The sequence below is a fragment of the Kribbella sp. NPDC048915 genome (assembly GCF_040649595.1).
GTDB lineage: Bacteria > Actinomycetota > Actinomycetes > Propionibacteriales > Kribbellaceae > Kribbella.
The window spans coordinates 1-107,250 of sequence record NZ_JBEZFT010000015.1; the positions used below are offsets into that span (position 1 = coordinate 1).

A 107,250-nucleotide genomic window follows, 5' to 3' on the forward strand; every position below is an offset into this window, starting at 1 on the left:
TCCGCGTCCAGCACGTCACGCCGGAGGCGGGCGAGTCGTACACCTGGCACACCGGTGCCTACCCGGCGCTGGTCGTCGACCTGGACCAGAGCAGCACGCCGGGGTGGTGGTTCGGGACTGTCGGTGGGGCGGCATAGGCTGTGGCGGTCCACCTGAATCTCGCCCTGGGAGGTCTGCGTCGATATGGCGTCCAGCGACAGTTTTGTGCATCTCCACGTGCACACGGAGTACTCCATGCTGGACGGCGCCGCGCGGATCGACGAGTTGTTCAAAACCGCCCAGGAGATGGGTATGCCCGCGGTCGCGACCACGGACCACGGGTACGTGTTCGGCGCGTACGAGTTCTGGAAGACCGCGAAGAGGTACGACGTCAAGCCGATCATCGGCGTCGAGGCGTACCTGACGCCGCACACGCACCGCAGCGAGCGCAAGCGGGTCAAGTGGGGCGATGCGAACTCGGGGCGCGACGACGTCTCCGGCTCGGGTGCGTACACCCATATGACGCTGCTGGCGAAGAACACCTCCGGCATGCACAACCTGTTCAAGATGAGCTCGCTGGCGTCGCTCGAGGGCTATTACTTCAAGCCCCGGATGGACCGCGAGCTGCTGAACACCTACGGCCAGGGCCTGATCGCGACCACCGGCTGCCCGTCCGGCGAGGTGCAGACCCGGCTCCGCCTCGGGCAGTACAAAGAGGCCGTCGAGGCCGCCGCGGAGTTCCGCGACATCTTCGGCCGGGAGAACTTCTACTGCGAGCTGATGGACCACGGGCTCGGCATCGAGCGCGACATCCAGAAGGACCTGCTCCGGCTGGCGAAGGACCTCGGCCTGCCACTGGTCGCGACCAATGACCTGCACTACACCAAGCCCGAGGACGCCGCCGCGCACGCCGCGCTGCTGTGCGTCCAGTCCGGCTCGACGCTGTCCGACCCGAACCGGTTCAAGTTCGACGCGAACGAGTTCTACCTGAAGACCGCCGCCGAGATGCGCGAGGTCTGGAAGGAGCTCCCGGAGGCGTGTGACAACACGCTGCTGATCGCCGAGCAGTGCGACGTCAGCTTCACCGAGGGCGAGGGCCGGTTCATGCCGCGCTTCCCCTGTCCGGAGGGTCACAACGAGGAGTCCTGGTTCATCTCCGAGGTGGAGACCGGGCTGCACTACCGCTACCCGAACGGCATCCCGGACGAGGTCCGCAAGCAGGCGGAGTACGAGATCGAGGTGATCGTCTCGAAGGGGTACGCCGGGTACTTCCTGGTCGTCGCGGACTTCATCAACTGGGCGAAGAAGAACGGCATCCGGGTCGGCCCGGGCCGTGGTTCCGGTGCGGGCTCGATGTGCGCGTACGCGATGAAGATCACCGACCTGGACCCGCTCCAGCACGGTCTGATCTTCGAGCGGTTCCTGAACCCGGAGCGGATGTCGATGCCGGACTTCGACGTCGACTTCGACGACCGCCGCCGCCCGGAGGTGATCCGCTACGTCACCGAGAAGTACGGCGACGACCGGGTCGCGATGATCGTCACGTACGGCACGATCAAGGCCAAGCAGGCGATCAAGGACGCCGGCCGGGTGCTGGACTACCCGTTCGCGATGGGCGACCGGATCACCAAGGCGATGCCGCCGTCGGTGATGGGCAAGGACATCCCGCTGTCTGGCATCTTCGACCCGAGCCACAAGCGGTACTCCGAGGCCACCGAGTTCCGCTCGCTGTACGAGGCCGACGCCGACGTCCGCAAGATCGTCGACACCGCCCGCGGCCTGGAGAACCTGAAGCGTCAGTGGGGTGTGCACGCGGCCGGCGTGATCATGTCGAGCGAGCCGCTGATCGAGCTGATCCCGATCATGCGCCGCGAGCAGGACGGCCAGATCATCACCCAGTTCGACTACCCGAGCTGCGAGACGCTCGGCCTGGTCAAGATGGACTTCCTGGGTCTGCGCAACCTGACGATCATGGACGATGCGGTCAAGAACGTCGAGGCCAGCCGCGGCATCAAGCTCGACCTGGACGAGCTCGCCAAGACCCTCGACGACAAGCCGACGTACGACCTGCTCGCCCGCGGTGACACGCTCGGCGTGTTCCAGTTCGACGGCGGCCCGATGCGGGCGCTGCTGCGGCTGATGCGGCCGGACAACTTCGAGGACATCTCCGCGGTCGGCGCGCTGTACCGGCCCGGCCCGATGGGTGCGAACAGCCACACCAACTACGCCCTCCGCAAGAACGGGCAGCAGGAGGTCACCTACCTGCATCCCGAGCTCGCCGAGGCCCTCGAGCCGATCCTGGGGACGACATACGGCCTGATCGTCTACCAGGAGCAGGTCATGGCGATCGCCCAGCAGCTCGCGGGCTACACGCTCGGCAAAGCGGATCTGCTCCGCCGCGCGATGGGCAAGAAGAAGCGCGAGGTGCTGGACGCCGAGTACGTCGGCTTCTCCGAGGGCATGAAGGCGAACGGCTTCTCCGAGGAGTCGATCAAGGCGCTCTGGGACGTCCTGGTCCCGTTCTCCGACTACGCGTTCAACAAGGCGCACTCAGCGGCGTACGGCCTGGTCTCGTACTGGACGGCGTACCTGAAGGCGAACTACCCGGCGGAGTACATGGCCGCCGTCCTGACGTCCGTGAAGGACGACAAGGACAAGATGGCCATCTACCTGAACGAGTGCCGCCGGATGGGCATCAAGGTGCTGCCGCCGGACGTCAACGAGTCCGACTCGAACTTCACCCCGGTCGGGACCGACATCCGGTTCGGGCTGTCCGCGATCCGCAACGTCGGCGTCAACGTGGTGGCCGAGATCGTCGCGGCCCGCGAGGAGAAGGGCCGGTTCACCGACTTCGTCGACTTCATCGACAAGGTACCGCTGCCGGTCTGCAACAAGCGCGTGATCGAGTCGCTGGCCAAGGCCGGTTCGTTCGACTCGATGGGGCACGCGCGGCGCGCGGTCGTCGCGGTGCACGAGCAGGCCGTCGACGAGGCCATCGACCTGAAGCGGAACGAAGCGCACGGCCAGTTCGACCTGTTCTCGATGGGCGACGACGACGCTGACGAGGGCGAGGGCAACAGCCGGCTCACGGTCACCGTTCCCGAGATCGAGGAGTGGGACAAGGCCACCAAGCTCGCGCACGAGCGCGACATGCTGGGGCTGTACGTGTCCGACCACCCGCTGTTCGGGGTCGAGCACGTGCTCACCAACAACACCGATTGCACGATCGGGCAGTTGCTCGCCGACGAGGACCGTCCGGACGGCAGCCGGGTGACGATCGGCGGCCTGGTCACCGCGGTCCAGCGCAAGGTGAACAAGCGCGGCGACATCTATGCGATCGTCACCATCGAGGACCTCGAAGGTTCGATCGAGGTGATGATGTTCTCCTCGGCGTACCAGTTGCACGCGCACCTGCTCACCAACGACGCGATCATCCTGATGAAGGGCCGGGTCCGCCGCCGCGAGGACCGGCTCGAACTGAGCGGCGACGAGGTCGTCGTACCGGACCTGAACGAGGGCCCGAGCGGACCGGTCGTGATCACGATGGCCGTCAACCGGTGTACGCCTCCCGTCGTCGAGCAGCTCCGCGACGTCCTGAAGTCACACCCTGGGATGACCGAGGTGCAGCTGCGGCTGCAGGCCCGTCAGAAGACCACGGTCATGCGCATCGGCGACCGGTTCCGGGTGACGCCGACGTCTGCGCTGATGGCCGACCTCAAGGCGCTGCTCGGCCCGTCCTGCCTGGCGAGCTGACTTTCCCGTGGCGACCGCGGCAGGTAGTACGTCGCGGGCGGGGTGGTGGGGGTGTTTCACCGGGGATGGGACACACTGTCCGAGTGAGTCAACCGGAGTCACCCCAGTCGTCGCCACAGCCGACGTCGCCGCAGCCAGTTCCCTCCCCGCAGCCGGCACCCTCGCCTCGTCCGGATTTCGGGTCGTCGCACGACCCGGGGCAGGTGTGGGGTTCGGTGGAGGCGGGTTCGGCTTATGGCGCTCCGGCGGCGGGGGTGCCGTTCGGGGCCGCGGTGGTGGATGAGCCGCCGATGCCTTGGGCCAAGGCGGTTGTGGTGACTGTGGTCGGGTTCTTGGTGGCGGGGGTTGTCGGCGGGTGGGCGTGGCAACAGTTCTCGCCATTGGCGCAATACACGGTTGACGACCGGGGTGGTGCGCTCGGCGAGGAGCAGATGACGCGGATCTTCGGGCCGGACGGGACATTCACCGCGATCGGGTTCGTGGTTGCGTTGGTGCTCGGCGGGGCCTTGTTCTGGTGGCTGCGCAACTACGGTCCGTGGTCGGTTGCGATTGTCACGCTCGGCGCGTGCCTCGGCTCGGGGGTGTGTTGGGGTGTCGGCATGCTGCTCGGGCACGACCCGCTCGAGCCGCGGTTGCGCGGTGCGTCGCCGGGCGACCTGGTCGCCGCGCCGCTGGAATTGCACACCTGGACGCCGTTGGTGGCGTGGTTGATCGGCGCGGCGCTGGCCTGCGCGGTGATCGCAGCCGCGACCTGGCGCGCCGAGCCGGTTGCAACCACTTCGAAACCTGCTGCGTCCGATTCTGGACCGCCGGTCCACTAGCCTTCTTGGTTCCGGTGGCGAGGCCATCGGAGCCAGTGAGGGAGCATATGTCCGACCAGAACCAACCGCCGAGGCACCCGGGTGCCGGCGGTCAGCAGCCGCAGTACGGTCCGCCGCAGGGCCAGCACCTCTGGCCCCAGCAGGGCCAGCCGCAAGGCCCGCAGGGTCCGCAGCCCGGTCAACCCGGTGGCGCACCGGGGTACCCGCAAGGCCAGCAGCAGGGCCCGCAGCACGGCCAGCAGTACGGCGGCCCGCACCAGGGCGGACCTCAGCACGGTGGGCCTCAGCAGGGCGGCCCGCAGTACGGCCAGCCCGGCGCCGCGCAGTACGGCGGCCCTCAGACACCTCAGTCACCCCAGGCGCCCCAGCAGGGCGCTCCGCAGGGCAGCCAGTACGGCCCGCCAGGCCAGCAGTACGGCCAGGGGCAGTACGGCGGTCCGCAGGGACAGGCGTCGTACGAGCAGCTGCACGTCGGCGGTCAGCCTCCGCAGGGCCCCGGGTACGGCGGTGCGCAGCAGTGGCAGCCGGAGCCGAAGAAGGGTCGCGGCAAGCTGATCCCGATCATCGCCGCGGTGGCGATGGTGCTGGTGGTCGCGGGCGGCGGAATCTTTGCCTACGGCAAGCTCGGCGGCGGCGGTGAGCAGCCGGCCGACGTGCTGCCGGGGACCGCGGTCGGTTACGCCCGGGTGGACCTCAACCCGTCGGCCGGTCAGAAGGTCGCGGCGGTCCGGTTCATGATGAAGTTCCCGGCGGTCAAGGAGAACCTCGGCCTGACCGGCGAGAACGACGACCTGCGGCAGAAGCTCTTCGAGCAGATCAAGAAGTCTTCCGGTGACGACCTGGCCGACGTCGACTTCGACAAGGACGTCAAGCCGTGGCTGGGCGACCGTGCCGGGTTCGCCGCGCTCCCGCCGGCCGAGGGCAAGGACGAGCCGGTCCCGGTGCTGGCGATCCAGGTCAAGGACGAGGACGCCGCCACCAAGGGCATGGACAAGCTGCTCGCGAACGAGAAGGACAAGCCCGGCCGCGCGTTCAGCAACGGATACATGATCCTCGGCGAGGACCAGCAGATCGTGGACAACGCCGTCGCGACGGCGAAGAACAACCCGCTGAGCAAGAACGCGAAGTTCGCCGCCGACATGGACAAGCTCGGTGAGCAGGGCTTCATCTCGGGCTGGGTGGACGGCAAGGCGCTGGCCTCGATCACCGACAAGGTCGACTCGGGCCAGATCGCCCGCCTCGGCGACGCGACCGGTGCGGTCGCGCTGCGGTTCGACGCGTCGTACGTCGAGCTGAAGGGTGTCGGCCACGGCGACCAGAGCGTGAAGGTGGGCGCCGCGGACGCCGCCGACGTGGTCACCAAGCTGCCGGAGACGACCGCGGCTGCGATCGCGATCTCGGGTGGCGAGACTCTCGTCGACACCATCTGGGCACAGGTCCAGAAGGCGGGCGGTGAGAACTTCCAGCAGATGGTCGGTGAGCTCGCCGACGCGACCGGCCTGAAGCTGCCGGAGGACCTGAAGACCCTGGTCGGCAAGAACCTGTCGGTCTCGATCGACAAGGACATGGCGTCCGGTCCGAAGATCGCCGCACGGATGGAGACCGACCCGGCCAAGGCCGAGCAGGTCGTGCAGAAGGTGAAGACGCTGCTGCGGGAGCGCGAGGATGCGAACATCCCGCTGGAGACGGCGAAGGACGGCGACACGCTCGTGGTCTCGACCACACAGGAGTACGCCGAGCAGGTGCTGAAGGACGGCACCCTCGGTGCGACCGAGAACTTCAAGCAGGCGCTGCCCGACACCAAGGGTGCGGTGATGATCGGGTACGTCGACTTCGAGGGGCTCAGCGCGCTGAGCAGCCGCTTCAAGGACGAGAACGTCGCGGCCCTGCGCTCCGCCGGAATCGTCACCCGCTCCACCGGCGACGGCGAGGCCGAGGTCACGGTCCGGGTCGTCGCGAAGTAACCCGCTCGAGGAAGCCCCGGACGACACGCACGTAGTCGTCCGGGGCTTCGCTGTGGATCCGGAACCTACGGCCTGCGGAATTCGCAGGCCGGTGATGTCGAGATCTCCGGAGCGGTTTCTACCTCCTGGTGAGAGCACATCATTGGGAGGTAGTCATGCCGTACTTCACCGACATCCGTACCGTCGCCGTCCCCGTGACGGATCAGGATCGCGCCGTCGCGTTCTACACCAAGACGTTGGGTTTCGAGCTGCTGCTGGACGCGCCGCTGCCGCAGATCGGTGGTCGGTGGATCGTCGTGGCCCCGCCCGGCGCCGGCACCGATCTCGCGCTCACGCAGGCGGTGACGTGCGGGGTCGACAGCGGCGTTCGGCTCGTCACTCCGGACGCCGCCGCGGCGCACGCCCACCTCACGCAGCAGGGGGTCGACACGGACGACCTGCTCGAATGGCCCGGGGTGCCGCCGATGTTCTCGTTCCGCGATCAGGACGCCAACATCGTCTACGCCGTCCAGGAGTGAGTCACACCAGGACGTAGCCGCCGTCCACGGTGACGATCGAGCCGGTGGCGTACGGCTGGTTCATCAGGTAGACGTACGCCGCCGCGATGTCTTCGGGCTCGCCGACCCGGCCGACCGGGAGGTGGGCCGCGGTGGCGTCGTAGTCGATGCCGCCGCGCCACAACGGCGTCCGGACGACGCCCGGCTTGACTGCGTTGACCCGTAGCGGTGCGAGCTCGACGGCGAGGGCGCGGACGAGGGAGTCCGTCGCGCCGCAGACGCTCGCAGCGACCGACCAGCCCGGCGCCGGGCGGTCTGAGGCGGCGCCGGTGGTGAGGACGACCGAGCCACCGGCGCGCAGCCTCGGTACGGCGGCACTCACCGCACCGAGCGCGCCGAAGTAGCGCAACTCGAACGCCTGACGTGCCTGCACCAGATCCATCGCGCCGATCTCGAGCAGCGTCAGCGCCTCGCCGGCGGTGTACACCAGGTGGTCCAAGGAATCGAGCCCGGCGAAGAACGTCCGCACCGCGGCGGCATCGGTCAGGTCGACCGCCGCGCCGGTGGCCGACGCGGGCAGCGCGGCCAGCGCCTTCTCGACCGACTCAGGGTTGCTCGAGGCAACGACCACGGTCGCGCCCTGGGTGGCGGCCTGTTGTGCGGTGGCCAGGCCGATCCCCGACGTACCGCCGAGAACGACCACGCGCTGGTTGTGCAGAGTCACGGAACTTGCCTTTCGTCAGAGGAATTCGTGCTTCCACGATGCGGCCGTCCGGCGGCCGGCGTCCAAGACCTGTTCCGGGCTCTGTAATACCCTGAAGGTATTATGGATCTCGATCTGCGCAAGCTCCGGTACTTCGTCGCCGTCGCCGAGGAGCTGCACTTCGGCCGCGCGGCGGAGCGCCTGCACATCGCGCAACCGGTCCTGTCGCGGCAGATCCGGGCCCTGGAGGACGAACTGCACGCGCAGCTGTTCGTCCGGACGAAACGTGTCACCGAGCTGACCCTGGCCGGTCGCCAGCTGCTCGAGGACGCGCGCCCGTTGCTGGCCGGCGCGGATGCCACGCGGCGCCGGGTGGCACGCGCGGCGCGGGGGTCGAAGACGTTCATGATCGGGTTCATGCCGGGGCTGACGGTGACCGAGGCGGTGCGCGCGTTCGGGGCGACGCATCCGGAGCTCGACATCGAGCTGATCCGGACGACCTGGGACGACCAGGTCCAGGTTCTGCACGACGGGCGGGTGGACGTGAGCGTCGTACGGCTGCCGATCGACCAGGCCGGTCTCACCGTGCACCCGCTGTTCGAGGAGCCGCGCGTCGCGGCGTTGCCGGCCGACCACCGCCTCGCCGGCAAGTCCCAGATCGACATCACCGACCTGGCCGACGACCACCTGCTGCAACCTCCCGACGCCGTACCCGAGTGGCGCGACATCGCGACCGAGCTACGGGCGCGGACGCCGCGACCGGTGCCGGTCGTGCACAGCGTCGAGGAGAAGCTCGAGCACGTTGCCGCCGGCCGGGGGGTGTCGATCGTTCCGCACTCGGTCGCCGCGTTCTACCAACGCCACGACGTCGTCACGGTCCCGGTCGGCAACATCGCGCCGAACGTCGTCGCGCTGGCATGGATCGCCACCCGCCGTTCGCGGCTGCTGCGCGACTTCGCTGCGATCGCCCCAACCGTCACCTGGACGGCGTAGCCGGTGGCATGATCGAAGGATGAGGTGGTGCGCAACCGCCCTCCTGGTGTTCGTGTCGGTGGTGGGTTGCTCGGACAGGGGAGAAGTGCCGGGGCCTACGCCGCCCACCGCTGTCCGCACCGCCTTCCCGGCACCCGGGAACCGCGACCTCGACCCGTCCGGCGCCGAACGGCTACAGGACCTGCTGACCAAGATCACCGCCTATCCGGACAGCCCATCGGGTTCGCGCGGTGTCACGGCAGCGGTCGTCACGGATCACTGGACGTGGTCGGGCGCGGCCGGCACCGACATCCGCGGTACGCCGTTACGCCCGGACACCACCATGCCGGTCGCCGACATCACGAAGACGTTCGTCGCGGCCGAGGTGATGCAGCTCGCGAACGCGGGCCGGCTCAACCTCGAACTGCCGTTGTCGCGCTACGTGGCGCACCCGCTGACCAGGAACAACGCGACCGTTCGCCAGCACCTGTCGATGACGGCCGGCGTGCCGGACTTCGACGGCTCCGACATCCGCGCGCTGGAGCGGACGATCGCCGCGGCGCCGAGCCGGCGCTGGTCACTCGCGGAGGCGCTGGACTACTACACAGGGAGGATCCAGCCGCCCGACGATTCGTTCTACTACAGCAACGTGAGCTACATCCTGCTCGGCCTGATGATCGAGAACATCACCGGGCAACCGCTCGCTGCCGCCCTGCGCCATGACCTCGCCGACCCGGCCGGGTTGCGGCACGCGGCGTTCCAGGACGCGGAGAAGCCGCAGCCTCCGGTGGTGCAGGACGACAACGAGTCCTGCGGTGCGCCGGACGGCTACCTGCCCTGCCGCGGCGTCGCGAGTGCGGCGGCGGCCTTCGCCGGGCTCGCTGCCGACGCGCCGACCGTCGCCCGCTGGGGCTACCAGCTGTACGGCGGCCGCGTCGTGCCTGGCGACCTCGTCCGACAGATGACCGCGGGCGACGGCGAGTACGGCCTCGGCACGATGCGGTTCACCCGGCAGTTCGGCTCCGCGGACGCCTACGGCCACGGCGGCGACCTCCCCGATCACACCAGCCTGCTGGTGGTGATCCCGCAGCAACGGGTCTCGATCGCGGTCATCCTCGCCGACGGCGGGCGCAACATCTACCGGTCGATGAGCGAGCTCGCCAGGGCGGTGCAGCCGCTGCTCGGCTGATCGCACATCACAGCGCCGATCTCACATCACTCTGCGGCGAGGGTCTCCAGGACGCCGTCGCCGTACTTGGTCAGCTTGTTCTCGCCGATGCCGCTGATCGTGCCGAGCTCCGCGAGCGACGTCGGCCGTTCGACGGCGATCTGCCGCAGCGTTGCGTCATGGAAGATCACGTACGCCGGTACGCCCTGCTCTTTGGCGACCGCGCCACGCCACGCGCGCAACCGTTCGAACACCGGCGCAGCCTCGGGCGGCAGATCGACCGCGGCCTTCTTACCGCCGCTGCTGCTGCTCCTGCTCCTGGTGCGCACCCGCTCGGGCTCGCGGCGCATCATCACCTCGCGCCGCCGGCCGAGCACCTCACCGCTCTCCTCGGTCAGCACGAGCGTGCCGTAGTCGCCTTCGACCGCGAGCAGCCGCTGCGCGAGCAGTTGCCGGATCACGCCGCGCCATTCGGAATCGGCCAGCTCGGTGCCGATCCCGAACACGGTCAGCTGGTCGTGGCGGAACTGCTTGACCTTCTCGGTCTCCTTGCCGAGCAGAATGTCGATGAGTTGCCCGGCACCGAACTTCTGCCCGCGTTCGTGCTGCAACCGGTACACCGTCGAGAGCAGCTTCTGCGCCGCGATCGTGCCGTCCCACGACTCCGGCGGTGTCAGGCACGTGTCGCAGTTGCCACACGGCTCTCCCTGCTGACCGAAGTACGCCAGCAGCTGCGACCGCCGGCACTGCACGGTCTCGCACAACGCGAGCATCGCGTCCAAATGCGCGCTCAGCCGCCGCCGATGTGCGAGATCGCCCTCGGAGGTGTCGATCATCTTCCGCTGCTGGACGACGTCCTGCAGCCCGTACGCGAGCCAGGCGGTCGAGGGCAGGCCGTCCCGTCCGGCGCGACCGGTCTCCTGGTAGTACCCCTCGACCGACTTCGGCAGGTCGAGATGCGCGACGAACCGGACATCGGGTTTGTCGATGCCCATCCCGAACGCGATCGTCGCCACCACGACCAGTCCGTCCTCACGCAGGAAGCGCGCCTGGTTCGCGGCGCGGGTCCGGCTGTCGAGGCCGGCGTGGTACGGCAGCGCCTCGATACCGTTCTGGGTGAGGAAGGCCGCCGTCTTCTCGACGCTGTTGCGGGACAGGCAGTACACGATGCCCGCGTCACCCTCGTGCTCGGTGCGGAGCAGATCGAGCAGTTGGCGCTGCGGGTTGTCCTTCGGGACGATCCGGTACTGGATGTTCGGCCGGTCGAAGCTCGCGACGAAGTGCTTCGCGTCGTCCAACTTCAGCCTGGTAGCGATCTCACGGTGCGTGGCCTCGGTCGCCGTCGCGGTCAACGCGATCCGCGGTACGTCGGGCCAGCGCTCGTGCAGCTCGGACAGCATCAGGTAGTCCGGCCGGAAGTCGTGGCCCCACTGCGACACACAGTGCGCCTCGTCGATCGCGAACAGCGCGATCTTGCCCTGGTCGAGCAGCCGGACGGTCGACTCGACCCGGAGCCGCTCCGGTGCGAGGTACAGCAGGTCGAGCTCGCCGTCGAGGAACGCCTGCTCGACCTCGCGGCGCTGGTCGAAGTCCTGCGTGGAGTTCAGGAAGCCGGCCCGGACACCGAGCGCGGTGAGAGCGTCGACCTGGTCCTGCATCAAGGCGATCAACGGCGAGATGACCACGCCGACGCCGGACCGCACCAGCGACGGAATCTGGTAGCACAGCGACTTGCCGCCACCGGTCGGCATCAGCACCAGCGCGTCGCCGCCGGCGACCAGGGTGTCGATGATGTCGGCCTGCTCGCCACGGAAGGCTTCGTAGCCGAACACCCGCCGGAGGACCTGAAGAGCTTCGGAATCGGGCAGTTCGGTCGTCTCACTCACCCCGGCGAGTCTAATGAGTCGGGCGCAGGATGCGGGGACGATCGCCGCAGCCTGTGGATTGTCGAGTCAGCCGGCCGACTCGCCGGCGTACGTACCGACGCTCCAGAGGTTGCCTTCGGGGTCGCGCACCGTGAATTCGCGCGAACCGTAGTCGGTGGTGGTCAGTTCGCGGACGACCCCCGCGCCGGCGTGCGTTGCGCGGGCGAACACCGCGTCCGGATCGTCGTGGACCAGGTAGATCGACTGCCGCTGACCGGCGAGCTCGGTGAACGCGTCGACCTCGGTCTTGGCGTCGGCGCTGCCGAGCATGATGCCGCCGCCGGCCGGCCACGCAAGCTCCGCGTGCCCGATCGAGCCCTCCGCGGCCCCGGGGTACGACGCGACCAGCCGGAAGCCGAGGACCTCGGTGAGAAACGTCAGCGCGCGCTGCCCGTCGCGGTAGATCAGGGTCGGCCAGACGCCGACGCGTTGTGCCTGGGCTTGTTGTTGGGTCGGAGTGTTCATGGTCCTGAGTCTCGGGCCCAGGTCGGCACGAATTCTTGAAGGTTTGGGAACTCCTCGGTCAGCCAGGTGCGCGGCGTGCACCCCGCGATCGCCTGGAACTCACGGGTCAGGTGGGCTTGGTCGGCGTACCCGCACTGCACCGCGAGGTCCGCGAGCCGTACGGACGGCTGCCGCCGCAGCCCGGCGATCGCCCGCTCGAAGCGCAGTACCCGGGCCGCCACCTTCGGCGCGAGGCCGTACTCCGCGGTGAACCGGTCGGTCAGATGCCGCCGGCTCCAGCCGACCTCGTCGGCCAGCTCCTGGACGCCGATAGCACCGCTGCTCGTCAGCAGCCGCTGCCACGCCCAGCCGAGCTCCGGGCGGGCGTCACGGGGCGAGGTGGCGGCCGCCCAGCGACGGAGCAGCAGGTCTTCGAGCAGGTCGAAGCGCCGCTCCCAGCTCGGGGCCTCGCGCAGCTGCTCGGTGAGCTCGCGCGCGGGGCGGCCGAGGACCGCGTCGAGGCCGACGACCGTGGACACCAGCTCACCCGGCGGCAGCCCCAGCAACGACCGCGCGGCGGCCGGCGTGAGTGCGAGCTGCACGCCCGCGCGGCTCGGCGTCTGACCGATGTGGACCGCGGTGGAGTGCAGTCCGCCGAGACCGGCGTCGTACTTCTCGACCGGCCGGCCGGGCCAGGCGATGCCCAACGGGTCGTCCAGCGTGACGACCAGGGTCAGGAACTGCGACGGCAGCCCGCGGTGCAGTGCCGGGGGATCGCCCGTGTAGGCGTAGCCGGTGATGTCACCGACGTACCGGCGCAGCGCCGGGTGCACGGTTCGGGTGTGGAACTCGAGCGCCGGCATGGAATCAGGCTAAAGCTGTCCACGGACAGAGTCAGCGCTCCATCATCCGGGACCCGCGTACCGCCATCCGGACGGGCGTGGCAGTATCGGAGGGGTATCGGTCGATACACACACTGCACGGAACGCTGCAAGGAGATGTCGTCGTGCCTGCTCTGAGGTCCCGCACTGTCACCCACGGCCGCAACATGGCGGGCGCCCGCGCGCTCATGCAGGCCTCCGGGGTAGCCCGGGAGGACTTCGGCAAGCCGATCATCGCGGTCGCGAACAGCTTCACCGAGTTCGTCCCCGGTCACACCCACCTCGCGCCGGTCGGCCGGATCGTCTCCGAGGCCATCCACGCGGCCGGCGGGATCGCGCGGGAGTTCAACACGATCGCGGTCGACGACGGGATCGCGATGGGCCACGGCGGCATGCTGTACAGCCTGCCGTCCCGCGACCTGATCGCCGACTCGGTCGAGTACATGGTCGAGGCGCACTGCGCGGACGCGCTGGTCTGCATCTCGAACTGCGACAAGATCACCCCGGGCATGCTGAACGCCGCGCTCCGGCTGAACATCCCGACCGTGTTCGTCTCCGGCGGCCCGATGGAGGCCGGCCGGGCGACGCTGGTCGACGGCACCGTGCGCAAGCTCGACCTGATCGACGCGATGTCCGAGGCCGTCAACGAGAACGTCAGCGACGCCGACATCCTGCGGATCGAGGAGAACGCCTGCCCGACGTGCGGCTCCTGCTCCGGCATGTTCACCGCGAACTCGATGAACTGCCTGACCGAGGCGATCGGCCTGTCGCTGCCCGGCAACGGGTCGGTGCTGGCCACCCACACCGCCCGCCGCGCGCTGTACGAGCGGGCCGGCGAGACCGTGGTGCGGCTGGCCCACCGGTACTACGACAACGACGACGAGACCGTGCTGCCGCGGTCGATCGCCACCAAGGAGGCGTTCGGCAACGCGATGGCGCTGGACATCGCGATGGGCGGCTCGACGAACACCATCCTGCACCTGCTGGCCGCCGCGCAGGAGGCCGAGGTCGGGTTCGACCTGGACGACATCAACGACGTGTCGCGGCGGGTTCCGTGCCTGGCGAAGGTCGCGCCGAACGTCGCGCCGCAGGGCACGTACTACATGGAGGACGTGCACCGCGCCGGCGGCATCCCGGCCATCCTCGGCGAACTGCACCGCGCCGGCCTGCTGAACCAGAACGTCCACTCCGTGCACAGCGACTCGATCGACGAGTGGCTGAAGACCTGGGACCTGCGCGGCGGTTCGCCGTCGCCGGAGGCCGTCGAGCTGTGGCACGCCGCGCCGGGCTGCAAGCGCTCCGCGACCGCGTTCTCGCAGTCGGAGCGGTGGGAGTCGCTCGACACCGACGCCGCGAACGGCTGCATCCGCGACCGTGAGCACGCCTACTCCAAGGACGGCGGCCTCGCCGTCCTGAAGGGCAACCTGGCCGTCGATGGCTGTGTCGTGAAGACGGCCGGTGTGGACGAGTCGATCTGGACGTTCGAAGGCCCCGCGGTGGTGTGCGAGTCGCAGGAGCAGGCCGTCGAGAAGATCCTGACCAAGCAGATCCAGCCCGGCGACGTCGTCGTGATCCGCTACGAGGGCCCGAAGGGCGGCCCGGGGATGCAGGAGATGCTGTACCCGACCTCGTACCTGAAGGGCCGCGGCCTCGGCAAGGTCTGCGCGCTGATCACCGACGGCCGCTTCTCCGGTGGTACGTCGGGACTGTCCATCGGGCACGTCTCGCCCGAGGCCGCCTCCGGCGGAACGATCGCGCTGGTCGAGGACGGCGACCGGATCCGGATCGACATCCCGAACCGCTCGATCGAGCTGCTGGTCTCCGACGACGAACTGGCCGCTCGGAACGCCGCGCTGAACGGCGTCTACGCCCCGAAGTCCCGCGACCGCAAGGTCTCTGCCGCCCTCCGCGCCTATGCCGCCATGGCCACCAGCGCCGACAAGGGCGCCGTCCGCGACATCACCAAACTCGGCTGACCACACCTCGGCCCCCGGCGACGCCGGGGCGCTGCTGGCGCCGGTGGCGCCGGTGGCGCCGGGGCGCCGCTGGCGGGTTGTGTCACGACTGGCGCCGAGTAGGAGGCCATCCGTCACACAACCCGCCACCACGACGCATCGCGGTGTTCGATCTCGGGGCTCGGGCTCGGGGCTGGCTCCGGTCAGAGCTCGAGGTCGAAGGCCAGGTTGATTGCCTCGGCGAGGGCCGGTTCCTGGTCGGGGTGGAGGTGGCCGATCAAGCGGCCGAGGTACGACTTGGGGATGGTCTGGACGTTGTCGCACGAGATCGCGCTGGCGTGATCGAGACCGTTGGCCGGGCCGACCAGGACCTCGGTGGACAGGCCCCGGATCGTGCTGGTGATCGGCGCGACGGTCACGTTGGTGAGTCGGGGGCGGATGAGCTCGCGGGTGAGCACCACCACCGGGCGCGGCTTGTCCAGTCGTGCGATATGGATCGGGCGCACGGTGCTGGGCTCAGTCGAGGTCGAGCACGGTGCCGGCGGCGGCCGGGGCGAGACCGTGGAGGTCGTCGTACCCGCCGTGCTCGGTCAGGATCGCGAGGTCGCGCGCGGCCAGCTCCCGGCGCCGCTCGCGCTCCATCGCCCGGGCGACCACGGACGCCCGGCTGGTCGCCTTGTCGGTGGCGACCAACTCGTCCATGAAGTCGACCAGCTCGTCCGGCAACCGCACGGTGATCTGCTTGCTCATACCAATACCATACCGTCCCGGGATTCACATCGGTAGGCCGTCCACACGCTAGTCACGCCGATCGACCGGCGATGCTCGCCCTCGACGGTCCCCGACCACGCCGGACGACCACGCCGGACGAGCACGCCGTACGAGCACGCCGTACGAGCGCCGCGTGTTGGGGGTTCTTCGTCGGTATGAGAGCAGAGAACCCCAACACGCGGTGCTCGTTCAAATGAGGTTGGCTGCGCCAGTCAGCGTGCGGGCTGAAGTCGGGGGTTTGAACAGGTTGTGGTGGGTGGGGAGTGGTTATTGCTTGTTCAAGGTCCCGGGATGGCGTGCACGGTTCCGGGATGGTGTGCGAGGTCCCGGGTGGGTGTGCAAGGTTCCAGGGTGGGGTGCACGGTCCCAGGGTGGGGTGCACGGTTCCGGATGGGGCTTCGCGGTCCCCGCGGTCGGGGCTCAAGGGGCCTCGGCTGCGGGGACGAGCGCGGTTGCACAGCGCGGGCGCTGACTCGGTCGCCCAGAACCACCCAGTGCCCGATTCGACGCCCACGTTGGACGACCGCACGCGTCCCCGCGCGGTGGGTTCACCCATCGTGTTGTGGGTTCCTCACCCGTGTGAAGGGTGCGGAACCCACAACACCGTGGGTAAACCCATCGCACGGCGGAAACCCGGAACCCGGAACCCCTACGACCACACGCGCCGCCACGGCATCACGCCGCCACGCGCCGCCACGGCATCACGCCGCCACGCGCCGCCACGGCATCACGCCGCCACGCGCCGCCACGGCATCACGCCGCCACGCGCCGCCACGGCATCACGCCGCCACGCGCCGCCACGGCGCACCGTCACCGCGTGCCGAACACCGCCGACCAGATCACCGCCGGCTGATCCACAGTCCCCGCGGCACGGCATACGAGCGGATAACCCCTCGTGTAGGAGGCCCCAAGGGCGGTGTGGTGGTGTGGCGTGGCGGACGTCCGGGTCCTCCTAGCGCGGGCTCCGACCCGGTCGCGCAGACGCCCACGGATCGGTCCGGAGCGTGTGCGCCGACTCGGTCGCACAGACGCCAACGGATCGGTCAGGGGCGCGGGCGCCGACTCGGTTGCTCACACGGACGGTCCGGAGCGTGTGCACCTGCCGTCGTTCGAGGTGCGGCGGCCTGCCCGGCCGGGCGCGTGAGTCAGTTGGGGGAGAGGCTGGACCAGCTGATCAGGTCGGTGGCGGGCAGCGACGGGAGGGCGGTGATCGCGGAGAGTTCGGTGTCGATCAGGCCGACGAGGTGGGCCAGGCGGGTGGTGACGTCCTCCGCCTCGAGGAGTTTCTGGCGGTCCGCGGTCATCAGTTTCATCGCGGCGGACATCAGGTACGACAGCGTGCCGGGATCGTCGGGCAGTTCGCCGAGGTGCAGACCCGGGCTGCTGATCTCGCTGACCGCGCCGGCGTACCGGCGGAAGCGTTCGAGCGCGACGGTCGCGGTGCCGAGCGGGTCCTCGCCGAGGTCGTCGGGCAGCCACTCGACGTCCGCGATCAGGTAGTCGCCGGTGCCGTCGAGTTCGGTGACCTTGAACCGCCGGTTGCCGGTCAGCGTCACCTCGAGCGGTCCTTCGTCGTCCGCGTCCAGCGTGATCTCCGAGATCGTCGCCGCACAGCCGGTCCCGTACAGCGACCGGAACACCCGCTCACCCAGCTCGTACCCGTCCCGGACCGCGAGCGCGCCGCAGACCAGCTCGCCGCCGTTCTCGACCAGGTCGCGGATCACCGCCCGACCCTGGACGTCGGTCACCGGAATCGCGATCACCAGCCCGGGAAAGATCACCGTGTCGACAGTGAGCAACGGCAGGCGGGAGTCCATGCCGACGAGCGTAGTGGACCCGGCCCGCGAACTGTGCCACCGCTCACCGACCGTGACCGGTCGTCCTGTGGATACACGGTCGGGACGGCGTGGCGTGACCACTAGACTGGCCGCATGATTCGCCGCGTCGACCTGCGGGGCCGAGTGGCGGCTGGAGAGGTCTCGGACCTCCGTGCCGAAGTCAATGCCCTCGTTCCCCGAGCCGTGTTCGACGTCGAGAAGGCTCTCGACGTCGTCCGACCCATCTGCCTGGACGTCCGCCATCGCGGCCTCGAGGCGATCCGGGAGTACGGCGAGAAGTTCGACCATGTGTGGGTCGAGGACATCCGGGTCCCGGCCGAAGCGTTGAAGACCGCCCTGGAGGAGCTCGACCCGGAGGTGCGCAGTGCCTTCGAGGAGTCGATCCGCCGCGTCCGCGAGGTGAGTCAGGACGAGCTGACCGCTGACATCGCCTCCGAGCCCGCGCCCGGCGGGCGGGTGACCCAGCGGTTCGTCCCGGTCCAGCGGGTCGGTCTGTACGTGCCGGGCGGTCGCGCGCCGCTCGCGTCGAGTGTCGTGATGAACGTCGTTCCGGCCCAGGTCGCCGGTGTCCCGTCGCTGGCGGTGGCATCGCCGCCGCAGAAGGAATTCGGCGGCCTGCCGCACCCAACCGTGCTCGCGGTCTGTGCGTTGCTCGGCATCGAGGAGGTGTACGCGATGGGCGGCGCGCAGGCGATCGCCGGTTTCGCGTACGGCTTCGACGGCTGCCCGAAGGTCAACCTGATCACCGGTCCCGGCAACATCTACGTGGTCGCGGCCAAGCGTGCGCTGCTGGGTGAGGTCGGCATCGACTCCGAGGCCGGTCCGACCGAGATCGCGGTCCTCGCCGACGACAGCGCCGACCCGCGGCACGTGGCCGCCGACCTGATCAGCCAGGCCGAGCACGACCCGATGGCCGCGAGCGTGCTGGTCACGCCGAGCGAAGAGCTGGCGGCCGCGGTCGAGGCCGAGCTGCCGGGCCAGGTCGAGCAGACCAAGCACCGGGAGCGCGTGATCGAGGCGCTCGGCGGGCAGCAGTCCGCCGTCGTCCTGGTCGACGACCTCGACCAGGGCACCACGGTCGTGGACGCGTACGCCGCGGAGCACCTCGAGATCCAGACCGTCGACGCCGAGGAGCGCGCCGGGCTGATCACCAACGCCGGCGCGATCTTCGTCGGCAGCTGGTCGCCGGTGTCGCTCGGCGACTACTGCGCCGGGTCGAACCACGTCCTGCCCACGGCCGGATGCGCCTGTCACTCGTCAGGCCTGTCCGTGCGCAGCTTCCTGAAGGCCGTGCACGTCGTGAACTACTCGCGCGACGCCCTGCGGGAGGTGTCCGGCCACGTGCTGGCGCTCGCGCACGCCGAGGACCTGCCGGCCCACGGCGCCGCGGTCACTGCACGCTTCGACGGCCCACAATCCGACAGGAAGAGCTGATGGGTGCCTTCGACGGGCTGCCGATCCGCGACGAGCTGAAGAGCTTCGAGCCGTACGGCGCCCCGCAGCTCGACGTGCCGGTGCTGCTGAACGTCAACGAGAACCCGTACCCGCCGAGCGAGGCGACCGTCGCCGACATCGCCGCCGCGGTGACCGAGGCCGCCCGCGGCATGAACCGCTACCCGGACCGCGAGTTCATCGGTCTGCGCGCGGACCTCGCGGCGTACCTGGCGCGCGAGTCCGGTGCTCAGCTCCAACCCGAGCAGGTCTGGGCCGCGAACGGGTCCAACGAGGTCATGCTGCACGTCCTGCAGGCCTTCGGCGGCCCCGGTCGTACGGCGCTGTCGTTCGCTCCGACGTACTCGATGTATCCGGAGTACGCGCGGGACACGAACACCGCGTGGGTGACCGGCCGCCGGGCCGAGGACTTCACGCTGGACCGCAGCAAGGCGATCGCCGCGATCTCGCGGCACCGGCCCTCAGTCGTGCTGCTCGCCTCGCCGAACAACCCGACCGGTACGGCGCTGCCGATCGACGTGACCGAGGCGATCGTGGCGCACGCCGCGGCGCTCGGTGCGGTCGTGGTGGTCGACGAGGCGTACGCCGAGTTCCGCCGTACCGGCACGCCGAGCGCGGTGAGCCTGCTGCCGTCGTACCCGAATCTCGCCGTCGCGCGGACGATGTCGAAGGCGTTCGCGATGGCCGGCGCCCGCGTCGGGTACCTGGCCGCGAGCAAACAGTTCGTGGACGCGCTGCGGATCGTCCGGCTGCCGTACCACCTGTCCGCGATCACGCAGGCGGTCGCGCGCGCCGCGCTGGCACACTCGGGCGAACTGCTCGGCCGGGTCGAGCAACTGCGGGTGGAGCGGGACGAAACCGTGGACTGGCTGCGGTCGCTCGGGCTGCGGGCGGTCGACTCGGACGCGAACTTCGTCCTGTTCGGCACGTTCGCGGACCGGCACGCGGTGTGGCAGGCGCTGCTGGACGACGGCGTGCTGATCCGGGAGACCGGGCCGGACGGCTGGTTGCGGGTCTCGATCGGCACCGGCGAGGAGATGGCCGCGTTCCGCGCATCGCTGGAGCGCGTCCTCAAGACAGACACGGGAAGGCAGTCATGAGTCGTACGGCGCGGATCGACCGCGAGACGAGCGAGTCGAAGGTCCTGGTCGAGTTGAACCTCGACGGCGAGGGCCGGGCGGACATCTCGACCGGGGTCGGTTTCTACGACCACATGCTGAACGCGCTCGCCAAGCACGCGCTGCTGGACCTGCACGTGAACACGGTCGGCGATCTGGAGATCGACGCGCACCACACGGTCGAGGACACCGCGATCGGCATCGGCCAGGCGCTCCGCGAAGCCCTCGGTGACAAGCGCGGTATCCGCCGCTTCGGCGACGCGACCGTCCCGCTGGACGAGGCGCTCGTGCACTGCACGGTCGACCTGTCCGGCCGTCCGTACTGCGTGCACACCGGCGAGCCGGACGGCCAGGTGTACGCGATCATCGGCGGCGACTACGCCGGTTCGCTGACCCAGCACGTGTTCGAGACGCTCGCCTTCAACGCCGCGATCTGCATCCACCTCCGGGTGCTGTCCGGCCGCGACCCGCACCACATCGTCGAGGCCCAGTTCAAGGCGTTCGCGCGCGCACTGCGGGCGGCCGCCGAGCCGGACCCGCGGCAGCCGGGCATCCCGTCCACCAAGGGCGCCCTGTGAGCAAGCAGGTCGTGCTGCTGGACTACGGCTCCGGCAACATCCGGTCGGCGGAGCGGGCGCTGCAGCGCGTCGGTGCGGATGTCACGGTGACCGCGGACTTCGAGGCGGCGTGCAACGCCGACGGCCTGCTGGTGCCGGGGGTCGGTGCCTTCGAGGCGTGCATGACCGGGCTCAAGGCGGTCCGCGGGGATGTCGTGGTCGACCGCCGGCTGACCGGCGGTCGCCCGGTGCTCGGCATCTGTGTCGGCATGCAGATCCTGTTCTCGCGCGGCATCGAGCACGGCGTCGAGAGCGAGGGCTGTGAGCAGTGGCCGGGGACGGTCGAGCGGCTGCAGCCGGAAGACGCCGAGCCGGTGCCGCACATGGGCTGGAACACGGTCGAGGCCCCGGACGGCAGTGCGCTGTTCAAGGGCATCGAGGATGAGCGGTTCTACTTCGTGCACTCGTACGGCGTTCGGACCTGGGAGCTCACCGACACGCGCGACTCGGTCACCCCGCTGGTGACGTGGACGACGTACGGCGGGGACCGATTCGTCGCCGCGGTCGAAAACGGGCCGCTCTCGGCGACCCAGTTCCACCCGGAGAAATCCGGTGATGCGGGCGCGGCGCTGCTGGAGAACTGGGTCCGCTCGCTCTGATTGTTCCGTACCGTCCGCGGGCTGTCACCGACTGCGACGCGCCCGGTGCCGGTGGTTGATGGCGACGGCGATCGAGGGGTACACGAGCACCGACAGGACGCCTGCGCCGACCAGCGCGGCGGCGTTCTCGGGCAGCATCTTGCCGGTCTCGAGCCCGATCGTGGTGAGGGCGACCAGCACCGGCAACGCCGTCGACACGATGAAGACGAGCTCGAGCCGGGCTGCCCAGGGGAGTGCGGTCCGGTACACCAGGAGGGTCGGCAGCCCGCGGACGATCAGCAGCAGAACGAAGAACAGCAACAGCCGCGCCGGGGCCTCCGCGACAGATTGCACCGCCAGCCCCATCCCCGACGAGACGAAGAAGATCGGGATGAAGAAGCCGTAGCCGATGGCATCGAGTTTGCGTTCGAGACCTTCGGTGTTGCCGGGGGCCCATCGTCGCAGGACGACACCCGCGATGAACGCGCCGAGGACCACGTCGAGCCCGAAATCGCTGGCGATCACCAGCAGGAGCAGCAACAGGGTGATGGTCCACCGCAGCGTCGCCTGGGTGGTCGCGTCCTCGCCCTCGGCCATGATCCGGGCAAGCCGGCGCCCGCGCATCAGCTTCGGCAGCAGCACGCTCAGGCCGAGGGCGAACAGTCCCATGCCGGCGAGCGAGACGAGCCCGACGAAACGCCCGTACGACCCGAGCAGGATCGCGATCGCCAGCACGGGCAGGAACTCGCCGACCGCTCCCGACGCGAGGATGTACGAGCGGAACGGCCCGCCCAGCATCTGGTTGTCGCGCAGGATCGGCAACAGGGTGCCGAGGGCGGTGGTGGTCAGGGCGAGTGCGACCGGCAGGAAATCCCTCACCACGGCCAGCGCCTCGAGTCCTCCGACAACGGCAGCGGCCAGGCCCGCGGAGACCAGCCACCCGGTGACGGCGAGGGTGCCGGCCCGTTGCCGGAACAGGCCCAGTTCCAGCTCGTAGCCGGCGAGCAGGAACAGAAACCCAAGACCGACGTTCGAGAGCAGCGCGATGCTGTCCGGATCCGCCAGGCCGAGCACGTGTGGACCGACGACCACACCGCCGATCAGAAGGAGCACGACCTGTGGGATCCGGAACCGGCCGAGCAACCCGACCAGGATCGGCGTCACGGCAGCCACCAGCGTGACCACGAACAGGCTGGTCAGTCCCGACCCGAGTTCAGCCCCCATGCCATCAGCCTGACCACGTCGGCGTCTCGCCGGCCTCCCTCAGATCAGACGATCGTCCTCCGAGATGGTCACTTCCTGACATTCGTTCTCTTGCTGCTGACAGTTGTTTACCGTACGTTCATGGGTCACCACTGCTTGTCGTCGAGTCAGGAGACCCCCATGTCCAACTCGTTGTCCAGGCGTCAGTTCGTCGGCCGCGCCGCCGCGGCCGGGGTCGCGGTCAGCGTGGCCGGCTCGGTCGAGGCGTTGTACACCGCGCAGCCCGCGCTGGGAACGTCCGGCCCGAAGATCGGGTACGGCCCGCTGATCGAGGACCCGAACGGCATGCTCGACCTGCCGCGCGGGTTCAGCTACAAGGTGCTGTCCCGGGAGGGCACGATCAAGCCCGACGGGTTGCCGACCCCGAGCCGGTTCGACGGGATGGGCGCGTTCCCGGACCGCAACGGCGGGTCGCGGCTGGTCCGCAACCACGAGTGCAGCCCGACCGCGAAGATCACCGTCGTCGCGCCGCCCGAGCGGACCTACGACCCGGCCGGTGGCGGCGGGACCAGCACGCTCGTCGTCGACCGGCACAACAACGCCACCCGGGAGTTCGTCAGCCTCGGCGGGACGGCGATCAACTGCTCCGGCGGGATCACGCCGTGGCGCACCTGGCTGACCTGCGAGGAGACCGAGAACAAGGCCGGCGACGCGGGCCACACCAAGGACCACGGCTTCATCTTCGAGGTCGACCCGTACGACGACCGCCGCAACGTCGACCCGTTCCCGCTCACCGCGATGGGCCGGTTCCAGCACGAGGCGGTCGCGGTCGACCCGGCCACCGGCATCGTGTACGAGACCGAGGATGCGTTCGTGGCGCCGCTCGGCGGCTTCTACCGCTTCCTGCCGAACCGGCCGCGCGGCGGCTGGGGATCGCTGCGGGCGGGCGGAGAGCTGCAGGCGATGCACATCCCGGACCTGCCTGACCTGTCGGTGGTCCAGGAGGCCGGCACCGAGTTCCGCAACGTGCAGTGGGTGACCGTGCCGGACCCGCTGGCGAAGACCGAATCGGTGCGGGCGCAGGACTACGGCAAGCCGATCACCGGCGGCTACAAGCTCGAGGGCTGCTGGTGGGGACAGCTCGACCGCTGCGTGTACTTCGTCTCGTCGTTCGCGCGCACCGAACTCGGCCCGAAGGTGGACCACGACGGCCAGGTCTGGCGGTACGACCCGCGGAAGCGGACGCTGCGCCTGGTGGTGATCTTCACCCGCCCGAAGCCCGGTTCGGACGACCCCGAGTTCGATGCCCCCGACAACATCACGATGTCGCCGTACGGCGGGCTGATGATGTGCGAGGACGGGCTCGGCGAGCAGCACATCCTCGGCACCACCGAGGACGGCGAGGTGTTCAAGTTCGCCCGCAACCGGGTGAACAACGGCACGCCCGAGGATCCGTCGTACGGCGAACTCGCCGGTGCCGGGTTCTCCGCCGACGGCCGGACGATGTTCTTCAACGTCTACAACCCGGGCATCACGTACGCGATCACCGGTCCCTGGCGGCGCCGCCGCTAGTCGTCTGAGTACGGCTAGGGCGCCGCGCCGGGGAACGCGACCGGCGCGCCGCCCCAGGCCAGTTGGCGGCTCGCGGCGTCCAGCAGCGACTCGACCGCGAAGATCCGGACCGCGGCATCTTCGGCCGCCTCGACGAGGTCGCCGTACACCGCGGCGATCCGCTGCTCGACCACCAGCACCAGCGCGGTCGCGGTGGCGGCGTTGGTGACCGGCCGGGGGAGCGTGTACGCCGGTTCGGCCGCGGCCGGGGTCTCACCGGCGGCGACCAGCAGCGCGCTCAGCCGGTCCCGCCGGGTGCGGTGCGTTTCGAACGCCGCCGTCGCCGCGGTGAAGCGGCTGCCGCGGAGCTTCCCGCCGGCCACGCCGACGCCGTACAGTGCCGCATGCTCGCCGGCGAGGGCGGCCTGCAAGGCTTCGACCTGGTTCACGACGTCGCCTTCTTCCGCGGGGCGAGGGTGCTGCTCAGCTGGGTTTCGGAGGCGGCAATCTGGGCGAGCAGGCGGGCGGGTGCGCCGGACAGCTTCGCCGCGGCGGCTGCGGCCGCGACCGCGGCGGCCTTCTCCCGCTGGGAGATCGCGGCCAGCGCGGCCTGTGAGGTCGCCGGGACCGCGACTGTGCCCGCCTTCGCGGCCACGCCTGCTGTCTCCTTGAGCTTCGCCAGGTGGCTGGTGTGGTACTTCACCGCGGCGGCCAGTTGCGGCCGCAGCGCCGGGTACTTCCGGCTCGCGGTTGCGCAGAGCTGGGACAATTGAGATACCAACGTCGCCGCACCGCTGAGTGCCGCGACGACCGCGGGATCGACGGTGGGTGTCTCCTCGCCCGGTTCGCCCGCCGTGGACGGCTTCCCGTTCACGGCACCCGGCGTACCGGATCCGGCGGCAGGGTCGTCCTTGCAGCCGGTCAGCGCGGCGGCGCCCGGGACGAGGGCTGCGGTCGCGACGACGGTACGTCGGCTCAGGCGGCGATCAGGCACGGCGGAACGATACCTGGTGACGCGTCCGCGACCGGCCCGGGACGAGGCGGTGACCAGGAACACCCGCTGGTCCGGATAGGGTGGGCTACTGCCCTCGGCGCGAGAGTCGCGGGTGGAACGGGTGCACAACTGGAGAGAGGCAGGTCAACTGTGAGCCGACGGACCGACCACACGGACACCACGAGCCTCGAGAACTTCCTGCGGCCGATCGTCGAGCAGTTCGGCTGCGACCTGGAAGGCGCGGACATCACGCCGGCCGGGCGCCGCCGCCTGCTGCGCGTCCTCGTCGACCGCGACGGCGGCGTCAGCCTCGACGACGTGGCCGAGGTCACCCGGGCCATCTCCAAGGCGCTCGACACCGACGACATCATGGGCGACGGTGCGTACACGCTGGAGGTCTCCAGTCCCGGCGTGGACCGGCCGCTCACCCTGCCCCGGCACTGGCGCCGTAACGCCGGCCGGCTGGTCGCGGTCACGCTGACCGCGGGCGGCAAGGTCACCGGCCGGATCAAGTCCGTCTCCGACGAGGCGGCCGAACTGGACGTGAACGGCACACGGCAGCGCGTCGCGTACGCCGACGTGGCCAAGGCCAAGGTCCAGATCGAGTTCAACCGGGCTGCCGGCAACGACGAAGACGAAACACCTGCCGACGGCACGGTGGAGGAGAACTGACATGGACATCGACATGGCCGTGCTGCGGTCCCTGGAGCGGGAGAAGGACATCTCCCTGGACGTGGTCGTCGAAGCGATCGAGCAGGCCCTGCTGGTCGCGTACCACCGCACCGAGGGCGCGCAGCCGCACGCCCGCGCCGAGCTGGACCGCAAGACCGGGCACGTGACTGTCTACGCCCGCGAGCTGGCCGAGGACGGCACCGTCGCCCGCGAGTACGACGACACCCCGGCCGACTTCGGCCGGATCGCCGCCACCACCGCCAAGCAGATCATCCTGCAGCGGCTGCGCGACGCCGAGGACGAGATCCGCTACGGCGAGTTCTCCGGCAAGGAGGGCGACATCGTCTCCGGTGTCATCCAGCAGGGCCGCGACCCGCGCTCGGTGATGGTCGACCTCGGCAAGATCGAGGCCGTACTGCCGCCGCCGGAGCAGGTGCCGGGGGAGAAGTACGAGCACGGGGCCCGCCTGCGGGTGTACGTCGTCGGCGTCCGCAAGGGGTTCAAGGGCCCGCAGATCACGGTCAGCCGGACGCACCCGAACCTGGTGAAGAAGCTGTTCGCGCTGGAGGTCCCGGAGATCGCCGACGGCACTGTCGAGATCACTGCGATCGCCCGCGAGGCCGGCCACCGGACCAAGATCGCGGTCCGCACGCTGAACCCGTCGGTGAACGGCAAGGGCGCCTGCATCGGGCCGATGGGGCAGCGGGTGCGCAACATCATGCACGAGCTCCACGGCGAGAAGATCGACATCATCGACCACAGCGACGACCCGGCGACCTTCGTCGGGAATGCGCTGTCCCCGGCGCAGGTTACGTCTGTAGAGGTTGTCGACGCCGCGGCCCGAGCGGCGCGCGTCGTCGTACCGGACTACCAGCTCTCGCTGGCGATCGGCAAGGAAGGGCAGAATGCCCGTCTCGCCGCCCGCCTCACAGGTTGGCGGATCGACATCCGGCCGGACACCGAGAAGGCGGCCGAGTCGGCGGACCGGTGATGCGACTCGTTCCGGCGAGAAGGTAGACTGATGTCTCGGTCGGTCGACTGAGTCGCAACCACACCCAAGGAACACGTGACAGTGAGCGCAGACGCGCGCCCGGGCAAGGTCCGGGAGCGCACCTGTATCGGGTGCCGGAAGCGATCCAGCCCGGCTGACCTGCTGCGGATGACGGTTTCCGGAGAGCCAGGCCCTCAGGCGGTGGTTCCGGATCCCGATCGTCGGGCACCTGGACGTGGAGCGCACCTGCACCCCACGCTCGAGTGTTTCGACCTCGCCGTCCGGCGCAAGGCGTTCCCACGGGCCTTCCGGGTCCCGGGTCCGCTCGACGTGACCGGGCTGCGGGACTACCTCGCGCAGCGTGATAAGTAAGAAGCAACACCAATGGCGGCCACCCGGCCGTCCGCGGCGGTCCGGCCGGACCGTTCGTGACCGACATGAAGGCGGGTCATCGACTCATGACCACTCGATGAGTGTCTACCGATGAGTGCAAAGCGATGAGCACGTACGTCAACTAACGGTCCGCGCCCCAGGCTCGGACCAGAGGGAGAGTAGTGGCAAAGGTCCGGGTCTACGAGCTCGCGAAAGAGCTCGGAGTTACCAGCAAGGTCGTTCTGACCAGACTGAACGACATGGGCGAGTTCGTCCGTTCGGCATCCTCGACGATCGAGGCACCTGTCGTGCGGAGGTTGGCGGAGGACTTCGAGAAGAACCCGCCGAAGAAGCGCGCGGCCAAGAAGGCCGCCGCCAGCACGTCCGCGGCGCCGCAGGCGACCGCACCAGTGACGTCGGCCCCCAAGCCGGCGCCGTCGGCGCCCACCGGGCAGCCGACAACCCCGAAGGCTCCGGCCGAGCGCACCGCGCCGGCTGCTGAAGCACGTCCCGAGGCGGCTGCGGCTGCCCCGGCCGCGCCCGCCTCGCCGGTCAAGTCCGTTCCGGCGCCGGGTGCCAAGCCCGGTCCGCGTCCGGGCCCGAAGCCGGGTCCGAAGCCGGAATCCGCTCCGGTCGAGTCCGCCCCGGCGGCGTCGGCCGCGGCACCGGCTCCGGCCGAGTCCGCTCCGGCGGCGAAGTCCGAGGCCCCGGCCCCGGCGGCACCGTCGTTCGAGGCGCCGGCCGCGCAGTCTGCCCCGGCTCCGGCCCCGCGCCGGACCGGTGGCGAGTCCCCGGCCCGTCCGGGCCCGCGTCCGGCAACCCCGGGCCCGCGTCCGGCCGGCGGCCAGGGCGGTCAGCGTCCGGGTGGTGCGGCCGGCTCCGGTCCGCGTCCGGGTGCGCCCCGTCCGGGTGCCCCGCGTCCCGGTGCGCCCCGTCCGGGCGGCCAGGGTGGCGGCGGTCCGCGTCCGGGTGCTCCGCGTCCGGGCAACAACCCGTTCAGCTCGACCCAGGGCATGCAGCGCGGCGGTCCGCGCCCGGGCCAGGGTGGCGGCGACCGGCAGGGTGGCGCTCCGAGCCCGGCCGGTATGGCTCCGCGTCCGCCGCAGGGCCGTGGCGGCGACAACCGCGGCGGCAATGACCGTCCGCGTCCGGCCGGTGGCGTTCCGGGTGCTCCGCGCCCCAACCCGGCGATGATGCCGAAGTCCTCGGCCGGTACGTTCACCGGTCGGCCCGGTGGCGGCTCCGGCGGTCCCGGTGGCGGCCGCGGTGGCGGCGGTCGTCCGGGTGGCGGTCCGGGTGGTGCCGGTCCGCGCGGCGGCGGCGGTTTCCGTCCCGGCGGCGGCGGCCCGAGCGGCCCGCCCGGTGGCGGCGGTCGTCCGGGTCCGGGCAACCGCGGACGCGGCGGGACGCAGGGTGCCTTCGGGCGTCCGGGCGGTCCGGCGCGGCGCGGCCGCAAGTCGAAGCGGGCCAAGCGCCAGGAATTCGACAACATGCAGGCTCCGTCCGTCGGCGGCGTGCGCGTCAAGCACGGCAACGGCGAGGTCGTGAAGCTGCCGCGTGGTGCGTCCCTGACGGACTTCGCCGAGAAGGTCGGCGTCGATCCGGCGTCGCTGGTTCAGGTGCTGTTCCACCTCGGTGAGATGGTGACCGCGACCCAGTCGGTGAACGAGGAGACCCTCGAGCTGCTCGGTACCGAGCTCAACTACGACGTACAGATCGTGTCCCCGGAGGACGAGGACCGCGAGCTGCTGCAGTCGTTCGACATCGAGTTCGGCAACGACGAGGGCGACGAGGAAGACCTCGCGCCGCGGCCGCCGGTGGTGACCGTGATGGGTCACGTCGACCACGGTAAGACCAAGCTGCTGGACGCGATCCGGATGGCGAACGTCGTGGCCGGCGAGGCCGGCGGTATCACGCAGCACATCGGTGCGTACCAGGTGACGACCGAGGTCGACGGCGAGCAGCGGGCCATCACCTTCGTCGACACCCCGGGTCACGAGGCGTTCACCGCCATGCGTGCCCGTGGTGCGCAGGCCACCGACATCGTGATCCTGGTGGTCGCGGCCGACGACGGCGTGATGCCGCAGACGATCGAGGCGCTGAACCACGCCCGCGCGGCGGGTGTCCCGATCGTGGTCGCGGTCAACAAGATCGACGTCCCGAGCGCGGACCCGGCCAAGGTGCGCGGTCAGCTGACCGAGTACGGCCTGGTCCCCGAGGAGTACGGCGGCGACACGATGTTCGTCGACGTCTCGGCGAAGTCGCGGATCAACATCGACGGGCTGCTGGAGTCCGTGATCCTGACCGCGGACGCGGCGCTGGATCTGCGGGCCAACCCGCACATGCACGCCGAGGGCATCGCGATCGAGGCCAACCTCGACAAGGGCCGTGGTCCGGTGGCGACCGTGCTGGTGCAGCGCGGCACGCTCCGGGTCGGCGACTCGATGGTGGTCGGTCCGGCGTACGGCCGGGTCCGGGCCATGCTCGACGAGCACGGCAACGCCGTCGAGGAGGCGACGCCGTCGCGTCCGGTGCTGGTCCTCGGTCTGACCGCGGTGCCGGGTGCCGGTGACAAGTTCCTGGTCGTCGACGACGACCGCCGGGCCCGGCAGATCGCCGAGAAGCGCGAAGCCCGCGCCCGGGCGGCCGCCAACGCCAAGCGGCGGGTCCGCCGGACCCTCGAGGACTTCATGGCCTCGATGGAGAAGGGCGAGAGCCAGGAGCTGCTGCTGATCCTCAAGGGCGACGTGTCCGGTTCGGTCGAGGCGCTGGAAGACGCCCTGGTCCGAATCGAGGTCGGCGACGAGGTCAGCTTGCGGATCATCGACCGCGGTGTCGGCGCGATCAACGAGAACGACGTCAACCTGGCCATCGCGTCGAACGCCGTCATCATCGGCTTCAACGTGCGGCCGGCGGGCAAGGCCGGGGACCTGGCCGAGCGCGAGGGCGTGGATGTCCGGTACTACTCGGTCATCTACTCGGCGATCGACGACATCGAGGCCGCCCTGAAGGGCATGCTGAAGCCGATCTACGAGGAGGTCACCCTCGGCCAGGCCGAGATCCGGGAGATCTTCCGCTCCTCGAAGGTGGGCAACATCGCGGGTTGCTGGGTGACCAGTGGCCTGATCCGCCGCAACGCCAAGGTCCGGTTGATCCGGGACGGCGCGGTGGTCGTCGACAACACCGAGCTGTCGTCGCTGAAGAGGTTCAAGGACGACGCGTCCGAGGTCCGCGAGGGCTTCGAGTGCGGTCTGACCATCAACAACTTCAACGACATCAAGATCGGCGACGTCGTCGAGGCCTTCGAGCTCCGCGAGAAGCCGCGCAGCTGACAGGGCTGACAAGCAGGCGGTGACCCGGCCCGGGTCGCCGAGGAGTAACGTCCGGAGAGGCGCTGGTCGCCTCTCCGGACGTTGCCATGAAATGCCATGAACGAGGGAGTGAGCCCGATGGGTGAAGCAAGGGCGAAGCAGCTGGCCGACCGGATCCAGGTGCTCGTCGCGGAGCTGCTGGAGCGCCGGGTGAAGGACCCGCGGCTCGGGTTCGTCACGGTCACCGATGCCCGGCTGACCGGTGACCTGCGCGAGGCCAGCATCTTCTACACGGTGTACGGCGACGAGCGCGCGCGGGCCGACACCGCGGCCGCTCTGGAGTCGGCGCGGGGCCTGATCCGCAGCGAGGTCGGCAAGGCCCTCGGACTGCGCCACACGCCGAGCGTGGCGTTCTTCCTGGACGCTGTCCCGGAGACCGCCGGGCACATCGAGGAGCTGCTGGAGAAGGCCCGGATGGCCGACGCCGAGGTGGCCAAGGCCGCCGCGGGCGCGAAGCCGGCCGGGGACGCGGATCCGTACAAGCACAAGGACGACGACGAGGACGAGCAGGACTGAGCGCGCGTTGAGCCTCGAATTCACACCGGCCTCGGACGGCATCGTCGTCGTCGACAAACCGGCCGGGATGACCTCGCACACCGTCGTCGCCAAGATCCGCCGGCTGGTGGGGACCCGTAAGGTCGGCCATGCCGGCACGCTGGACCCGATGGCGACCGGTGTGCTGGTCGTCGGCCTGAACCGTGCGACCCGGCTGCTCGGGCATTTGCAGCTGGCCGACAAGTCGTACGACGCGACGATCCGGCTCGGTGCCACGACGACCACCGACGACGCCGAGGGCGAGATCGTCAGCACTGCCTCGGTGGACGGCGTGACGGCCGAGGCGATCTCGGCCGCCGTCGAGGGGTTCCGCGGTGAGATCTCGCAGGTGCCGTCGAAGGTCTCGGCGATCAAGGTCGACGGCCGGCGGGCGTACGAGCGGGTCCGCGCGGGCGAGGAGGTCGCGCTCAAGGCGCGGGCCGTGACCGTGTCGCGCTACGAGATCCTCGACGTCCGCCCGGACGCGGACGGGATCTCGGTGGACGTCTCGGTCGACTGCTCGAGCGGCACGTACATCCGGGCGCTGGCCCGCGACCTCGGCGCCGAGCTCGGCGTCGGCGGGTACCTGACCGCGCTGCGCCGTACCCGGGTCGGTGCGTTCGACCTGGCGCAGGCGCATTCGCTGGAGGCGTTGGCGAAGTCCTTCGAGTGGGTGCCGATCGCGGAGGTTGCCGCGGGCACCTTCCCGCGGTACGACGCGGACGAGGAGCGAGCGGCCGCGATCCGCACCGGCCGCCCGCTCCAAGGCCTCGACCTCGCCCCGGGGCTGAACGCGATGTTCGCCCCGGACGGCACCTTTCTGGCGCTCTACGAGCCGCACGGCCCGGTCGCGAAGCCGACGGCGGTCTTCGTCGGCTGACCCTCGATCAGCCGACGAGAACCAATCAGTTGGCTGGCCGTTTGCGCAGCGGTCAGTTTGGCGCAGCTGATCAGTTTGCGCAGCCGGACCACAACACGGCGCGGGCGAAACCGTAGTCGCGGTCGCCGACGGCGTCGTACGTCGAGCCGCGCTCGAACAGGTACTTCACCGTGTTGTAGCCCTCCGCGTCGATCGCGTACTGCGTACCGTCGGGTCGCTCGACGAAGGTCTTGCCCTCGGCGGTCAGGTACGCGACGTCGCCGGAGCCGTTCACCGCGTCCAGAACGGTCGGGAACGTGACCACCTTGTCGTTGTCCAGGCTCCAGCGGCCGCCGAAGACCGCGCCGCCGTCGGTGTACTGGATGCCGATGAACCAGTCGCCGCGGATCTCGGTCAGCGACACACCCGCACCGTCCTCGCCGGTGACCGGCGTCCCGGCCTGGTTCCAGCGCGTCCAGACCATGCCGATTTCCTGGTCCCCGTCGAAGGTGCTGCCGACGACGGTGCCGTTCTCGTTGATGTCCACGCCGTACGCCTGCTCAGCGGTGGGCAGGCGTACCGGGTGACCCTTCGCGGGCCAGACCACCGGCACCGATCGGCCGGTGGCGGCGTTCACGCCGGACCCGACGACGTCACCGCGGTCGTTGATCGCCCGGACGGTGATCCCGCGGACCGACGGCGGCGCCGTGAGCTCGCGGATCGTGCCGTCCTCCGAGCGCAGCCACGACCGGACCGTCCCGTCGGCGCTCGTCGTGCTGCCGAGCACAGTGCCTTCCCGGTTCACGTCGAGCAGCGCGGTGTCGCCCGGGAACGGCTCGACGACCTTCGGTTCGCCGCCGTCGGTCCACAGCAGCGGGCGGTGGGTACCGTCCTCGAGCTGGACGGTGCCGACCTGGTAGCGACCGCTGGAGTCGGACGTGCCGACCGCGGCGAAGACGTTGACCGGCAGCCCAGCCGGGAGCGGAAGCTCCTTGGCCACGCAGCTGGCTGCCGGTGCCTGAAGGGCTGCCGGTGCCTGACTGCCTGCCTGGGCTTGGCTGCCTGCTTGGGCCGATTGGGGTGCCGCCGGCTGGGCTGCAGCCGGTGAGAGTCCGGTGACGATCGGACCGGCCAGCAGCGCGGACAAGCCGGCCACGGTCGCCAGGAGCACGGGCATCTTCATAGCTTCCCCTTCACAACGTCTGCGTTGTCCCCTACTCCTGCTCGATGCGGCGGCGGGGCCGATTGTTGTCGGTGGTCGCCGTTAGCGTGGTCAGGTATGAGATACGGGTTCGTGATGGCGTACGGCGATGCACGGGACGCGGCCGAGCTGGCGGTGATCGCGGAGGACCACGGGTGGGACGGGTTCTTCGTGTGGGAGTCGATCTGGGGGATCGACGCCTGGGTGATGCTCGGTGCCGCGGCGATGACGACGCGACGGATCCGGCTCGGCACGATGCTGACGCCGTTGCCGCGCCGCAAACCGTGGGACGTCGCCGGTCAGGTCTCGACCGTCGACAACCTCAGCAACGGCCGGGTGATCCTCGCGGTCGGGCTGGGGGTGACGGGGGAGGACCGGTTCTGGTTGTTCGAGGACGATCCGGGGCGGAAGGTGCGCGCCGAGCTGATGGACGAGTCGCTCGAGATGCTGCAGCACTTGTGGCGCGACGAGCCGTTCGAGTTCACCGGTAGGCACTACCGTGCACGCAAGGTCCCTGAGCTGATGCCACCGGCGCCGCCGCCACCGGTGCAGCAGCCGCGGGTGCCCACGTGGGTCGTCGGCGCCTGGCCGCGTCCGAAGTCGATGCGCCGGGCCGCGTTGCAGGACGGCTGGCTGCCGAACTACGTCGTACCGCCCGGGCAGGAGCGCGGTGAGTGGACGCCGGACCTGCTCGCCGAGGGCGTCGAGTGGATCCGCCGCGAGCGCGCGAAACACGGGTTGACCATGGACGGGTACGACATCGTCGCCGAGGGCACCACGTCGGCCGACGACGCGGATCCGGCGGCGACGGTTCGTCCGTGGGCCGAGGCCGGTGCGACCTGGTGGATCGACGCCGACTGGTCCTCGATGGACCGTGACGTCGTCCGGCAGACCGCCGAGCGCCGGTTGAAGGCCGGACCGCCGCGCGTCGATTGACCGGCACGTACCCTGGAGAGGTGCGTTCTCGCCCGACGTTGGAGTGGGCCCCAGGGCCTGAGGTGTTGGCGTTGGAGCCGGGGGCGACGGACGTCCGGCCGGTTGCGGACGTCGTCCGGGGTGGGCGGGTCGTCGTGCTCAGCGGGGCCGGGATCTCGACCGAGTCGGGGATTCCCGACTACCGCGGCGAGACCGGCAGCCTGCGCACCCATACCCCGATGACGTACGGCGACTTCGTCGGCAGCGAGGCCGCGCGGCAGCGGTACTGGGCGCGCAGCCATCTCGGCTGGCGCACCATCGCCCGCGCCGCCCCGAACGACGGCCACCGGGCGGTCGCGGCGCTACAGGCGTGTGGCTACCTGAGCGGCGTCATCACCCAGAACGTGGACGGCCTGCACCAAGCCGCCGGCGCGCGCGACGTCATCGAGCTGCACGGCAACCTTGACCGCGTCATCTGCCTCGACTGCGGGACGACGTCCGCCCGTGAGGTCCTCGACCAGCGGCTGCGGGACGCCAACCGCGAGTTCACCGCGGAGGCGACCCGGATCAATCCGGACGGCGACGTCGAGCTGCCCGAGGAGGTGGTCCGCACGTTCACCGTCGTGCCGTGCACAGTCTGCGGCGGCACGGTCAAACCCGACGTGGTCTTCTTCGGCGAGAACGTCCCGAAGGCCCGGGTCGAACGCTGCTACCGGATGATCGACGACGCGAACGCTGTGCTGGTGCTCGGCTCGTCGTTGACCGTGATGTCCGGATTCCGCTTCGTGCGGCACGCGGCCAAGGCCGGTACGCCGGTCCTGATCATCAACCAGGGTCTGACGCGCGGCGACCCGTACGCGACGTACCGGGTGAATCTGCCGCTCGGGCGGGCGCTGACCGAGCTGGCGCACCAGGTCACAGCCGGGGAAGAAACCGGCGGGCCGAGCCACGCGTGAGGTGGCTCGGCCCGTGGTCCGCAGTACGGATTGGAAAGGGTCAGCGTTGCGCGCTGGTCCGTACGCGGAACTGGGAGGCCAGATCGGCCAGTTGGGGTGAGGCCTTCGCCTTCGTGGCGAGCGTGCGGGCCTGACTCGCCCACGCGGCCTGCTCGGAGGCGGTGACGACCGGCGCCTGACCGGTCAGAGTCTTGTAGGTGATCGACGCGACGCCGGCCTGGCCCTCGAAACGCGGGTGGTAGTTCAGCGCCCGCAGCAGGTTGATGTCCTTGCCCTGGATCCAGGCCTGGCCGTCCGGTGCGCAGGCGTCGTGACCGGTGGACGGCGTGAAGGTGTCGACGTACGTCGCTCCGCCCGCGGCGGCCGCGTTGGCGACGGCGGCGTTGAGCGCTTCCTCGATCGAGTACAGGTAGGCGTAGTCGCCGTCCGCGAACGGCAGGATCGACGGGCAGGTGCCGTGCTTCGGCGCGATCTTCGGGTATCCGATCAGCAGGATCGTCGCCTTCGGGGACCGGGCGCGGATGCCGTGCACGACCGCTGTGATCCGGGCCTGGGTCTGGGTGATCTTCGCGCGCAGCGTGTCCACGCCGTCGACCGTGAAGTGCGCCTTGCAGGGCGCGCCGGCCGGGTCCGAGGCGCGCAGCCCGGGGCAGGTGCCGATGATGTCACCGAAGACCCCGAAGTCGTTGCCGCCGATGCCGAGCGTCACCAGGTCGGTGTCGGCGGTCAGCGCGTTGAACTGCGGCGGGGCGGTGCCGAGCGCCGTGCTCTGCGGCTGGGTCATGTTCGTGGTGTCGGCGCCGCCGCAGCTCACGTCGGTGAACCGCCACACGTGCAGCGCCGCCGCCAGCATCTTCGGGTAGTTGCTGAACGACCGCGCGCAGCCGAGCGACAACAGGTCGGCCAACGGGACGAACGGAGCCGAGGTGTACGAGTCACCGAGCGCGACGTACCTGGTGAAGCGCGCCTTCGTGACGGGCGTCCTGGTGGTGAGCGTCCTGGTGGTGAGCGACTTGGTGGTGAGCGACTTGGCGGTGAGCGTCACGGCTGTGGGCGAGCTTGCGGTGGCAGCGGTGCCGGCCGTGGTCGCAGTGGCGGCGGCGGTGATGGCAGCGGTGGCAGCGGTGGCAGCGGTGGCAGCGGTGCCGGCAGTGGTGGTCGTGGTGGTGATGGCAGTGCCGGCAGTGGTCGTGGTGGTGGCGGCAGCGGTGGCGGTGGTCGTGTGGACGGCGAGCAGTCCGCCCGTCAGCGCGAGCGACGCGCAGGCAGCGACCAGACGGCGTGACTTCACGAGACCTCCCCAGGCTCACGGTGCGCGGCCCACCCTAAATTGAGTGACTCCCCGATTACAAGGGGTGATCGTGGACCTGGTGAAAGCAACCGGCACCGGACGTGGAATCCTGCTGCCATGCGTGTCTGGCACGGATTGGACGAGGTGAGCCCGGACTTCGGGCCGTCCGTCGTCACGATCGGCAACTTCGACGGTGTGCACAAGGGTCATCAGGAAGTGCTCGCGCACGCCCGCGCGCGGGCGGACGAGCTGGGCGGTCTGCCCGTGGTCGCGATGACGTTCGACCCGCACCCGATGCGGGTCCTGCGGCCCGACCACGCGCCGCAGATGCTCACCGACCCCGAGTGGCGCGCCGAGCTGCTCGGCGCGGCCGGGGCGGACGCGGTGCTGATCCTCCCGTTCAGCAAGGAGGTGTCGCAGTGGTCGCCGGAGGACTTCATCGAACGGACGCTGGTGAACGCCCTGCGCGCGAAAGCCGTCGTCGTCGGTGAGAACTTCCGCTTCGGTCACAAGGCGGCCGGCCACGTCGACACCCTGGTCCAGGCGGGAACGCAGTACGGCTTCCAGGTCGAGGGGCTGAGCCTCGCGGGCGACCAGCAGCCGTGGTCGTCGACGTACGTGCGGCAGCGGCTCGCGGACGGCGATGTGGAGGGCGCGACTGCGGCGCTCGGCCGTCCGCCGCGGGTGACCGGGGTGGTCGTCGAGGGCGACAAGCGCGGCCGCGAGCTCGGCTACCCGACCGCGAACATCCCGGCCGATCCGGGTGCGGCGGTTCCGCAGGACGGTGTGTACGCGGGGTGGCTGACGGTCCTCACCCCGGCGCCGGGCGCTCCGGCGTACCCGGATCCGCTGCCGGCCGCGATCAGTGTCGGCAGCAACCCGACGTTCGACGGCGTGGACCGCCGGGTGGAGTCGTACGTGCTGGACCGGGACGACCTGGAGCTGTACGGCGCGACGGTGGCGATCGACTTCGTGGCGCGACTGCGTGGGACGCAGATCCGGTTCGACAGCATCGACGAGCTGCTGGTGCAGATGAAGGCCGACGTGGACGGAGCACGCCGCTTGCTGAGCGGTGACGCGGACTAGTGCGCGGGTTGGTGGGCTGACTGGTGCACCACCCGGGGCACCGACTGGCGCACCGGCTGGTGCACGGCGGGGCTGATTAGGGCAGGCGTCCACGGACTGATACGCTGGCTGCTGCCGTCTGAACGGCCGCGGACAGAGAGTGCTCGGGTGAAGAAGCCCCGGTGCGCCGCGCAACGGAAATCGAGAGGAATCCTGTGCCATCTGTTGATGCCGCAACGAAGAAGCAGATCATCAGCGAGTACGCGACCACCGAAGGTGACACCGGGTCCCCCGAGGTCCAGGTCGCGCTGCTGACGCAGCGGATCAGCCACCTGACCGAGCACCTGAAGGAGCACAAGCACGACCACCACAGCCGTCGTGGCCTGCTGCTGCTCGTCGGTCAGCGCCGCCGGCTGCTGAACTACCTGGCGAAGAAGGACATCAACCGCTACCGGTCCTTGATCGAGCGGCTCGGCCTTCGCCGATGACGTCGCGAGGAGCGGCCCCCGGAATCCGGGTGGCCGCTTCTGGCGTATCCGCGCCCAGGTGCGGAAACCACAACTGAATACGTAGAACACGCAAGACGTACGAGGCGACGCGAAGCGCGTGGCGGGAGGACGACCGGTCCTCGGTAGTGGCTTTCGGGTTTCAGACGCTGTTTCGGCAGCGCACCGACCCGCGGGCCTCGATCGAAGACCGGCACCCCGGAAGCTCGCGCCTCGCAGTCGTCACACTGTGAGAGAGGGGTATCCCGTGACGGGATCCACCGGTACGCCCATGGAGGGCACCGAATTCTCCGAGGCTGTCATCGACAACGGCAGCTTCGGCACCCGCACCATCCGCTTCGAGACGGGCCGGCTGGCCCAGCAGGCCGCCGGTTCCGCCGCGGCGTACCTCGACGGCGACACGATGGTGCTCTCGGCCACCACGGCCAGCAAGGACCCCAAGGACCAGTTCGACTTCTTCCCGCTGACGGTCGACGTCGAGGAGCGGATGTACGCCGCGGGCCGGATCCCCGGCTCGTTCTTCCGCCGCGAGGGCCGGCCGTCCGAAGAGGCCATCCTGACCTGCCGGCTGATCGACCGCCCGCTGCGGCCGTCGTTCGTCTCCGGCCTGCGCAACGAGATCCAGGTCGTCATCACGGTCCTGGCGCTGAACCCGGACAAGCTGTACGACGTGCTCGCGATCAACGCGGCCTCGATGTCGACCCAGCTGGCCGGCCTGCCGTTCTCCGGCCCGATCGGCGGCGTCCGCGTGGCGCTGATCGAGGGCCAGTGGGTGGCGTTCCCGACCCACACCGAGCTCGAGGACGCGCTCTTCGACATGGTGGTCGCCGGTCGCGTGACCGACTCCGGTGACGTCGCGATCATGATGGTCGAGGCGGAGTCCACTCCGGGCACGTTCGAGGCCGTCGCCGCGGGCACCCAGGCGCCGACCGAGGAGATCGTGGCCGAGGGCCTCGAGGCCTCGAAGGCGTTCATCAAGACGCTGGTCGAGGCGCAGGCGGACCTGGCAGCGCGGGCCGCGAAGCCGACCGGCGAGTTCCCGGTCTTCCCGGACTACGCCGAGGACGCGTACGCCGCCGTCGAGGCCGCCGCGACCGAGGAGCTGGCGCAGGCGCTGACCATCGCCGGCAAGCACGAGCGTGAGGACGCCACCGAAGCGGTCAAGGCCGCGACCGTGGACAAGCTCGCCGCCGACTTCGAGGGTCGCGAGAAGGAGCTGTCCGCGGCGTTCCGGTCGCTGACCAAGAAGCTGGTCCGGCAGCGGGTGCTGAAGGACAAGGTCCGCATCGACGGCCGCGGGCTGGCCGACATCCGGCCGCTGAAGGCCCAGGTCGGCGTGCTTCCGCGGGTGCACGGTTCGGCGCTGTTCGAGCGCGGCGAGACCCAGATCCTGGGGGTCAGCACGCTGAACATGCTGCGTATGGAGCAGCAGCTGGACACGCTCTCCCCGGAGACGCGCAAGCGCTACATGCACAACTACAACTTCCCGCCGTACTCGACCGGTGAGACCGGCCGGGTCGGTTCGCCGAAGCGCCGCGAGATCGGTCACGGCGCGCTGGCCGAGCGGGCCCTGGTACCGGTGCTGCCGTCGCGCGAGGACTTCCCGTACGCGATCCGCCAGGTCTCCGAGGCGCTCGGGTCGAACGGCTCCACCTCGATGGGTTCGGTCTGCGCCTCGACGCTGTCGCTGCTGAACGCCGGTGTCCCGCTGAAGGCCCCGGTCGCCGGTATCGCGATGGGTCTGATCTCCGGTGAGGTCGACGGCGAGACGCAGTACGTCGCGCTGACCGACATCCTCGGTGCCGAGGACGCGTTCGGCGACATGGACTTCAAGGTCGCCGGCACGAAGGACTTCGTGACCGCGCTGCAGCTGGACACCAAGCTGGACGGTATTCCGGCCAGCGTGCTCGGTGCCGCGCTGAAGCAGGCCAAGGACGCGCGGCTGACGATTCTGGACGTGATGGCCAAGGCCATCGACGCGCCGGGTGAGATGAGCGAGTTCGCGCCGCGGGTCATTTCGGTGAAGGTCCCGGTCGACAAGATCGGCGAGGTCATCGGCCCGAAGGGCAAGATGATCAACCAGATCACCGAGGACACCGGCGCCGACATCTCGATCGAGGACGACGGCACCGTGTACATCGGCGCGACCGACGGTCCGTCGGCCGAGGCGGCCCGGGCCGCGATCAACGCGATCGCGAACCCGACCATGCCGGAGAAGGGCGAGCGCTACCTGGGGACGGTCGTGAAGACGACCAACTTCGGTGCGTTCATCAGCCTGCTGCCGGGCAAGGACGGTCTGCTGCACATCTCGAAGCTGCGTCCGCTGGCCGGTGGCAAGCGGGTCGAGGCGGTCGAGGACGTGCTGTCGGTCGGGCAGAAGCTGCAGGTCGAGATCGCCGAGATCGACGACCGCGGCAAGCTCTCGCTGATCCCGGTGATCGAGGGTGCGGACGAGAAGAAGGCCGACGACAAGGCCGAGTCCGCCGCCGAGTGATGCACGGGTGACTCGCGCCATCACCAGCACCTTGTTGAGCCCGGAGGAGGGCGGTCCGGTGAAACGGACCGTCCTGCCCTCCGGGCTTCGGGTTGTCTCCCAGTCCGTGCCGGGTTTCCGCACGGTGACGTTCGGCCTGTGGGTCGGCGTCGGCTCCCGCGACGAGCCGCCGCGGCAGGCCGGTGCGACGCATTTCCTCGAACACCTGCTGTTCAAGGGCACCGAGCGTCGCGACGCGTTGGAGATCTCCGCCGCGATCGACGCCGTCGGCGGCGAGATGAACGCGTTCACCGGTAAGGAGTACACCTGCTACTACGCGCGGGTGCTGGACTCCGACCTGCCGCTCGCGGTCGACGTCATCTGCGACATGATCACGTCCGCGACGCTCACGCCCGAGGACGTCGAGAGTGAACGCGACGTCATCGACGAAGAGATCGCGATGCACGCCGACGAGACGTCGGATCACATCCACGACCTGTTCGCCGAGCAGCTCTGGGGATCGTCGCCGTTGGGTCGGTCCATCACGGGGACGTCGGAATCGGTCGCCGGACTGTCGCGCCGGCAGATCGTCGGGTGGTACCGGCGTCGTTACAAGCCGTCGAACATCGTCGTCTCGGTGGCCGGGAACGTCGACCACGCGGAGGTCGTTCGCCTCGTTCGCAAGGCGTTCGAGCGGCATTGGGTGACCGAGGAGGCCGAGCCCGCCCCGGTACGCCGCGGCTCCGGCCGGCGCGTACCGACGTACGGCGGAGTGCGGGTGCACCACCGCGATGTCGAGCAGGCGCATCTCGTGCTGGGGCTGCCCGGGTTGTCGCGCAGCGATCCGCGGCGCTACATCGCCGGTGTGCTGCACGGGATCGTCGGCGGCGGGATGTCGTCGCGGCTGTTCCAGGAGGTGCGGGAGAAGCGCGGGCTGGCGTACTCGGTCTTCACGTTCGGGTCGGCGTACGCGGACTCCGGCATGGTCGGCGTGTACGCGGGCTGCCTGCCGAAGAAGGCCCCCGAGGTCCTGGATGTCATCCGCGGCGAACTCGAGGGGATTGCCAACGGCAACATCACGCCCGAGGAACTCCTGCGCGGCAAGGGCCAGATGCGTGGCTCCGTGGTGATGGGGCTGGAGGACACCGGGGCCAAGATGACCCGGATCGCCAAGGCTGAACTCGTTTACGGCGAGCTCCCGACGGTCGACGACATCCTGCACCGCATCGACGCCGTCACTCTGGACGACGTCACGCAACTGGCCGCTGAGCTGTACGCTGGTACGCCTGCCCTGACTGTCATGGGGCCGTTCGACGAGGACACCGCCGCTTTCAAGCTGTGACGCTCGGCCGACTTTCGGTGCTCTTGAGCATGCGCCGACTTCCGGTGCTGTTCAGGAGCCGACTTCTGGCTGCTGTTCAGGGTGCGCCAACTTTCGGTGCTGTTCAGGAGCCGACTTCCGGTGCTGTTCCGGGATCGGCAGACTTCCGGTTCTGTTCAGGAGCCGATTTCTGGCTGCTGTTCAGGGTGCGCCAACTTCTGGTGCTGTTCAGGAGCCGGCTTCCGGTGCTGTTCAGGATCGGCAGACTTCCGGTGCTCGTCAGGAGCCGACTTCTGGCTGCTGTTCAGGGTGCGCCAACTTTCGGTGCTGTTCAGGAGCAGACTTCCGGTGCTTTCAGAACTCGCGGAGCTGTCCTCGAAGTCTTCAGAAGTTGCGGAGCTCTCCGCTGAGTCTTCACAACCCGTGGGCCGAAGGGGCACGCTGGCGGGAGGAGGGCCTGGGGGAGGGGCAAGCAGGAGCCGGCCATGAGCACCATCACACCGGACGCATCCGCACTCGCCGATCTCGGCGCGCACTTCCACGGTGAGCTCGTTCAGCCCGGTGAGCCGTCGTACGACGAACTCCGGCGGGTCTGGAACGGGTCGATCGACCGACGACCCGCCCTGATCGCTCGATGTACGGGCGTCGGCGATATCCAGGCGGCGCTCGCGTTCGCCCGCCGGACGGGTCTGCCGGTCGCGGTGCGCGGGGGTGGACACAGTTTCCCAGGGCACTCGACCTGCGACGGCGGCATCGTCGTCGACCTCGGGTTGCTGAAGGAGATCCACGTCGACCCGGAACGCCGTACGGCGCGGGCGCAGGCGGGGGTCCTGCTCGGTGAACTCGACCACGCGACGCAAGAGTTCGGCCTCGCGACGCCGGCCGGCATCGTCACGCACACCGGTCTCGCCGGATTGACGCTGGGGGGCGGGATCGGCTGGCTGATGCGGAAGTACGGGCTGACCATCGACAACCTGCTCTCGGTCGAACTCGTCACCGCGGAGGGCGACCTGGTCACCGCGAGCGAGGACCAGAACGCGGACCTGTTCTGGGGTATCCGCGGCGGTGGCGGGAACTTCGGGATCGTCACCGAGTTCGAGTTCCAGTTGCATCCGGTCGGGCCGATCCTCCTCGGCGGGACGGTCACCTGGCCGATGCAGGAGTCGCGGGAGGTGCTGCGCTTCTACCGCGAGTGGATCACCGACATCCCGGACGAGCTGACGACCGCCGTGATCCACCGGTGGTTGCCGCCGCTGCCGACGGTTCCGCCGGCGCTGCAGGGGCGGCCGGTGGTGATCGTGCTGGCCTGCTACGCGGGTCCGATCGAGGACGGTCAGAAGGTGCTTGCGCCGCTGAAGGCGTTCGGGTCCCCGCTGCTGGATCTGTGCGTACCTCGGCCGTACCTCGAACTGCAGGGGATGTTCGATCCGAGCTTCCCGCACGGCCGCTGGTATTACATGCGCTCCTGCGACGTCGCCGAACTGACCGACCCGATCGTCGACGTCGCCGTCGAGCGCGGCCAGGCGATCACCGCGCACTGGACGTCGTACCCGATCTTCCATCTCGGCGGCGCGATCTCCCGCGTCCCCGCGGGCAGCACGGCCTTCGGCGGACGGTCCAGTGGACACACCTTCAACTTCGTCGGCGCGACCGTCGGACCCGAGGGCTTCGAGACGCAACGTGAGTGGGTGCGGGAGTCCTGGCACGCCATCGAGCCGTACCAGACCAGCGCCTACATCAATTTCCTCACCGACGAGGGCCCCGAGCGCATCCGATCCGCCTACGGCGCAGCCACCTACGACCGCCTACAAGCCCTCAAGCGTCAGTACGACCCCAGCAACCTCTTCCACCTGAACCAGAACATCCTTCCCCGCTGAGGCTTGTCAGCGGGGAAACGTCGCGACCGTTTCCGGCCCGCGTGACCAGCCGCACGGCAGACGCGGGCCGTGCCAGGCGTGGGCCCGGTACGTCGTGCGACCCGGCGGCTCACCTGGGATTGGTCGATGGTGGCCGTCGCTCGCCCGCGCCGACCACCTGGAGAACACGCGTAAGCGGGTGTACCGGCTGGAGCAGTCGCCAAGCAGTTGGGTGCCAGGGGTGGGGACTTGGGACAGGCGCCCTGCCGTCCGTTGAGAGTGGTCGCTGAGTGGTGGCGGTGGCTGGTCTGGGTCTGCGTGTGGACGGCGCGAGTCGTGGCGAGCTCGGGGTGGTCGCAAGCAGGAGCGTGCCCGAAGGTGGTGGTTGGGCGGTGGTGCTGGCTGGTCTGTTGGGGGTGGCGGCTGGGGTGGTGGTTAGGCGGTGGTGCTGGCCGGTTCGTTGCGGGCGACGGCTGGGGAGGGTGGTCGTGGCTCGTCTGGCACGTGGACCACGGGTGGTTGGTGCCGGCGGGGTGGTTGCCGGGCAGTTGGCAGCCCGAGACCGTGGCGCGGGATGCGGTACCCGGTGCATGTTTGGGTGGTGAATGGGGCGAGGGCGTGCACACTCGACAGACATCCCATGGGTTAAGGGTGTCAAGCTGCGAGTGTTTCGGCGTGGTGTGACCAGGCGGTTGTTTCGTTGTAGGTGGTGCCTGTTTTGAGGCAGCCGTGGAGGATGCCGTGGAGGATGCCGACGAGCCGGTTGGCGAGTTGGCGCAGGGCGGGGTTGTGTTCGGCGCCGCGGGCGCGTTGTTTGTCGTAGTAGGCGCGGGCTCCGGGTGAGGCGGTGAGCGCGGTGAAGGCTTGGCTCATGAGGGCGTCGATGAGCCGGTCGTTGTGGACGTAGCGGGCCAGGGCGACCTTCTTTTTGCCCGAGGCGATGGTGATCGGGCTGGTGGCGGCGTAGTTCTTGCGGGCTTTGGCGGAGGTGTAGCGGTGCGGGTCGTCGCCGAACTCTGCGAGCACCCGGGCGCCGAGGATGGGTCCCAGCCCGGGCTGGGACACGATGATCTCAGCGGCCGGGTGCCGGCCAAAATGTGCCTCCACCTGGCCCTGCAGGGCCGTGACCTGCTCGTCGAGGACGGCCAGCACCGCGACCAGGGCACGGGTCAAGGCGGCGTAGGCGGCCGTGACCACGCCTGGTTGGCCGAGGTGCTCGGTGCGCAGCGCGGCCTGGATCCGCGCGGCCTTGTCGTTGATGCCGCGGCGGCGGGCGCGTTTGAGCGCCGCGCTGATCTGGGCGGTGGTCAGCCGGGCGGCAGATGCCGGGTCAGGCGCCTTGGCGAGCAGCTCGAGGGTGTCGGGCGCGTCGAGGCCCTCGAAGGCGTCCAGCGCGGCGGGGAAGTACTCGCGCAGCGCGTGCCGCAGCCGCTGCGTGGTGCGGGTCCGTTCCCAGATCAGCGTCTTGTGCATCCGGGACACGACCTTGATCGCCTCGGCCTCGGCGCTGTCACCGGCCACCGTGCGCAACTGGTGGGAGTCGGTGCGGACCATGTCAGCCAGCACATGCGCGTCCGCGGCATCGCTCTTGGCCCCCGACACCGCATGCCGTTTGCGGTACTCCTTGGCCTGTAACGGGTTGACCGCGAACACCTGATAGCCGGCGGCCACCAACGCGGCCACCCACGGGCCACGGTCGGTCTCGGTCCCGACCACCACCTCGACCTCATCAAGATCAGCATCGGGATAGACAGCACCGATCTGCTCGGCCAGCATCGCGTGCAGCCGAGCCATCCCCGCTATCCCCTCGGGCAGCCGCGCCTTGGCCAGCACCCGGCCCGCCGGGTCCATCACCTCCATATCGTGATGCGCCTCGGCCCAGTCATCACCCACAAAGAACTTCAACACTCGTCTCCCGCTCTCGGTACCGTTCACCATCAGCAAGCCGGTCGGGAGAACCATCAGCGACCTAATGAAGCAGTGCTCACGGCGCGCCCGCCACACGGGCGGGCCGGGCACGACATCCCATCAGCAATCAACTCTCCCGGTCACCGGCAGGAGCACGCTCTGTCGACAGGACTCAAAAGTCCAGGTAGTGCAACAAGTGCTCACCCACCGGCGGCTTACCAGTCCCGAGTCTGCCAGCGACCGACCCGGTAACTCTCATTAGGTAGAGCACCGGTGAGACGGTGTACGCACAGCTCAATTCACACTCAGGTGCACTACCTGCTGGCTGGGAACGTCCTGCCGAGCTGACACGCCCACGCCTGCGGTGCGGCAGGAAGTCGTGGGTCAGGGAGTGAGTGCGCGAGGACTTCGCGGAGGGTGGCGCTGGCTCGTCTGGGACGGTGCGCGGAGGGCTGGCGACGGGTGGCTGGTTGGATGGTCCAGGCCGACCGGTTCCTGTTCAAGGCCCCGACAACACGCGCCGCGTTGGCGACCAGCGTTTGCAGGGGCGGTGCACGTCCGGGTGGTGAGCTGGAGTGCGGCGGGCGGGCCGCCTGCCGGGCTGGGCATTGGTGGTGGGTGGTGCCTGGTGTCTGGCCGTGGGACCGGGGCGGCGGGGGAGGGCAGGTCGGGGGTGGGATTGGCGCGTGCGCGGGCTTCGGTTGTGGTTGGCAACCGAAGTGGGGGATCGCGTGGGTCAGCTGGCGGTTCGGAGGTACGGCGGTGGGTCGGGGTCGGACCAGCTGGGACGGGTGGCGACGGGGTGGCCGTTGATGAAGTGGATCCTGAGGCGGCCTTGGTGGGCGTTGATGTGGTCGCGTTTGCAGAGCAGGGCGAGGTTGTTGACGGAGGTCGGCCCGCCGTCGGACCAGTGGATGACGTGGTGTGCTTCGCAGATCGCCGGTGGGGCGCCGCACACGATGCAGCCCTTGTCGCGGGCGTTCAGGGCCTGGCGGATCGCGCGGGTGACGAAGCGGAATTCGGTGCCGACGTCGAGTGGTTCGGAGTTCGAACCGAGGACGAGTGGAATGACACCGGCGTCACACGCGAGACGGCGTACGGCTGCGGCGGACAGAAAGTCGCCGTGCACGAGGTTGCCCGTGCCGGTCGAGGAGCGCAGGTCGTTCAGGTCGATGGTGACGGTGATGTGCGGCTTGACCTCGCCGTGGCCGGGTACGCCGGAACCGTCGCCGGCGGCGGTATTCAGCAGGGCGATCAGGGCGTCGGCCTGGCGACGGCCGCGCGTCCGCGGGTCACAGCCGCCGTCGGCGGTCTTGTGCGGCTTGGCGCCGGCGAAGATGAGCGTCCGCAGGAGTTCGGCGTTCTCACCGGCGAGATAACCGCCGAAGCTGACACCCTGATCCGCGTTCTTCAACCAGAACGTCTCGGCACGCCTGGCAGTTTCCTCCGCCGGCTCCGGTCCATCGGTGTCGAGTCGGTTGCGAACCTCGGCACCGAGTTTGCGCAGCTGGTCCGGCGGCAGTACGGCGCCCGCGTCGACCATCGCCTGCGCGGCAACGTCGACATCCTCGGCCGGGACCCTGGCCGAGGCCGGCAACTTCTCGAGCGCGTCAACGATCGTCGCGGCCTGCTTCAAGTTCAGCCACGCGGCACTCGACGCCCCGGCACCGGGCGCTGTTGCGTCTGACGCCGCGCTCCCGGACATCCCGGCGGCGGATGTGCCGGCATTGGACACTGTTGCGTCTGGCGCCGTGGTTCCGGACGCCATGGTTCCGGACGCCGCGGTCCCGGACCTCGTGGCATCGGAGGATGTGTCGGCGTCGAGCGCATCCTCTTCGGTGCCTGGGGCCTCGGCGCCCGCCGACCCGCCGCGCGACAGATCAGACGCAGCTACGCCGCAGCCTGCAGCGCCGGCGTCTCGTGCAGCGGGGTCTGTCGGGGTGAGGGCGGCTGCAACGGCTGGGTATTTGTGGAGAGCGGCGGCGAGGCGGAGCTCTCGTCGTACCTCGGCCGGATCCCTGCGGTGCCGGACCGAGAGGAGCTGTACGGTGTCGCGAGCGCCGAGCTCCTTGGCGCAACCACGCTCATCGAGGGCAGCCGCCAGCTCCATCCGGCGGACCTGGAGACGGTCGAGCTCGGCCTGGGTCGCGTCGAGCGCAGACAGCAGCTCGCCATCGCTCATCGACCAGACCGGTCGCTCGTCCAACATCGTCATGCCGCAACACTAGAACATCCGCCCCGACAGTTTCTCGTCCGCGAAAGTCCTTGTGGACAAGCGATTCCGGCCCACCAGCCGGCCCGCCGACTTGTCCACAGATTCCCGATCGAGCGCTCGAGGCGCAGCGAATCCGGGTACACTCACAAACGACACGTCACGTGATCTGCCACTGGATCCCTGGATGCACGGGCTGGGCTCGCTTGCTGGGATGGCACGCAATTTGCGGCCGACGTGAGTTGCACCGGACTCCCGGCGCAGCTCCGTCCTGCCCCACGCCGAACAGCGCAGAACCAGCGCAGAACCAGCGCAGAACCAGCGCAGAACCAGCGCAGAACCAGCGCAGAACCAGCGCAGAACCAGCGCAGAACCAGCGCAGAACCAGCGTGGTTCCTCGCAGGAACCAGCGTGCTACCTGCGAGGAATCAGCGAGGAACCAGCGATTACTCGTGGGACCTAGGCGAAACCTACGTGGAGTCTGCGTGGAGTCTGCGTGGAGTCTGCGTGGAGTCTGCGTGGAGTCTGCGTGGAGTCTGCGCGGAGTCTGCGTGGAGTCTGCGCACAATCCTGTGGAAGACGATCATCGTGCTCGAAGCGTTCCGTACCGCCCGTCAGCCCGTTGCCGATGCCGTCCGGATCACTCCGGGCTGGTTGACCCTGTACTCGGTTCTGCAACTGCTGCTCGCGATCCTGCCCGGCGCGCAGGTCGTGCTGATCCGCGCGCTGATCGAGTCCGATGACCCCTGGGGACCGTTGCTCGGGCTGACAGTGGTCGTCGGGTCGATGTACCCGTTGACCCAGGTCTCGAATGCGTCCGGTCAACGGATGATGCTGCGACTGCGCCTCGCCCTGCGCGTCGAGTTGGCGCGGGTGGCGGCGCGGTTGAGCCCGAGCCGGCTGGCTGAGCCTGACGTGGTCCAGGATCTCGAGGCGAGCCAGGCCGCGACCCACGCGATGAGTGACGTCGCGGGGAAGCCGGTCCAGGTGTTGAGTGCGGCTGTCACCTCCGTCGTTCTGTGCGTGACGATCTCGTCGATCAACGTGGCGTCGGGCCTGCTGGTGCTCGCGGCGTTGGTGCCGACGGTGGTCGCGTTCACGGTGATCTCGCGGATGGAGGCACGCGGGTAGCCGGAGGTGGGTGGGTACGAGCGCAAGGCGGCGTACGCGACCGAACAGCTCATCCAGCAACGCCCTGGTACCGAACTCGCAGTGCTCGGATCCGGATGGAAGGTGGCCGAGCTCGTCGCGGCGGCGCGGGCGCGGGCGACGGCAGTGCTCGATCGGATGATTCGTACGGCGATGCTCCTCGAACTGGCCGCGGCGCTCGTGACGGTGCTGTTGTTCGGCGGAGCGCTGCTGGCCTTGGTGATCGGTGGTGCCGGCGGGGAGTAGCCGCCGCGGCGGTGGCGGGGACCATCGGCGGCTTGAACGCGATTCGCCAGTGTGGCTACGCGTTCGGCAGTATCGTCACCGCGGCGCCGCAGGCCGCGATCTACCGGCGATTCGTCCGCAGCGTTCCGGAGACGCCGGCCCGCGCCGTCGTACCCGTTGTGCATTCTGTTGCTCTGGACAACATTTCGTTCCAGTACCCGGGTGCGCCCGAGCCGACGTTAGCTGACGTGTCGCTCCATGCCTGTCGCGGTGAGCTGGTGGCGTTGGTCGGCGTCAACGGTGCAGGCAAGTCCACGGCGGTCAACCTGCTCATCGGCGCGCTACGGCCGCACCGCGGCCGGGTGCTGATCAACGGTGACGATGTGTCCGCGCTGTCGGAGGGGGAGCGGCTCGCGCATTTCGGGCTGCTGGTGCAGGAGTTCGGCCGGTTCGAGTTCACGCTCCGCGACACGGTCGGTCTCGGGGCGCCGGGCGCGGTCACGGATCGGGACATTCGAGCGGCACTGTCGGGCTCGTTCGCGGCTGAGCTTCCGCTCGACACCCAGCTGGGGCAGCAGTGGGGCGGGACCGGGATCTCCGGTGGCCAGTGGCAACGCCTCGCCTTGGCGCGGATCCGGTTGCGATCGGCCGGCGTGTGGATTCTCGACGAGCCGACGTCCGCGATCGACGCCGAGGCGGAGCGCGAGATCTTCGCCGAACTCCGCCGGACGAGCGCCGGCCGGATCACGATCGTGGTCTCACACCGCGCGTGGACCCTCCGCGGGATGGACCGCATCTACGTCATCGACGCCGGCGCCGTCGTCCAGCAGGGGACCTACGACGAACTGATGAACCATCCCGACGGCCGCTTCGCCCGCCTGTTCGCCACCCAGGCCGAGGGCATTTGACCGACTGCTCGCCACCCAGGCCGAGGGCAGCTGACTGCCTGCTGAAGGCGGGTTCCGCGCTCAGAACCGGGCGGTGAACTTCAAGTTGACAGCTCTCGACGGTCTAGTCGGAATCGTTTCCATTGACTACAGTTTTGGCACTTCGTCCAACCCCGCCCTGTTGGAGTGCCATGTCTGCCGCCCGTCATCGTCGTGTCCTGGCTGTCCTGCTGACCGTCGTTCTTGCCCTGGCGGGTGCCACGGTGGTGACCACTCCACGTGCCGTCGCCGAGCCGACGGCACCCGATCCGGTCGCGCTGGTCGACCCGTTCGTCTCGACATCCGGCGACCACGGCAACGACCTGCCCGGGGCCCAGGCGCCGAACAGCCTGGTCAAGGTCAACCCGATGACGTCGCCGGGACGCAGCCACTCCGGGTACGACTACGCGCAGAGCAACATCAACGGATTCACGCAGACGAACCTCGACGGCGTCGGCGGGTCCGGGGCCGGCGGGGACCTGCTGGTCGTGCCGACCTCGGTCAGGTACGACGCGCGGCCGAGCGCAGCGTCGTACGCGCACCCGTTCAGTCATGACGACGAGCAGGCCACGCCCGGGTACTACCGGGTCGGGCTCGGCGCGATCGCCGGCCGGGACGGCGCGGTCACCCACCCGGAGGGAAAGATCGCCGCGGAGGTCACCGCGACCACGCGGACGGCGCTGCACCGGTACACCTTCCCCGCCGGGCAGACTCCGTCGCTGGTGCTCGACCTGAACAACAACTTCACCCAGCGCCTCGCCTCCGACCTGCGGACGACGTCTTTGGCCGACGGTCGACTGGCGATCAGCGGATCGTTCACCGGTTTCTTCAACCGCGCGACGTACCGCCTGTACTACTACGCCGAGACCGACCAGCCCGTCGTGCAGCGGCAGACGTGGGCCGACGGCACCACGCTCGCGGACGTCGCGTCCCGCAGCGGCCGCGACACCGGCGCCGTGCTCACCTTCGCCGACACGACACAGACGGTCGGCCTGAAGATCACGCTGTCGCCGATCAGCAGCGACCAGGCCAGGATCGACCAGACCGCGGAGCTGGGCGAAAAGACGTTCGACACGGTGCGCCAGGGCACCGCGCAGGCCTGGAGCCGGATGCTGCAGCGGGTCGGCATCACCGCATCGGACCGCAGCGACCCGACGGGTGAACTGCGCAAGCTTTTCTACACGCACCTGTACCGCATGTTCGCGTTGCCGATCAACGCCACCAGTACCTCCGGAACGTACCGCGGTGTCGACGGCTCGGTGCACAAGGTCGACAGCTACACCTACTACGACGGCTGGTCGTCGTGGGACGACTTCCGCAAGTACTCCGTGATCGCGTACGTCGCTCCCGACCTCTACCGGGACATCATCCAGTCGCTCATCACCCGCATGGCCGATCAGGCGGCCAGCGGCAGCTCGGACGTGTTCAAGCCGGTCCAAGGCGTGCCGAACGTCCGGTACGAACGATCCCCCGTGATCGTCGCGGACGCGCTGTCGAAGGGCTACACCGGGTTCGACCGGCTCGCTCAGGCGTACCCGGTACTGCGTGACCTGACCGGCTACTACTCGGGACAGCAGCTGCGTCAGGGGTTCATCGCGGACCGGCCCGGCGACATGGTCCAGCGCGGGTACGACCAGTGGGCGCTCGCGATCATCGCCGACACGGTTGGCCGCACCAACGATGCTGCGACGCTGCGCAGGCAGGCGCTGCTCCCGATCGCGAACCAGTACCAGCCGGGCGCGTGGACAGCGGCCGACGGTACGCCGGTCGCGCTGCTGACTCCACGCAACAGCAGCGGCGCGTGGACCGAGGTCGACCACGAGAAGTTCGAGAGCGCGAACCTGTACCAGGGCACGCCATGGCAGTACAACTGGTACCCGGCGTACGACATGGCCGGGCTGATCAAGGCCACCGGCGGACGGCACGCGGCCGAGCAGGCGTTGCGGCATCTGTTCGGCGAGGACGACCCGGACAACGGTCACGCGATGCTGCACTCGAACGCCAACGAGATCGACCTGCAGGCGCCGTACCTGTTCAACTATGTCAACCAGCCGGCCCTGACGCAGAAATGGGTTCGGGCGATCTACACCCAGGAGACCTGGAACCGCTACATCGCCACCGGCCGGACCGACGGGAACCAGCCGCCGTCGAACGGTGGTGAGTTCACTCCGCCGATCAAGACCAAGGTCTACCAGCTCGCACCCGAGGGTTTCCTGCCGACGATGGACAACGACGCCGGCACGATGTCGACGATGTTCGTCGCGGCCGCGCTCGGCCTGTTCCCGGTGACGGCCGGCTCGTCGCAGTACCAGATCGGCACGCCGTTCTTCGACGCGGCGACGATCTCGTACCCGACCGGGCGCACCTTCACCGTGTCGGCCCGCAACGTGTCGCCCGACGACTTCTACGTTCAGACGGCCAAGCTGAACGGTCGCGGTTTCGGCAACACCTGGATCGACTTCGGCACGATCACCGCCGGCGGCACGCTCGACTTCACGATGGGCGCCGCGCCGAGCCAGTGGGGCGCCGACTCCGCTCCGGCGTACTCGCTGAGCAACCCGCCCGGCAACGACGACCCGCACACCTACAAGGTGACCGCCGACCGCACGACGCTCGCGGCCGGCGCCGACGGCAAGCTCGCCGCCGCCTCGACCCTCACGTTCGCCAGGCCGGTGAAACTCGCGGCGCGCGTTGGTACCGATCTGGTCCGCGCGGGCAGTGCGCGCGTTGTCGGATTGCCCAACGGCGTCGCGGCAACGGTGACCGTGTCCGGCGCGTCGACTGTCAGCGTGCGAGTCAACGGCACGTTGCGCGCCGAGGCGCAGGTCTGGATCGAGTTCACCGATGCCGCGTTCAAGGGTGGCGTGAAGGCGCGCCAACTCACCGGTCAGGCGATCGCACCGACCACGCCGATCACCTTGTCGATGGCCGCGGTGGACCGTGCCGCACTGGGCAAGCTCGTCGGCGACGCCTTGCTCGAGCGACAGGGCAACTACTCGGTCACCTCGTACCGGGCGCTCACGGCGGCCCTCGCGCGTGCCAAGGCAGTGCTGGACGATCCGGCCGCCGCAGGCGCTGACCTGCGTGCGGCGAAGGAGTACCTGCGGAGCGTCGCCGACTCGCTGACGCTCAGCGAGGGCGGGTACCGCGTGCTGCAAGGTGAGGAGTCCGACGACTGGTCCGGTCCGCCGCTGAACAACCAGGCCTACATGTCCGCCGGCAACCTCGGCGGGGTGACGGACGGCTCCTGGATCCGCTACCTCGACCTGGACTTCACCGGAACCACTCCGAAGTACCTGCTGGTGCACTACGCCAGCTACCGCGCTCCCGATACCCCATCGGCCGGGCTGCAGGTCCACGCCGGTGACAAGGACGGCCCGGTGGTCGGTACGGCGAGCCTGCCCGGCACCGGCGGCTGGGGCAACTACCAGACGATCGTCGTCGAGCTGACGAACCCGTCGGCACTCGTCGAGGCCAAGTCCGTCAGCTTCACGTTCAGCACCCCGCCCGGCGAGGAGTGGGTGTCGAACTTCGACTGGTTCCAGTTCACGCAGTCGCTGCAGTCCGACCCGAACGCGCCGTACCTGCTCGAAGCCGAGTCCTGGACCGGCAACAGCGGCGGCAACTTGAAGAACGAGAGCAACACCTGGGCGTCGGGTCCGGTGGCCAACGTCGGCGGGATCAACGACGGCAGTTGGCTCGACTACACCACGGTCGACTTCGGCGCCGTGCCCGTCACCGACATCTCGGTGCACTACGTGAACAACACCGCTCGCTGCGGCACGGACTCGCGGCTGGACGTCTACGTGGACGCGGCCAATCCCGCGAACCCGGGTACGCCGTTCGTCACCGTGCCGTTGCCGGCCACCGGTGACAACTGGACCGCGGACGGCACCACCAGCATCGCGCTGCCCACGGCGCTGACCGGACGCCACCGCCTGACGATCGTCAACCGCTCCACCACCGACGCCGGACACCCGTACGTCGCGAACCTCGACAGCTTCACCTTCACCATAGCGCCGCAGAACGCGCTCGACGTACAGGCCGAGACCTGGCAGTCGAACAGCGGCGACCCGCTGAAGGTCGAGAACAGCAACTGGAACGACGGACCCGTGGTCAACGTTGGCGGTACCTACGATGGTGCCTGGATCGACTACGGAACGGTCGATTTCGGCAGCACCGGGCGCAATCAGGTCAGCGTGCACTACACCGGCAACTCCGGCCGTGTAGGCAGCAACCCACGGCTGGAGTTCCACCTGGACGCGAGCGATCCCGCACAGCCCGGTGAGCCGATCGCGACCGTTGCGCTACCCGCAACCGGCGCCGACTGGAACACCGCCGGCACGGGTACGGCGACCATTTCGACCCCTGTCACCGGCAGCCACCGGTTGTCGGTGGTGGTGCGCGCCAACACCAGCGCATCACTGCCGTACGTCGCAAACCTCGACAAGTACACGTTCAGCACCGAGCAGCCTCCGGCGACCGTCGACAAGTCGCGCCTGACGCAGGCAATCGCGACGGCAGCGCCGTATCTGGCCAACCTCGGCAGGTACCTCCCGATCGCCGCCGCCGTACTGCAGCGGGAGTACGACGCCGCGCAGGCGCTACTGACCGACGAGGGAGCGACGCAGAGCCAGGTCGACGCGCAGACCCGGAGTTTGCTGCTGGCAACCAGCCAACTCGTCTCCAAGCCCCGGCGTGAACTGGAGGCGCTGGTCGCCGCCGCCGAGTCACGCACCAACCAGCGCTACACGGATGCGTCCTGGCAGACGTTGCAGAATGCGATCGCGCAGGCCAAGCAGGTGCTGGCGGACGCGGCGTCCACCGACGCCGCTCTCACTCAGCAGCGGCAGCGGCTGCAGGTTGCGATCGACAGTCTGCAGACGAAGGCGAAGACGGCACCGTCGATTCCGCTCAACGTGGCGGCCGGCGGGCAGGACTCGGCGCTGACGGTGAGTTGGCAGGCCCCGGCCGACGACGGCGGCAGCGCAGTCACTGGCTACCTCGTCCGCTTGGACGACGGGCACGAGCTGCGGGTCGACGATCCCGAGCAGCACGTGGTGACGTTCAGCTGGCTCACGGCCGGCCGGAAGTACGCCGCTTCCGTCCGCGCGATCAACGCCATCGGCACATCGCCGGGATCGCCGTGGACGGCGCCGTACACGGCCGCCTCGTCGCCAACGGCAACGACGGCAGCGACGGCAGCGACGGCAACGACGGCAACGACGGCAACGATGGCAACGACGGCACCGAAAGCCCAGGCCGACGGCCAGGTGCGGCTCGCCGACGACTACCCGTCCGACGCCTGGCCGACCGATCAGTACCTCCAAAACCTGCTCGGTGCGTTCCCGAAACTGCCCGAAACGATCAGGAGCACCACGACGCGGGTCGACCGCGATCAGGTCGTGGCCGCCAACGACAAGGTCGCGCTCGCGATCAACAACGCCGCCACCACCGCGGAGATGAACCGGGCACAGGTCGACGCCGATCACCCGCTGCGCGAGACCGGGTCCGACGCGCTCGGCTCGCGGCTCGGCCCGATCTACCGCGAGGCGCTGGCCGCCGGTGAGTTGCCGCAGACCAAGGCCGTCCTCGACCGGGTCGGGCAGCGCATCCCCGGCGCGGACGCGGCCAAGGGCTTCTGGCCGTACGACCGCCCGTTCCTGCGACTCGGCCTGGCCAGCAAGGGCGGCCTGATCATGGACTCGCCGGCCGGCGGGTACGACGGTTACGCCGGCAGCCCGTCGTTCCCCAGCGGTCACACGTACGGCGGCTACATCGAGCACACCACGCTCGCGACGCTGCTGCCCGAGCTGGCGCCGACGATCCTTGCGCGCGCCTCGGAGTACGGCAACAACCGGATCGTGAACGGCTTCCACTACCCGCTGGACGTGATGGGCGGGCGGATGATCGCGCAGTCGGTGGTGGCGCACCGGTGGGCCGACCCGGAGTTCGCGCCGGCGCTGGAGCTGGCGCACAAGGAGATCGAGTCGGTGCTGGCGGCCAAGTGCGAGGCGGCGGGCTACGCGACCCTCAAACTGTGCGCGGGCGATCCGTACGCCGGGCTCAGCGACGCGGCCGCGACGCAGCTCTACACGTACCGCCTCGACTATGGCTTCCCGCGGGTCGGACCCGCGGGCCGGTCGGAGGTCGTGCCGACGGAGGCGGCCGAGCTGCTGACCAGCACCTTCCCGGAACTCACCGACGCGCAGCGGACCGACATCCTGCGACAGACCGCGCTGGACTCGGGCACCGGGCTCGACCGGACCGCGGAGGGTGCGGACAGCTGGATGCGGATCAACCTGTCGAAGGCGATGACCGCGACGTACCGGATCAACGCCGACGGGAGCGTCACGGTCACGAACTACGACGACACCACGGCCGGCAGCGTCTCGACGCTCAGCCGGATCACCGTGAACGGCACGCCGATCGACGGCTTCGACCCGGCGACCAGGACCTACATGGTCGACTGGTGCGGCGTGCCGCCACGCCCGCGGGTGGGAGGCGTCCCCACGATCGCCGGTGCGACGACGAAGGTCTCCACGTCGCCCGGTTCGGACCGGACAGTCATCACCGTCACCTCGGCGAACCGGCGCAGTACGACGACGTACGCCGTCGAACTGCACCGCTGCCGATGACCAGGATTCATGATCCGCGTAGTTAACTAGAGCCGGTGACCGGCCTTCTGGGATTCGTCCGCCTCGCCTGGCGCGCCGGGCGAGGGCTGACGATCCTCACGGTCACGGCGATCGTTGGGTCGGCCGCGGCGCCGCTGGGGATTGCGGTGTCCATCGGGCAAGTCGTTGCCGGGATCACCGGTGACGACAGTCGGCGTGCGACGGCCTGGGCTGTGGCCGGCGCGGCGTGTCTGTTGCTGCAGTGGTTCGCAGGCGCGCTGCTGCGGGTTTCGGCGACCGCGCTCGGCGATCGGGTCGACGCCGCACTGCAGCACGACCTGATGCGGGCCGTTTTCGCGCCCGGCGGCGTACGGCGGCTGGAGGATCCGGCGACCGCTGCGTTGGTGGAGGTCGGCCGAGACACCCTGCGGGCGGATTGGGCGCGGCCCGGGCGGCTGGCGAGTACGCTCGGCGGTCTGGCGACCGGACGCATCGTCCTGCTCGCGTCAGCCGTTGTCCTCGCGGGCTTCCGCTGGTGGTTGGGCGTGGGTCTGCTTGTTGTCGGCGTGTGGGCGGCGTACGAGGACCGCGTCGCCTCCCGCGCCGAGGCCGGCCATCACTACGGCGCCTCCGAGTCCGCCCGCCGCATGCGGTACTTCAACGATCTCGGCACCACACCGCCGGCCGCCCAGGAGATCCGGGTGTTCGGGCTGAGCGGCTTCATCGTCGACCGGCACCGGGAGACGTGGACCGCGACGATGCGGCGAGTGCTGACGAGACCAGGACCGCGTCCACTGGCAGCGACCGCATTTCTCGGCGTCGTCGTCCTCGGCGGCATCGCATTGGTCGCGGCGGAAGCGTCAGCAGGACAACTCAGCGCCGGAGCGACCGCGACCTACGTCCAGAGCTTCCTGATCGCGCTCGGTGGCATCCAGCAGTCCTCGTGGACCGGGCTGCAAACCGAGCTCGCACTCGCAACCCTGAAGCGGTACGACGATGCGCTGCAAGCCGTCGCCCCCGCGCGACCCCCGATCACTGGCGGAACACGACCCGCGACCGGGATGCCCCAGCACGAGATCGCCTTCCACAGCGTGTCCTTCAGCTATCCGAACACGAGCCGGCAGGTACTGCGCGAGCTCGACCTGGTGATCCCGGCCGGCCGGTCCCTCGCGATCGTCGGCGCGAACGGGGCCGGGAAGACCAGCCTCGTGAAACTGCTCTGCGGACTGTACGAACCGACGCAGGGCACGATCACAGTGGACGGCGCCGAGCTGCGAGACCTCCGCGAGTGGCACCGCCGGCTGGCGGTAGGTTTCCAGCACTCGGTCCGCCTGCCGATGTCGGCGTACGAGAACGTGCGCTTCGGCCGCCCACCCGGAGACCTGTGGGCAGCCGTCGACCGAGCGGGTGCGACGAGCCTCGTCGAGGAACTGCCTGATCGCTGGGACACGATCCTGTCGGCCGAGTTCGACAGCGGTGTCGACCTGTCCGGCGGCCAGTGGCAGAAGGTCGGGCTCGCGCGGGCGCTGTACGCCGTGGACCGCGGCGCCACCGTACTGATCCTGGACGAGCCGGCGGCGCAACTCGATGCCCGCGCCGAGGCCGAGCTGTACCGCCGCTTCCTCGAACTGACGGCCGGCCTCACGACGATCCTCGTCTCGCACCGGTTCTCGACGGTACGGCAGGCGTCCTCGATCGTCGTTCTCGACGACGGCGGGATCATCGAACAGGGATCACACGACGAACTGCTCGACCTCGACGGCACCTACGCCCGTCTGTTTCGTCTGCAGGCGGTACGATTCGAGGACCTCGCATGAGGTCGTGGATCGCTACCGCCCGCCTGCTGATCGGCCTTGGCTGGGAGATCGGCCCGGGCCTGTTCGCGCTGTACACCGCGGTCACGATGTCCGGTTTCGTCAGCCCGCTGCTCGTCGCACTCGGCGTACGGCCCTTGGTGGACGGCGCGATCACCGGCGACACCCGGCAGGTCGTTGCCGGCGGCATCGCCGTTGCCGTCGCGTTGACGCTGGTCCTGACGGCGCCGATCGGCTACCGCTGGGCAACGATCCGCATGCGCGAGCGATCCAGTTTCGTCGCCGACCAACGCGTCCTGCGGTTGGCGACGAACGCGCCACGGATCGAGCACTTCGAGCGTCCCGAGTTCTTGGATCGCCTGCAGTCACTGCGCCGCAAGGCACCCGAGCTCGCCGACAGCGTGACACTGCCGTTCATCGGCCTGGTGGTGGCAGGGCAGTTGGTCGTCAGCACAGTTCTGCTCGCACAACTCCAGCCAGTACTCGCCGCGCTTCCACTGATTTCGATCCCCGCCCTCTGGCTGAGCCGCCGCGCCGAAGTGATCCGCCGCGAAGCAGAGCTGGAGGCCGCACCACAACGCAGGCTGGCGCAGACGCTGTTCATGACCGCCGTCGACCCCGCGTCGGCCCAGGAGCTCCACGTCGCCGCCCTGGGGGACGAGCTACTCACCAGCCACTGCAAGGCGACCAACACGGCCAACCATCTGACCCCAAAGGCGCTCTTCCGCTCCGTCGCAATCGGAGCCGCCGGCTGGGCCATCTTCCCGATCGCGTACGCCGCCGCGCTGCTGCTGGTCGTCCGCGAGGCAATGGCCGGCCGCGTCACCCCAGGCGATGTGGCTCTCGCCCTCGCGTTGGCCGGTGCGGTTGTCGGCGCAGCGAACCGCATCCTCGACCTGGCAGGCACCGCACTTCAGGTACGCACGACAGCCGAGCACTACCGCTGGCTCGCCGACCAGGCCGACCAGGAACCAGGTACCGCGCCAATACCCGACAGGCTCAGCCACGGCATCGAGCTCAGCCAGGTGACCTTCGGCTACAGCGCTCGCCACACCGCACTCAAGGGCATCAACCTGCAGCTACCTGCAGGCAGCACGGTCGCGGTCGTCGGCGAGAACGGCGCCGGCAAGTCCACGCTCGTCAAACTGCTCACCGGCATGTACCGCCCCACCCAGGGCAAGATACTTGTCGACGGCGTCGACCTCGCCACGACGGACCTGCAGCACTACCGCGAACGCACCACCGCCGGCTTCCAGGACTTCGTCCGTTTCCAACTGACGGCAGGCGAGATCGTGCGAGTCGGCGGGCTGACCGAGCCGCCGGAGCAGGTGCGCACTGCGCTCACCAAGGCTGAGGCCACGTTCGTCGACGAGCTGCCGAACGGCATCGACACCCAGCTCGGTACGTCGTGGCGCGACGGCATCGAACTGTCCGGCGGCCAATGGCAGAAGCTGGCAATCGCCCGCGCACTCGTCCGGCGCAAACCGTTGCTGGTGATCATGGACGAGCCGAGTGCGTCGCTGGACCCGCAGAGCGAGGCGGCCCTCTTCGACCGGCTGGCCGCGGAGGCCCGCGCGGGCCGTGCCGACGGGCGGATCACCGTGCTCGTCTCGCATCGCTTCTCGACGGTGCGCGCCGCCGACCTGATCGTCGTCCTCGAGAACTGGCGGTTGACCGAGCTCGGATCCCACCACGAACTGCTCCGCGCCAACGGTACGTACGCGGAGCTGTACCGTCTGCAAGCAGCCGGTTACCGTTAGAAACGCGCAGTACCGCGCAATATCGTGCAATTCCAAGCTTCGCACAGATCTCACCTGTCATCAGATGACTCTCGTGCTCTGATCTGATTAAGTGGGCGCGAGCTCCGGTGGTGAGGGCTGGTCATCTGAGGTCTTGGCAAAGTAACGCTCGCGTTACGCGCCGCCGCAATGCGCCTGACAACGTTGACATGCGCAGTTTCGACCAGCCACCATGGCGCTTGTTCTGCCCGCCTAACGGCCCTCCCGCCGAGGAAGTTGGTTCGACCGTGCGACGTCTGAGTGGGGTAGTGGGGGTGGCACTCGGCTTGGCCCTGGTGCTCGCCTCCTGTGGTGACGGGAACAGCAGCAGCTCCGGCGGCGGCTCCGGGACCAAGAGCGAGGTCATCGCGCTGGCCGCGGACCCGCTGGAGTACATCAACCCGCTGAACGACAACGGCTCGACCGGGATCGGGATCGCGATGGCCGTGTTCGCGCCGTTGGTGACCACCGACCCGGAGACCGGCAAGCTGCAAAACGTGATGGCAGACTCGGTCACGCCGGACAAGAACAGCCAGACCTGGACGATCAAGCTGAAGTCCGGCAACACGTTCCAGAACGGTCAGCCGCTGACCGCGAAGGACTACGTGGACAGCTGGAACATGACCGCGATGGGCTCGAACGCCTGGCAGAACAACGGGTTCTTCTCGAAGGTCGAGGGGTACGACGCCCTCAACCCGCCGACGCCCGAGGGCGCGACGCCGAAGCCGACCGCGGTCAAGGCGATGAGCGGGCTGAAGCTGATCGACGACCTGACCTTCTCGGTGAAGCTCAAGGTGCCGTTCTCGCAGTTCGGCCTGACGCTGCAGTACCTCGGCCTCGCGCCGCTGCCCGAGGAGGTCCGGAAGAACCCGGACGCCTACAAGCGCAAGCCGATCGGCAACGGCCCGTACAAGGTGGCGGGCGAGTGGAACGCCGGTGACGACCTCAAGCTGGTCAAGTGGGACGGCTACAAGGGCCCGCAGATCCCCGAGGCCGACGAGATCACCTACCGGTTCATCCCGAACGCCGACACGGCGTACAACGAGTTCCTGGCCGGCAACGTCGACTTCGTGGACGTGCCGCCGACCAAGGTGAAGAGCTTCAAGACCGACGCCCCGGACCAGTGGGTGACCGGCGTGCCGTCCGGCGCGAACTACCTGGTCATCCCGGCCTGGGACGCGCGCTTCAAGAACCCGAAGCTGCGGCACGCGATCTCGATGGCGATCGACCGGAAGGCGTTCGCCGACCTGGTCGGGCTGTCCGAGCCGGCCAAGGGCCTGGTCGCGCCGGACATGGCCGGCTACCGCGACGACGCTTGCAAGTACTGCGACTTCGACGCCACCAAGGCCAAGCAGCTGCTGCAGGAGGCGGGCGGTTTCTCCGGTCCGCTGAACATCAACTACAACACCACCTCGGCGACCGGCCAGATCTTCGCCGAGGCGATCGGCAACATGCTCCGGCAGAACCTCGGCCTCGAGGTGAAGTACACCGGCAAGCAGGGCTCGGAGATCACCGAGCTGGCCACCAGCAAGAAGCTGGACGGTCTGCGGTTCAGCGGCTGGGGTCACGACTATCCGTCGATCGAGGACTACCTGACCCCGATGTTCAAGACGAACGCCGACGCGAACTTCGCGCTCTACAGCAACCCGGCCCTGGATGCGCTGCTGGCCAAGGGTGATGCCGAACCGGACCCGGACAAGGCGATCAAGCTGTACCAGCAGGCCGAGGACATCGCGCTCGAGGACATGCCGCTGATCCCGCTCTACACCAAGTCGAATGCGTACCTGCACTCGGCGAAGATCCAGCCGCGGGTCTCGAAGTACGTCGGCGTCTCGGCGCTCTGGGCCACGTTCAAGTGATTCGTTACATCCTGCGGCGCGCGCTGGCGGCCGTTCCGATCGGTGTGCTGGTGACGCTGGGGGTCTTCGCGCTCGTCTTCGCGATGCCCGGGGACCCCCTGCGGGAACTGGCCGGCGACAAGCCGATCCCGGCCGCGGTGCTGGCCGCCAAGCGCGCGCAGTTCCACCTGGACGACCCGTTCATCGTCCAGTACCTGCTGAGCATGAAGGACATCCTGACCGGGAACTTCGGCACGACGTTCGCGGGTGCGGACATCGCCGACCAGCTCCGGCTGCGGATCCCGGTGACGCTCAAGTTGACCCTGCTCGCGAATGCGGTGCAGTGGACCCTCGGGCTGATGTTCGGTATCTACGCCGGCTTCAAGCGCAACGGCTGGATCGACCGGTCGCTGCTACTGGTCACGCTGGTGCTGCTCGCGGTCCCCGGTCTGGTGGCGTACTTCGCCGCGCAGTACCTGTTCGGCGTCGAGCTGAAGTGGTTCCCGGTGTCCGGGGTGCTCGAAGGGTTCCCGCGCTCGTACCTGCTGCCCGCGCTGGTGATCGGCTTCCTCGGCTTCGCCGGCCTCGCCCGGCTGCTGCGGACCTCGATCGTGGAGACGGTGAACGCCGACTTCGTGAAGACGGCGCGGGCCAAGGGTCTCGGCGAGCAGCGGGTGCTCTGGCGGCACATCCTGCCGAACGCGCTGCTGCCGGTGGTGACGTTCATCGGGCTCGACCTGGCCGGCATGTTCGGCGGCGCGATCATCACCGAATCCATCTTCAACCTGCCAGGGCTCGGCCAGTTCATGTTCCAGGCGATCAAGCTGAAGGAGGGCGGCGTCGTGGTGCTGCTGTCGACGCTCGCGTTCATCTCGTTCATCGTGATCAACCTGCTGGTCGACCTCCTGTACGGCGTCCTGGATCCGAGGGTGCGCAATGTCTGAACAGATCTCCGCGGCGGTCGGCGCCGAGGCACAGGAACTCGGTGACGGCCGGACGCTGTCGAACCGCGAACTGCTGCGGGCGCTGCTGCGCAAACCGCAGTTCGTGCTCTGTGGCATCTTGCTGCTGGTGTTCTTCACGATGGCCGCGGTGCCGAAGCTGTTCACCTCCGCGGATCCGCGCTTCTGCGAGCTGGCGAAGAGCCGGCAGGGCCGGAGCCCGGGGCATCCGTTCGGGTTCGACATCCAGGGCTGCGACTACTTCGCGAACGTCGTCTACGGTGCGCGGCCGTCGGTGCTGGTCAGCATCTGCGCCAGCTTCGGTGTGTTCGTGCTGGCCGGGTCGCTCGGCCTGCTCGCCGGGTACTTCCCGGGGTTCGTCGACGGCCTGATCTCGCGGACCGCCGACGTGCTGTTCTCGATCCCGGGCATCGTCGTCCTGATCGTGATCCTGAACTCGGTCCAGGACCGCAGCATCTGGATCATCGTCGGTGTCATCCTGCTGATCGGCTGGCCGGGCGGGATGCGGTTGATGCGGGCCACGGTGTTCTCGGTGCGCAACCGCGAGTACGTGCTGGCCGCCCGCTCGATCGGCGTACCGCCGGTGCGGATCCTGCGCAAACACGTGTTCCCGAACGCGATGGCGCCACTGCTCGCGATGACCACCCTCGGCATCGGTGGCATGGTCGGTCTGGAGGCGGCGCTGACCTTCCTCGGCGTCGGGTTGCAGCCGCCGTCGATCTCGTGGGGCTCGCAGTTCGGCGTCGCGGCGTCGTACCGCGACACCCCGCACCTGTTCATCTGGCCGGCGTTGTTCATCTCCACGATGACGATCTCGTTCATGATCATCGGCGACTCCATCCGGGACGCCCTCGACCCGAAGTTGATGCGATGACTGTGCATATTCCTCGCCTCCGGCTCGGTGAGTCATCGGGCTGTGACTCCCGGTCTTCCCTCGTCGCTCCGGTCGCTTCGCTCCCTCCGCTCCTCAGTCCAGACCGGGAGGCCCGATGACAAACAGGGGCGAAGTGCTACTGAGAGTCGACAATCTGTCGGTCGAGTTCGACACGCCGCGCGGGCCGGTGCGGGCCGTGGACGGCGTGTCCTGGCAGGTGCGGGCGGGGGAGACGCTGGCGATCCTCGGCGAGTCCGGGTCGGGCAAGAGCGTCTCCACCCAGGCGCTGACCGGGATCCTCGAGATGCCGCCCGGCCGGATCGTGTCCGGTACGGCGGAGTACCGCGGGACGGACCTGATCACGCTGAGCACCGCCGAACGCCGCAAGATCGTCGGCGACCGGATCACGATGGTGTTCCAGGACTCGCTGTCGGCGCTCAACCCGGTGCAGTCGGTCGGGACCCAGATCGCCGAGTGCTACCGGGTGCACCGCGGCCTGTCGAAGCGGGACGCGATGAAGAAGGCCGCGGAGATGCTGGACCGGGTCCGGATCCCGGCCGCGGCGAACCGGGTCCGCGACTACCCGCACGAGTTCTCCGGCGGGATGCGGCAGCGCGTGATGCTGGCGATGGCGCTCGCCCTCGACCCCGACGTACTGATCGCCGACGAGCCGACCACGGCGCTCGACGTGACCGTGCAGGCCCAGATCCTCGAGCTGATCGCGGAACTGCAGGCCGAGCGGGACATGGGCGTCGTACTGATCACGCACGACCTCGGCGTCGTCTCGGACGTCGCCGACAACGTCGTGGTGATGTACGCCGGCCACGTGGTCGAGCGGGCCGCGACCGCCGAGGCGCTCGAATACCCCGTCCACCCGTACACCGAGGGTCTGCTCGGCTCGATGCCGTCGGCCGACCTCAAGGGCCGCGAGCTGCCGACCATCCCCGGGACGCCGCCGTCGCTGCGGGCGATCCCGTCCGGATGCGCGTTCCGGACCCGCTGCCCGATCGCGATCGACGCGTGCGCCGCCGAGGTGCCGCCGTTGCTGACCGTGGCGCCGGGACGCGATGCCGCGTGCCTCCGGCGGACGACGCTCGCGGCGAAGGAGGCAGTCTGATGGCCGAAGAGTTGCTGGTGGCAACGAATGTCGTGAAGCACTACGACATCAGCCCGGCGCTGAACCTCGGCGCCAAGACGCTCGTCCGCGCCGTCGACGGGGTCGACCTGACGTTGCGCAAGGGCGAGTCGCTCGGCATCGTCGGCGAGTCCGGCTGCGGCAAGTCCACGTTGGTCCGGCTGCTCGCCGCCCTGGAGAAGCCGACCTCGGGAAAGATCGAGTACGACGGCGTGGACATCGCCAAGCTCCGCGGCCGGGAGCTGCGGCGCTGGCGGCGGAACGTCCAGGTGGTGTTCCAGGACCCGTACTCGAGCCTGAACCCGCGGATGCGGGTCGGCGAGATCGTGGCCGAGCCGTTCGAGGTGCACCCGGACGTCGGCAAGCACGTCGACGTCCGCACCCGGGTCCGCGAGCTGCTCGAGCTGGTCGGTCTGCGGCCGGAGGACGAGACCAAGTTCCCGCACCAGTTCTCCGGCGGTCAGCGGCAGCGGATCGGGATCGCCCGGGCGATCGCGCTGAACCCCGACGTGCTGCTGTGCGACGAGCCGGTGTCGGCGCTCGACCTGTCCGTCCAGGCGCAGGTGGTGAACCTGCTGATGCGGCTGCAGCGCGAGCTCGGCCTGAGCATCGTGTTCGTCGCCCACGACCTGTCGGTGGTCCGGCACGTCTCGGACCGGGTCGCGGTGATGTACCTCGGCAAGGTCGCCGAGCTGGGCGGGCACGAGCAGGTGTACGACGTCCCCGCGCACCCGTACACCCAGGCGCTGCTCTCGGCCGAACCCGGACTGTCGCGGCAGGGCCGGAAGCGGATCGTGCTGGCCGGTGACCCGCCGTCACCGGTGTCCCCACCGTCGGGTTGCCGCTTCCACACCCGCTGCCTGCGGGCCGAGGCCAAGTGCAGCACCGACGTACCCGAGCTGCGGCAGATCCCGTCCGGCCAGACCGTCTCCTGCCACTTCGCCGAGGACGCGCAGACCGCCTACCAACACGTGTAGAGAACTCGCGCAGTCCGAGGGCATCTCCCCGCAGCCTCCGAACCGGTCGCCGTACGGCGACCTGAGCCGACCTCAATCAGGTCTGCTGACGGCGGGCAGGAGATGTGTTGTAGCCGTGGATCTATGGAGGGTTTTCGTCGTATGGCGGGGCAGAATCCTCCACTGTCGCGCGGAAAATCCTCCTAGGAGCGTTTTCGCTCGCCGTCAGACCTGCAGTTGGGAAATTTCGAATTTTTGGCACTTGCCGGGTGTAGGCTGCCGGTATGTCGACCTACACGATGACCGACCTCACCCGGCGGCCGGCGGCGCTCGTGAACGAGGCCCGGTACGGCGGGCACCCGGTGACGATCACGGATCACGGCAAGCCGGCCGCGGTCGTCATCTCGCCCGAGGCCATGGCCAGGTACCAGCAGCTCGAGGACCAGGCGGCGCTGGCCGAGATCGAGGCGATCAAGGCCAAGGGACCGGTGTGGGTCAGCAACGAGGACGCGCAGCGGCAGATGAACCAGTGGCTCGACGACGCTGACCCGGCCGCCGCGGCGGACCAGGAGCGGTGAGCGAGGGACGGAGTCTGCTCTTCGAGCAGGGCTATCTGGCCGGCTTCAAAGACCTCGCCGCGACGGACAGGATCCTGGCACGGCGGGTGATGGCGATCGTGAACTCGCTCGCCGTCGACCCCCAGCCGGACCACAGTGTCCATCTCGGCGGCGGCAGCCTGGTCTACCGGCTGGACATCGATGACGTCCGCGTCATGTACGAGGTCGCCGACGACGCCGTACGGATCTGGTCCCTTGGCAGAGTCCCACGGTGATCCGCGGCGGGCTCTACGGGCTCTGCTGTACGAGGCTGGACGAGCGGTTCGACCGCGACAACGGCGGCCCGGGTAGCGGGTTGCGGGATGGCCTAGGGTGGCGGCCGTGATCAAGCTTTCCCCGTTCGGCAGGCAGGTGGTGCTGCTCGGGGTGATCGCGGTCGCCGGCGGACTGGCCGGCTGGTGGATTCTCACCGCGGGCCGGGCCGCCAACGAAGGGTTCGACGTCACCGACGAGGGCTACTACCTGCTCTCGTACCGGTGGTGGGACAGCAACCCGATCGCGCTGACCGGTGTGCAGTACCTGTACGGGCCGCTGTTCGAGTGGTTCGGGTACGACATCGTGCAGCTGCGGCTCTTCCGGCTGGTCACGGTCGTGCTCGTCCATGTCGCCTTCGGCTACAGCTTCATGCGGTGGCTGCGTGGCCGCCGACCTGGTGCGCCGTCGACCCGGCTGTGGGAGGCGGCCGGTACGGTGGTCGTGGCCGCTGCGGGCGGGATGTGTTACAGCTGGATGCCGCAGACGCCCGGGTACAACGACGTCGTCCTGCTCGGGGCGCTCACCCTGATCTCGTGTGTGCTGTGGATGGCCGCCGCGGTGGATCGCGGGGCGCGGGCGCCGTTGTGGACGTTCCTCCTGGCCGGCGCCGTGATCGGCGTGATGGTGCTGGCGAAATGGACGTCGGTGGTCGTGATCGGGCTGATCGTGATCACCGCGCTGATCGTGCTGGCCGCGCAGGGATGGCGCTCCGTTGCCCGCGGCATCCTTCTCGCGCTCGGTGGGATCGCGCTGACGGCGCTGGTGGTCCAGCTCTTCGTGGTCCGGCTGAGCGTCGCGATCGCGGGCATCCTCGACGTCAACCGGTTCATCGCCGGGACGTCGTACACGCCGCCCGATCTGCTGCGGCTCTACTGGTCGAGCACCGTCGACCTGTTCGGCCGAACACTCGCTGCGCACGGCTTGTTGCTGCTCGCGGTCGCCGTCGCCACCTTCGCCCGCGGCCGTCGGCTCCAGATCGCCGCCGCGGTCGTCACCGTGGTCGCGCTGGCCGTGTCCGTCCGCCACATCGTCCTCAACGACGGCGCGGTAGGCGGCGCCGGCCACATCCCGATGTACGCCGAGACGCTGCTGGCCGTCGTACTGGTCGCGGTCGTGGCCGGGGCCGGCACGCTCATCGCGGGCGGGTTCAAGCTCGGACCGAGCTCCCGTTTGAGCCGGGAGAGCACCCGGACCTGGGCGATTCTCGCGCTGCTGACCGTGCTGCCGTTCGTGCAGTCCTTCGGCACCAACACCCGGCTGTTCACGATCGGCTTCAACGCGTTCGCCGCGTGGGCCGCGGTCGGCGTCGCAGTCCTCACCGGCATCTGGGCCGCGCCGGTCGTCGCGCGATCGACCCTCGCCATGGTCCTGACCGGTGGGCTGGTGGCGACCGCGACGATCGCGTACACCGGCCTGTTCCGGTACCCGTACCGCACCGCGGGCCATGACGAATCGACCGTCGCCGCGACGACGCTTCCCCCGCTCCGCGGCCTCTACCTGACTCCAGCGCTCGAGCAGCGCCTCAGCCGCCTGGCCGTCGTTCTCCGCCCGTACAACGAGCCGGCCGGGCGACCGATCCTCGCCTTCGACAAGATGGCCGGCCTGGTCCTGGCGCTCGGTGGCCGCCCGCTCGGCGAAGCCTGGATCGCCCCGACCGAACGCACCCGGACGGCGGCCGGGATCGAGGTGGCCTGCCGCCAGGAACGGCCGTCCCGGCCGCCGCTGGTGATCCTGAACCGGACGATCTCCGAGCTCGAAATCACCGCGCTGCGCGCCTGCGGGCTGGACTTCCGCAGCGACTACCAGCAGCTGACGCCCGCCGAGCGGACGAGTGACCTGCAGGTGTGGATCCCGAAGGCCGAGATCGCCAAGGCCGAGCGGGTCGCCCGGACGACCGGTTGAGCAGGCCGGATGAGAAGCTGTTGCCCTCGATCGGACCGGACGTTGCAGGAAGGGTGCGCATGATCAAGGTCGGTGTCCTGGGGGCCAAGGGCAGGATGGGCGCTCAGACGTGCCTCGCGGTCGAGGAGGCCGCCGACTGTGAGCTGGTCGCGCGGCTCGACCAGGGCGACTCGCTCGACCAGCTGACCGATGCGGGCGCCGAAGTGGTGGTCGACTTCACCCGTCCCGAGGTCGTGATGGACAACCTGGCCTGGTGCATCGAGCACGGCATCCACGCCGTCGTCGGCACCACCGGCTTCGACGACGAGCGACTCGCCACCTTGCGCGGACAGCTGGAGAAGTCGCCGGGCACCGGGGTCCTGATCGCGCCGAACTTCTCCATCGGTGCCGTGCTGATGATGCAGTTCGCCGCGAAGGCCGCGCCGTACTACGAGTCGGTCGAGATCGTCGAGCTGCACCACCCCGACAAGGTCGACGCCCCGTCCGGGACCGCTCGGCGGACGGCCGAGCTGATCGCGGACGCCCGCCGCGAGGCCGGCTCCGGCCCGATCCCGGACGCCACCACGACCGCGCTGGACGGCGCGCGCGGCGCGGACGTCGAGGGCATCCGAGTGCACGGTGTCCGGTTGCGTGGCCTGATCGCGCACCAGGAGGTGCTGTTCGGCGACGAGGGCGAGACGCTGACGATCCGGCACGACTCGATGGCGCGGGTCTCGTTCATGGCCGGCGTCCTGCTCGGCGTCCGGCGGATCGGCGGCGCGCCCGGTCTGACCGTCGGGTTGGAGCACTTCATGGACCTCGGCTAGATGCGAGCCAAGGTGACCGCCATCGTCGTGGCGGTCGTGTTCGTCGCGTACGCCGTGCTGATCGGCTGGCGCGGGGTGCTGCTGATCAAGGACGGTTCGGCGATCGGTTTCGTCCTCGGGATCGCGGTGCTGATGATCCCGGTGATCGGTGCGTACCTGGTCTGGCGTGAGATCGAGTTCGGGCGGCACACCGAGACGCTGGCGCGCGAACTCGAAGCGGCCGGCGGCCTGCCGGTCGACGACCTGCCGCGACGGCCGTCCGGACGGATCGACCGGGCCGCCGCGGACGAGGCGTTCGGCCGCTACAAGGCTGAGGCCGAAGCGGCGCCCGGCGACTGGCGCGTGTGGTTCCGGTTGGCGACGGCGTACGACGCCGCCGGTGACCGCAAACGGGCCCGGGCGGCGATGCGGACGGCGATCGCGCAGCACGATCACGCCTCCTGAAGCGTCGCGCAGTTCGGGCGATCGGGTGAAGATGCCTGACAACCGCTGCCGAAACAGATACCTTCGAGAACGTACGTGGCAGCCGCCACGTCGAGGTCGGAGACTGGGTGGAGCCGTCCTGTGCCAGCTGACGGATCACGCCGTGGCTCGGACGACGTGCTGGGGGCCGGGTTCGGTGGCCTGCTGCGACGGCATCGGCGGATCGCCGGGTTGTCGCAGGAGAAGCTGGCCGAGCTCGCCGGTCTGAGCGTCGACGCGATCGCGGCGTTGGAGCGAGGACGCCGGCGCGCGCCGCGGGCGCAGACGGTCCGCCTGCTCGCGGACGCCCTCGGGCTGGCCGAATCCGACCGTTCGCTGCTGGCCGCGGCCGCTCGCCGGGAGACCGACACCGCCCGGCTGCCGATGCGCCCGCCGCCCGCACCGATCAACGAGCTGGTCGGCCGCACGACCGAGCTGGCTGCGACGTCCCGCCTGCTGCGGCAGCGGGTCGCGCGGTTGCTCACCTTGACCGGGCCGGGTGGCATCGGCAAGACGCGGCTGACCATCGCGCTCGCCGGCGAGGTGGCGGACATGTTCCCGGACGGCGTCTGCTGGGTGCCGCTAGCCTCGGTGACCGACCCCGCCGCCGTCGCACCGACCGTGGCGAGCTCGATCGGTCTGCATCTGCTGGAGAGCACCCGGCTGGTCGAGGAGATTGCCGAGCAGATCGGCCGGAGCACGACGCTGCTGGTGCTCGACAACTGCTCGCACCAGGTCACGACCGTCGGCGAGATCTGCGCGATCTTGCTCGAGCACTGCCCGAACCTGTCGATCCTCGCGTCCAGCCGGGAACTGCTCCGGCTGCCGGGGGAGACGGTGTACGTCGTGCCCGCGTTGTCGTTGCCGCACGACCACGACCACGATGTCCGCGACCAGGCGATGTCGTCCGACGCGGTCCGGCTGTTCGTCGAGCGGGCGTCCGCGCGCGGGTACGACCCGACCGGGCAGCTCGAACAGGTCGCCCGGGTGGTCCGCCGGCTCGAGGGGATGCCGCTGGCGATCGAGCTGGCCGCGGCACGGATGAACGTGATGACGGTCGAGGAGCTCGCGTCCGAGCTCGAGCGGTCGTTCAGCATTCTGGCCGGTGGCGCGCCGGCTGCTTCGCCCCGGCAGCAGTCGATGTACGGCGCGATCGAGTGGAGTCATGCGCTGCTGACCAAGGCCGAACGCGAAACGTTCGCGCAGCTGTCGGTCTTCGCAGGCGGCTGGACGCTGGACGCTGCCGCCGCGGTGATGCCTGGTGGGGCGACGCGGGTGGAGGCGCTCGATCTGATCGGCCGGCTCGCGGACAAGTCGCTGATCCGGGTGGTGCGGCAGGGCGGCGTCGCGCGGTACTACATGCTCGGAGTGATCCGCGAGTTCGCGGCCGATCGGCTGCGCGTCACCGGGCAGACAGAGGCAGCAGCTGGGCGGCACGCGCAGTACTACATCGAGCTCGCCGAGGAAGCGGACGGCCACCTGCGCGGACCGCGGCAGGGCGAGTGGCTCGACCGGCTCGACGGCGAACTTTCCAACTTGCGCGTCGCGATGGGGTGGACGCTGCGGACCGGTGCGATCGCCGAGGCGCTGCGTCTGGCCGGTGGATTGTGGCTGTTCTGCTCGCTGCGCGGGCACTACGCCGAAGGCAGCCAGTGGCTCGAGCGGGCGCTGCAACTGGCAGACTCGGCGCCGCCGGATGAGGTCGCCGACCTGTCGCCGCTGTGTGCGAAGGCGAATCTCGGAGCCGGCACGCTGGCGTTCCTCCAATGCGAATACGACGCGGCGACCGAGCGATTGCAGACGGCGCTGGCGCAGTACAAGGACCTCGGCGCCACGGCCGGTACGGCGCTGGTGCTGCAACGGCTCGGTGGCGTCGCACGGGAGCGTGGCGACTACGAGGCCGCGGAGGACCTGCACTGCGAGAGCTACGACCTGTACGAGAGTCTCGGCGACCGCGCCGGAATGGCTTGGGCCCACAACCATCTCGGGTTCGTCGCCTGGTTGCGCGGCGATCTGGACGTCGGCGAGCGGCGCTGCCGCCGGGCGCGGGACAGTTTCCGGGTCGTCGGTGACGGTGAAGGCCTCGCCTGGTCGTTGATCAGTCTCGGCGCGATCGCGCAGTACCGCGGTGAACTCGACCAGGCCGAAGATCTGCTCCAGGAGAGCCTGGCGCTGTCGCAGCGGCTGGGTTACCGCGAAGGTGTCGCCTGGTCGCTCAATCAGCTCGGTGTCATCGAGCGGCGCCGGGGTGTGACCGAGCGCGCCGTACACCTGCTGGACGAGAGCCTCGCCGAGCATCGCGATCTGGGTGACCGGTGGCGGTCCGCCAGTGTGCTCGAGGAGCTGGCCGCTGTCGCTCAGCAGCGCGAGCGCACCGAATACGCCGCGTTCCTGCTCGGCGCCGCCGACGGCGTCCGCGAGGTCATCGGCGCACCGGTACCGGCGATCGAGAAAGCCGATCATGCCGCCACGCGAGCCGCGGTCGAAGCATCGTTGGAACGTCGCGCCTTCCGGGCCGCCTGGTCGGCCGGCCGCGCGGCGCCGCTGGCCGCGGTCGCGGACGGTTACCCACCACCTGGATCGCCGACTGCCGACCGGACCCGCGACCCGCTGTGATGTCGGGCTCGCCGCGAAGCCGGCCAACGGTAGGTGCCTCGCGAGACACCACGACCTGGGGGATCGACGGTGCCCCGCGAGGGTTCGGTGGGCGCGAGCCGCAGAGACGTGGCCCGGCCGACTGTGTTTCTGTCTGACCCCCCAGGCAGTCCCCCCACCTCACAGTCGGCCGAAGCCACGGCGGCGAGGTCACCGTCATCGAGCCCTCCCAAGTCGACGACCGGCTCCTTCGCGCTGACTCAAGGTTCCCGTCATCACGCTCTGTCGCACAGGGACGGAACCCTGACATCACCCTGACAAATTTGTCCTGACAACGAAGGTCTTCGCGGGAATTCGCCGACGGTGACCGCGATATCCCGGTGGGTAGGTGATTTCACCGCAGAATTCAAACGCTCGTTACGGGAGATATCCGGAAACCGCGGCGGTGAATGCCGCGATCCGGCGCAACGGCGCGGCCCCCCGGGCCGTCTTTTCGACCGCACCGCCGGTGTCCGGCACGTCGGCTCCGGGATCGTGGGCCTCGGGCGCGGGGATGCCCTCACCGGCGCAGGACATGTCCTTGGCCGGCGCCACACCGGTGCTCAGGAAGGTGTTGATGACGCGGTCGGCGCACCGGTTCACCCCGCCGTACACGCCGTGGTCACCCTCGCCGGTGACGGTCAGCAGCCGCGATCCGGCGTACCGGCTGTGGGCGGAGACAGCGAGGCTGTAGTTGGTCGCGGGGTCGTGCACGGACTGCACCATCAGCGTGGTGGGCAGGCCGTTGCCGGTCGGCGTCGGCATGGTCAGGTTCGGCCGATCCCAGTAGAAGCAGGGATTCTCGGACATCGTCCAGCCGATCAGCGGGTAGTGCGGCCCGAGCCGGGCGGCGAGCTGTTCGCCGTACTCGCGGCCCTGCGGCCAGGGCGTGTCGTTGCAGGTGATCGCGGTGAAGGTGGCGTCCTCGGAATCGACCTCGCCGACCGTGCGCAGGCCGATTGGCTCGCGTCCGGCGCGCTGCACGAGTTGGCGTTGACGCGCCGTGGACAATGCGTCGACGCGCTGTTGCGCGGCCCGTGGACCGCCTTTCGCCTGGGCCGCGGAAAGGTCGTGCAGGAAAAGCAGATCGGCGGCCAGCAACGGAAAGTCGAGTTTCGAGTACAGATCGCCAGACACCAGCTGGTCGAGCGCATTCTCGTCGTAGGTGACCTTGATCGCGCCGTCCAGGAACTCCTCGGTCGCGGGCTGTTCCTTGAGCGCTCGCCGTAACCGTTCGTACAGCCGGATCACCGCGCCCGGCGTCGACCCGAGGTGCAGCCGGTCGTCGTACTTCGCCGCCCAGGGCGCGAAGTCCTCACGGAACCGGCGCTCGAAGGCCTGCGGCTGACCGGCGAACGTGTCCAGCCAAGTCTTGGTGAAGTCGGTGTTCGAGTCCAGGACGAAGCGGCCGACGTGCTTGGGGAAGTACGTCTGGTAGTACGCGCCGAGCCAGGTGCCGCCGGAGTACCCGACGTAGTCGATCGTCTCGAAGCCGAGCAGGCGCCGGATCAGATCCATGTCCTGCACGGTCTGCGCGGTGGTGATGTAGGGGAGCAGACCGCGCGACTGGCGGGCGCAGTACGTCTGGGTCATCGCCGACGCCTCGGCGATCAGGTCCCGGTTCTGCGGATCGCGGTCGCGGGCGTCCATCGTGTAGCCCGGGGAGCCTTCGCAGCTGACGTTCGAGCTGCCGCCGGTACCGCGCGGATCGAAGCCGACGGCGAGGTGGTCCTTGGCGAGCGCCGGCTGGCTCGCGAGGTAGGGCGCCATCCCGAGGCCCGCGCCGCCCGGTCCGCCCGGGTTGCCGAACACGACCCGGCTCGGCCTGCCCTTGGCCGGTGCGACCTTGCTGACCGCGATCTGCAGGTCATGGCCGGCGTACTGGTTGGCCCAGTCGCGCGGGACGGTGATCCGCGCGCAGGACGTCCGGAGTTCCAGGTCGCCGCATTGGTACCAGTGCGGCTTTTGCTTCAGGTACTTGGTCGCCACGGTGTGCGGCTTGTCGACGACCTGCGCGGTCTGCATCGAGGCGGTCGCCCCGGAACCGGGAACGACGAGGACGGCGGCGACGGACAGCCCGAGGCCTACGGCCAGGGGAAGGAACTTCATACGGACTCCAGCGAATGGCCATGCGTGATCGGTCCGTGACAATCTGTCATGCCCACCGGAGCCGGTCGAGCACCACCCCCGGCCCGTCGCCGCCGGGACGATCTGCTAGGCCGGGCCGCAGGTCACGTGCTGGTGGTGCCGGTCAGGCCTCGCCGGGGTCGGTGTGCAGGCGGATCTGCTTGATCCGGACCGACTCGTCGCCGTACAGGTCGAGCTCGCGGTGCGCGCCGTCCGGGCCCCAGCCGGCCTCGGTGTAGAAGGCGCGCAGCACGTCGTCGGTGGAGTTGACCCAGACGGTGATCCGGCGGAAGCCGTCGGCGCGGGCGGTGTCCACCACCGCGTTCAGCAGCCGCGAACCGTGCCCGGCGCGGGTCGCCTCCGGGCTGACCGCGAGCTCGGCGATCAGCGCGTCGTGCTGCGGGCTGGCGTCCGGGTCGTCGGACGGGGTGATGGCGGCGAAGCCGACCAGCGTCCGGTCGGCCAGCGCGACCATCACCCGGTTCCGCGCCTCGCCCGGCGCGAGCAGCGCGGCCCGCCACTGGGCCGCGAACTGCGCCGGGTCGAGGTCGGCGAGGACATCGGCCGGGAGCAGTCCGGCGTACGACGCCCGCCAGGCCGCGACCTGGATCTCGCCGATCGCGTTCGCCTCGGCGGGCAGCGCGAGCCGCACACTCGTCTCGGCGATCGGGGATCCGGCCTGAGCGGACAGATCGGAGAGGTTGGCGGGCTCCGGGACGCCGAAATCACTCATGACCGTCATCCTCGCAAGTCAGTACACGAGCCGTCGCAGCAGGGTCTCGGCCGGACCGCGGTACGAGCGCCGGCTCATCGCGTACGCACCCACGACCGAGGCGATCCACACGCCGATCGCGACCAGCGCAGCCGTGTACGCCGTACTGCCGAAGCGGAGGTCGAGCGTGAAGGGAGCGAGCAGCGCCATCCACGCCACCGACTGGAACAGGTACCCGGACAGCGACCGCTGGCCTAGCGCGGAGATCGCCGTGATCGGCAACGAGCGCCTGTTCTGGATGCGTGCGACGAGCAGACCGAAGAGCGCGACGTACCCGGGGCCGCCGAACATGCCGCTGGTGTGCGACAGCAGGTTGAGTGCGCCGATCGCGGACTCGTCGACGTGCAGCCAGCCGGCTCCGACGAAGGCGAGCGGCAGACCTCCGGCCACCGTGATCCCGAGGCAGCCCGCGGCCACCCGGGTCAGCAGGGCGCGATGGGTGGCCGGGTTCTCCAGCAGTTGCTTGCGCGCGGCCCAGATCCCCAGCCACACGATCACAATGAACGGCAGCACGCTGCTCAGGTGCGTCGGGTACTCGTGCAACCGGTCGGCCAGGCCCGCGACGTACGACGTGGCCGCCAGCGAGGGATTGGGGGAGTTGGTGAGCGCCTGCACGGGTCCGCTGCTGTTGCCGACGGCGAGTACCGCCAGGCCCGCGACCACGAGGACCTCGACGGCCATCGCGGCCCAGATGACCAGCGCGATCCGGTGGAACTTGTCGCCGCGATTGACCAGGAACAGCGTGCAGACGATGCCGACCACGCCGTACGCGCCGAGGAAGTCGCCGAAGTACAGCAGGCTCGCGTGCACCCCGCCGAAGGCGATCAGCCAGGCGTTGCGCTTGAGCAGGATCCGCCGTACGGCGCTGGTCGTCGCGCCCGCCGCGCGCTGCCGCCGGGCCAGCTGTACGAGGCCGTACCCGAACATCACCGCGAACACCGGGTAGGCGCGGGCATCGACGAACGTCAGTTTGAGGAAGTTCAGGACGCGCTCGAAGCCGTGTGGTGAGCTTTCGACGCCGGGCTGGCCGGCGAACGCGAAGTTGGCGCTGTTCGCGAGTCCGATCAGCAACAGCATCGCGCCGCGGATCAGGTCGGGGGCGAGCGCCCGCTCGCGGCGGGACACCGGCCCGCGATGGTCGGTGCCGGGTGCGGCGACCGTGAGCTGGGGTGTGGTGGTCACGGGATCCTCCTGGAGGAAAACTGTGTAGCCCTTGAACGGTTAACAGCATCCTGGTCGCGGGCGGATCGCCGACCCAGTGCGGCAGGACCACAGCTCGCGGTAGGTCCAGCACCACCTTTGTGACACTTGTTGTTGATTCAGAGAAAAAGTGTCACATATGCTGAGGGTATGGACAGCTTCCAGGCGACGATCGACGCCGACGGCCGGATCGAGCCGCGGGACGCGATGCCGGACGGGTACCGCAAGACCCTGATCCGGCAGATCGCGCAGCACGCGCACTCGGAGATCATCGGCATGCAGCCGGAAGGCAACTGGATCAGCCGGGCGCCGTCGCTGCGCCGCAAGGCGATCCTGATGGCGAAGGTGCAGGACGAGGCCGGCCACGGGCTCTACCTGTACGCCGCCGCGGAGACCCTCGGCGTCGACCGTGCGGAGCTGCTCGACCTGCTGCACAGCGGGAAGCAGAAGTACTCCAGCATCTTCAACTACCCGACGCTGACCTGGGCCGACATCGGCGCGATCGGCTGGCTGGTGGACGGCGCCGCGATCGTCAACCAGGTGCCGCTGTGCCGCTGCTCGTACGGTCCGTACGCGCGGGCGATGGTGCGGGTCTGCAAGGAGGAGTCGTTCCACCAGCGGCAGGGCTTCGAGATCCTGCACACGCTCTGCAACGGCACTGAGGCGCAGAAGGCGATGGCGCAGGACGCGCTGGACCGCTGGTGGTGGCCGTCGCTGATGATGTTCGGTCCGCCGGACGCCGCGTCGACGCACTCGGAGCAGTCGATGGCGTGGGGGATCAAGCGGCACAGCAACGACGAGCTGCGGCAGCGGTTCGTCGACATGACCGTCCCACAGGCCGACGTCCTGGGGCTGCGCATCCCCGATGACGGTCTGACGTACGACGAGGAGACCGGCCACTACCGCTTCACCGAGCCCGACTACACCGAGCTGTACGAAGTTGTGAAGGGCAACGGTCCGTGTAACAAACAGCGCCTGGCCAAGCGGGTGCAGGCACATGAGGACGGCGCCTGGGTCCGCGAGGCCGCGGCGGCGTACGCGGCGAAACAGGCCGCCCGGCAGGAGGCGGTGGCATGAGCGTCGAGCCGCTGTGGGAGGTGTTCGTGCGGTCGCGGCGCGGGCTGTCGCACACGCACGTCGGGAGTCTGCACGCCCCGGACGCCACGATGGCGCTGCGGAACGCGCGCGACGTCTACACCCGTCGCCAGGAAGGCGTTTCGATCTGGGTGGTGCGGGCGTCCGACATCACCGCGTCCAGCCCGGACGAGAAGGACGAGTTCTTCGACCCGGCCGGCGACAAGGTCTACCGGCATCCGACGTTCTACCAGGTCCCGGAAGGTGTCGAGCACCTGTGAGCGACCTGTTCGAGTACGCCCTGCGGCTCGGTGACGACGCCCTGATCGCGGCACAACGCACCGGCGAGTGGATCGCGGCCGCGCCGCAGCTCGAGGAGGACGTTGCCCTCGGCAACATCGGCCTCGACCAGCTGGGCCAGGCGCGCTCGCTGCTGCAGTACGCCGGCTCGCTGGACGGCCGCACCGAGGACGACCTCGCGTACTTCCGCGACGAGCGCGAGTTCCGGAACCTGCAGCTGTGCGAGCTCCCGAACGGCGACTTCGCGCACGCGATGGCACGGCTGCTGTACTTCGCGACGTACCAGCAACTGCTGTACGACGAGCTGCGGGCGTGTTCCGACGAGACGCTGGCCGGTGTCGCGGGGAAGGCGGTCAAGGAGGTCGCGTACCACGTCGACCACGCGACTCAGTGGGTGCTGCGTCTGGGGGACGGAACGGACGAGAGCCACCGGCGGATGCAGACGGCGCTGGATGAGCTGTGGCCGTACACCGGCGAGATGTTCGAGTCCGACGAGCTGGTGCAGCGCCTGGACGTCGCCGTCGATCCGTCGACGTTGCACGAGGCCTGGCTGCAGCGGGTGCAGGCGGTGATCGCCGAGGCCACGTGTGAGGTGCCCTCGTCGACGTACCAGCACACCGGCGGACGGCAGGGCCGGCACACCGAGCATCTCGGTTATCTGCTGGCCGAGCTGCAGCACATCGCGCGATCGCATCCGGGTGCGTCATGGTGAGCGAGGCTGCCATTCTCGAGGCGGTCGGCGAGGTGGCGGATCCGGAGGTTCCGGTGCTGACGATCGCCGACCTCGGCGTACTGCGTGGTGTACGGCGCGAAGGCGACCAGGTCGTCGTGACGATCACCCCGACGTACTCCGGCTGCCCCGCGATGGACCTGATCCGGCACGAGGTCGAGCTGACGCTGCGCTCGCTGAACGTCGACGGTCGCGTGGAGACGGTGCTTTCGCCGGCCTGGACGACCGACTGGATGTCCGAACAGGGCAAGGCCAAGCTGGCCGAGTACGGCATCGCGCCGCCGACGCACTCGGCGGGCGCGCGGTCCGGGGGACCGGTGCTGCTGAAGCTGAGCGTCCGCTGCCCGCTGTGCGGTTCGGCGGACACCAGCGAGCTGAGCCGCTTCGGATCCACGTCCTGCAAGTCGCTGTGGCGCTGCAACAGCTGCAAGGAACCCTTCGACCACTTCAAGGCGATCTGATGACTGCTCCTGCCCGCCGCCGCGCGACGTTCCACCCGTTGAAGGTGGCCGCGATCGAGGCGATCACCGAGGACTCGGTCGCGATCACGTTCGACGTACCGCCCGAGCTCGCGGACGAGTACGAGTTCGCCGCCGGCCAGCACCTGACGATCCGGCGCGCGGGTGAGGAGGTACGGCGGAGCTACTCGATCTGCGCGCCCGCGGGATCCGGAAAGCTGCGGATCGGCGTGAAGCGCATCCCGGGCGGCGAGTTCTCGGCGTACGCCGCCAATCAGCTGAAGGTCGGCGACGAGCTCGAGGTGATGACGCCGCTCGGGCGGTTCGGCACGACGCTGGACGCCGGCAACGCGAAGCACTACGCATTCGTTGCCGCGGGCAGCGGAATCACGCCGGTGCTGTCGCTGATCGCGACGATCCTCGCGGTCGAGCCGGCCAGCCGCGTGACGTTGCTGTACGGCAACCGGACCTCGGGATCCGTGATGTTCGCCGACGAGCTGGCCGACCTGAAGGACCGGTACGCCGAACGCTTCCACCTCGTACATGTGCTGTCGCGGGAGACCACCGAGGTGGAGCTCTTCAGCGGCCGTCTCGATGCCGATCGGCTGCGGAAGCTGTTCGCCACGATCCTCCCGCTGCAGTCCGTCGACGAGTGGTTCCTCTGCGGACCGTACGCGATGGTGGTCGGCGCGCAGGACCTTCTGCTCTCCGAGGGCGTTGCGCGCGAGCACGTCCACGCCGAACTCTTCCACGTCGGCGACGAGGCCCCGAAGGCGCCGATCGAGGAATCCACCGCCGACGAGGACGCGGCGCAGGTCACCGTGATCCTGGACGGCCGCCGGTCGACGTTCCCGTTGGGGGAGCATTCGAAGGCGGTCCTTGACGCGACGCTCGCCGTCCGCGCCGACGCGCCGTTCGCGTGCAAGGGTGGCGTGTGCGGCACCTGCCGCGCGAAGGTGCTCGAGGGCGAGGTCCGGATGGACACCAACTGGGCCCTCGAACCCGACGAGATCCGGGCCGGCTACGTCCTCACCTGCCAGTCCCACCCGATCACCCCGAAGGTCACCCTGGACTTCGACGCCTGATCGCTCCGGCCCGCCGGATCACGGTGCCCGATCCTGGTACCTGGTCGTGGTACCTGGTCGTGGTACCTGATCCCGGTACCTGGTCGTGGTGACCAGGGCATGTCTGATAATCCAGCGCCTTCTACGGGGCACTAGATGATTGACGCACGGCCTGGTCTGGATTCTCGGTGGTCGTAGGCGGTGATGGAACCGAGAACGGGTGCTCCAGCGCGGTTCACCCCCCGGATATCCGCGCCAGTTGGGGGTTCTCTGCTCGTGTACCGACGGAGAACCCCCAACACGCGGGGTAGTGGTACGGCGTGGGGCGATGGCGTGGTCGTCAGCGCTACCGGGTTTCCACATGCCGTCCAGGTCGGCCGCGGCGACGGGTTGCAACACGGTGGGTTCACCCATCGTGTTGTGGGTTCCGTACCCTTCACACGGGTCAGGAACCCACAACACCGTGGGTGAACCCACCGTGCGGGAACGCGGGCGTCCGGGGACGCGGGCGGTGACGCGGGCGTGCGGGGAGCGGGCGTCGTGCGGGGACGCGGGCGTGTGGGGACGCGGGCGTGCGGGAACGCGGGCGGTGACGCGGGCGTGCGGGGACGCGCGCGGTCGTCCAGTCCGGGCGCTGACTCGGTCACCCAGACCCACCCACGGATCGGTGACAAGAGCTGGTTATCCCCTCAGTTGGAGGGTTGCCCATTCAAATTTTCAGTGGGCAACCCTGCACCTCGATGGGCTAGCTGCCAGGCGTGGATGTCGGTGGCTGCTTCGGCGGGGTGGTTGTGGGCGAAGCGCTGGAGGGGGTCGGTGGGTGGTTCCGGGGTGCTGAGGCGGTTGGCTGCTGTGACCAGTTGCCGGGCTGCGGCGAGGACCTGGGCGGCTTGAGCGGCGGCTTCTTCGGGATCGTGTACGTCGATGATCGCCGCGGCGAGGTCCGCGACTTCGCAGGCCTGGTAGGCCATCGCCAACTGCGCCGGGTTCATGCGAACGCCCGGACGAAGAACAGCGCGGTCATCAGTACGGCGGTGCTCAGCACGAGGGCGCGCAGTACGGCCGGCGGCAGTCGGCGTACGACGTGGGCGCCGGTGTAACCGCCGACGACCGCGCCGGCGAGGAGAGCGACCAGCTGTACGGGCTGCGCGAGAACGTCGGCCGCGAAGACAAAGATCAGCGCCGCGGTCAGGTACACGGCCGCGACCTGCACGACTCGCAGCGGATTGCCGAGCGCCGGGTCCAGCGTGGTGGTCGCCGTCCAGAACGCGAGCATCATCAGCCCGACCGCGCCACCGAAGTAGCCGCCGTAGATCGCCAGCACGAACTGCCCCGCCAGGATCGCCGCGGGACCAGGCTGCCCGAGCCGCAGCGCCGCGGTGAGCCGCTTGCCGAAAGCCAGCACCACGGTCGCAAACGCCAGCAACCACGGCACCACCGCGTCGAAGGATGCCGAGGGCAACAACAACAGCAACGCCGCCCCGATCGCCCCACCGCCGACGCTGGCGAGTGTCAGCTGCCCCGGTGAAGGCTGCGAGAACCCGGCGAGTTCGCGCCGATAGACCCACGCGCTGGTCGCGTTGCCGGGGAGCAGCGCGACGGTCGTGGTCGCGTTCGCGGTGACCGGCGGCATGCCGGCGCCGACCAGCGCGGCGAGTGCCACGAAGCTCCCACCACCGCCGACGGCGTTGAGGGCGCCGGCGGCCACACCGGCCAGGAGGATCAGCAGCACCCTTCGAGGATCGTCGCTCGACCAAGGGTGCACAATGCGCGATCCCCGTAGCCAGCCTTAGGTTGAGGCGTAGGCTGCGCTCATGCGGTACGACCTGGACGACCTTCGCCTGTTCACGCATGTCGCTGCGGAGGGCTCGATCACCGCCGGCGCGCGGGTGATGCACCTCAGTCTGCCTTCGGCCAGCGCGCGGGTCAGAGCACTCGAGGCGCAGGCCGGTGTACCGCTGCTGATCCGCGAGCGCCGCGGCGTCCGGCTGACCCCGGCCGGCGCGACGCTGGCCCGGCATGCCCGTGAAGTGCTCGCCGAGACAACACGCCTGGACAGCGCGGTCGCGTCGTACGCCGTCTCGCACGCGGCGCCGATCCGCCTGGTCGCAGGTGGTTCGGCGATGCACCAACTGGTCCCGATCGCGCTGGCCACGTTCCTCCGCGATCATCCGGAGTACGACGTGAACGTCAGCGAGCGCCGTACGACCCGCAGCGTCCGGCTGCTCGCCGCGGGGGAGGCGGACCTCGGCGTGATCCTCGACGACGAGCCGACCCAGCTTCGCACCGAACCGCTCGCCGACGACTCGCTCGTGGTCATCGGGCAGGCCGGCGGCATCCTCGCGGGCCGGACCTCGATCGCGTACGCCGAGGTCGCCGAACACCCGCTCGTCGGCCTCGTCCCGAACTCGCCGCTCAGTCAATGGATGGTCGACCGCCTCGGTCCGCACGCCCCGGCGCCGCGGTTCCGCACCCTCGTCCCGACTCTGCATGCCCTCATCACGCTCGCCACCGCCGGCGCCGGCCTCGCCGTCGTCCCCCGCCGCGCGGTCCCCGCCGCCACCGTCGCGCAGATCTGCCCCCTCCAGGACGCCTGGTCCCGCCGCGCCCATCTCCTCTGCTACGCCACCAACGCCCCGGAAGCCACGCACCTCCTCGCCGCCCACCTCCACACAGCGGCCGACGGACCGGCTCGATAGCCTGCAGGTATGGGTCTGGATGAGGTCGGTGTTCCGTTGCAGGCGTTCGATGCGTTGTTGCACAGTCCGAACGTGCCGACCGTGTGCCGGGCGTTGAACATGTACCAGGTGGCCGCGGCGTACACCCGGTTGAGTGGCGGCAACCCGCTCGAGCCGCTGGCGGGCGACGTCCGTCAGGTGGCGCTGGAGATCCTGTCCCGGCCGCCGGTCGAGGCGAGCGAGGACATTCGGGCCGGTTTCGACCACCTCAGTGCCCTCAACGTGCTGACCACGCTGGCCGAGTCCGACGACGTCGACCTGATCACCTCGGTCATGAAGGCGACCGAAGACACCGAGATCCGCGCCGTCGCGGCACTGGCCGCCGACACTGCCCGGAGCAAGGCCGGCGCGTAGCGGTCAGCGGACGGTGAGGTGTTCGGCGACCGCCTTGCGGGCCTGGTGGATGCGGGCCTTGACGGTGCCGAGCGGTACGTCGAGTTCGTCGGCGATCTCGGCGTACGAGAGCGCGCCGAGGTCACGCAGGACGAGCGGCTGGACGAGTTGCGGGTGGTTGGACTCCAACGCCTCCAGCGCCTCGAGCAGGTCCAGGCGGGAGCCGGCGATGACCGAGGTGGTGCGCGGGTCGACAGACTCCGGGAGGACCTCCGCGGACTGTTCGACCGAGCGGCGCTTGAGTGAGCGGTAGGTCTGGCGGGCCTGGTTGGTGGCCACGATCGTCACCCAGCCGGCGAAACTGCCGGTGCCCTTGAAGGTGTGCACCTTCTTCGCGACCTGGAGCAGCGTGTCCTGCACCGCCTCCTCCGCGTCCTCGCGGTACGGCAGGAACTTCGCCACCCGCCGCTCCACCAGCGGCCGGATCGCCTGCAGAAGCTGCGGAACCACCGACTCGTCCCCGGCGGCCGCCTGAGCTGCCAGTTCCTCCAACTCTCCGGTCATCGGCCCTCCTGTCCTGGACTGAGCAGCGGAAGGAGCGCAGCGACTGGAGCGGCGAGGGAAGGACGGGAGTCAGAGCCCCATGACTCGCCGCGACAGAGTCGTGGCATTGACACTGTCATGCTCCCCCTCTTGGACTGGTTCTTGACCGACAATAGCTGGGATGGATGTCATCGGGCGGTACCGGTTACGGGACAAGATCGGAGCGGGCGCGTTCGCGACCGTCTGGCGGGGGTACGACGACGACCTGGACGTCGACGTGGCCGTCAAGGTCCTCGCGGACAACTGGGCGTCGCGGGCGGACGTCCGCGAGCGGTTCCTGTCCGAGGCGCGACTGATGCGGCGGATCTCCAGTGATCGCGTGGTTCGCGTGTTCGATCTCGGCAAGCTGCCGGACGGGCGCCCGTACTTCGTCATGGACTACGTCGGCGGCGGCACGCTGGGCGACGTACTGCGGCAAGGACCGCTCGACCCGGCCGAGGCGCTGTGGTGGGGTGCGGACCTGGCGCGGGCCGTGGCCGCCCTGCACAGCGAGGGGGTCGTGCATCGCGACGTCACCCCGGCGAACCTGCTGCTGCGACCGAGTGACGAGGTCGGCGGCGGTACGCATCGGATCGTGCTCGCGGACCTCGGCCTGGCGAAACGGGCCGCGGAGGCGTCGGGGCTCACCCAGGCGGTCGGTACGCCGTCGTACATGGCGCCCGAGCAGGGCCGGGGCAACGGCGGGTTCGACGAGCGCGCCGACATCTACGCGGTCGGTGCGGTCACGTACGCGCTGCTGACCGGGCATCCGCCGTTCTCGGCGGCCTCGATCGGCGACGTGCTGAACCGGGACCCGGACCTGCCGCCGCCGAGCCTGCGTACGGTCTTGCACGATTCGGTCGGGCCGCTCGACGAGATCTTCGCGCGGGCGCTGGCGTACCGCGTCGAGGATCGCTGGGAGCGGGCGGACACGCTCGCCGAGCGGCTGGAGGCCGAGGCGTACCGGTTGGAGCAGGAGGCTCCGCTGCGCGCGGGGCAGCGGACCACGATCACCGACGACGAGCTCGACACGACGGTCGCCACGGACGCGCCGCTCTCGACCGATCCGCCGGCCCCGACCGATCCGCCGGTACGGCGCCGGCGTCGGCGGCGGGCGTGGTTCCTGCTGGCGCTGCCGGTGGTGTTCGTCGCGGCGGGCGCCGGTGGGTGGTTCCTCTTCGGAATGTGATTGCTTAGAGTAGTCATATGACTACCCTGTGCAGTCTGATGGTGATGTGCTCTCTGGTCGTTCCGGCGCAGCAACCGGTCGCGTCGTACACCTGCCGCGCCGACACCAAGTTCGGCCGGCACACCGTCTCGCTCCGCCAGACCGTCGACGCGCAGGCACCGGCCGTCGTCCGCGCGAACACCCGCTTCACGATCGCCGTCCGGCTGCGCCCCGGCACGCTGCCGGGTGAAGTGAAGGGCTTCACCTTGCAGGAGGTCCGCGACCTCACGCTCCGCCTCCCGATCCCGGCGAACTCGTCGTACGTCGGCGCGCAACTGGCCGGAGGTTCCGGCCTGAACTCCACCCCGACCGTCCGCCTGGACGGCACCACACTGCTCGTCACGGTGTCCGGTCCGATCCCGGGCGGCGCGTCGTACCAACTGCCGACCCTCAGCCTGCGCCTCAAGTCCGGGCGCCCCGGGACCGTCGTCGAGACCAAGCTGAAGGGCACCAGCTACGACGACCCCGGCCTCACCCTGCAGGCCAAGATCAAGTGGAAGTTCCTCAGCACCAAGGCTCCGGTCGCCTGCTACCCGAACCCCAACCCGGCGCTGACCCGCACTCGGGTGACTCAGTAGGTCACGGTGATGCGTTGGGCCACCGGGTCGATCTGGACCGGGCCGCCGTAGGGCAGGACGAGCATCGGGTCGGTGTGGCCGATGTCGAGTCCTTTCACGACGACGGCGTCGGGGTGGTACTCGGTGAGGGCCCGGTCGACGGCGAGGTATTGGTCGGTGACGTAGGCAACCGACTGCTCATCGGTGAGTTCGGTGAACAGCGACCGGGACTTCGGGCGACCCCACAGCACCGCGTCGAAGCGTTGCAGCAGGCCGCGCTCGCCGAAGTTGCGCAGGATGCGGTAGATCGTGTCCGCCGAGGGCATCTCCTCGCTGGTCTCGCCGAACAGCACACCGCCGTACGACTCGGTCGGCAGCATCCAGCGGTTGGCGGCGAGCTGCCAGTCGAGAATCTCGATGCAGCCGCCCCACAGCCTGCCGCTGACGGTCTTCGAGCCGTTCCACGTCCAGCCCGTGCCGGGGAGCAGCGGCGGCTCGACCTCCAGGTTCGCTGGGACGTTCCAGTCGTGGTCGCGGTCGGTCCACGCCTCGGCCGGGGTCAGCTCGAACTCGCCGCCGGTGAACATCGCCGCCCGCAGCGACCGCTCGGTGTCCGGATGCATCGCGCCGCCGCGCCCGAACTGCACCATCACGCTGCCGCCGTAGCAGCCCGGCAATCCCAACGAATACAGGAAGTTCAGCAGGTTCGTGTTGTCGCTGTACCCGAAGAACGGCTTCGGGTCGGCCCGGAACACCGCCGGGTCCAGGTGCTTCAGCACGGTGAGCTGGTCGTCACCGCCGATCGACGCGAAGACCGCGCGGATCGACGGATCCGACCATGCCGCATGCAGGTCCGCAGCCCGCTCCGCCGGCGTGCTCGCGAGCTTCCGCGTGGTCGGGTACTCCACCGGCTCCAGGCCGAAGTCCTCGCGCATCCGCCGCAGGCCCAGCTCGTACGGCCCCGGGAAGATCTCCGGCAGACCACCGGACGGCGAAACGACGGCGACCCGGTCACCGGGTTTCAGCACAGCTCAGACTCCGATCGGGTGCCACACGGTCTTCAGCTCCAGGTACTGCGTCAGACGCGACAGGCCCTGGTCCGCGGTCCAGTCCTCCTCGGCGGGACGTCGTACCCGCTTGAGGTTCTCGGCGGCGGCGATCTCCAGGTCCCGCGCCTCGTCCTCGGACTCGATGCCGCACAGGTCGATCGCATTCACGTCCTTGTGCGACGCCAGCCATGGCCCGATCTCGGACGCCGACCCGGTGAGGATGTTGACCACACCACCCGGTACGTCGGAGGTCGCCATCACCTCGCCGAGCGTCACCGCGGGCAGTGGGCGCTCGTACGACGACACCGCGACGACCGTGTTGCCGGAGACGATCGCGGGCGCGATCACACTGGTCAGACCGAGCAGGCTGGAGTCCTGCGGCGCGAGCACCGCGACCACACCGGTTGCCTCGGGCAACGAGAAGTCGAAGTACGGACCGGCCACCGGGTTCGACGAGCCGACCACCTGGGCGAGCTTGTCGGCCCAGCCGGCGTACCAGACCCAGCGGTCGATCGACGCGTCGACGACCGCCCGGGCCTTGGCGATCGACAGTCCCTCGGAGGCCGCGACCTCGCTGCTGAACTGCTGGTGCCGGCCCTCCATCACCTCGGCGATCCGGTACAGCACCTGGCCACGGTTGTACGCCGTCCGCGCGTGCCAGCCCGGGAACGCCTTGCGGGCCGCGACGACGGCGTCCCGGGCGTCCTTGCGAGAGGCCTGCGACGCGTTCGCCAGGAACTTGCCGCGCGCGTTCGTGACCACGTACGACCGGCCGGACTCGCTGCGCGGGAAGGCGCCGCCGATGTAGAGCTTGTACGTCTTGCGCACCTCAAGCCTCGAAGTCTCTTTAGTGGGCAAGGTAGGCCTCCAGACCGTGGCGACCGCCCTCGCGGCCGTAGCCCGACTCCTTGTACCCGCCGAACGGCGAGGTCGGGTCGAAGCGGTTGAACGTGTTCGCCCAGACCACACCGGCCCGCAGCTGGTTGGCCATCCAGAGGATCCGCGACCCCTTCTCGGTCCAGATCCCCGCGGACAGGCCGAACGGGGTGTTGTTGGCCTTCTCGACCGCCTCGGCCGGAGTACGGAACGTCAGCACCGACAGCACCGGGCCGAAGATCTCCTCGCGGGCGATCCGGTGCGCCTGCGAGACGCCGGTGAAGACCGTCGGCGGGAACCAGTAGCCGTTGGCCGGCAGCTCGCACTCCGGCGACCAGCGCTCGGCGCCCTCGTCCTCGCCGACCTGCGACAGCTCGCGGATCTTCGCCAGCTGAGCGGCTGAGTTGATCGCGCCGATGTCGGTGTTCTTGTCCAGCGGGTCGCCGACGCGCAGCGTGCCCATCCGGCGCTTCAGTCGCGCCAGCACCTCGTCGTACACGCTCTCCTGGACCAGCAGCCGTGAACCCGCGCAGCAGACATGGCCCTGGTTGAAGAAGATGCCGTTGACGATGCCCTCGATGGTCTGGTCGATCGGCGCGTCCTCGAAGACGATGTTCGCCGCCTTGCCGCCGAGCTCGAGCGTGACCGCCTTCTGCGTGCCCGCGACCGACTTCGCGATCGCCCGGCCGACCTCGGTCGACCCGGTGAACGCGACCTTGTCGACGTCCGGGTGCTCCACGAGGGCCTGACCGGTGCGGCCGGCGCCGGTGACGATGTTCACCACACCCGGCGGCAGATCGGCCTGCTGGCAGATCTCCGCGAACGCCAGCGCGGTCAGCGGCGTGGTCTCGGCCGGCTTGAGTACGACGGTGTTGCCCGCCGCCAGCGCCGGCGCGATCTTCCACGCCAGCATCAGCATCGGGAAGTTCCACGGGATCACCTGACCGGCGACACCCCACGGGCGCGGGTCCTCGCCGACACCGGCGTACTCCAGCTTGTCGGCCCAGCCCGCGTAGTAGAAGAAGTGCGCGGCGACCAACGGGATGTCGACGTCACGGGACTCGCGGATCGGCTTGCCGTTGTCCAGCGACTCCAGCACCGCCAGCTCCCGCGCGCGCTCCTGGATCAGCCGCGCGATCCGGAACAGGTACTTGGCCCGGTCCTTGCCGCTCATCGGCCCCCAGACCCGGTCGAAGGCGCGGCGCGCGGCCCGGACCGCCTTGTCGACGTCGGCCGGTCCGGCCTCGCTGACCTCGGCCAGCACCTCTTCCGAGGCCGGCGACACGGTCTTGAACGGCTTCCCGTCGGTCGCATCGACGAACTGCCCGTTGACGAAGAGCCCGTACGACGACTTGATGTCGACGATCGCCCGCGATTCCGGGGCCGGGGCGTACTCGAATCTGCTCATGCCCAATCAGTCCAGCGTGAAGTAGTCGGGGCCGGGATAGTGCCCGGTGGCCAGCTTGGTGCGTTGCATCAGCAGGTCGTTCAGCAGGCTGGAGGCACCGAAGCGGAACAGCTCCGGGTCCAGCCAGTCCGGTCCGGCCGACTCGTTGACGGTGACCAGGTACTTGATCGCGTCCTTCGCGGTCCGGATCCCGCCGGCCGGTTTGACGCCGATGTGCAGGCCGGTGGCCTCGTGGTAGTCGCGGACCGCCTCGAGCATTACCAGCGTGACCGGCAGCGTGGCTGCGGGGGACACCTTGCCGGTGGAGGTCTTGATGAAGTCCGCACCGGCCAGCATCGCCAGCCAGGACGCCCGCCGGACGTTGTCGTAGGTGACCAGCTCGCCGGTCTCCAGGATCACCTTCAGGTGCGCGTCGCCGGCCGCCTCGCGGATCGCGGCGATCTCGTCGAAGACCAGGCCGTACCGCCCGGACAGGAAGGCGCCGCGGTCGATCACCATGTCGACCTCGTCGGCGCCCGCGGCGACCGCGTCCTTGGTGTCCTGCACCTTGATCGCGAGGCTGGAACGCCCGCTGGGGAAGGCGGTCGCGACACTCGCGACGTTGATCCCCGAACCCTCCAGTTCGCGTTTCGCGGTGGCGACCAGGTCCGGGTACACACAGACCGCGGCGACCTGCGGTGTGGACGGGTCGGCCGGATCGGGCCGCCGAGCCTTCGCGCACAAGGCCCGCACCTTGCCGGGGGTGTCCTGCCCTTCCAGCGTGGTCAGGTCGATCATCCGGATCGCCAGGTCCAGCGCGTACTGCTTCGCGGTGGTCTTGATCGACCGGGTGCTCAGGGTGGCGGCGCGGGCCTCCGCCCCGACCTGGTCGACGCCCGGCAGCCCGAGCAGGAACCGGCGCAGCCGGTCCTCGGACGAGGTCACGTCGGCCAGTGTGTCGACGCCGCTGTCGAGTGTGGTCACGCTTGGGAGTCTAGTGCCGATCCGGGAGAGGTCGATCTGGAACAGCCCCCGGGCGCCGGTTAGTTTGTCCGGGTGAAGTCGAAATCGCCGGAGCGCGAGCAGTACCTGTCCGCCTCGAACCGGATCACCGGGGTCATCGTGCTGGTGATCGGGGCCCTCGGGCTGCTGGACATCCTGTTGGAGTGGCGGACCGCGTCCGGTCTGCTGGTGGCCAGTGTGATCGGGATGTTCATGGTGCTGGCGTACGTCGGCCTGATCCGCCCGTCGGTGACCCTCAGCCCCGAGGATCTGCTGCTGCGTAACCACCTGCGCGACCACCGGATCCCGTGGTCGAAGGTGACCGGCGTCGACGTGACCGACATCCTCCGGATCCACACCGACGAGGCCCGCTTCCGCGCGCCCGGCGTTCAGCTCGTCATGCGCGACCTGCGCAAGCAACGCGTCGGCGGCCGCAAACTCGGCGCCGACAACTCGATCTCGAAGGCGGACTTCGTCACCAACCGGATCGAGACCCATCAGGAGCAGTACGCCGAAAAGTCCCAAGGCGATGTGGAACACCAGTGGGCCGTCCCCGAACTGGCCGTCTTCGCAGTCCTCCTGGTCATCGCCGTGATCGCAGCCGCCGCCCGCTGACCCATCTCGGCGCAGTCGGGCCGTGAGCGGAACTGTGGGGTGAATCGCTGCGTCGGAGGGCTTGTTCGGCCCCGAATGAACCCCTGGACACTCCAGGATTGGGTCCGACAGGTCCCCAGACACACATTCGAGAGTGGAGCTCATGGTCAACCTCTCACGTTTCACCCTGCGTGGCGTGGCCACGGTCGGTGCCCTGGCAGCCCTCGCGGCCGCGGTGATGCCGAACGCCCAGGCTGCGCAGACCTCCGGCACTGCCGCCACCGGTGACACCGCCGCCGCGGCGGTCACCGCCGACCCGAAGCCGCTGCCGGAAGGCGTCGCGATCGCGATCGGCAACCCGCCGGCCGGTGACGGTCTGACGACGAAGTCGTCGACGCTGAACATCGTGCGCTACAACAAGCTGTACAAGACCGGCGCGATCCCGTCGTCGAAGTGCAAGCAGGCGAACGTCTCGCTGCGCACCTTCCAGGGTGTCGTTGCCTACGAGAACAACCTGTTCAAGTGCCTCTACGGGTCCTGGGCGCTGCCGCTGAAGCAGGCCGGTGCGGCGTACAAGGTGGCCCCGACGCTGGTCGTGCACAACAACCGCACGGTGAACTCCTACTGCGGTGCCGTCACCGACCGCGCGTTCTTCTGCGGGTACAACGGCAAGGCGTGGATCTACATCCCGGCGTACCAGATCATCAACTACTGGAAGCAGAGCCCGACGTTCGCTCAGGCCTACGCGACCTTCACGCTGTCCCACGAGTACGGCCACCACGTCCAGTGGCTGACCGGCATCCTGGGCGCGTCCTGGACCCGTCAGCGCGCCTTCAGCACGTACGCCGCGCAGCTCGAGGAGAGCCGTCGCCGTGAGCTGCAGGCGTCCTGCCTCGCCGGTGCCGTCGACGGTGCGAACAAGCGCAACTACCCGTTCAGCGGCCCGTTCATGGTCCAGTACAACTACCTGGTCCAGAACAGCGGTGACATCCAGGGCTACCCGCGCGACCACGGTTCGTTCAAGAACCACGCGTTCTGGGTGACCGCCGGCTTCAACGCGAAGCACACCTACACGGTGGCCGGCAACTGCAACACCTGGAACGCGTCGTCGGCCTACGTCGCCTGACCGGTTCCACGTAACTCGGCCGCCCGGTACGCGTTGGCGTACCGGGCGGCTGTTTCGTTTTGGCGACACCTGCACGATCCGCGATCGGATGGTTACTTGTTTCGGGTGTGCACGCCCTAGAGTTCTGAGTCGAGCGTCGAACGGCAGGAGTCAACGACAGTGAACTACGACGAGTTCAACACCGAGTACGCCAGGGTGCTGGACAAGATCAAGAGCGGCCGGAGCACCTGGTCGGAGCTGTCCGGGCACGTCACCCGGTTGCGGCAGGCGACCACGGGCATCACCAGCCCGGTGGAGCGCACCCAGATCGACCACGACCTCGCCGCGCTGAGCCAGATGGTCGACATGTCCCGGCGGACCAACGACAAGGAAGACGTCTGGACGATCACGTCCGAGGCGATCCGCCGGGCCAGCAGCCAGGAGGGCACGGTCGCGGACCGGATCGCCCGGATCGAGACGAGCATCGGCGAGATCTCCGCTCTGGCCGACCGGAACCCGGACGAGCGGGACGCGCTGATGCAGTCCACCAGCACGCTGCGCATCCTGCACGCCTCGCTGCAGAGCTCGCTGCGCGCCGAGGAAGCCGAAGCGGCCGCAGCCGCCCGCTGACCGCCACGGACACACCCGCCAGGTGTTCCGCGGCGGCAGCCGAACAATCAGTCAGATTCCCGCAGCGGCAGCCAGGTCGGTCTTGACGGCTGCCAATGCGGTCGCTGCCTGCGCACGGGCCGCTCCGACCCCCGTTGTGCCCCCCGTCGTGACCCCTGTCGTGACCCCTGTCGTGACCGGCACGACCACTTCGAGGTAGCACTTGAGCTTCGGCTCCGTACCCGACGGGCGCACGACCACCCGTGCGCCGTCGGACAGCGTGTAGCGCAGTCCCTCCGTCGGTGGCAGCGATTCCGATCCGAGGCTCAGGTCGTCGATCCGCTCCACGGTGTACGAACCGAGGGTCGTCGGCGGCGTCGCCCGCAGCCGGTCCATCGCCTGCGCGATCAGCGACAGGTCCTCGACCCGCACCGACAGCTGGTCCGTCGCGTGCAGACCGTGCTTGACCGCCAGGTCGTCCAGCAGGTCGACGAGGGTGCGCCCCGCGGCCTTTGCCTGCGCGGCCAGCTGCAGCACGCGGACGAGCGTCGACACGCCGTCCTTGTCCTTCACCGCCTCGGGGTCCACGCAGTACCCGAGCGCTTCCTCGTAACCGAACACCAGGTCCGGCACGCGCCCGATCCACTTGAACCCGGTCAGTGTCTCGACGTACCGGACGCCGTACGACGCGGCGATCTTGCCGAGCAGCGACGACGACACGATCGAGCACGCCGCGACACCGGCCGGCCGCGACGACAGCAGGAACTCACCGAGCAGCGCGCCGAGCTCGTCGCCGCGCAGCATCCGCCACCCGCCGTCGGCTGCGGCGTCAGGTACGGCGACCGCGCAACGATCGGCGTCCGGGTCGTTCGCGACCGCGAGGTCGGCGTCGATCTCGCGGGCCAGCTCGAGCGCCGCGTCGATCGCGCCCGGCTCCTCCGGGTTCGGGAACGCGACGGTCGGGAAGTCCGGGTCCGGGTCAGCCTGGGTGGCGACCACTCGTGGTGCGGCGAACCCGGCGCGCGCGACCGCGGCTTCGACAAGTGTCCGCCCGACGCCGTGCAGTGGCGTGTAGGCGACGTTCAGGTCCCGGGGCGCATCGGCGGGGACCAGCTCCGCGATGCGGTCCAGGTAGGCGTTCAGGAGCTCGTCACCGATGGTCTGCCAGTCGTCGCCACGCGGTACGCCCGCCAGCGGGCCGACCGCGGCGATGGCGGCCGCGATCTCGGCGTCGGCGGGCGGCACGATCTGCGAGCCGTCGCCCAGGTAGACCTTGTAGCCGTTGTCCTGCGGCGGGTTGTGGGACGCGGTCACGACCACGCCGGCGACCGCGTGCAGGTGCCTGATCCCGAAGGCAACCACCGGCGTCGGCGCCGGCCGGTCGAGCAGGACTGCGTCCAATCCGGCGCCGCGGATCACGGCGGCGGTGTCCTGGGCGAAGACATCGGACTTGTGGCGGGCGTCGTACCCGATCAGGACGGGTCCGTCGGTGCGGCCGGTGGCCTTCAGGTACGCCGCGAGTCCGGCGGCGGCCCGGATCACCACGACCCGGTTCATCCGGTTCGGCCCGGCGCCGACGGCACCGCGCAGGCCCGCCGTACCGAACTCCAGGGTGCCGGCGAAGCGATCGGCCAGCTCGGCGGTGTCCCCGGCCGCCAGCAGCTCGGTCAATTCGGCGCGGGTGTCGGGGTCCGGATCCTCCCGCAGCCAGGCTTCGGCGGCGGCCTTCACGTCATCGGTCACAGGGGCACTCTAGTGACTCGCCAACGACTTGCCAGTGACTCGCTGGTGACTCGCTAGTGCCCCGAGGACTGACAAGGCCTGGACCGGATGTCGGCCACGTAGTCGTCGGGCGCGCCGGCCGCCTCGGCGGCCTCGGCCAGGATGCCGAGGTAGCGGGCCGACGGGAGGCCGCCCTCGTAGGCGTTCAGCACGTACATCCAGGCCAGCTGCTCGCCGTCCAGGGTCTGCACCCGGACCTGGATCTTGCGGTAGATGCCCTGATCCACCCACTCCCACTCGTCCAGCCGCTCGACGTCCTTCGGATGGACGTCGTACAGCGCGACGAAGACCTGGTTGGACGGGTTGGCCGGATCCTCGACGACGGTGGCCATCGCGCCCTCCCAGCCGAGCTCCTCGCCGCCGAAGGTGAGCCGCCAGCCGGTGATCCAGCCGGTCCCGCGTAGGGGCGAGTAAGGGCACCGCTCGGCCATCAGGTTCGGGTCCAGATTCGACGCAAACGCGGCGTACAGGGTCACGAAATCAGAGGATACGGAAGAATGGCCTCCCGTGGCGCGAGTTGTGATCATCGGAGGCGGTCCCGGCGGGTACGAAGCGGCGAGTGCGGCCGCCCAGCTCGGGGCGGAGGTGACGGTCGTCGATTCCGACGGGATCGGCGGTTCCGGCGTGCGTACCGACGCGGTGCCGAGCAAGACCCTGATCGCCACGGCGGAGGTGATGACCGAGGTCGAGGAGGCCGGTGAGCTGGGCGTCCGGCTGGACGACGGCGACGACGACCCGGCGAACTCCGTCCGGGTCGATCTGTCCGTCGTGAACCGGCGGGTCAAGGCGCTGGCCGCCGCGCAGTCCGAGGGCATCAGCCGCCGGCTGGAGCGGGACAAGGTGCGCGTCATCGAGGGCCGCGGCCGGCTGGACGGGCCCGAGACCGTGGTCGTCGACGCGGCCGGCGGCGAGCAGCGGCTGGACGCCGACGTGGTCCTGATCGCCACCGGTGCAAGGCCTCGCGTGCTCAAGGGCTCCGAGCCGGACGGCGAGCGGATCCTGACCTGGGAGCAGGTCTACGAGCTGTCCGAGCTGCCCGAGCGGCTGATCGTGGTCGGGTCCGGCGTCACCGGTGCGGAGTTCGCCAGCGCGTACGACGCGCTCGGCAGCGACGTCGTCCTGGTGTCGTCCCGGGACCGGGTGCTGCCGGGGGAGGACGCCGACGCGGCTGCCGTCTTGGAGGACGTGTTCAAGCGCCGCGGTCTGACCGTGCTGAGCAAGTCCCGGGCCGAGTCGGTCAAGCGCCAGGGCGACGGCGTCGTGGTGACGCTCACCGACGGCCGGACGGTCGAGGGATCGCACGCGCTGCTCGCGGTCGGATCGCTGCCGAACACCGATGACATGAATCTTGTCGAGTCGGGCGTGTCGCTGACCGACGGCGGGTTCGTCCAGGTCGACAAGGTGTCGCGGACCACCGCCCGTGGCGTCTACGCGGCCGGCGACTGCACCGGCGTCCTGATGCTCGCCTCGGTGGCCGCGATGCAGGGCCGAATCGCAATGGCCCACGCGCTCGGCGACGCGGTCACGCCGCTGAACCAGTCGACGGTGTCCGCGAACGTCTTCACCGCACCCGAGATCGCCACCGTCGGGCTGACCCAGGCCGTCGTCGACGCCGGTGACACCACGGCACAGGTCGTCAAGGTGGCGCTGGCGGACAACGCCAGGGCGAAGATGCAGGGCGTCCGGGACGGCTTCGTGAAGCTCTTCTGCCTGCCCAACACCGGCATCGTGGTCGGCGGCGTGGTGGTCGCGCCGCGCGCCAGCGAACTGATCCACCCGATCTCGCTGGCCGTCGCCGCCCGGCTCACCGTCGACCAGGTCGCTCAGTCCTTCACCGTCTACCCGTCGATCTCCGGCTCGATCGCCGAAGCCGCGCGCCGGCTGCACCTGCGGCACTGACCTGACTGGACCGGCCGCGGTCACTGGCCTGGCCAAAAGTCGTCATGACGGCTACAAGCCAGGAGATCGTCTTGCTGTACCAGCGGCCCGGTGGCGAGGATCGCGCCCATGGCCTTCCTCCCTGTGCCGCTCGCGCGGCTGCTCCGACCTGCTCTGGCCGGTGTGCTCGCACCGCTCGCGTTGCTGCTGCCGGCGGTCAACGCACCGGCCGCTCAGGCCGCGCTGCGGGCCGCGGTCGACCCCGGTCTGACCGCGCGGCTCGCCGACGGGCCGAGCGACTTCTGGGTCCGGTTCGAGCGGCAGCCCGAGCTCACGGCAGCGGCCCGGATCACCGACTGGACCGAACGCGGCAAGGCGGTGGTCAGCGCGCTGCGGTCGACCGCCGAGCGGGATCAGGGGCCGGTGCTCAAGGCGCTGCGGTCGGCGCAGGCGGAGTACGTCTCGCTGTACATCGACAACTCGATCTACGTCCGCAACGGCAGCCGTGAGCTCGCGGAGCGGCTGGCGGCTGAGCCGGGCGTGGTCGCCCTCAAGACGCCGACGACGTACCCGTTGCCCAAGCCGGCGCGGGAGCAGCGGGCCGCCGCCACGAGCGGCGTGGAGTGGGGTGTCGCGGCGGTCCACGCGGACCAGGCCTGGGAGCGGTACGGCGCCACCGGGCAAGGCATCGTGGTCGGCAGCATCGACACCGGGGCGCAGTACGACCACCCGGCGCTGGTCTCGTCGTACCGCGGGAACAACGGCGACGGGACGTTCACGCACGACTACAACTGGTACGACCCGGCGGGAGTCTGTGCGGTCGCGGAGCCGTGTGACGAGATCGGCCACGGGACGCACACGATCGGGACGATGGTCGGCGACGATCGTGCGGGACAACGGATCGGTGTCGCGCCGGGCGCCCGCTGGATCTCGGCGAAGGGCTGTGAGGACTACTTCTGCAGCGATCTGTCGATGGCGCTCAGCGCGCAATGGATGCTGGCGCCGACCGAGCTCGACGGCTCGAACCCCGACCCGGCCAAGCGGCCGAACATCATCAACAACTCGTGGGGCGGTCCGCCCGGGAACCCGTGGTACCAGGAGTGGGTCCGGCAGTGGGTCGCGGCCGGGATCTTCCCGACGTTCTCGGCCGGCAACGAGGGGCCTGGTTGCTCGACCGCCGGCTCGCCGGGCGACTACCCGGAGTCGTACGCCGTCGGGGCTGTGGACGAGAACGGCGCCGTCGCGAGCTTCTCCTCCCGCGGCAACCCGCTGTCAGGCGATGTCAAGCCGGACATCGCCGCTCCCGGAGAGATGATCCGCTCCGCCTACCCCGGCAACAGGTACGTCTTCTTCAGCGGTACGTCGATGGCCGCCCCGCATGTCAGCGGCGCCGTCGCCGTCCTGTGGTCGGCCGCACCGGAGCTGGTCGGCGACGTGGCCCGGACTCGCGGCGTGCTGGATCGCTCCGCGCGCGACCACGACGACACGAGCTGTGGCGGGACCGCGGCCGACAACCATGTGTACGGCGAAGGCCTGCTCGACGTGCTCGCGGCGGTGGGCGCGGCACCACGTACCGGCGCCGGGCTGCTGACCGGCAAGGTCGTCGACGCGTCCGGTACGCCGATCGCCGGCGCGAGCCTGGCCGCCCCGGACAGCTCCACCGCGAAGACCGATGCCGACGGCAACTACGAGCTCTACCTGGACGCCGGGAATCATCGTGTCACCGTTCAGGCCTTCGGCTACGGCACGCAGTCCTACGACGCCACGATCTCGGCAAAGACCACGACAACCAAGGACTTCACGCTCGCGGTGACTCCCCGCGCGACCTTGAGCGGGCTGGTCCGCGACGGATCCGGCCACGGCTGGCCGTTGTACGCCAAGCTGACCGTCGACGGCGTGGCCGGAGCCTGGTACACCAAGCCCGCCACTGGCCGGTACGCGATCGATCTGCCGATCGGCGTGACCCACAAGCTGCACGTGCAGCCGCTGTACGGCGGGTACACCGACAGCACGGTGGACGTCGCGCTCGACGGCGACCTCGTGCGCGATGTCGCCGTGCCGATCGACAACCGCAAGTGCGTGGCCCCGGGCTACGGGACCGACTGCGCGAAGATCCCGGGCGGGCTCGTCCAAGGCACGGTCAAGGACGCGAACACCGGCCAGCCGGTGAACGACGCCAAGGTTACGGGCGCCGGGCAGACGGCGACCACGATCACCACCGCGGACGATCCCGGCCAGCCGGACGGTCTGTACTGGCTGTTCGTGCCGACCGGCTCCGGCAAGCTGCGGGCGACGATGCACGGCTACCAGGCGCAGCAGAAGACCGTCACGGTTCAGACGGACTGGGTCAAGTCGGTCAACTTCTCGCTGAAGGCCGGACGGCTGACGGTCAAGGACTCCGCGATCGAGGCGACCACGCGGCTCGGCAAGTCGGCGAAACGCAAGCTGACCATCACCAACGACGGCACTGCCGCGGCGACCTACTCGCTCGCCGATTCCCGGCGAGGGTTCGACTTGCAGTCGGCCGACGGTGTGGCGGGTCTGCGCGCTACCTCGGCGCCGCTGCGCCGGGAGCCGGTCCGGACGGAGCCTGGTCACACGTTGAGCGGGGTCGACGTCGGCAACGGCTCGACGGCCGCGGCGACCGGCGAGGCGCCCTCGCGATGGTGGATCCCGGTCTCGAACTACCCGACCCTGATCAGCGACAACGTCGCCGCGACCCATAACGGTCTGGTGTACTCCGTCGGCGGTGTGGAGTCCGGCCGGGCCTCGGCAGCGGCGTACGTCTACGAGCCGCAGAAGCTGAGCTGGCGACGGCTGGCGGACATGCCGGAAGGGCGGCGCAAGCCGGCGTCCGGGTTCGTCGACGGGAAGCTGTACCTGGTCGGAGGCTGGGGCCCGAAGGACACTCCGTCGGCGACAACGCTGATCTACGACGTGGCGACCGACCGCTGGCGCACCGGTGCCGCGAACCCCAAGCCGTGGGGTGCCGTCGGGTCCGCGGTCCTCGACGGCAAGGTGTACTCGGTCGGTGGCTGCATCGACGAGTGCCAGGTGGCGACAACGGACGTGACGGCGTACGACGTCGCACACGACCGCTTCGAAGTCCTGGCGCCGTACCCCGAACCGGCGTCGTGGGCGTCCTGCGGCGGCATCGACGGCAAGGTGTACTGCGCCGGCGGCCTCGGCGCCGACGACACCGGCAACGGTCCGCCGAGCACCAGGCACGCCTACGCCTACGATCCGGCGACGAACACCTGGTCGCGGGTCGCGGATCTGCCGCTCGACCTGTGGGCGAGCAGCTATGCGGTCGCCGGCGGCACCCTCGCGGTGACCGGCGGGATCGCGCTCGACTCGACCGTCCGCACCAATGAGGCGTTTTCCTACAACCCCCGCACGGACGTGTGGTCGCCGCTGCCGAACACCACGAATGCCCTCTACCGCGGGGCCGCGGCCTGCGGCCTGTTCCGGGTCGGAGGCCTGCTTGACGCCCGTCAGGTGGCGTACGCCGAGCAGTTGCCTGGCCACGACGGCTGCGCCGAGTCCGGGACCGACGCGCAGTGGCTGAGCGAATCCATCACCAGCGGCACGCTGGCCCCCGGGCAGAGTGTGACGGTCACGCTGACGATGAACTCCCAGGAGCTCTCGCAACCCGGTACCTACCGGGCGGGGCTCGCGGTCCGCGGCGGTACGCCGTACGCCGTGACGTCGGTCGACGTGGCGCTGGTGGCGCAGGCGCCGCCGAACTGGGTGCGGCTGTCCGGGACCGTCACCGGGAAAGCGTGTGACGGCACCAGCTCGGCGCTGGCCGGCGCGGTGGTGGCGCTCGACAACCGGGCGGGTTCGTGGACGTTGAGCACCGGGCCCGACGGCGGATACGCGGTCTGGCTGCCGGGCGGTGGAAAGGTGCGGGTCGTCGTTGCGGCCAACGATTTCCGGCCGGTTTCCGTCGATGTCGCACTCCGGCCGGGGAAGGCGGTCGAACTGCCGATCACGCTTCAGCGCCTGCACTGCTGATCCGCGCACAACTTCGGCTCCGCGCGGTGCATCGAGTTAGGTATGAAGACACGGAAGACACTGAACCGCGGAGCCGCGGCAGCGGCTTCCGCCGTGCTCCTCGGCAGCCTGGCCCTGACCGCACCGGCCACGGCCACCACGACGGAAACGACGGCGACCGCCGCCGCCTGCAGCATCAATGTCGGTTCGGTCACCGCGGCCGGCGATATCGCGAACACCGCGGTCACCGCCGGCTCGCCGATCACGGTCAAGCGCAGCAAAGGCCCGCACATGTTCGCGCCGGGTGTGGCGAAGGTCGCCACGACCTGGACCACGACCGTCGGCGTCGCGGGGGACACTACGACGTACGGCAGCGTGATCCTGAACGCGACGCTCTACGACGGCGCGTACGGGTACCGCTCCACCGGTGAGCCGTTCACCGAGCTGACGTCGCGCGGTGGCGGGTACAACGGTTACAAGGCGATCGAGCAGTCGTTCTACTGGGGCAAGACGAACCGTGGCGCCGAGTACCGGCTGCGCGGCGACGGCGTGCTCTACCGGTACGTGCCGGACACCCGGACGATGTCTCGCTGGCCGGGGTACTCAGCGGTGAAGACGATGGCGCTGATCAGCGAGACGGCGACGTACGACACCTTCCTCGCCAACACCTACGGCGGGGCGCTGTACACGATCCGCATCCCGGTGACCGGTCAGCCGGTCGTCAAGAAGGTGCGGACCAGGACCTGGCAGGGCTTCGAGTACCTGGTTGCGGAGAAGTGCGGCGTCCAGAGCACGCTGCTCGTCGGCGTCGACAAGGACGCCAAGGCGGCGTACCTGTACGCCGTTGGTCACGCCAACGGTGCGACGACACTGATCCAGGGGCTCGGGAAGATCCCCGGCGAGTTCGCGGATCCGGTCCACTACCTGCACACCGCCGAGGGGAACGCTCCGTTGTTCGGCGAGTGAACCGGCAAGGCCCCGGTGACCAGTTGGTCGCCGGGGCCTCGTCGTTCGCTACGGGTCAGAAGTCCCCGCCGAAGTCGCCACCGAAGTCGCCGCCGTCGAACGGGTTGAAGTCGCCCCCGCCGTCGCCACCGAAGTCTCCGCCGTCGCCGCCGCCGTCGGCCATGCCGTCCTCGTAGCCGGCCGCGTAGTCGCCGTACCCGCCGCCGGCGAACATGCCGCCGAGCGCGGTGCCGATGAACATACCGGTCAGCACACCGCCGACGCCGCCGAACAGACCCTGCGCGTACGGCGAGTAGGCCGGGCCGGCCTCCCAGTACGGAACCCGCTGCGGGCCGACCATCACCTTGCGGACGTCCGGCTCGGCGCCGGCGCGGACCCGCTCGGCGTCGGCGGCGCAGGCCGGCACCTCGCGCGGCGCACCGCCGGGCGGCGCCCACTCCACGTCGACCACGGACGGACCGTGCTGCGGGTTGAAGAAGCAGGCCGGGCGGCGCTGCGGCAACGGCTCGCCGGCGACCCGGGCCTTCACACAGGCCGCGGCGTAGCGGCCGTCCTCGAGGATCTCGATCACGTGCTTGATCTGGTCGGCCTGGGTGACCTGACCGATCGCCTGCTTGGCGGACTCGTAGGAGTCCAGGGCGCGCTGGTAGTCCTGGCGCGCACCGTCGCCGAGGTCCTTGCCGACCATTTCCAGGTCGAGGTCCTGCAGCTCCTCGCCGAAGCGCGTGATGTCCTCGTCCGCGGTCTTCTTGACCGCTTCGAGTTCGGCCGCGGTGATCTCGTGCTGCTTCTGGTTCTGCAGCTGGGTCCGGCGGTACGAGCGGTACGCCAGGACTGCGATCACCACGACGGCGATGAGCAGGATGAATTCCATGTCGGGCCTCTCTCGGGGGCTCTTTGGTCAGAGCCTATCCAATCCCGCAAGCGCGAACACTCGCCACGCACGGTGACGAAATCCGCGGAAAGCGGTCACCGGCGACGCATAATCGAGACGCGCGCCGCCCAGCGCCGACCGACCTCCGCCGGAAGGCTGTTCATGGGCAAGACCGCGCGACTCCTGCAGGTGTTCGGGCCGATCGTGTTGACGGCGGCCGCACTGGTTCCGGTGCCGCAGGACGACCGATCCGACCAGTCCTATCAGGAGATTCCACTCGACGGCCCCGCGGTCCAGGCGCGCACCGAGCCGTACGCGATGGTCGGCGTCACCTGGCCGGCCGGGGTGCGGGACGTGACGGCGAAGGTCCGGGTCGAGCACGACGGCCGCTGGACCGACTGGCAGCCGCTGCAGGTGGACGACGATCACGGGCCGGATCCATCGGCTCCCGAAGCAACTGGGCGCGAAGGAACCGGGCGGGGTGGCACCGAGCCGTTGTGGGTCGGTAATGCGACCGGCGTCCAGGCCAGGGTGGTGACTGCTACGGGTGCTGTCGTACCGGGGGCGCGCGTCGTGCTGATCCGGCCGGGGGTGCTGTCCACTGACGCGGAAGCGGACACGGGTGATCTGGGCGGTGGCGTTGCGGCGACGGCCAGTAGGGCGCCGTACCCGATGCCGTTGATGGTGAGCCGCAAGCGCTGGGGCGCGGATGAGCGACTGCGTGCGCACAGCGGCGCGGATTGCGTGCCGCCGAAGTACACCACCACTGTGCTGGCGGCGTTCGTCCACCACACCGCCGATCGCAACGACTATTCGCGCACCGACGTCCCCGCCATGGTCCGGGCGATGTACGCCTACCACGTGAAAAGCCGCGGCTGGTGCGACCTCGGGTACAACTTCCTCGTCGACCGCTTCGGCCGCGTCTTCGAGGGCCGGTACGGCGGTGCGCAACTGCCGGTGCTCGGCGCGCACACCGCGTCGTACAACGCGAACTCGTTCGGTGTCGCGGTGATCGGGAACTTCGAGCAGACCGCGCCACCGCCGGCGATGCTGGAGGCAACGGCGCGAGTGATCGCCTGGAAGCTGGACGCCAACTACCGCTCACCGCTGGGCACTGTCGTGCTCGCCGGAAACAGTCTGCACACGGTTTCCGGGCACCGTGACACGAAGCCGACCGCCTGCCCGGGAACCCAGCTGTACAAGCAACTCGGCTGGTTGAAGCAGCGCGTGAACACGTTGATGGGCGGGAGCTTCTCGACCCCGATCTACGCGGCGGCGCGGAAACTCGGTTTCCGAAACATCGGCCAGCCGTTCTGGGGTGAGCATCCGACCCGGACCGGCTGGGCGACGTACTTCAGCACCCGCGACTTCTTTTATTCCGTTGCCAGTGGCACCCATTCCACGGCCGGCGTGTTCCGGACCAGGTTCCGTCGGCTCGGGGCGGGCAGCGCACGGCTCGGGTTGCCGATCACGGAGGCCTATCAGGCCCCGGGTGGCGTGCGGCAGAAGTTCCAGCGCGGCTGGCTGGTGTGGGACCGCCGCGACCGCCAGGTTCACGTCGTCTACGGGAGAGCCACATGAGGAAGCGCGCGATCGCCGCCGTCGTCCTGTCGTCCGCGATGATCAGCACGAGCGCCCAAGCCCGCGACGTCGCGCCGGCCGCGGCGCCGGACACGACGATCATGGGCCGCGGCTTCGGGCACGGCCGTGGACTGTCGCAGTACGGCGCCCAAGGTGCCGCCCTGGCCGGGAAATCGGCGCAGCAGATCCTCGACTTCTACTACCCGGGCACGACCACCGGGAAGGAAGCGGGCAGCATCCGGGTCCGGATCACCGCCGACACCACCGACGGCGTCCGGGTCGGCGCGGTCAGCGGACTGGCGGTCCGCTCGACGGCCACCGGCAAGGTCTATCCCTTGCCTCGGGCCACAACCATCAACCAGTGGTCGATCGACCCGAACGGCGAACACGGGACCAGGCTCAGTTCGTACAACGCGACCACCAGGAAATGGACGCTCTACAAGACGTTCACCGGTATGGCGCAGTTCGAGGGCGCGGCCGTGATCGGACTGGTGCTGCCGAGCGGCGCAGTACGCCGGTACCGCGGTGTGCTGCGCGCGGTCGACGTCTCCGGGGCGCATCTGGACACGGTCAACGTCCTGCCGCTCGAGCATTACCTGCGCGGCGTCGTACCGCGAGAATCGATTTCGAGCTGGCGTTCGGCCGCACTGCAGGCGCAGGCCGTCGCCGCGCGCACCTACTCGGTCTTTCACCGGGCCCGCGCGACGGGTAGGGCGTACGACCTGTGTGACACGACGTCCTGCCAGGTGTACGGCGGGTACGACGACGAGAAGACGTCGACGAACAACGCGATCGCGGCGACCGCTGGGCAGGTCCGGTTGTACCGCGGGAAGCCGATCATCGCCGAGTACTCCTCGTCGAACGGCGGCGCGACGGCGGCCGGCGAGGTGCCGTACCAGCTCCTGAAACCCGACAGCTGGGACGCGTACCCGAACAACGGCAACCCGAACGTGGCCTGGACGGTGACCCGCACGGCCGCCGAGCTGGAGGCCGTCTTCGATGTCGGGTCGATCCGCTACGTGCGGGTGCTGAAGCGGACCGGCGTCGGCCCGGATGGTGGCCGGGCGCTCACCGTGGAGGCGTCCGGGTCGCGCGGCAAGCGCGTGCTGACCGCGGACCAGGTCCGGATCCGGCTCCATCTCAAGTCCGCGTGGATCAGCTTCCCGGCCCGCATTTCCTGATATATCAACTTATCCTTCGCAGCTGCCTGACGGCTGAGCCATTGACGCGGAGTCCGTGCGCCAGTTAGAACGTGACATCGCTGTCAAACCGCCCAGGAGGAGCAGGTCGATGCGCAGGAGAATTGGTATATCAACCAGGTTGGCCGCGGGTGTCCTCGCGGTCGCCGTGCTCGGTTCGCTGAACACGGGCCCCGCCAGCGCCGGCGAGGAGGCCGGCGCCGACCGGACCGCGGCCGCCCGGGCGCGTGCGTCGTACGAGGCGATCAACACCTACTTCGACGCGGGCAAGGGCCTGCTGCTCGAGGAGTACCCGAACACCCACGACAACCCGTATTCCTACGTCTGGCCGTACTCCCAGGCGGCGATCGCGGCCGAGGACCTGGCGGTCGTTCCGGGCGCGGGCCGGGCCGGTTCCCGGGAGGCCGACCGGCGGTTGGCGGCGTACGAGTTCTACTGGAACTCCGGCACGACGCCGACCGGGTACGACTCGTACGTGCGGCCGCCGAACGGCCAGGGCGGCGACAAGTTCTACGACGACAACGAGTGGATCGGCCTTCAGTTGATCCAGCGGTACAAGCGGACTGGTGACCGCGCTGCACTCGCCCGCGCCAAGGAGATCTTCACGCTCGTCGTGCACGGCTGGGACACTGACCCGACGCACCCGTGCGCCGGTGGCGTGTACTGGACCCAGGCGCCGTGGAGCCAGGACCGCAACACCGTGTCGAACGGTCCGGGCGCGGAGCTCGGCGCACACCTGTACCTGCTGACGCGCGACAAGTCGTACCTGACCTGGGCGCAGAAGATGTACGAGTGGACGCAGGGCTGCCTGCTCGCGCCGAACGGTCTGTACTGGGACCACATCGACCTGGCCGGCAACATCGAGAAGACCCAGTGGAGTTACAACCAGGGCGTGATGCTCGGTGCGGGCGTCCTGCTCTACAAGGCAACGGGCAACGTCCAGTACCTGAAGGACGCTAAGTCGGTCGCCGAGGCGTCGCTGGCGTTCTACAACAACCCCGAGATCCTGGCCAGGAACGGTGCCGCGTTCAACTCGATCTGGTTCAAGAACCTGCTGATCCTGGACTCGGTCGCCCCGGACCCGCGCTACCGCCAGGCGATGAAGGCCTACGCGGACTACACCTGGGAGACCAACCGCGACCCCGCCACCAACCTGCACAACTTCCGTGACGGCTCGGTGGAGCTCCTGCAGCAGTCCGGTATCACCCAGGTCTACGCCCTGCTGGCCTGGCCACGCTCGAAGTACCACCTGCTCGCCTGATCACCGCGACACAGCACAGCGGGCCCTCCCGGTCGATCCGGGAGGGCCCGCTGTCTGTCGGAGGTGTCAGGCGGCCGAGGTCGCGGACTTGATCTCGACCGGCGTCTTCGGGGCGCCGTCGTCCGGGCCGTTCTGCGGGTCGACACCGGCCTCGGCGACCTTGTCGATCAGCTTCAGCCCGGCCTCGTCGATCGTCCCGAAGGCCGTGTACTGCGGCGTCAGCCCGGACGCGTCGCCGTACACGATGAAAAACTGGCTGCCGTTGGTGTTCGGGCCCGAGTTCGCCATCGCGAGCGTGCTGCGGCCGTACTTCAGCGTCGGGAACACCTCGTCCGCGAAGCTGTACCCCGGCCCGCCGGAGCCGGTGCCGGTCGGGTCGCCGCACTGCAGCACCTGCAGACCGGCGCCGGTCGTCAGCCGGTGACACTTGGTGTCGTCGAAGTACTTCTGACTGACCAGGCTGAGAAAATTCTTCACGGTGCACGGCGCGAGCGCGCTGTCCAGCGTCAGCTGCAGCTCGCCGATCGAGGTGTTCAGGTCGACCTTCGAAGTCCCCGACGCCTTGGTCTCGCCGTCGGCGGGCGGGTTCACCTTCTTGGCCGCGGGCTCGGAGGACTTCTTGTACGTGCAGTTCACCTCGGCCGGCAACGGCGTCGCCCGGGTCGGGGCAGGCGCGAGCGGCACCGTACTCGCAGCCGGCTCGTCGTCACCGCCCACTCCGAACACCAGGAAGGCCCCGACAACCACCACGACCACCAACGCGATCGTGGTCACGGTAATCCCCACATTCCGCCGCTGCCGCCGCCGCTCGGCCTCCCGCTCGGCCTGCCGCTTCGCCTTCCGCGCCGCCAGCTGCTGCTGATGGGTCTTCTTGGACATGCAGTAACCCTCCTCACCGAATACCTGCACGGAACCTACAGCGAAAACCTGAGAACTGTCTGTTAACCACCGCCACGACCATGCCGCCGCCATCAACCACACACCCACCACACACTCACGACCCGCCCACCACACATTCACGACCAGCCCACCACCCGCCCACCACGCCCGCCACCCGCCCGCCACACGCCCGCCACACGCCCGCCACCCGCCCGCCACCCGCCCGCCACCCGCCCGCCACACGCCCGCCACCCGCCCGCCACCCGCCCACCACCCGCCCACCACCCGCCCACCACCCGCGCCGACCGGCTCCGCGGACGTGTTGGCGCGGCAGCTGCCGGGGGGTGTGAACAGGTCGCGGTGGGTGTGGACCCGTTATTTCCTGTCCGAGCCCCCCGCATGCTGTCGTACC

General features: G+C 69.4%; 88 protein-coding genes. 60 read left to right on the forward strand and 28 right to left on the reverse strand.

What is annotated here, in order from left to right; genetic code table 11:
• Window positions 1-183 precede the first annotated feature (183 nt).
• The 4 genes from dnaE to AB0B82_RS10940 all read left to right on the forward strand — a co-directional run bounded on the left by dnaE (window position 184) and on the right by AB0B82_RS10940 (window position 7,035).
• The gene (dnaE, locus tag AB0B82_RS10925) at window positions 184-3,732 is read left to right on the forward strand and encodes a DNA polymerase III subunit alpha (RefSeq protein WP_360165023.1); all 3,549 of its coding nucleotides are present in this window, start codon (window positions 184-186) and stop codon (window positions 3,730-3,732) included.
• Window positions 3,733-4,022: 290 nt separating this feature from the next.
• Entirely contained in the window at window positions 4,023-4,553 is a 531-nt protein-coding gene (locus AB0B82_RS10930; protein WP_360165025.1) for a hypothetical protein, read from the forward strand.
• Window positions 4,554-4,600: 47 nt separating this feature from the next.
• Complete coding sequence (locus AB0B82_RS10935) at window positions 4,601-6,517, forward strand: DUF3352 domain-containing protein (RefSeq protein WP_360165027.1); 1,917 nt, start codon at window positions 4,601-4,603, stop codon at window positions 6,515-6,517.
• A 155-nt stretch (window positions 6,518-6,672) separates the two neighbouring features.
• Complete coding sequence (locus AB0B82_RS10940; RefSeq protein WP_360165029.1) at window positions 6,673-7,035, forward strand: VOC family protein; 363 nt, start codon at window positions 6,673-6,675, stop codon at window positions 7,033-7,035.
• A gap of 1 nt (window position 7,036) precedes the next feature.
• Here the strand turns inward: AB0B82_RS10940 and AB0B82_RS10945 are convergent, their stop codons facing one another.
• A complete protein-coding gene (locus AB0B82_RS10945) occupies window positions 7,037-7,738 on the reverse strand; it encodes an SDR family oxidoreductase (protein WP_360165030.1) in 702 nt (233 codons plus the stop codon).
• A 102-nt stretch (window positions 7,739-7,840) separates the two neighbouring features.
• On the opposite strand from AB0B82_RS10945, the gene AB0B82_RS10950 reads away from it, so the two are divergent.
• Window positions 7,841-8,710: a LysR substrate-binding domain-containing protein gene (locus AB0B82_RS10950; protein ID WP_360165032.1), complete on the forward strand. Its 870-nt coding sequence runs from the start codon at window positions 7,841-7,843 to the stop codon at window positions 8,708-8,710.
• An 85-nt stretch (window positions 8,711-8,795) separates the two neighbouring features.
• The gene (locus tag AB0B82_RS10955; RefSeq protein WP_360165034.1) at window positions 8,796-9,878 is read left to right on the forward strand and encodes a serine hydrolase domain-containing protein; all 1,083 of its coding nucleotides are present in this window, start codon (window positions 8,796-8,798) and stop codon (window positions 9,876-9,878) included.
• Window positions 9,879-9,904: 26 nt separating this feature from the next.
• Here the strand turns inward: AB0B82_RS10955 and recQ are convergent, their stop codons facing one another.
• The 3 genes from recQ to AB0B82_RS10970 form a co-directional block, all read right to left on the reverse strand.
• Window positions 9,905-11,743, reverse strand: coding sequence for a DNA helicase RecQ (gene recQ, locus AB0B82_RS10960; protein ID WP_360165036.1), 1,839 nt, complete (start codon window positions 11,741-11,743; stop codon window positions 9,905-9,907).
• Between the two features lie 66 nt (window positions 11,744-11,809).
• Complete coding sequence (locus tag AB0B82_RS10965) at window positions 11,810-12,247, reverse strand: VOC family protein (protein ID WP_360165038.1); 438 nt, start codon at window positions 12,245-12,247, stop codon at window positions 11,810-11,812.
• Complete coding sequence (locus tag AB0B82_RS10970) at window positions 12,244-13,089, reverse strand: helix-turn-helix domain-containing protein (protein WP_360165040.1); 846 nt, start codon at window positions 13,087-13,089, stop codon at window positions 12,244-12,246. The genes AB0B82_RS10965 and AB0B82_RS10970 overlap by 4 nt, the downstream gene beginning before the upstream one ends.
• A gap of 143 nt (window positions 13,090-13,232) precedes the next feature.
• Between AB0B82_RS10970 and ilvD the strand changes: the two genes are divergently transcribed.
• Window positions 13,233-15,083 (forward strand): dihydroxy-acid dehydratase, encoded by a 1,851-nt coding sequence (ilvD, locus tag AB0B82_RS10975; protein WP_360165042.1) that lies wholly within the window; start codon window positions 13,233-13,235, stop codon window positions 15,081-15,083.
• A gap of 182 nt (window positions 15,084-15,265) precedes the next feature.
• On the opposite strand, the gene AB0B82_RS10980 is transcribed toward ilvD, so the two are convergent.
• The 3 genes from AB0B82_RS10980 to AB0B82_RS10990 all read right to left on the reverse strand — a co-directional run bounded on the left by AB0B82_RS10980 (window position 15,266) and on the right by AB0B82_RS10990 (window position 17,650).
• On the reverse strand, window positions 15,266-15,568 hold the full coding sequence (locus AB0B82_RS10980; protein ID WP_360165044.1) for a type II toxin-antitoxin system PemK/MazF family toxin: 303 nt from the start codon (window positions 15,566-15,568) through the stop codon (window positions 15,266-15,268).
• 10 nt (window positions 15,569-15,578) lie between these two features.
• On the reverse strand, window positions 15,579-15,812 hold the full coding sequence (locus AB0B82_RS10985; RefSeq protein WP_360165046.1) for a YlcI/YnfO family protein: 234 nt from the start codon (window positions 15,810-15,812) through the stop codon (window positions 15,579-15,581).
• A gap of 1,166 nt (window positions 15,813-16,978) precedes the next feature.
• Window positions 16,979-17,650, reverse strand: coding sequence for an LON peptidase substrate-binding domain-containing protein (locus AB0B82_RS10990; protein WP_360165048.1), 672 nt, complete (start codon window positions 17,648-17,650; stop codon window positions 16,979-16,981).
• A gap of 114 nt (window positions 17,651-17,764) precedes the next feature.
• Here AB0B82_RS10990 and hisD point away from each other — a divergent pair, with 114 nt between their 5' ends.
• From hisD to hisH, 4 genes are read left to right on the forward strand one after another with little or no spacing between them, the layout of a single operon-like run.
• Window positions 17,765-19,105 (forward strand): histidinol dehydrogenase, encoded by a 1,341-nt coding sequence (gene hisD / locus AB0B82_RS10995; protein ID WP_360165050.1) that lies wholly within the window; start codon window positions 17,765-17,767, stop codon window positions 19,103-19,105.
• The gene (locus AB0B82_RS11000) at window positions 19,105-20,223 is read left to right on the forward strand and encodes a histidinol-phosphate transaminase (protein ID WP_360165052.1); all 1,119 of its coding nucleotides are present in this window, start codon (window positions 19,105-19,107) and stop codon (window positions 20,221-20,223) included. Before hisD ends, AB0B82_RS11000 begins: the two co-directional genes overlap by 1 nt.
• A complete protein-coding gene (gene hisB, locus AB0B82_RS11005) occupies window positions 20,220-20,819 on the forward strand; it encodes an imidazoleglycerol-phosphate dehydratase HisB (RefSeq protein ID WP_360165054.1) in 600 nt (199 codons plus the stop codon). The genes AB0B82_RS11000 and hisB overlap by 4 nt, the downstream gene beginning before the upstream one ends.
• On the forward strand, window positions 20,816-21,457 hold the full coding sequence (gene hisH / locus AB0B82_RS11010) for an imidazole glycerol phosphate synthase subunit HisH (protein WP_360165056.1): 642 nt from the start codon (window positions 20,816-20,818) through the stop codon (window positions 21,455-21,457). Before hisB ends, hisH begins: the two co-directional genes overlap by 4 nt.
• Before the next feature lie 24 nt (window positions 21,458-21,481).
• On the opposite strand, the gene AB0B82_RS11015 is transcribed toward hisH, so the two are convergent.
• Window positions 21,482-22,660 carry a cation:proton antiporter gene (locus AB0B82_RS11015; protein ID WP_360165058.1) on the reverse strand — a complete coding sequence of 393 codons (1,179 nt, stop codon included), beginning with the start codon at window positions 22,658-22,660 and terminating at the stop codon, window positions 21,482-21,484.
• A gap of 159 nt (window positions 22,661-22,819) precedes the next feature.
• Here AB0B82_RS11015 and AB0B82_RS11020 point away from each other — a divergent pair, with 159 nt between their 5' ends.
• The gene (locus AB0B82_RS11020) at window positions 22,820-24,211 is read left to right on the forward strand and encodes an alkaline phosphatase PhoX (RefSeq protein ID WP_360165060.1); all 1,392 of its coding nucleotides are present in this window, start codon (window positions 22,820-22,822) and stop codon (window positions 24,209-24,211) included.
• 14 nt (window positions 24,212-24,225) lie between these two features.
• On the opposite strand, the gene AB0B82_RS11025 is transcribed toward AB0B82_RS11020, so the two are convergent.
• The gene (locus AB0B82_RS11025) at window positions 24,226-24,639 is read right to left on the reverse strand and encodes a ferritin-like domain-containing protein (RefSeq protein WP_360165062.1); all 414 of its coding nucleotides are present in this window, start codon (window positions 24,637-24,639) and stop codon (window positions 24,226-24,228) included.
• The gene (locus AB0B82_RS11030) at window positions 24,636-25,184 is read right to left on the reverse strand and encodes a cell division protein FtsK (protein WP_360165064.1); all 549 of its coding nucleotides are present in this window, start codon (window positions 25,182-25,184) and stop codon (window positions 24,636-24,638) included. The genes AB0B82_RS11025 and AB0B82_RS11030 overlap by 4 nt, the downstream gene beginning before the upstream one ends.
• Before the next feature lie 150 nt (window positions 25,185-25,334).
• Here AB0B82_RS11030 and rimP point away from each other — a divergent pair, with 150 nt between their 5' ends.
• The 6 genes from rimP (at window position 25,335) to truB (ending at window position 32,004) form a co-directional block, all read left to right on the forward strand.
• Window positions 25,335-25,856 carry a ribosome maturation factor RimP gene (rimP, locus tag AB0B82_RS11035; protein ID WP_360165066.1) on the forward strand — a complete coding sequence of 174 codons (522 nt, stop codon included), beginning with the start codon at window positions 25,335-25,337 and terminating at the stop codon, window positions 25,854-25,856.
• Between the two features lies 1 nt (window position 25,857).
• Window positions 25,858-26,847 (forward strand): transcription termination factor NusA, encoded by a 990-nt coding sequence (gene nusA, locus AB0B82_RS11040; protein ID WP_360165068.1) that lies wholly within the window; start codon window positions 25,858-25,860, stop codon window positions 26,845-26,847.
• An 81-nt stretch (window positions 26,848-26,928) separates the two neighbouring features.
• Window positions 26,929-27,219 (forward strand): YlxR family protein, encoded by a 291-nt coding sequence (locus AB0B82_RS11045; protein ID WP_360165070.1) that lies wholly within the window; start codon window positions 26,929-26,931, stop codon window positions 27,217-27,219.
• Window positions 27,220-27,401: 182 nt separating this feature from the next.
• Complete coding sequence (infB, locus tag AB0B82_RS11050; protein ID WP_360165072.1) at window positions 27,402-30,551, forward strand: translation initiation factor IF-2; 3,150 nt, start codon at window positions 27,402-27,404, stop codon at window positions 30,549-30,551.
• 117 nt (window positions 30,552-30,668) lie between these two features.
• Window positions 30,669-31,106: a 30S ribosome-binding factor RbfA gene (gene rbfA, locus AB0B82_RS11055; protein WP_360165074.1), complete on the forward strand. Its 438-nt coding sequence runs from the start codon at window positions 30,669-30,671 to the stop codon at window positions 31,104-31,106.
• A 7-nt stretch (window positions 31,107-31,113) separates the two neighbouring features.
• Window positions 31,114-32,004 (forward strand): tRNA pseudouridine(55) synthase TruB, encoded by an 891-nt coding sequence (truB, locus tag AB0B82_RS11060; protein WP_360165076.1) that lies wholly within the window; start codon window positions 31,114-31,116, stop codon window positions 32,002-32,004.
• 70 nt (window positions 32,005-32,074) lie between these two features.
• On the opposite strand, the gene AB0B82_RS11065 is transcribed toward truB, so the two are convergent.
• Complete coding sequence (locus AB0B82_RS11065; protein ID WP_360165078.1) at window positions 32,075-33,166, reverse strand: hypothetical protein; 1,092 nt, start codon at window positions 33,164-33,166, stop codon at window positions 32,075-32,077.
• Between the two features lie 96 nt (window positions 33,167-33,262).
• Here AB0B82_RS11065 and AB0B82_RS11070 point away from each other — a divergent pair, with 96 nt between their 5' ends.
• Both AB0B82_RS11070 and AB0B82_RS11075 read left to right on the forward strand, forming a co-directional pair.
• Window positions 33,263-34,120: an LLM class flavin-dependent oxidoreductase gene (locus tag AB0B82_RS11070; protein ID WP_360165080.1), complete on the forward strand. Its 858-nt coding sequence runs from the start codon at window positions 33,263-33,265 to the stop codon at window positions 34,118-34,120.
• Between the two features lie 20 nt (window positions 34,121-34,140).
• Window positions 34,141-35,055, forward strand: a complete 915-nt coding sequence (locus tag AB0B82_RS11075; RefSeq protein WP_360165082.1) for an NAD-dependent protein deacetylase — start codon at window positions 34,141-34,143, stop codon at window positions 35,053-35,055.
• A 40-nt stretch (window positions 35,056-35,095) separates the two neighbouring features.
• On the opposite strand, the gene AB0B82_RS11080 is transcribed toward AB0B82_RS11075, so the two are convergent.
• Window positions 35,096-36,346, reverse strand: coding sequence for an SGNH/GDSL hydrolase family protein (locus AB0B82_RS11080; RefSeq protein WP_360165084.1), 1,251 nt, complete (start codon window positions 36,344-36,346; stop codon window positions 35,096-35,098).
• Between the two features lie 117 nt (window positions 36,347-36,463).
• Between AB0B82_RS11080 and AB0B82_RS11085 the strand changes: the two genes are divergently transcribed.
• From AB0B82_RS11085 to AB0B82_RS11105, 5 genes are all read left to right on the forward strand, one after another.
• Window positions 36,464-37,432 carry a bifunctional riboflavin kinase/FAD synthetase gene (locus tag AB0B82_RS11085; protein ID WP_360165086.1) on the forward strand — a complete coding sequence of 323 codons (969 nt, stop codon included), beginning with the start codon at window positions 36,464-36,466 and terminating at the stop codon, window positions 37,430-37,432.
• A gap of 194 nt (window positions 37,433-37,626) precedes the next feature.
• Entirely contained in the window at window positions 37,627-37,899 is a 273-nt protein-coding gene (rpsO, locus tag AB0B82_RS11090; protein ID WP_360165088.1) for a 30S ribosomal protein S15, read from the forward strand.
• A gap of 289 nt (window positions 37,900-38,188) precedes the next feature.
• Window positions 38,189-40,411 (forward strand): polyribonucleotide nucleotidyltransferase, encoded by a 2,223-nt coding sequence (locus AB0B82_RS11095; RefSeq protein ID WP_360165235.1) that lies wholly within the window; start codon window positions 38,189-38,191, stop codon window positions 40,409-40,411.
• 58 nt (window positions 40,412-40,469) lie between these two features.
• Window positions 40,470-41,732: a pitrilysin family protein gene (locus tag AB0B82_RS11100; RefSeq protein ID WP_360165089.1), complete on the forward strand. Its 1,263-nt coding sequence runs from the start codon at window positions 40,470-40,472 to the stop codon at window positions 41,730-41,732.
• A gap of 464 nt (window positions 41,733-42,196) precedes the next feature.
• Window positions 42,197-43,588 (forward strand): FAD-binding oxidoreductase, encoded by a 1,392-nt coding sequence (locus AB0B82_RS11105; RefSeq protein WP_360165091.1) that lies wholly within the window; start codon window positions 42,197-42,199, stop codon window positions 43,586-43,588.
• 633 nt (window positions 43,589-44,221) lie between these two features.
• On the opposite strand, the gene AB0B82_RS11110 is transcribed toward AB0B82_RS11105, so the two are convergent.
• Both AB0B82_RS11110 and AB0B82_RS11115 read right to left on the reverse strand, forming a co-directional pair.
• Window positions 44,222-45,472, reverse strand: a complete 1,251-nt coding sequence (locus AB0B82_RS11110; RefSeq protein ID WP_360165093.1) for an IS110 family transposase — start codon at window positions 45,470-45,472, stop codon at window positions 44,222-44,224.
• 739 nt (window positions 45,473-46,211) lie between these two features.
• Window positions 46,212-47,690 carry a DUF222 domain-containing protein gene (locus AB0B82_RS11115; RefSeq protein ID WP_360165095.1) on the reverse strand — a complete coding sequence of 493 codons (1,479 nt, stop codon included), beginning with the start codon at window positions 47,688-47,690 and terminating at the stop codon, window positions 46,212-46,214.
• A gap of 504 nt (window positions 47,691-48,194) precedes the next feature.
• Between AB0B82_RS11115 and AB0B82_RS11120 the strand changes: the two genes are divergently transcribed.
• The 17 genes from AB0B82_RS11120 to AB0B82_RS11200 all read left to right on the forward strand — a co-directional run bounded on the left by AB0B82_RS11120 (window position 48,195) and on the right by AB0B82_RS11200 (window position 72,619).
• Window positions 48,195-48,818 carry a hypothetical protein gene (locus tag AB0B82_RS11120; RefSeq protein WP_360165097.1) on the forward strand — a complete coding sequence of 208 codons (624 nt, stop codon included), beginning with the start codon at window positions 48,195-48,197 and terminating at the stop codon, window positions 48,816-48,818.
• A 6-nt stretch (window positions 48,819-48,824) separates the two neighbouring features.
• Window positions 48,825-49,082 (forward strand): hypothetical protein, encoded by a 258-nt coding sequence (locus AB0B82_RS11125; RefSeq protein WP_360165099.1) that lies wholly within the window; start codon window positions 48,825-48,827, stop codon window positions 49,080-49,082.
• 32 nt (window positions 49,083-49,114) lie between these two features.
• On the forward strand, window positions 49,115-49,969 hold the full coding sequence (locus tag AB0B82_RS11130; protein WP_360165101.1) for an ABC transporter ATP-binding protein: 855 nt from the start codon (window positions 49,115-49,117) through the stop codon (window positions 49,967-49,969).
• A 170-nt stretch (window positions 49,970-50,139) separates the two neighbouring features.
• Window positions 50,140-56,625: a glycoside hydrolase domain-containing protein gene (locus tag AB0B82_RS11135; RefSeq protein ID WP_360165103.1), complete on the forward strand. Its 6,486-nt coding sequence runs from the start codon at window positions 50,140-50,142 to the stop codon at window positions 56,623-56,625.
• 35 nt (window positions 56,626-56,660) lie between these two features.
• On the forward strand, window positions 56,661-58,421 hold the full coding sequence (locus tag AB0B82_RS11140) for an ABC transporter ATP-binding protein (protein WP_360165105.1): 1,761 nt from the start codon (window positions 56,661-56,663) through the stop codon (window positions 58,419-58,421).
• Complete coding sequence (locus tag AB0B82_RS11145; RefSeq protein ID WP_360165107.1) at window positions 58,418-60,178, forward strand: ABC transporter ATP-binding protein; 1,761 nt, start codon at window positions 58,418-58,420, stop codon at window positions 60,176-60,178. The genes AB0B82_RS11140 and AB0B82_RS11145 overlap by 4 nt, the downstream gene beginning before the upstream one ends.
• A gap of 293 nt (window positions 60,179-60,471) precedes the next feature.
• Window positions 60,472-62,055 carry an ABC transporter substrate-binding protein gene (locus AB0B82_RS11150; RefSeq protein WP_360165109.1) on the forward strand — a complete coding sequence of 528 codons (1,584 nt, stop codon included), beginning with the start codon at window positions 60,472-60,474 and terminating at the stop codon, window positions 62,053-62,055.
• Complete coding sequence (locus AB0B82_RS11155; RefSeq protein WP_360165112.1) at window positions 62,052-62,978, forward strand: ABC transporter permease; 927 nt, start codon at window positions 62,052-62,054, stop codon at window positions 62,976-62,978. Before AB0B82_RS11150 ends, AB0B82_RS11155 begins: the two co-directional genes overlap by 4 nt.
• Window positions 62,971-63,870 carry an ABC transporter permease gene (locus AB0B82_RS11160; RefSeq protein ID WP_360165115.1) on the forward strand — a complete coding sequence of 300 codons (900 nt, stop codon included), beginning with the start codon at window positions 62,971-62,973 and terminating at the stop codon, window positions 63,868-63,870. The genes AB0B82_RS11155 and AB0B82_RS11160 overlap by 8 nt, the downstream gene beginning before the upstream one ends.
• A 115-nt stretch (window positions 63,871-63,985) precedes the next feature.
• Window positions 63,986-64,987, forward strand: a complete 1,002-nt coding sequence (locus AB0B82_RS11165; RefSeq protein ID WP_360165117.1) for an ABC transporter ATP-binding protein — start codon at window positions 63,986-63,988, stop codon at window positions 64,985-64,987.
• The gene (locus tag AB0B82_RS11170; protein WP_360165120.1) at window positions 64,987-65,982 is read left to right on the forward strand and encodes a dipeptide ABC transporter ATP-binding protein; all 996 of its coding nucleotides are present in this window, start codon (window positions 64,987-64,989) and stop codon (window positions 65,980-65,982) included. The genes AB0B82_RS11165 and AB0B82_RS11170 overlap by 1 nt, the downstream gene beginning before the upstream one ends.
• Before the next feature lie 263 nt (window positions 65,983-66,245).
• Complete coding sequence (locus AB0B82_RS11175; protein WP_360165122.1) at window positions 66,246-66,539, forward strand: type II toxin-antitoxin system Phd/YefM family antitoxin; 294 nt, start codon at window positions 66,246-66,248, stop codon at window positions 66,537-66,539.
• A complete protein-coding gene (locus tag AB0B82_RS11180; RefSeq protein WP_360165125.1) occupies window positions 66,536-66,793 on the forward strand; it encodes a type II toxin-antitoxin system RelE/ParE family toxin in 258 nt (85 codons plus the stop codon). Before AB0B82_RS11175 ends, AB0B82_RS11180 begins: the two co-directional genes overlap by 4 nt.
• 106 nt (window positions 66,794-66,899) lie before the next feature.
• On the forward strand, window positions 66,900-68,735 hold the full coding sequence (locus AB0B82_RS11185; protein WP_360165128.1) for a hypothetical protein: 1,836 nt from the start codon (window positions 66,900-66,902) through the stop codon (window positions 68,733-68,735).
• A gap of 59 nt (window positions 68,736-68,794) precedes the next feature.
• Complete coding sequence (gene dapB / locus AB0B82_RS11190) at window positions 68,795-69,541, forward strand: 4-hydroxy-tetrahydrodipicolinate reductase (protein WP_360165131.1); 747 nt, start codon at window positions 68,795-68,797, stop codon at window positions 69,539-69,541.
• A complete protein-coding gene (locus tag AB0B82_RS11195) occupies window positions 69,542-69,985 on the forward strand; it encodes a hypothetical protein (protein ID WP_360165134.1) in 444 nt (147 codons plus the stop codon).
• A 120-nt stretch (window positions 69,986-70,105) separates the two neighbouring features.
• Complete coding sequence (locus AB0B82_RS11200; RefSeq protein ID WP_360165137.1) at window positions 70,106-72,619, forward strand: tetratricopeptide repeat protein; 2,514 nt, start codon at window positions 70,106-70,108, stop codon at window positions 72,617-72,619.
• Between the two features lie 396 nt (window positions 72,620-73,015).
• Here the strand turns inward: AB0B82_RS11200 and AB0B82_RS11205 are convergent, their stop codons facing one another.
• From AB0B82_RS11205 to AB0B82_RS11215, 3 genes are all read right to left on the reverse strand, one after another.
• Window positions 73,016-74,746 carry an alpha/beta hydrolase gene (locus AB0B82_RS11205; protein ID WP_360165140.1) on the reverse strand — a complete coding sequence of 577 codons (1,731 nt, stop codon included), beginning with the start codon at window positions 74,744-74,746 and terminating at the stop codon, window positions 73,016-73,018.
• Between the two features lie 142 nt (window positions 74,747-74,888).
• On the reverse strand, window positions 74,889-75,497 hold the full coding sequence (locus tag AB0B82_RS11210; protein ID WP_360165143.1) for a GNAT family N-acetyltransferase: 609 nt from the start codon (window positions 75,495-75,497) through the stop codon (window positions 74,889-74,891).
• A gap of 18 nt (window positions 75,498-75,515) precedes the next feature.
• Window positions 75,516-76,718 (reverse strand): DUF418 domain-containing protein, encoded by a 1,203-nt coding sequence (locus AB0B82_RS11215; RefSeq protein WP_360165146.1) that lies wholly within the window; start codon window positions 76,716-76,718, stop codon window positions 75,516-75,518.
• Between the two features lie 168 nt (window positions 76,719-76,886).
• Here AB0B82_RS11215 and paaA point away from each other — a divergent pair, with 168 nt between their 5' ends.
• The 5 genes from paaA to paaE are packed head-to-tail and all read left to right on the forward strand — an operon-like array spanning window position 76,887 to window position 80,383.
• Window positions 76,887-77,813, forward strand: coding sequence for a 1,2-phenylacetyl-CoA epoxidase subunit PaaA (gene paaA, locus AB0B82_RS11220; protein ID WP_360165149.1), 927 nt, complete (start codon window positions 76,887-76,889; stop codon window positions 77,811-77,813).
• Window positions 77,810-78,091 (forward strand): 1,2-phenylacetyl-CoA epoxidase subunit PaaB, encoded by a 282-nt coding sequence (paaB, locus tag AB0B82_RS11225; protein ID WP_360165152.1) that lies wholly within the window; start codon window positions 77,810-77,812, stop codon window positions 78,089-78,091. Before paaA ends, paaB begins: the two co-directional genes overlap by 4 nt.
• Window positions 78,088-78,822, forward strand: a complete 735-nt coding sequence (gene paaC, locus AB0B82_RS11230; protein WP_360165155.1) for a 1,2-phenylacetyl-CoA epoxidase subunit PaaC — start codon at window positions 78,088-78,090, stop codon at window positions 78,820-78,822. The genes paaB and paaC overlap by 4 nt, the downstream gene beginning before the upstream one ends.
• Window positions 78,816-79,301, forward strand: coding sequence for a 1,2-phenylacetyl-CoA epoxidase subunit PaaD (paaD, locus tag AB0B82_RS11235; RefSeq protein ID WP_360165158.1), 486 nt, complete (start codon window positions 78,816-78,818; stop codon window positions 79,299-79,301). Before paaC ends, paaD begins: the two co-directional genes overlap by 7 nt.
• Window positions 79,301-80,383, forward strand: a complete 1,083-nt coding sequence (gene paaE, locus AB0B82_RS11240; protein WP_360165161.1) for a 1,2-phenylacetyl-CoA epoxidase subunit PaaE — start codon at window positions 79,301-79,303, stop codon at window positions 80,381-80,383. The genes paaD and paaE overlap by 1 nt, the downstream gene beginning before the upstream one ends.
• Before the next feature lie 668 nt (window positions 80,384-81,051).
• On the opposite strand, the gene AB0B82_RS11245 is transcribed toward paaE, so the two are convergent.
• Complete coding sequence (locus AB0B82_RS11245) at window positions 81,052-81,354, reverse strand: hypothetical protein (protein WP_360165164.1); 303 nt, start codon at window positions 81,352-81,354, stop codon at window positions 81,052-81,054.
• On the reverse strand, window positions 81,351-82,094 hold the full coding sequence (locus AB0B82_RS11250; protein WP_360165167.1) for a sulfite exporter TauE/SafE family protein: 744 nt from the start codon (window positions 82,092-82,094) through the stop codon (window positions 81,351-81,353). The genes AB0B82_RS11245 and AB0B82_RS11250 overlap by 4 nt, the downstream gene beginning before the upstream one ends.
• 82 nt (window positions 82,095-82,176) lie before the next feature.
• Between AB0B82_RS11250 and AB0B82_RS11255 the strand changes: the two genes are divergently transcribed.
• Window positions 82,177-83,061 carry a LysR family transcriptional regulator gene (locus AB0B82_RS11255; protein WP_360165170.1) on the forward strand — a complete coding sequence of 295 codons (885 nt, stop codon included), beginning with the start codon at window positions 82,177-82,179 and terminating at the stop codon, window positions 83,059-83,061.
• A gap of 9 nt (window positions 83,062-83,070) precedes the next feature.
• Entirely contained in the window at window positions 83,071-83,454 is a 384-nt protein-coding gene (locus tag AB0B82_RS11260) for a hypothetical protein (RefSeq protein ID WP_360165173.1), read from the forward strand.
• A 3-nt stretch (window positions 83,455-83,457) separates the two neighbouring features.
• On the opposite strand, the gene AB0B82_RS11265 is transcribed toward AB0B82_RS11260, so the two are convergent.
• A complete protein-coding gene (locus tag AB0B82_RS11265) occupies window positions 83,458-83,997 on the reverse strand; it encodes an RNA polymerase sigma factor (protein WP_360165176.1) in 540 nt (179 codons plus the stop codon).
• Window positions 83,998-84,157: 160 nt separating this feature from the next.
• Here AB0B82_RS11265 and AB0B82_RS11270 point away from each other — a divergent pair, with 160 nt between their 5' ends.
• Both AB0B82_RS11270 and AB0B82_RS11275 read left to right on the forward strand, forming a co-directional pair.
• Window positions 84,158-85,204: a serine/threonine-protein kinase gene (locus AB0B82_RS11270; RefSeq protein WP_360165178.1), complete on the forward strand. Its 1,047-nt coding sequence runs from the start codon at window positions 84,158-84,160 to the stop codon at window positions 85,202-85,204.
• Window positions 85,205-85,221: 17 nt separating this feature from the next.
• Window positions 85,222-85,821: a hypothetical protein gene (locus AB0B82_RS11275; RefSeq protein WP_360165181.1), complete on the forward strand. Its 600-nt coding sequence runs from the start codon at window positions 85,222-85,224 to the stop codon at window positions 85,819-85,821.
• Here AB0B82_RS11275 and AB0B82_RS11280 read toward each other — a convergent pair.
• From AB0B82_RS11280 to deoC, 4 genes are read right to left on the reverse strand one after another with little or no spacing between them, the layout of a single operon-like run.
• Window positions 85,815-86,828 (reverse strand): S66 peptidase family protein, encoded by a 1,014-nt coding sequence (locus AB0B82_RS11280; protein ID WP_360165184.1) that lies wholly within the window; start codon window positions 86,826-86,828, stop codon window positions 85,815-85,817. The genes AB0B82_RS11275 and AB0B82_RS11280 overlap by 7 nt on opposite strands.
• 3 nt (window positions 86,829-86,831) lie before the next feature.
• A complete protein-coding gene (locus AB0B82_RS11285) occupies window positions 86,832-87,677 on the reverse strand; it encodes an aldehyde dehydrogenase family protein (RefSeq protein WP_360165187.1) in 846 nt (281 codons plus the stop codon).
• Window positions 87,678-87,696: 19 nt separating this feature from the next.
• Window positions 87,697-89,133, reverse strand: coding sequence for an aldehyde dehydrogenase family protein (locus tag AB0B82_RS11290; RefSeq protein ID WP_360165190.1), 1,437 nt, complete (start codon window positions 89,131-89,133; stop codon window positions 87,697-87,699).
• Between the two features lie 6 nt (window positions 89,134-89,139).
• Complete coding sequence (gene deoC, locus AB0B82_RS11295) at window positions 89,140-90,096, reverse strand: deoxyribose-phosphate aldolase (protein ID WP_360165193.1); 957 nt, start codon at window positions 90,094-90,096, stop codon at window positions 89,140-89,142.
• A 72-nt stretch (window positions 90,097-90,168) separates the two neighbouring features.
• Between deoC and AB0B82_RS11300 the strand changes: the two genes are divergently transcribed.
• From AB0B82_RS11300 to AB0B82_RS11310, 3 genes are all read left to right on the forward strand, one after another.
• Entirely contained in the window at window positions 90,169-90,729 is a 561-nt protein-coding gene (locus AB0B82_RS11300; RefSeq protein WP_360165196.1) for a PH domain-containing protein, read from the forward strand.
• Between the two features lie 175 nt (window positions 90,730-90,904).
• On the forward strand, window positions 90,905-91,834 hold the full coding sequence (locus tag AB0B82_RS11305) for a neutral zinc metallopeptidase (RefSeq protein ID WP_360165199.1): 930 nt from the start codon (window positions 90,905-90,907) through the stop codon (window positions 91,832-91,834).
• A 159-nt stretch (window positions 91,835-91,993) separates the two neighbouring features.
• The gene (locus tag AB0B82_RS11310; protein ID WP_360165202.1) at window positions 91,994-92,443 is read left to right on the forward strand and encodes a hypothetical protein; all 450 of its coding nucleotides are present in this window, start codon (window positions 91,994-91,996) and stop codon (window positions 92,441-92,443) included.
• A gap of 51 nt (window positions 92,444-92,494) precedes the next feature.
• Here the strand turns inward: AB0B82_RS11310 and AB0B82_RS11315 are convergent, their stop codons facing one another.
• Both AB0B82_RS11315 and AB0B82_RS11320 read right to left on the reverse strand, forming a co-directional pair.
• Complete coding sequence (locus AB0B82_RS11315; RefSeq protein ID WP_360165205.1) at window positions 92,495-94,165, reverse strand: phospho-sugar mutase; 1,671 nt, start codon at window positions 94,163-94,165, stop codon at window positions 92,495-92,497.
• Between the two features lie 53 nt (window positions 94,166-94,218).
• Window positions 94,219-94,680, reverse strand: a complete 462-nt coding sequence (locus AB0B82_RS11320) for a gamma-glutamylcyclotransferase (protein ID WP_360165208.1) — start codon at window positions 94,678-94,680, stop codon at window positions 94,219-94,221.
• A 31-nt stretch (window positions 94,681-94,711) separates the two neighbouring features.
• Here AB0B82_RS11320 and AB0B82_RS11325 point away from each other — a divergent pair, with 31 nt between their 5' ends.
• From AB0B82_RS11325 to AB0B82_RS11335, 3 genes are all read left to right on the forward strand, one after another.
• Window positions 94,712-96,103, forward strand: a complete 1,392-nt coding sequence (locus tag AB0B82_RS11325) for an NAD(P)H-quinone dehydrogenase (RefSeq protein WP_360165211.1) — start codon at window positions 94,712-94,714, stop codon at window positions 96,101-96,103.
• Window positions 96,104-96,211: 108 nt separating this feature from the next.
• Complete coding sequence (locus tag AB0B82_RS11330; RefSeq protein WP_360165214.1) at window positions 96,212-100,099, forward strand: S8 family serine peptidase; 3,888 nt, start codon at window positions 96,212-96,214, stop codon at window positions 100,097-100,099.
• 42 nt (window positions 100,100-100,141) lie between these two features.
• Window positions 100,142-101,044 (forward strand): hypothetical protein, encoded by a 903-nt coding sequence (locus AB0B82_RS11335; RefSeq protein WP_360165217.1) that lies wholly within the window; start codon window positions 100,142-100,144, stop codon window positions 101,042-101,044.
• 55 nt (window positions 101,045-101,099) lie between these two features.
• Here the strand turns inward: AB0B82_RS11335 and AB0B82_RS11340 are convergent, their stop codons facing one another.
• Window positions 101,100-101,918 (reverse strand): hypothetical protein, encoded by an 819-nt coding sequence (locus AB0B82_RS11340; protein ID WP_360165220.1) that lies wholly within the window; start codon window positions 101,916-101,918, stop codon window positions 101,100-101,102.
• 162 nt (window positions 101,919-102,080) lie between these two features.
• Between AB0B82_RS11340 and AB0B82_RS11345 the strand changes: the two genes are divergently transcribed.
• From AB0B82_RS11345 to AB0B82_RS11355, 3 genes are all read left to right on the forward strand, one after another.
• Window positions 102,081-103,499 carry a peptidoglycan recognition protein gene (locus tag AB0B82_RS11345; protein ID WP_360165223.1) on the forward strand — a complete coding sequence of 473 codons (1,419 nt, stop codon included), beginning with the start codon at window positions 102,081-102,083 and terminating at the stop codon, window positions 103,497-103,499.
• Complete coding sequence (locus AB0B82_RS11350) at window positions 103,496-104,680, forward strand: SpoIID/LytB domain-containing protein (protein ID WP_360165226.1); 1,185 nt, start codon at window positions 103,496-103,498, stop codon at window positions 104,678-104,680. Before AB0B82_RS11345 ends, AB0B82_RS11350 begins: the two co-directional genes overlap by 4 nt.
• Before the next feature lie 139 nt (window positions 104,681-104,819).
• Window positions 104,820-105,959, forward strand: a complete 1,140-nt coding sequence (locus AB0B82_RS11355) for a glycoside hydrolase family 76 protein (RefSeq protein ID WP_360165229.1) — start codon at window positions 104,820-104,822, stop codon at window positions 105,957-105,959.
• 66 nt (window positions 105,960-106,025) lie between these two features.
• On the opposite strand, the gene AB0B82_RS11360 is transcribed toward AB0B82_RS11355, so the two are convergent.
• Entirely contained in the window at window positions 106,026-106,838 is an 813-nt protein-coding gene (locus AB0B82_RS11360; RefSeq protein WP_360165232.1) for a peptidylprolyl isomerase, read from the reverse strand.
• Window positions 106,839-107,250: the final 412 nt, after the last annotated feature.

Bases quoted from the DNA above. Each gene is read 5' to 3' on its own strand.
- paaA (WP_360165149.1), top strand. From the start codon at position 76,887: ATGGACAGCTTCCAGGCGACGATCGACGCCGACGGCCGGATCGAGCCG.
- AB0B82_RS11000 (WP_360165052.1), top strand. From the start codon at position 19,105: ATGGGTGCCTTCGACGGGCTGCCGATCCGCGACGAGCTGAAGAGCTTC.
- AB0B82_RS11160 (WP_360165115.1), top strand. From the start codon at position 62,971: ATGTCTGAACAGATCTCCGCGGCGGTCGGCGCCGAGGCACAGGAACTC.
- hisB (WP_360165054.1), top strand. From the start codon at position 20,220: ATGAGTCGTACGGCGCGGATCGACCGCGAGACGAGCGAGTCGAAGGTC.
- AB0B82_RS10965 (WP_360165038.1), bottom strand. From the start codon at position 12,247: ATGAACACTCCGACCCAACAACAAGCCCAGGCACAACGCGTCGGCGTC.
- AB0B82_RS10970 (WP_360165040.1), bottom strand. From the start codon at position 13,089: ATGCCGGCGCTCGAGTTCCACACCCGAACCGTGCACCCGGCGCTGCGC.
- AB0B82_RS10990 (WP_360165048.1), bottom strand. From the start codon at position 17,650: ATGGACTCCCGCCTGCCGTTGCTCACTGTCGACACGGTGATCTTTCCC.
- AB0B82_RS11105 (WP_360165091.1), top strand. From the start codon at position 42,197: ATGAGCACCATCACACCGGACGCATCCGCACTCGCCGATCTCGGCGCG.
- AB0B82_RS11015 (WP_360165058.1), bottom strand. From the start codon at position 22,660: ATGGGGGCTGAACTCGGGTCGGGACTGACCAGCCTGTTCGTGGTCACG.
- paaB (WP_360165152.1), top strand. From the start codon at position 77,810: ATGAGCGTCGAGCCGCTGTGGGAGGTGTTCGTGCGGTCGCGGCGCGGG.
- dnaE (WP_360165023.1), top strand. From the start codon at position 184: ATGGCGTCCAGCGACAGTTTTGTGCATCTCCACGTGCACACGGAGTAC.
- AB0B82_RS11170 (WP_360165120.1), top strand. From the start codon at position 64,987: ATGGCCGAAGAGTTGCTGGTGGCAACGAATGTCGTGAAGCACTACGAC.
- rbfA (WP_360165074.1), top strand. From the start codon at position 30,669: ATGGGTGAAGCAAGGGCGAAGCAGCTGGCCGACCGGATCCAGGTGCTC.
- AB0B82_RS10930 (WP_360165025.1), top strand. From the start codon at position 4,023: ATGCCTTGGGCCAAGGCGGTTGTGGTGACTGTGGTCGGGTTCTTGGTG.
- AB0B82_RS11275 (WP_360165181.1), top strand. From the start codon at position 85,222: ATGACTACCCTGTGCAGTCTGATGGTGATGTGCTCTCTGGTCGTTCCG.
- AB0B82_RS10935 (WP_360165027.1), top strand. From the start codon at position 4,601: ATGTCCGACCAGAACCAACCGCCGAGGCACCCGGGTGCCGGCGGTCAG.
- AB0B82_RS11135 (WP_360165103.1), top strand. From the start codon at position 50,140: ATGTCTGCCGCCCGTCATCGTCGTGTCCTGGCTGTCCTGCTGACCGTC.
- AB0B82_RS11195 (WP_360165134.1), top strand. From the start codon at position 69,542: ATGCGAGCCAAGGTGACCGCCATCGTCGTGGCGGTCGTGTTCGTCGCG.
- AB0B82_RS11335 (WP_360165217.1), top strand. From the start codon at position 100,142: ATGAAGACACGGAAGACACTGAACCGCGGAGCCGCGGCAGCGGCTTCC.
- AB0B82_RS10940 (WP_360165029.1), top strand. From the start codon at position 6,673: ATGCCGTACTTCACCGACATCCGTACCGTCGCCGTCCCCGTGACGGAT.
- AB0B82_RS11260 (WP_360165173.1), top strand. From the start codon at position 83,071: ATGGGTCTGGATGAGGTCGGTGTTCCGTTGCAGGCGTTCGATGCGTTG.
- AB0B82_RS11255 (WP_360165170.1), top strand. From the start codon at position 82,177: ATGCGGTACGACCTGGACGACCTTCGCCTGTTCACGCATGTCGCTGCG.
- AB0B82_RS11115 (WP_360165095.1), bottom strand. From the start codon at position 47,690: ATGACGATGTTGGACGAGCGACCGGTCTGGTCGATGAGCGATGGCGAG.
- AB0B82_RS11085 (WP_360165086.1), top strand. From the start codon at position 36,464: ATGCGTGTCTGGCACGGATTGGACGAGGTGAGCCCGGACTTCGGGCCG.
- AB0B82_RS11205 (WP_360165140.1), bottom strand. From the start codon at position 74,746: ATGAAGTTCCTTCCCCTGGCCGTAGGCCTCGGGCTGTCCGTCGCCGCC.
- AB0B82_RS11340 (WP_360165220.1), bottom strand. From the start codon at position 101,918: ATGGAATTCATCCTGCTCATCGCCGTCGTGGTGATCGCAGTCCTGGCG.
- AB0B82_RS10950 (WP_360165032.1), top strand. From the start codon at position 7,841: ATGGATCTCGATCTGCGCAAGCTCCGGTACTTCGTCGCCGTCGCCGAG.
- paaD (WP_360165158.1), top strand. From the start codon at position 78,816: ATGGTGAGCGAGGCTGCCATTCTCGAGGCGGTCGGCGAGGTGGCGGAT.
- AB0B82_RS11065 (WP_360165078.1), bottom strand. From the start codon at position 33,166: ATGAAGATGCCCGTGCTCCTGGCGACCGTGGCCGGCTTGTCCGCGCTG.
- AB0B82_RS11095 (WP_360165235.1), top strand. From the start codon at position 38,189: ATGGAGGGCACCGAATTCTCCGAGGCTGTCATCGACAACGGCAGCTTC.
- AB0B82_RS11360 (WP_360165232.1), bottom strand. From the start codon at position 106,838: ATGTCCAAGAAGACCCATCAGCAGCAGCTGGCGGCGCGGAAGGCGAAG.
- AB0B82_RS11290 (WP_360165190.1), bottom strand. From the start codon at position 89,133: ATGAGCAGATTCGAGTACGCCCCGGCCCCGGAATCGCGGGCGATCGTC.
- AB0B82_RS11330 (WP_360165214.1), top strand. From the start codon at position 96,212: ATGGCCTTCCTCCCTGTGCCGCTCGCGCGGCTGCTCCGACCTGCTCTG.
- AB0B82_RS10985 (WP_360165046.1), bottom strand. From the start codon at position 15,812: ATGAGCAAGCAGATCACCGTGCGGTTGCCGGACGAGCTGGTCGACTTC.
- AB0B82_RS11345 (WP_360165223.1), top strand. From the start codon at position 102,081: ATGGGCAAGACCGCGCGACTCCTGCAGGTGTTCGGGCCGATCGTGTTG.
- hisD (WP_360165050.1), top strand. From the start codon at position 17,765: ATGATTCGCCGCGTCGACCTGCGGGGCCGAGTGGCGGCTGGAGAGGTC.
- paaE (WP_360165161.1), top strand. From the start codon at position 79,301: ATGACTGCTCCTGCCCGCCGCCGCGCGACGTTCCACCCGTTGAAGGTG.
- nusA (WP_360165068.1), top strand. From the start codon at position 25,858: ATGGACATCGACATGGCCGTGCTGCGGTCCCTGGAGCGGGAGAAGGAC.
- AB0B82_RS11265 (WP_360165176.1), bottom strand. From the start codon at position 83,997: ATGACCGGAGAGTTGGAGGAACTGGCAGCTCAGGCGGCCGCCGGGGAC.
- AB0B82_RS11145 (WP_360165107.1), top strand. From the start codon at position 58,418: ATGAGGTCGTGGATCGCTACCGCCCGCCTGCTGATCGGCCTTGGCTGG.
- AB0B82_RS11020 (WP_360165060.1), top strand. From the start codon at position 22,820: ATGTCCAACTCGTTGTCCAGGCGTCAGTTCGTCGGCCGCGCCGCCGCG.
- AB0B82_RS11165 (WP_360165117.1), top strand. From the start codon at position 63,986: ATGACAAACAGGGGCGAAGTGCTACTGAGAGTCGACAATCTGTCGGTC.
- AB0B82_RS11175 (WP_360165122.1), top strand. From the start codon at position 66,246: ATGTCGACCTACACGATGACCGACCTCACCCGGCGGCCGGCGGCGCTC.
- AB0B82_RS11350 (WP_360165226.1), top strand. From the start codon at position 103,496: ATGAGGAAGCGCGCGATCGCCGCCGTCGTCCTGTCGTCCGCGATGATC.
- dapB (WP_360165131.1), top strand. From the start codon at position 68,795: ATGATCAAGGTCGGTGTCCTGGGGGCCAAGGGCAGGATGGGCGCTCAG.
- AB0B82_RS11210 (WP_360165143.1), bottom strand. From the start codon at position 75,497: ATGAGTGATTTCGGCGTCCCGGAGCCCGCCAACCTCTCCGATCTGTCC.
- AB0B82_RS11270 (WP_360165178.1), top strand. From the start codon at position 84,158: ATGGATGTCATCGGGCGGTACCGGTTACGGGACAAGATCGGAGCGGGC.
- AB0B82_RS11070 (WP_360165080.1), top strand. From the start codon at position 33,263: ATGAGATACGGGTTCGTGATGGCGTACGGCGATGCACGGGACGCGGCC.
- AB0B82_RS11245 (WP_360165164.1), bottom strand. From the start codon at position 81,354: ATGAACCCGGCGCAGTTGGCGATGGCCTACCAGGCCTGCGAAGTCGCG.